This is a genomic window from Ruegeria sp. CDSA246 (assembly GCF_059611225.1).
The window spans coordinates 169,134-272,908 of the sequence record NZ_JBXWPD010000005.1 but is presented as its reverse complement, the minus strand read 5'-3'; the positions used below and the strand labels follow the sequence as shown (position 1 = coordinate 272,908).

The following is a 103,775-nucleotide window of genomic DNA, read 5'->3' as shown; positions in this document are numbered from 1 at the left end:
CCGCCACCTTTACCGTCGCCGCCCTTGCCGCCACCTTTACCGTCACCGCCTTTGCCGCCACCTTTACCGTCGCCGCCCTTGCCGCCACCTTTACCGTCGCCGCCCTTGCCGCCACCTTTACCGTCACCGCCTTTGCCGCCACCTTTACCGTCGCCGCCTTTGCCGCCACCTTTACCGTCGCCGCCTTTGCCGCCACCTTTACCGTCGCCGCCCTTGCCACCGCCATCATTGCCGCCACCATCGTTGCCGCCGCCATCATTGCCGCCGCCATCGTTGCCGCCGCCATCATTGCCGCCGCCATCGTTGCCGCCACCATCGTTGCCGCCGCCATCATTGCCGCCGCCATCGTTGCCGCCGCCATCATTGCCGCCGCCATCATTGCCGCCGCCATCGTTGCCGCCGCCATCGTTGCCGCCACCATCGTTGCCGCCGCCATCATTGCCGCCGCCATCGTTGCCGCCACCTGGGCTGTTGCTTTCGCCACCGCCGCCAGGGCTGTCGCTTCCACCGCCGCCAGGGCTGTTGCTTCCGCCATCGCCAGGGCTGTTGCTTCCGCCACCGCCAGGGCTGTTGCTTCCGCCACCGTTGTTGTTACCTCCGGTCGAACCACTGCTGGTATCGCCAGAACCAGACTCACCGCGCGGGCTTGGGTCAGCTTGTGCAATTTGATCGCTGTCCCGATCTTCGCCACCTCGTGCCGAATTTCCGCGGACTGAAGCTGTCTCCAAATCCGTCAACAATACGGCCAAACCCGGGCATTGTTCGCCAGTGTAAGCTAGTGTTGATTCGAAATCTGACCGTGTTTGTAGCCGCTTCAAAAAACTGGGTGTCACGTGCGTACAATCACAAAGCGTCTGATAGTCGCCGGCGTTGGCTGCTATCCGCGCAGTTCTCGCATTGCACACATCCGTCGCAGCATACGCAGTGGTTACTATCATAGCTCCTACGAATGGAGAGGCCACCAATGCCGAAACAGTGGATTTCAGTTTAATTCGCATCACTTAGCTCCTTGCGCCTTAATACCCAGGTGCGTCAGGGTCTTCGGTTACACTGTGGGAGCCGCAAATGAAGCGCAGGTAAGTTCCCGCTAAAGATGCGTTAATGAAGGCTCGCCACAACTCGTTACAATGATCACGGCACTAGTTGTGACGATCTCTTGTCGTGAATATACAACATCTACCCAAGCCGCAAAGTTAAATGAGGCGGGAAAATGTCAAAATCTTGAGAGGTCGCCTAATGCAACTTTCAAATTCAGCCACAATTATCACCGGCGGGGCGTCGGGGTTGGGTGAGGCGACGGCTCGGTACTTCGCCGAACAAGGCGCGCAGGTCACGATCCTGGATCGCGACGCCGAGCGTGGCCCCAAGGTCGCCGAGGACATCGGCGGGCATTTCGTACAAACAGATGTAACCGATGAAGAATCGGTTGCGGCGGCCATCGAGCACGCTAAGGGCAAGATGGGCCGCATTACGGCTGCGGTGAACTGCGCCGGGATCGCCTATGGGATCAAGACAGTCGGCAAGGATGGCCCCCACCCTTTGGACGCGTTTCAGCGCACAATCGACATCAATCTGGTGGGTACGTTCAATGTCTCGCGCCTGGCCGCAGCTGAAATGGCTAAGAACGAACCCGAACCGGACGGCGCGCGTGGATTAATCATCAACACGGCCTCAATCGCAGCCTTCGACGGACAAAAAGGACAAGCGGCCTATGCAGCCTCGAAAGGCGGTGTCGTGGGGATGACGCTGCCAATGGCGCGCGATCTGGCCTCGACTGGAGTGCGCGTGATGACCATCGCTCCGGGGATTTTCATGACACCGATGCTGGCCGGTCTGCCCGAAGAGGTTCAACAACAACTGGCGGCAGATGTCCCAAACCCTGCACGTCTGGGTGATCCAAAAGAATACGGGCGGTTGGCCGGTTTCATCGTCGAGATGGGCTACTTGAACGGGGAAGTCATCCGCATCGACGGAGCCCTTCGTATGCGTTAAGCCTGTCCCATGACAGAGCGGGAAAAGATGCAGTCCGGGCAGTGGTATAACTGCCTGGACCCGGAACTTGAGGCGCTGCGCACCCGCGCCCGGCACGCAGTCCACGCACATAACACCTGCCCGCCTGACGCCCGTGGTGCCATGGCACCCGAGTTGCAGGCGTTGTTCGCTCGCGTCGGGCCGGATTGCTTACTTGAGGCTCCGTTTCATTGCGCCTACGGGCTTAACATCCACCTCGGCGCGCGTGTCTATTTCAACGCGGGCTGCGTAATTTTGGACACCGCACAGGTTCAGATCGGTGATGACTCGATGTTCGGTCCGCATGCCCAGATCTACTGTGCTCAGCACGCCAAAGACCCGGCAGAACGCGCACAAGGTTTGGAAATCGGGATACCGGTGACCATTGGTCGAAACGTCTGGGTTGGCGGAGGTGCCATCGTGATGCCCGGTGTCACCATCGGCGACAACGCCATTATTGGCGCAGGCAGCGTTTTAACCAAAGACGTCGCGGACGGGGAAACGGTTGTCGGCAACCCTGCCCGACCGTTGACGCGCCGCTAGGCGCCTTCGGCCTTTTCCTCAAGCACCAGCCACTCTTCTTCGGCGGCGGCCAGTTTCTCTTGTCGTTCGACCAGCGCATCGGTCGCCTTCTGGAACTTGACTGGTTCACGGGTGAACAGCTCAGGATCTGACATAAGCTCTTCCAGCTTGCCGATTTCGGCTTCCAGGCGGGCAATCTCGGCAGGCAACTTCTCAAGCCGATGCTTTTCCGAGAAAGATAGCCCGGATTTCGGCTGCGCTTCTTGCTTTTGCTTTGACTTCGAAGTCTTTGCTTTTTCAGCTTTCTTTTCGGCAACGTCACCCCGTTGCGCGATGTAGTCCGACCATCCGCCCGCGTAGACGGTCGCGCGGCCATTGCCCTCCATCGCAATCGTTGTGGTGGCAACGCGGTCCAGAAAATCCCGATCGTGGCTGACCAGCAGGACGGTGCCGTCATAGTCGTCGAGCAGTTCCTGCAACAGGTCCAGCGTTTCAACGTCCAGATCGTTGGTCGGTTCGTCCAGCACTAAAAGGTTCGAGGACTTGGCCATCAGTTTCGCCAACAGCAAACGCGCTTTTTCGCCACCTGACAATGACTTAACGGCCGCTCTTGCCTGCGCATCATCAAACAGGAATTCCTTGAGATATCCGACCACGTGCTTTGGCTGGCCACCGACCATCACCTGATCCGCTTTGCCGGAAACCCGCATTTCGGGATCGCCAGTCAGGCTATCCCACAGGGTCATTTCGGGATCCAGCTGAGCGCGAGCCTGGTCGAAAACCGCGATCTCAAGATTGGTGCCCAGCGTCACCGTTCCTTCGTCGGGCTGTTCCTGTCCCAGCAACATTTTGAGCAGGGTTGTCTTTCCCACACCATTCGGTCCGACAAAGGCAACGCGATCCCCACGCTGCGCCAACAGATCAAAGTTCCGAACGATCTGCTGCGCGCCAAAAGACTTGGACAACCCCTTGGCTTCAATCACTTTTCGCCCAGACTTTGGCCCGCCTTCCAGCGACATTGCCGCTGATCCCTGACGTTTGATCTGCGCGGCCTTTTCAGCGCGCAAGGCCTGCAAAGCACGCACCCGGCCTTGATTTCGCTTGCGCCGTGCACTGATACCTTCGACCGCCCATTTGGCTTCAGATTTGATCAGACGATTCAGCTTGTGACGCTGTTGATCCTCTTCTTCCCAAATTTTGTCGCGCCAGGTTTCAAAAGCCTCAAACCCTTGCTCCTGCCGCCGTACCATTCCCCGGTCGATCCATAGCGTCGCGCGGGTCAAAGCGCGCAAGAACGCCCGGTCGTGCGAAATCAGAACGAAGGCTGCTCGGGTCGATCCCAATTCGCGTTCCAGCCAGGCAATCGCTTCGATATCCAGATGGTTCGTCGGCTCGTCCAGCAGCATCAGGTCCGGCGCTTCGGCCATCAGCTTGGCCAATGCGGCCCTGCGACGCTCGCCACCCGAAGCGGTTTCAACCGGGCGGGAGGGATCGAACTTCAGCCCCTCGCCCGCGCGTTCGACCTTGTACAGCTCACCCGGTTCCAATCCGCTGGACGCGTAATCGCCCAATGTCGCGAACCCTTCCATGCCGGGGTCCTGCTCCATGTAGCCAACAGATTTTCCGGGCGGCACCACGATGTCACCCTGATCAGGCTCGACCAGACCTGCCATGACTTTCATCAGGGTCGACTTTCCCGACCCGTTTCTCCCAACCAAGGCCACGCTGTCGCCCGGCTGAACCACCAGGTCCAGCCCCGAAAACACCGGATCGCCCCCGAAAGTCAGGGATATGCCGGACATCTGCAACAAAGGAATTCTCGCCATGCCGCCAGCTAAACCGGTGGGCACAAGGCGTCAACGTCCCTGTTTCACCTTTTCGAAAATACTCAATCTAGCGGACCACTGCGCGCAGCAACCGTTTACGGGCCGGGGGGATCGCTCCGATCTCAAGCCCGGTGAATACATGCAGCGTATTCATATGCCGATCCACCACCGCATGGTCACTGACCCAGCCGCCCATCATCAGATAGGTGCGCAACAATGGAGGCATCCGCGACATCGCCTTTTTAACGTCAGGCCTGCGCCGCAAGCGAGAAGCAAACTTGAATACATCGGGGGCCTTGACCCGCGGCAACCAACGCTTTGGCGCCAAATGCCGTTGCTTCAACATGGCAAAAGCGTCCAGATACTCGACCGTTTCGGTTCCTGCAAAGGATGAACAGCCGAACAACATCTTGACGTTGTTCTCGTCCACGTAATTGGTCATCGCCCCCCAGGCGACCCGCAGGATATCAGGGTCTGTCCATTCCGGGTGAATGCAGAAACGGCCCATTTCGACCATGCGGCCGTCGAACCCTTTGAGTGCAGACAGATCATAGAACTGGGCAGAATAACTGCTGTCAACCTCGGCCCCGTGCTCCATTGTCAGCATTCTGAAACAACACACCAGCCGTCCATCGGAGCGCGAATCTTCAACAAGGATATGCGCGCAGACCGGATCAAATTCATCCCGGTCAATCTGATCCGTCCCGAATGCCAGAGTTCGCAGTTTCTGCGCCGCCGCCACATCCTGAGGGGACTGCGCCAAACGAGCCCGGTATCTGCCCTTGCCCAGCAATAATGCCATGGTCGCATCCTCCGCGGTTGCTGACCTGCTTCATGTTGCAACGGTTCTACCACAGAACATGTGACTGTCCTGTGACCGTCGCAAGAGGCAGTGCAGACTTAATTCGCGCCCGGAATGTTCGCAGGGTTGAAGTTGCCGATATTGCCCAGCAGCTGGCGCAGGAAGCCACGGTTCTGAACGCTGGATTCGGTCACGCGGCGGTCCAGTACCACCACATATCCATCCTCAAGACCAAAACGTTCTATGTTCCGCACAACACCACGCTGGTCAAAGCTGATCGCAACCAGTTCGCGCGACACCACTTCGGGGCGCTTCGGACCGTAGTGGCGCACGCGAGAGCGGACATAGTAAAAACCCGAATCCTTCACCAGCCCGGCAGAGGTGGGCGCTCCGATTGTTTCAACAACGCTGTCGCGGGTATCGACGCCCACTTTGATCTCAGCCAGTTGGTCAGCCGGCGGGACGTATCCGTGATTCTTGAAGATTGGCGTGCAAGCGCCAGCCGCAACCAAACAGGCCGCAAAGACAAGCCTTTTGGACGCCGGTTTCAACCTGTTCACAACCTTCAACATTTACATCCTCTTGCCTTGGGACCTTGCGGACCCTATCCGATTACATAAACCGCAGCCCCGGTTCAACACACGAAAGGGTCACGAATGACGACTAATACATCTCTGCGGGTGGCCGACCTGCCCCAAAACGCGCCCACGCCGTTTGATCTGCGCCCCGATAGCAAGGGCCTGGACGCGATCAAAACCGAACTGGGATTGTTGGGCCTGCGCAAGCTCAGCTTTGTGGGTGACGTAAGGGCACAAGGTAAACGCGATTGGATTCTTGCCGGAAAACTGGGGGCGACGGTGATTCAACCCTGTGTCGTGACGCTTGAACCCGTAACCACGCGCATCGATATTCCTGTATCACGGGTCTATCTGAAAGACTGGCAAAACCCCGACGAGCCTGAATTCGAAATCCCCGAAGGCGATGAGACCGAAGCGCTGGGCGCGGAAATCGACCCCGCATCGGTGATGATTGAGGCGCTGTCGCTTGCCCTGCCCCAATACCCACGGAAGGACGGCGCAGAATTGGAACAGGCCGGCTATACTGAGCCGGGCAAACAGGCGATGACGGACGAAGACGCAAAGCCCTTTGCCGGACTGGCGAATTTGCGCGATGCTTTGAAAAAAGACGAGTGACATAGGTCTGTTTTCCTGTCATAGCAGGCCTCCAGAAAAATCGCTTGAACATGCCGAGAATCGCAGTATTTTCGCGCGCTCAACGGAATTTGGGTTGGACATTGCGGGGCCCGTCCCCTAAACGCGCGTCAAACCACTAGAAAAACGAAGAATGAAACCCGGCCAGCAGCGAATCTGCTGACCCTTAATAGACAAAGGTTGAGACCATGGCTGTCCAACAGAACAAAGTTTCCAAGTCGCGCCGCAACAATCGCCGCGCACATGACGCTCTGGTTGCTGCAAACCCGAACGAATGCGCAAACTGTGGCGAACTGAAGCGCCCGCACCACGTCTGCGCGTCCTGCGGCCATTATGATGACCGTGAAGTCGTCGCTCAGGCCGACGAAATCGACCTGGACGAAGACGCGGCCTAAGCCTCATAACTCGTAGGCCAAGGCATGACGGAACAGCCCACGCAAACCGGACGGATTACCATCTCGGTTGACGCTATGGGCGGAGATTCGGGGCCCGCGACTGTTGTTGCGGGCATTGCCAAATCGGCAAATAAGAACCCCGATATCGCCTTCGTTCTGCACGGGCCCGAGCAAAAGCTGCGCAAACTTGTCGCCAAACGGCGTGTCCTGCAGGGACGCGTCGTTTTTCGTGATTGCCCTGACGTAGTCACGATGGAGGACAAGCCCAGTCAGGTCGTCCGCAGCGGCAAGCAGACGTCAATGTGGTCGACACTGGAATCAGTGCGCAAAGGCGAAGCCCACGGCGCAGTTTCCTGCGGCAATACCGGCGCGCTAATGGCACTGTCGATGATGCGTTTGCGCAAATTGCCAGGTGTGAACCGCCCGGCAATTGCGATTCTGTGGCCGTCGCGCAACCCGCAAGGGTTCAACGTAATGCTGGATGTCGGCGCCGATGTGCGGGCCGACGCCAAAGATCTGCTGCAATATGCGCTGATGGGGGCGTCTTATGCCCGCAACGGCATGGCGCTGGATCGGCCCCGGATCGGTTTGCTGAATGTCGGCACCGAAGAACACAAAGGTCGGGCCGAACTGAAAGAAGCCCACGCGATGATCACGGAATTCGCAGAGCAGGCGAATTTTGACTTCGTAGGCTTCGTGGAAGGCAGCGACATTCCCGGCGACAAGGCGGATGTCATTGTTACCGATGGCTTTACCGGAAACGTCGCGATCAAAACCGGCGAAGGCACGGCCAGCCTGATCGGTGATCTGTTGCGCGAGGCCTTCAAATATTCCCCCCTGTCCCGGCTCGCATCGATTTTGGCCATCACCTCGCTGCAACGGTTGAAGAAACGCATCGACCCACGCCGCGTGAATGGCGGTGTCTTCCTTGGCCTCAACGGAACCGTGGTCAAATCACATGGTGGCGCAGATGCCACCGGAGTTTCAGCGGCGATCAAACTGGCCTTTACCCTGGCCGAGTCGGGTTTTGCCGAAAAATTGGCGGCACGGGTTGCATCGACAGCCCAGCTTGCACAAGATGCCGCGCACGTACCGCCAAAGGCGGGCGAATAACAATAAAGGCAGTACCCCCAAATGGCAGGCCGTTCAGTTGTTGTAGGTGTCGGACACTATTTGCCAGAGCGCATCGTTCCGAACTCTGAATTTGAAAAGACGCTAGATACGTCGGACGAGTGGATCAAAGCTCGCTCGGGAATCGAACGCCGCCACTTTGCTGCTGATGGCGAAACCACGTCCGATCTGGCGACCAACGCTGCCTTGGCCGCCCTGGCCGATGCTGGCCTGAAGGCCGAGGATATCGACGCCATCATTCTGGCGACATCAACGGCTGACCTGACTTTCCCTTCTGCCGCGACGATGGTGCAGGCGCGCCTGGGCATGACCCATGGATTCGCGTTTGACGTGCAAGCCGTCTGTGCAGGCTTTGTCTTTGCCCTCAGCAACGCCAACGCTTTGATTGTGTCCGGTCAGGCCAAACGTGTGCTGGTCATCGGCGCCGAGACGTTTTCGCGCATCATGGATTGGACAGATCGATCCACCTGTGTGCTGTTTGGCGACGGTGCCGGCGCGTTGATTCTTGAGCTGCAGGACAGCGAAGGAACCGCGCAGGATCGCGGCATTCTTTCGACCGACCTGAATTCTGACGGACGCTACAAGGATTTGCTCTATGTCGACGGCGGTGTGTCGACCCAATCGACTGGGCATCTAAGAATGCAGGGCAATCAGGTGTTCCGCCACGCGGTCGAAAAGCTGGCGAAGACCGCTGAAACCGCTCTGGGGCGTGCCGGTCTGACCAACGCGGACGTCGATTGGATCGTGCCACATCAGGCCAACATCCGCATCATTCAGGGCACTGCTAAAAAAATGGGCCTGCCGATGGATAACGTCGTCGTAACGGTCCAAGATCACGGCAACACGTCTGCCGCATCGATTCCCCTGGCCCTGTCCGTGGGCAAACAACGGGGCCAGATCAAGACCGGCGATCTGATCGTGACCGAGGCTATCGGTGGCGGCTTGGCCTGGGGCGCGGTGGTTCTGCGCTGGTAACCGGCGCAAAACGGCTTACACAGCCTCGTGCAATTCATTGATATTGACAGCGAATTTGCCATCACCATATTCTCTTATATCAACAGGGGAAATGGTATGGGCGATAAAACACTGACGCGAATGGATCTGAGCGAGGCTGTTTTCCGCGAGGTTGGCCTTTCACGTAATGAAAGTGCGCAGCTTGTCGAAAGCGTCTTAAACCACATGTCGGACGCACTGGTCCAAGGTGAACAGGTCAAGATTTCATCGTTTGGCACGTTCAGTGTTCGGGACAAAACCGCCCGCATCGGCCGTAATCCAAAAACCGGCGAAGAGGTGCCAATTCAGCCTCGCCGTGTCCTGACGTTCCGCCCGTCGCACCTGATGAAGGATCGCGTCGCCGCAGGGAATCGCAAGTAAATTCGGGACGAAACGGTCATGAGCAAGTCCCCCGACGCCTTTCGCACAATTAGTGAAGTTGCGGACTGGTTGGGCGTTCAAGCTCATGTCCTGCGCTTCTGGGAAAGCCGTTTCAGCCAGGTAAAACCCGTCAAACGCGCGGGTGGCCGCAGGTATTACCGGCCAAACGATATGCGCCTTTTGGGCGGTATCAAGAAACTGCTGCACGAGGACGGGATCACCATCAAAGGTGTCCAGCGTATCCTGCGCGAACAAGGCGTGGCCTATGTGTCCTCGCTGTCGCCCAGCCTGGATGAGCCCGCTGCGCCTGAAAGCGCCCCGGCAGACGACACTGTTGTCGTGCCCTTTTCCGCCAAGCCTGCCACGCCCAGCGATCAGATCGATCTGGACCTGGGCGAACCGACCCCGATGGCCAAGACGACTGCGCCGGCTGAACAAGCCCCTCAAGCTGAGACGCCCCCCCAGCAATCAAAAGCAGAGCCACCTCAGCCCGCGCCCGAGTATCTGGATGAAGCCCCCTTGATAGGCGGAATCGCCACACAAGCGTGGGAACGGACCGATTTTGACGACGACCTCCTGCGTCGGATCGCGCCTATCGCCAAGGACTTGCGCGCTGTCATCAACCGAATTGAGAACCGGTCGGCAGGATAAGAAAAAAGGCGATGATTTCCTCTTGCCCCTGCCGGGAAAGTCTTTATGAACACCTCAACGTCGGGCTATGGCGCAGCCTGGTAGCGCGTCCGTCTGGGGGACGGAAGGTCGCAGGTTCGAGTCCTGCTAGCCCGACCAAATCACACCGACGTTTATGGCAGACAGGCCAGATCCCGCTCTGGCAACAGAGGGGATCGGAATGACAGGTGTATGCCCAAACCAACAGATCGAGGCAATGATCGGCCGCAGAGAGATCACCGCAAGCCCCGAGGTTATCCCGGCACAAATCCAACCCGCTAGCCTTGATTTACGTTTAGGTACAGTTGCTTACCGGGTCCGCGCCTCATTCCTGTCGGGCGAAGGACGCACGGTCGCAGATCGTTTGGCCGAGTTTGAGATGCACCGCATCGACATTACCGACGGCGCAGTGCTGGAAAAAGGCTGCGTCTATCTGGTGCCGCTGATGGAATCACTGGCCCTGCCCGCCGATACCAGCGCGGTGGCAAATGCCAAAAGCTCGACAGGGCGGTTGGATCTTCTGACACGTACAATCACCGATGGTGGCACCGAGTTTGACCGCGTACCAGCAGGCTATACCGGGCCGCTTTTTGCCGAGATCTGTCCACGCTCATTCTCGGTTCTGGTGAGACCGGGCATGCGGCTGAACCAGATTCGCTTTCGTCAGGGTCAGGCAGTGCTCAGCGACGCGGAACTGACCGCGCTGCACAACGACTCGCCACTGGTCGACGGACCGGCAGTCATTCAGGATGGGCTGGGATTCTCGGTCGACCTGCAATTGCCCGACACTGATCTGGTTGGCTATCGGGCCAAACCGCATACCGGTGTGATCGATCTGGACCGGATTGGGGAATATGACCCGCAAGAATACTGGGAAGAGGTGCGCACCACCGATGGCCGTATCATCCTGGACCCCGGCGCATTCTATATCCTGGTCAGCCGCGAGGCGGTCCATATTCCCCCGATGTATGCGGCTGAAATGGCCCCCTACCTCGCAATGGTCGGCGAGTTCCGGGTGCACTATGCCGGATTCTTCGATCCCGGCTTCGGTCACGCCGCGGCGGGCGGAGCGGGATCACGCGGCGTGCTGGAAGTACGCTGCCACGAGGCTCCCTTTGTTCTGGAACATGGGCAGGTCGTCGGGAGGCTGGTCTATGAGAAGATGACCGAAATGCCCACGCAGCTTTATGGTGCGGGCATCGCGTCGAATTATCAGGGACAGGGGCTGAAACTGTCCAAACACTTCAAGGCTGTTGGTTAACACTTCTTGAACCGGCGCACGTTCAGATTACGCGCTGCGCCGGGCTTACCTGCTAGGCTTGACGATTGCTGTCGTCATTTGCGCCAGTGTCATGAGGCACAGCCGATCTTTGTTTCGGCTTTCCCATCCGGCCCGCCACATCAAAACCCTTGTCGATTCCTTTGTTGACGACCCGCCGCATGATCTGGCGGATGATCATGTCGATGATGCGATTCATATTCATTGCTCAACTCCTCAGCTTGGCCACAACATAGGTGATTCCAACGGCAACAAAAGGGCCAAGTTATCACTCTTCCTCGAACAGCTCGGTCTGGTCCTCATCTTCACTGTCATCACTCCCTTCGCCCAATGGCATCGTGCCCGGGGGCGGCCGGTTTTCCAGCAACCCAGCAGCCCGCAATTCTTTGAGCCCCGGAAGATCGCGGGCGTTTTCCAACCCGAAATGATCCAGAAACTGTGGCGTCACAACAAAGGTGACCGGACGGCCGGGTGTCATCCGGCGGCGGCCCAGACGGATCCACTCCATTTCCAACAGTTGATCGATTGTACCGCGCGAAACCGAGACGCCCCGGATCTCTTCGATCTCGGCACGGGTGCAGGGCTGATGATAGGCGACGATGGCCAGCGTTTCGATGGCTGCGCGGCTCAACTTGCGGGTTTCAACCGTTTCCTTTTGCATCAGAAAGCCCAGATCGGGGGCGGTGCGAATAGCCCAAGCCTCACCCACGCGGACGATACGGATACCGCGGCCTTCGTACCGTTTCTGCAAAATTTCAACCGCTTGCGCCGCGTCGCTGCCATGGGGCATCCGCGCCTCAAGGTCGGCGATCGTCACTGGCTCGGAACTGGCGAACAGCACAGCCTCGACCATGCGCTCCTGTTCCGCCAAGGGTGGCGCTTCGAACAGAGTGCCGGTGCCTTCGTCTTGCGGTTCGTCAGTCACGTGTGTCAGTCCTTTTGCGCAAATGGATCGGTGCAAACGTCTCGGTTTGCTTCATCTCCATATGTCCTTCTTTCACCAGCTCAAGCGAGGCAGCAAAGGTCGCTGCAGTGGCCGAGCGGCGACGCACCGGGTCAGCGTCCCAGCCCTCGGGCAGATAGGATTCCATATCCGTCCAAGCCCCGGCAAACCCGATCAGCGGGCGCATCCGCTCTAGCGCTTGTTCCATTGTGAACACTGAATCGCGGTCCATGACAAAGGGGCGGAACTCGTCACGAGTTCGGATACGGGCGTATCCCTGCATCAGATCCAACAGCGTGGCAGAGTAAGTCACGGTGCGGATACGGGTGATATCCTCACCCTGCCCGCGTTTGAAGAAATCGCGCCCCAGTTGATCACGGGCCATGAGACGCGCGGCAGAGTCGCGCATGGCCTGCAGGCGTTCCAACTGGAACGCCAGGTGAGCGGCCAGTTCCTCGCCCGAGGGGCCTTCGTCATCCGGATCCGGTGGCAACAAAAGCCGGGATTTAAGGAAGGCCAGCCAGGCGGCCATGACCAGATAATCCGCCGCCAGTTCAATCCGCAGCGCGCGCGCCTTTTCCACAAAGGACAGGTACTGCTGCGCAAGCGCGAGAACCGAGATTTTCCGAAGGTCGACCTTTTGGGTTCGCGACAGGGTCAACAATACATCCAACGGACCTTCGAACCCGTCGACATCAACAATCAACGCCTCTGCCGCAAGACGATCCGCGACCGAGGCCGGGTCTTCGCTAAAGAGATTATCGTTCATATACCTGCCCGCCCATTAGGGCAGATAGTTCCGCTTCGGCCGCTTGGATGTCAAGTTCCACAGGCTTCTGTCGCATCGACAACGCCCTTTCCGCGCGCTTTTGCGCTTGCGCGGTCATTTCTCCGGCTGCTTCCAGCACCTTGGCACGCGCGTCAAACCTTCCGTTACAGTGCAGAACCACGTCGCACCCTGCGGCCAGTGACTGACGCGCAATGTCTTCGGGCGCGCCACTCAGCGCTTTCATCGAGATATCGTCGGTCATGATCAGACCGTCAAAACCGATTTTTTCGCGGATCAGCCCGATCATCGCAGATGAAATCGTAGCTGGTTGCGGATCAATCCGGTCATAGACCAGATGCGCCGTCATCCCCATCGGCAGATCGTTCAGCGCCCGAAACGGTTCGAAATCCGCTTGCTCCAGCTGGTCCTGTGTCAGGTCCACATGCGGCAGGTCATGGTGGCTGTCCAGCGTTGCCAATCCATGCCCCGGCATGTGCTTGAGAACTGGCAACACACCCCCATCCAGATGGCCTTTGGCAACCGCGCGCCCAAGAGCTGAAACCCGTTTGGGATCAGAGCCATAACAGCGGTTCTTCAAAAACGCATGGGTATCGTCGCGCGCCAAATCGACCATCGGGGCGCAGTTGCTGTCAATGCCAAGCTCGAATAGCTCTTTTGCGATCAGTCGATACCGCAGGTACATGGCGCGTTCCGCCTGATCCCCTGCGCGGCCCACATGATCCAGGGGCGGCATCCATTCGCGTGCCAATGGCGCGCGCAGACGCTGCACACGGCCACCTTCCTGATCGATGGTGATAAGGCAATTGCGCCCTACGGCATCACGAAAGTCATCGCATAGGGCGCGAACTTGTTCAGCTGTATCAATGTTGCGCGCAAACAAAATGAACCCGAATGGGTTCATCTGCTGGAATAGTCTCTTTTCCTCTGACGTCAGGCGCAGCCCTTCGGCATCGGTGATCGCAGCACCGAATGTCACCGAACGGCAACCGGGATACAGTCTGCACCTTGTGCGACCAGAGCGGCACAGAACTGACGCGAGTCGCTCAGGTCATCAAACCCAAGAACACGCAGACGATAGAATGTCCGACCGCCACTTGAGGTCTTCTGGATAACACGTTGTTTTCCAGCCATATACTCGCCAAAGTGGCCATTCATGCGATCCCATTCCGCACGGGCCACATCCGAGCTTTCATACGCACCGAGCTGGGCCATGCGCGTGCCTTTGGAAAGGGTATTCGGATCCACGTCCACGCCAACGGCGGCTTTGACAGCGGCGTTGATCGCAGCTTCGGTACTGCTGTTGGATGAAATCCCGCTTGGCGTCGCTCGGGCTGGGCGCGTGGACGGACGCAGGGACCGGCGGACACCGGGCAGTGCCGCCAGTTCCGGGTCCGGTAATTGTGCGGCCAGATCAGCAGGATCAATGGCCGGCTCTTCCTCGGGCAGTGCCAACGAGGCGAGTTGTACGCCCTGCTCTGCCGGTTCATTCGCTTTCGCCGCCCCACCGGCCAATTCGGCAACCAGGGCATCGACTGTATTCTGGCGCAGCTGCGCAGCCTCTTGATCCGAGATCTCTTCTTCGACGACATGCACGGCCTGCGTCGGCTTCAGCGGTTCAACAGGCGTATCTTCGTCTGTCAGCGAAACCGGGCGCGGCGCAAGGATCAAGCGATCTGCTGGCGGTGCTGCCGTTCCAACGGCTGCCACGGCATTGACGGCCAGACCCTGGTGATCGGCCGGGGTGCCGCCGGGGTTTTCCGGCTGAATGCGCATTGGCCCTTCGATGGCGCGAACAACAGGCACGCCACTAACGTCGCGCATCACCAGTTTGAAGCCCCAGACGCCAATCCCGGCGACCAATGCCAGCGACGCTACTGCACCCATGACGTTGACGATACGGCCCAGCCCTGCCCCTCGCGGAGCCTGTTCATAGCCATAGGAGTCGTCGGGATACTCATACCCATCCTCAGGATGCGGCTGATTCGTGTAATGCATCTCCTCGGGGCGCATCTGCCCCGAGTAATCGTAACTTGCCATGTCCGCCTCACCGCCCGATTGCGCCTTAAAAAGTGGCGCGCGGGTCATTTCTTGCCTACCTCGTACCGGCGCGTCGGGCGGTGTTAGTTACCGCATCTCCTGCGCCGGAGTGACGCCAAGAATACCCAAGCCCGCTGAAATCACAACAGAAACGGCCCGGGCCAATGCGATTTTTGATTGGCTTGTGGCAACATCGCCATCCTGAATGAATCGCAGTTGCGTTTCATCGTTGCCCTTATTCCATAGCGCGTGGAAGTCACCCGCCAGCTCATACAGGTAAAAGGCAACCCGATGCGGTTCATTGGTGCGTGCGGCAATTTCGATCAGACGCGGCCATTCAGCCAGCTTTTTGGCCACCGTCAGCTCTGCGGCATGGTCGATCTTGCCAAGATCAGCACCCTTGAGGGTCGCGTCATCCGTAGCGATTTCCGCCTCGGCGGCACGGCGCAGTACGCTCATGACACGTGCATGGGCGTATTGCACGTAGAACACAGGGTTCTCGCGGCTTTGTTCCAGCACCTTGTCGAAATCGAAGTCCAGCGGCGCGTCGTTCTTGCGGGTCAGCATTACGAACCGGGTCACGTCCGGGCCAACTTGATCGACCACATCGCGCAGAGTGACAAAGTTCCCTGCCCGCTTGGACATCTTGAACGGCTCGCCATTCTTCCACAGTTTCACCAATTGCGTCAGCTTGATATCTAGCGGCACCTTGCCATCGGACAGCGCGGAAACAGCCGCCTTCATCCGTTTCACATAGCCTCCGTGGTCTGCACCAAACACGTCGATCAGTGCATCAAAGCCACGGGTCACCTTGTCATAGTGATAAGCGATATCCGGGGCGAAATAGGTCCAGCTGCCATCCGATTTCTTAACCGGGCGGTCGACGTCATCGCCATGCTCGGTCGATTTGAACAGGGTTTGCTCGCGCGGCTCCCAATCCTCGGGCTTCTTGCCTTTGGGCGGCTCAAGCACACCTTCGTAGATCAGGCCCTTGTCAGTCAGTGACTGTAGTGCCGCCTCGATCTTGCCGGTGCCGTAGAGCGACTTTTCTGAGTAGAACACGTCCATCTCGACACCCAGCGCCCTCAAGTCCGCGCGGATCAGATCCATCATCGCGTCGGTCGAGAACTCGCGCAGCTCTTCCAGCCATTCGCTTTCCGGCTTGTCGATCAGGCCGTCGCCGTATTTCTCTTTCAGCGCCTCGCCGATCGGGATCAGATAGTCACCGGGATAGAGACCTTCGGCAATCTCAGGGCTCAGGCCATTGGCCTCGCGATACCGCTCATACGCGGACCGCGCCAGTACATCCACCTGCGCGCCGCCGTCGTTGATGTAATACTCACGGGTCACGTCATGGCCCGAATACGCCAGCAAGCTCGCCAGAGCGTCTCCGAACACAGCACCCCGCGTATGGCCCACATGAAGTGGCCCAGTGGGGTTCGCGGACACGTACTCTACGTTCACTTTCTGGCCATGCCCCATGGACGAGCGGCCATAATCAGTGCCCTGATCCAACACCGCTGCCAACACACCCTGCCACACCGATGCCGCAAGACGCAGGTTCAAAAAGCCCGGCCCGGCAACTTCGGCACTGGTGATCCGGGCATCCGCCGCCAGCTTTCCGGCTAACACGTCGGCAATGTCGCGCGGCTTCATCTTGGCCGGTTTCGCCAGCACCATCGCGGCGTTGGTTGCCATGTCGCCATGCGCCGCATCGCGCGGCGGTTCGACCGCCACGTTGTCAAAACTCAGCCCCTCGGGCAATGCGCCTTCGGACTGCATCTGTGCCAGCGCGTCCAGCACGAGGCCGCGGATCTCGGAAAACAGGTTCATTTCGGATGTCCTTTTGCTTGCCCGGCGGTTTACCACGCAAAGCGGCAAGGTCAATGGAAGCGATCAGTTTGGGCTTGGATTAGCGGTAGACTCAGCTAACGTCGGTGGAAATTCAAGCCGGAGACACCCCTATGCGCCTTGCCCTGCCAATCGCCTTCGTTCTGACCTCTGCCCTGCCGCTTTGGGCCGACATGCCTGAACCGCAAGGCCATGTACTTTTGACCCTTGGCGGAGCGGTCACGGAAACCAACCTGCCAGCCCGCGGTGAAAACGATGGCGGTCTGCTGGGATACTTGGAGGTTCAGCACGACGGAGCCGCCGGCTTTGATGCGGCCATGTTGGACGGACTGGAGCAGGTTGAAATCACTATTCCTTACGGCCCGGAAGACAATCAGAGCGACATCGCCTTTTCCGGGCCACGCCTGTCGGACCTGTTGATCATGGCCGGGGCCGAAGGAAAAACCGCCAAGCCAATGGCCATGGATGGCTATCAGTCTGAAATTCCTTGGGACAGCATAACCGCCCATCAACCCATCGTCGCGACACACGCCGACGGTGCGCCGATGGGTGTTGGCGGCTACGGCCCCACTATGATCGTCTTCCCCCCGACCGATGACCCCGACCTGGCCGCCGAACAGTCGGGCCAGCAGGTCTGGGCGTTGGCTTACATCGGGGTCGAGTGATCAGGCACCAGCCAGCCTTGCGTGATCCTGCAGGGCAAATCGGTCGGTCATGCCTGCAATGTAGTCCGAGACAATCCGCGCCAGCGCTGTTTCATCGCTGGCCGCCTCAATATCCTCATGCCAGCGCGCGGGCATCTGTTTCGGATCGTTCATGTAGATTGGGAACAGATCTTCCACGACTTTGCTAACCTCGGCGCGCACATCCATGACGCTGGGCGCGCGGTACATCTGCTTGAACAAAAAGGCGCGGATTTCCCTGAGTTGTGCCCACAAACCGCCCGAGAACTGGATGACCGGATAACCAAGATTGCGAATTTCCTCGACGGTCTCCGCGCCCGAACTCGTGATCAGCCCACGCGACGTGACAATTACATCGGAAACCATGACGCCGAAAACACGGCGCAGCGCCTCATGCCGGCGCCGATAAGAATCCAAACCCGGATATCTCCGATCCACCGCGGCATAGCAGTCACCGACGATAGGCAATTGCCCGATTTCATCATCCGTGAACAGACCCGCCCTCAACCCGTCCAACAGGTCATGGTTGTTATAGGCTATGTCATCCGAAAGGGCGGCAACTTGTGCTTCGGCACTGGCATGAGTGTAAAGCTCAAGATCGAAACTCGCGTTGCACTCGGCCAGTGCCCACGGCAAATCACCGGTGACCGGCCCGTTATGCTTGGCGATCCCCTCTAGGCACTCCCATGTCAGGTTGCATCCGTCAAACTCGGCATAGTGGCGTTCCAGCTTCGTGACGATGCGAATGGCCTGTGCGTTGTGGTCAAATCCGCCGTAAGGCTCCATGAGCGCATGTAGGGCATCTTCGCCGGTATGTCCGAACGGTGTGTGTCCCAGATCATGCGCCAACGCCACGGCCTCGGTCAGTTCGCCGTTCAAGCCCAAAGCTCCGGCGATTGTTCGCGCGACCTGTGCAACTTCGATAGAATGGGTCAGGCGCGTGCGATAGCTGTCGCCCTCGTGCTCAACAAACACTTGTGTCTTGTGCTTAAGCCGCCGAAACGCGCTGGCGTGAATGATCCGGTCCCTGTCGCGTTGAAAGCATGACCGGAAACTGCTTTCCTCCTCTGGCACAAGCCGCCCCCTGGCGCGGCCTGGGTTCGAGGCAAAACCCGCTATGTTCAAAGGCCTTGTCCTTGTCGCCTGTCCTTGCACTTTCTATATTGTAAGGCGTAAAGGAAATAAACCTTTGGAGTTTGGCATGAATCTGCCCCCCACAGTTACAGAACGCGCCTTTGAACGTCTCGCCGAGATCGGTGCAGCCGATCAGGGACAAGCCCTGCGCGTCGCAGTGGAAGGCGGCGGATGTTCCGGATTTCAATACGAAATCGCACTGGACGAACCGAAAGAAGACGACCTTGTGCTGGAAGGCAAAGGCCAGAAAGTGATCGTCGACGCGATTTCGTTGCCGTTTCTGGAAAACGCGGTGATCGATTTTACGCAGGAACTGATCGGCGCGCGGTTTGTGATCGAGAACCCCAACGCAACCTCTTCCTGCGGCTGCGGCACTTCATTTTCAATGTGAGCTTGCTCTGCCCGCGCGGTTAAGGGATAGATCAACCGGCAGCCAGCCGGAGGATCGCGCATGAAAATCGCCACGTTCAACATTAACGGCATCAAAGCGCGGGCCGAAGCCCTGCCCCGTTGGCTGGATGACGCGCAGCCGGACGTTGTGCTGCTGCAAGAAATCAAGTCGATCGACGAGAATTTTCCCCGCGAGCTGTTTGAAGAGCGCGGTTACAACGTCGAAACCCACGGGCAAAAGAGCTTCAACGGCGTGGCGATCCTGTCCAAGCTGCCACTTGAAGATGTGACTCGGGGCCTTCCTGGTGACGACGAGGACGAACAGGCCCGTTGGATTGAGGCGACCGTCATTGGCAAAAAAGCCCTTCGGATCTGCGGTCTGTATTTGCCGAACGGTAACCCGGTGCCGGGTCCGAAATACGAATACAAGCTGTCCTGGATGGAGCGGCTATATGACCGCGCGCGCGATTTGCTGACGAGCGAAGAGCCCGCGCTAATGGCTGGGGATTACAACATCATCCCGCAGGCCGAAGACGCAAAACGTCCAGATGCATGGCGCGAGGATGCTCTGTTCCGGCCGGAAAGCCGCGCCGCGTTTCTCAAGATCCTGAATCTGGGGTTCACGGAAGCGTTCCGCGCCGTCACCCAAGGTCCTGAGCATTATTCGTTCTGGGACTACCAGGCCGGTGCCTGGAACCGGAATGACGGGATCCGTATCGACCATTTTCTTCTTACGCCGCAGGCCGCCGATCTGTTGCGCGATTGCAGGATTGATGCCGAGATTCGCGGGCATGAAAAGCCCTCGGACCATGTCCCGGTCTGGGTCGACTTGGACCTGTGAAACCTCAGGCCGTCGCGTCGTAGCTGTATATCCAGTCGTATTTCCGAGACAATCGTGGCCCGACCGCCATCAGAGCCGCCTGTGCGGCCAACCGCATCGGGCCGCGCAGGTGGAAATTTCGGGCATTGGCACCAGCCGCAGCCACCACGCGCTGCGCCCTTCGGTGACGGCGGGTTTCATAGGTGGACAGCGCCTGCTCTATCCCGGATTGATCATCAAAAGATCGGGCCAGGACACACGCATCTTCAAGCGCAAGACAGGCACCCTGCGCCATAAAGGGGAGTGTCGGGTGAGCCGCATCCCCTAACAATGCAATGCGCCCGTTCTGCCAGCGTTCTGCGACGGGTCGCAGAATCAACGCCCAGATGTGGGGTTCCTGTACCTGCCCCAGAATTTCCCCGACCACGCCGCCAAAGTCGGAAAATCGAGCGCGCAGTTCCTCGGGGTCGCCGCGTCGGCGCCAGCCTTCTTCCTGCCAATCGGATCGTTCCTCGATCGCGACAACGTTCATCAAAGTGTGATCGCGCAGAGGATACGTGACAACGTGCCGGCCCGGCCCCATCGTCAGAACGGCGCGCGGTTTGGGATCGCGACGCGCCCAAGGAATCGTCGCGCGCCAGGCCACCTGATGGGTGAATTTTGGTGCTTCGGGCCCGTTCAGGTCTGCGCGGATCGTGCTTCGCCCACCGTCGGCGGCAATCACACAATCAACGTGCCGGTCTGTACCATCTTCCAGAATAATCTCGGATCCGGAGGGATGTTTGCGCACCTGCGCAACTCGTGCGCCCAGTCGAAACTCGACACCGTCCCGAAGCGCTGCTTTGTGCAGCAATCCCAGCAGGTCAGCACGATGGTAGTAGTAGGTCGGTCCAGCGGCCGGTGCCGGTATCTCACTGACAGATCGCCCTGCCCGATAGTCGCGCAACACCGTTCCGTGGGACCGCTGCCCCCCCTCCGGCGTTTCACCGACAACGTTCAGAGCACGCAGTACGACCATTCCGTTGGCGCTGATCTGCAAGCCGGCGCCGACCTCGGTCAATTCGGCTGCCTGCTCAAAAACCACGACCTGAGCGCCGCGTTGCCGCAACGCCAGAGCGGCGGCAATCCCACCAATACCACCGCCGATGATGCCAAATTTCAGACCGTTGATATTCATATCACTGGCTTAAAGCAAAAACGCCGGAGCAAAAGACCCCGGCGTTTGAGAATTCTGATTTTTCCAGCGATCAATCGTCGCGGTGGACCTTTTCGCGGCGCTCGTGGCGTTCCTGCGCCTCAAGCGTCATGGTCGCAATCGGGCGCGCATCCAGACGCTTCAGCGAAATCGGGTCGCCCGTTTTCTCGCAATATCCGTATTCGCCTTCGTCGATCCGGCGCAGGGCCGAGTCAATCTTGGCCACCAGCTTGCGCTGGCGATCACGTGTCCGCAGTTCCAGCGCACGGTCAGTTTCCTCGCTTGCGCGGTCTGCGACGTCCGGAATGTTGCGAGTGTTGTCCTGCAGCCCTTCGATCGTGTCGCGGCTGCCTGCCAAAAGTTCGGTTTTCCAATCCAGCAGCTTACGACGAAAATACTCTAACTGCTTGTCGTTCATGAATGGTTCGTCTTCGGCTGGACGATAATCCTCTGGCAGAAATACTTCCTGCTTCATTTTTGCTCCCTCGGTGTGGCCTGCAACGCCGGTCACCTTTGCTTCACCTGACATGCGGCAATCCCCTTCTGCGGAGCGTTTATCCGACAGCGGGGGGAATGTCACTATGGAAACTTTGCCCGGCTGCGTGCTGTTTCAGGTCATCTAAATGTGAGACTTAAAACAACAAATCCTTGTTTTTCTGTGAAAATTGGCAGGCTTTTTTTGGGTGCTCCCAAAATTGTCGCGCCCTATGTTAGCGCCCGAATCAACCAAAGGCATTGGAGTCGCACATCAATTTCGCCCTGCGCGACGCAGCGACCTGTCTTGTCAAATTTTTCACCCCGCTATAACCCCAAGGACACATGCCGCGCGATATTGAATGAGGGGCCCATGACCGCACGTTTCCAAGGTACAGCTGAATATGTTGCCACCGATGACCTGACAATTGCGGTGAATGCCGCCGTTACGCTGGAACGTCCCCTGTTGGTCAAGGGTGAACCCGGAACCGGCAAGACCGAACTGGCCAAGCAGGTTGCCGGTGCGCTGGGGCTGAAGATGATCGAGTGGAACGTCAAGTCCACCACCCGCGCACAGCAGGGCCTGTACGAATATGACGCGGTCAGCCGGTTGCGCGACAGCCAGTTGGGCGACGAGCGCGTGCATGACGTGTCGAACTATATCCGCAAGGGCAAACTGTGGCAGGCCTTTGAATCTGATGAGAAAGTCGTGCTACTGATCGACGAGATCGACAAGGCCGATATCGAATTTCCCAATGACCTGCTGCAAGAGCTCGATAAGATGGAGTTCCACGTCTACGAAACCGGGGACACCATCAAAGCCAAAATCCGACCGATTGTGATCATTACGTCGAATAACGAAAAGGAACTGCCCGACGCGTTCCTGCGGCGCTGTTTCTTCCATTATATCCGCTTTCCGGATGAGGCGACCATGCGCCGGATCGTCGACGTGCACCACCCGGGCATCAAGGATGCATTGCTGACCACAGCGCTGACCCAGTTTTACGAAATCCGTGAAACGCAGGGGCTAAAAAAGAAACCATCAACCTCGGAAGTGCTGGACTGGCTCAAGCTGTTGCTGGCCGAAGACCTGACCGCCGAGGACCTCAAACGCGACGGGGCCAATGCGTTGCCCAAGTTGCACGGCGCGCTGCTGAAAAACGAACAGGACGTTCACCTGTTTGAACGTCTCGCCTTCATGGCACGCAGCAAACGCTGAGAATATTGAACACTTGGTGATCCCCGCTTGCCTTGCGGGGGGCCGGGTGTCAGCATTGGCCAAATGGCCGTCCGGCGTCGTCGGGCAGTCCGGCCTGACGACATAGGAGCCAATGCTTGTCTGACACCCTCAATATCCGGGCGCTGCAGCCCGAAGATCGCGCCGAATGGGCCGAGATGTGGCGCGACTATCTGGCGTTCTACGAAACGACCGTGCCAGAGCAGACATATGACAGCACCTTCGCACGGCTGCTTGGGGATGATCCCAATGATTTTTCCTGTTTCGTGGCCGAAGCGGATGGTCATCTTGTTGGCCTGACCCATTACCTATTTCACCGCCATGCGTGGAAAGAGGAAAGCGTTTGCTATCTGCAAGACCTGTTCGCCCGGCCCGAGGCGCGCGGAACCGGCGTTGGCCGCGCCTTGATACAGGCCGTTTATGACGAGGCCGACCGGAAAGGCGCGCCTTCTGTCTATTGGCTGACGCAAGAGTTCAATCACACGGCGCGCAATCTCTATGATCGGATCGGCAAGCAAACGCCCTTTATCCGGTATCAACGCCCATGATCAGGGTCGCTGCGGTCCTAATTGGCTTTGCTGTCGCCGGATGCACCGCGGTTACCCCCCCTGAACCGCCAACACGCGTTAAGGCGATCGAGGCGAACCTGCCGCCCGCCAAAGCGTTCACGTCAACCCGACCCAGACCACCCGCCCGGTCGAACGCTAATATTGCAGCCGATTTCCTTTCTTTGCACTTCGCGCTCGAAGGCGGCGCCACATTACCCGTCTTCACTCGGTTCGAGGTCCCCGTCACCGTTCGACTTACGGGATCACCCACACCGTCAATGCAGCGCGATCTGACCCGGTTGTTGACGCGTCTGCAACGCGAGGCCGGGATCGACATTCGCCAGATAACGGATGGCCAGGCCAACATAACAATCGAGGCCGTTAGCCAGGAGCAGATCCAGCGCATCCTGCCGCAAGCCGCCTGTTTCGTGGTTCCCAACGCATCCAGCTTTGAGGAATATCGACAGGACCGGCGCAAACGGAAAAGCAGTTGGACCGCGCTGCGCAGCCGCGAACGGCTGGGCATTTTCATTCCCTATGACGTGAGCCCGCAGGAAAAGCGCGACTGCCTGCACGAGGAACTGGCGCAGGCTCTGGGGCCGCTGAATGACCTGTATCACCTGCCGGATTCGGTGTTCAACGACGACAACATCCACACCATTCTGACCGGTTTTGACATGCTGATCCTGCGCACGGCTTACTCACCCCAATTGCGCAGCGGCATGACACGCGAACAAGTGCAAGCCGTTTTGCCCGGCATCCTTCGCCGACTGAACCCGCGCGGCGACACTTTACCCGCGCAACCCGTTTCGGACACCCCGCGCGAGTGGATCAACGCCGTCCAAAAATCGCTTGGATCAAGGCCAAGCACCCGTAACCGAGTGAAAGCTGCGGAAAAAGCGGTCCAGATCGGACGTGAACAGGGTTGGACCGACCACCGGCGGGCATATCCGCACTATATCCTCGGCCGAATGGCACAATTCGACGATTCCCGCGAAGCGATCGAACAATACGAAATTGCCATGCGGTATCTGCGCGGGACGCCGGGAACTGAAATCCATCAAGCCTATGTGACTACCCAAACTGCTGCCTTCGCACTTGCGCAGGGCAAGGGACCGGAGGTCCTGCCTGAATTAGACAAGGCAATAGCTGTCATGTCGCGGGCTGAAAACGCCGCTCAGTTGGCTACTCTGCTTTTGTTGAAATCAGAAGCGCTCAATCAGGCCGGACGACCAAATCAGGCACGTACCGTCAGACTGGACAGTCTTGCATGGGCGCGATACGGCTTTGGCTCGGAAGTCGTGGTCCGGTCGCTGATGCAGGAAGTTGCCGAAGGTCCGCCCACCAACAACAGAGGCGGGTAACGCATGGTCGTAGTTTTGGGAATGGCGTTGTTAGGGGCGATCCTTGGCGCGATGAAGGCTCGCAAACGCAATGGCAGCGGCGCGGATATTGCCCAATATGCGGCCGGTTACGGCATCGCATTTGCCATTGTAGGTCTGGTGCTTTCCCTGATCCTGGTTCGTTTGGTGGGTTAACGCATGTTTCTGCCCTTTTTCGAAAACCTCCGCAAAGCTGGCATTCCCGTATCACTGCGCGAGTATCTGACTTTTCTGGAAGGCATGAAAAAGGGTCTGGCGACCTATGATGTCGAGGCGTTCTATTACCTCGCTCGCGTGTCGATGGTGAAGGACGAGCGCAATATCGACAAGTTCGATCAAGCTTTTGCCGCCAGCTTCAAAGGTCTCGAAGAGATCAGCTTTGATCAGGTGCTCGAAGCTGTCGATATCCCTGCCGAATGGCTGGCCAAGATGGCCGAGAAACACCTGTCCGACGAAGAAAAAGCCGAGATCGAGGCCATGGGCGGCTTTGAAAAACTGATGGAGTCGCTGCGCGAGCGTCTCAAGGATCAAGAAGGCCGCCACCAGGGTGGCAACAAGTGGATCGGCACCGCCGGGACGTCGCCGTTCGGGGCTTATGGCTATAACCCCGAAGGTGTGCGGATCGGCCAGAAGGAAAGCCGTCATCAGCGCGCCGTAAAAGTGTGGGACAAGCGCGAATTCAAGAACCTGGACGACACGGTTGAACTGGGTACGCGCAATATTAAGGTCGCGCTGAAGCGCCTGCGTCGCTGGGCCCGCGAAGGTGCGGCCGAGGAACTGGATCTGGACGGCACCATCCGCGCCACCGCCGAACATGGCTATCTCGACGTCAAAACCCGCCCCGAGCGTCACAACGCAGTCAAAGTGCTGTTGTTTCTGGATGTGGGCGGCTCGATGGATCCACATATCAAAGTTGTCGAAGAGCTGTTTTCCGCTGCAAGAACCGAGTTCAAGCATCTGGAATATTACTACTTTCACAACTGCCTGTATGAAGGCGTCTGGCGTGACAATCACCGCCGATGGGATCAGCAGACTCCGACCCACGAAGTACTGCGCACCTATGGTTCAGACTACAAGTGCATCTTCGTCGGCGACGCCTCGATGAGCCCTTATGAGATTGCCTATCCCGGAGGCGCGAACGAACATTGGAACAAAGAAGCCGGTCAGGTCTGGCTGCAGCGCGCGCGCGAGCAGTGGACATCAAATCTGTGGATCAATCCGGTGCCGGAAAAGTACTGGGAATACACCCATTCCATCGGCATGATCCGCGAGGTTTTCGAGGACCGCATGGTGCCGATGACGCTGGCCGGTTTGGAACAGGGGATGCGGGAACTGACCCGCTGACCGTCATATCTGCAGGACCGGCGCCCAGGCAATACGGAACGAAACCGCAAGGAAAAACAACACGCTGCCTGTCAGAACGAAGACATGCCAGATTGTGTTGTGGAACGGCAACCAATCCAGAAGATAAAAGGCGATGCCCGCGGTATAGACGATGCCTCCGGTGATCATCAGCGCCACAACAGGCTGCGACAAGTCGGCCAGCAGCGATTGACCCGCCCAGACGGACGCCCATCCCATCAACACATACAGCGCCAAACCAAACCAACGGAACCGGTGAGGGTCGATCATTTTCAGGATTGATCCAAGGGTCGCAGATGACCAAAGACCGATCATGAGTCCGGTCATTGGGGCACCGGAAAGTAAGATGAATGGCGTGTAAGTACCTGCAATTTTGACGTAAATCCCCGAGTGATCGAGGCGGCGCAGCAACTCACTCCATCGATCAGATTGTACCATATTGTACAAAGCCGAAAACGACAGCATCAGAATAAGAGTGAAGCCGTAGACCGAGACCCCAAGAACCGCAGCAGGCTCAGTCCGGTATAGGGCGGTCAACGCGATCAGCGCCGGAACGGCAACGATAGCCGCAGTGACGCCAAGGATATGAACAACGCCATCACTGACACGTTCAGCCCTGCTATAGGCCGGGCGGATATCGGCAAATGACCACATAATTTCAAAGTTATGGCGCGACCTGCCCTGCGACAAGTCTGGCAGCCACTGTGTTTCACACTGTGACGATATATTGATTGTAAAAATGCGCCGCGCAAGCCGCCGAAACGACGACTAAGCCGATATGAATGGGCGCGTTTCTTCAGTACTCATCGACTCATACGGGACTGACGTAGGCTTCGCAAATCAGCGCTTGTAGTCGGTGGCGGCGGAGGTGCTGCGCCGGGCAGCGGTGAAGGACCGGGCTGGCTTTTGTCCGGCAGAATTCCATAAATTAGGGCGGTCCAGCCCAAACCAACCCCCAAAGCCCATGCGGGAAGCGCGATCAGAATAGAAAGCGATTTACCCAGTGAAGCGTCTAGTTCCATGGGCAGAACTACGGTCATACTGACGATCCCGAATAGAAGAACGAGCGGCCCCGAGCCCACAAAAATGACAAAGGCTTTGATCATTCCAGCGGGGTCAGCCAGCCAACTTGGCGTCAGCTTCGAAATGGCCATCGCCAAACTGATAGCTAACGCAATCGATGTGGACAAAACCAACGGTCCAATGTGGAACCCCTTAGAAAAGCCGACGGCCAGCGCCCCGGCCGATGCTACAGACACAAGAATGCCGTACATCCCCAATGATCGCAGGCAAAATATGTACATCCGCAAACAGAAACTCTTCATAACAAAATCTACCTTGTTGAAAACCTTGCATCGAATTCGTGCTATGCGGGAAAATGGGCGAGAATTGGACCCATTCACCTTTATGGCACAAAAGCTCAAGCGCGGTTGCCTAATCCCCGGCCCGGAACCATATTTGTAAGATGCTACGTCTGACCCCGATCCTGCTGGCCATTGCCTATGCCCTTGTGATGTACCGGATTTCCGTCTGGCGCACACATAAGGATCTGGATGCAAAATCCACCGAGCTGGCCGACCCTGCCCTGAAACGCATGACCGACCGGCTGGCTGCAGCGTTAGAGATCGACCGGGTGCCGGTCTACATCTATGAGATTGACCCGGTGAACGGTTTGGCAGCACCTGACGGGCGGATTTTCATCACGCGTGGATTCTACCGCAAATTTCGCAGTGGCGAGGTTTCCGCCGAGGAAATGGCCAGCGTCATCGCGCATGAATTGGGTCATGTGGCACTGGGGCATGCGCGCCGCCGGATGATCGATTTTTCCGGGCAGAATGCGCTGCGGGCCGCTTTGATGATGCTGCTGAACCGCTTTATCCCGTTCATCGGCGCGTGGATTGCCAATATGCTGACACACCTGTTGGCGTCGCGCCTGTCGCGCAGTGATGAGTATGAAGCTGATGAGTATGCCGCCGCTTTGCTGACCAAAGCCGGGATCGGAATCGGACCGCAGAAGTCGTTGTTTCACAAGCTGGAAGACCTGACGCAGCAGCGTGCTGGCGTTGTGCCCGCCTGGTTGATGAGCCATCCGAAAACGGACGAACGGCTCGCTGCCCTGGAGGCATTAGAGCAGCGTTGGACCCGTGGCTGATCTAACACCGAGAGGCCAGCCTATCGCGCTCTCCGGGATATTTTTAGCCAGATGAAGCTGGGTACCGATTACGTAGAGAGCGCTTTGCCCAGGCGTGGGAGACGGGCTTTTTTCATCAGCGGGCGCAAGGTCCATTGGTCGCCCGACAGGCGGTTGGCCTCGGCCAGGACACGGTTGGCTGTGCCGCTTATGCCGTCGGGATCGGATTGCCAGAAGCCGTGCAACAGATTGTCCGGATCACGGCGGTCCAGCCCTTCCTCGGACAGGATGTTTCGGGGAAAGTCCTTGGCGTTGACAGTTACGATCACGTCCGCCGAGGATGCAACAGCCGTTGCCAGAACGTGGATATCTGCGCTGTCCGGCAGCCAGAGCCGCTGTTCGACATTGGTTGCCGCAGGAAACTCGGCTTTCGGCCAATTGGTCTGCGCTAGTGCGATTTCGGCGCGTGCCTGAGCCTCGCCTGTTGGGCCCAGCTTACGAGCCGCACGCGCCCATTCCTCGAGGATGCGCGCCGACCACACGGGAGTAAAATGGCCTAGTTTGGCAGCGCCGAGCAGCATCTCTCGCATCACCGTAGGGTAGATGACGCAGGTATCCAGAACTGCCTTCACAGCCGGTAGAACACAGCTTTGAGATAGCCGCTTTCAGCCAGTTGCGGCAGTTGTGGATGGTCGGGTCCGGCAAAGCCTGTATGGATCAGCTGCGCCTGTCGCCCTGCCCGACCAATCCCACGAGACGACGCGTCGCGGAACCGGCCCAGATCAGCCGCGTGCGAGCACGAGCACAGGCCCAGATAGCCGCCGGGTTTGACCAGAGCTGCCGCCAAGCGGGCCACACGTTCATAGGCGCGCAGGCCCGCGTCCAGCGCTTGTCTGGAAGGCGCAAAGGCGGGCGGATCGCAGATGACGACATCGAACTGCGCGCCCTCTTCGCCCAATTGGGTCAGGACCTCGAAGGCGTCGCCTTGGCGGGTTTGGAACGTGTCAGCAAAACCAGAGGCCTCGGCCCCTTTGGTCGCGAGATCCAGCGCGGCTGCAGATCCATCCACAGACAGCGCCTGCCCTGCACCACCAGCCAGCATGGCCAGTCCGAAGCCACCCACGTGGCTGAAGACGTCCAATACCTGCGCGCCCGGTTGCACCAATCGCGCGGCGAAAGCATGGTTAGGCCGTTGGTCGTAGAACAGACCGGTTTTCTGGCCGCCGGTCAGATCGGCCATATAGGTCGCGCCATTCATCGGCACTGGTAGCGGCGCATCTGGCGCTGTACCACGCAGTGTAACGTTCACGTCGTCCAAGCCTTCCAGCTCTCGGGTCCGGCCCGAGGCGTTTTTGAGCACGGTTGTCACGCCGGTAACAGTGACCAAAGCCTCGGTCAGAGTTTCCAGATGCGCCTCGGCCCACGCGGCATTGGGCTGGATCACACAGGCATCGCCGAACCGGTCGATAATGACGCCGGGAAAGCCGTCCGCTTCGGCGTGGATCAGGCGATAATAGGGTGCGTCGAACAGGCGTTCGCGCATCTCAAGCGCGCGGCGCAGGCGGGTTTCGAACCAAGCTGCGTCCAGTTGCCCGTCCAGATCGCGGTCCAGAACGCGGCACATGATTTTGGAGTCGGGGTTCACCGCAACCAGTGCGATGGGCGCGCGTTTGTCATCCTCAAGCACTGCCAGTGCCCCTGCCGGGATTTTACGCGTCCGGCGATCCGTCACGATGTCATTGGCATACACCCACGGAAAACCGTGGCGCAGGCCACGTGCGTTGGCTTTGGGTTTCAGGCGGATACGGGGGTGATCGGCAGTTTGGGTCATGACGCCCTCATAGTCGCGAATACCCCGAGGGAAAAGCCCTAGCGGTCGCGCGATCGCCAACCGCCCCGCCGCTTGGGGGTTTTGGCAGATTGTAACCCCTCGGCCAATACCTGCGTCATCGGGTGATCGGCGTCCTGCTGGGAATAGGCGGCATGCAGGTCGATTAACGCCTGGGATTGGTCCCGTTCAGCCGGCAGGCTCAGCGCCCAGTCCAGAAAAATGCTGCGGCATTCAGGCAATGTGATGCCTTCGATCCGATACGCCTCGCGGATCAACCCTTTGTGATCATTTGGATCTTTACTCTGCGCCATTATCTTCGTCCCTGATCACGCCGCCAATGATCCCGGCGGCCGTGCTGTAGTTGTCTTGCAGCGCGCTTTGCAGCTGTTCAACCTGTTCAAATCCAGTCGCGCGGCACAGGAAGGCAGCCCCCCCTTCGCCGACCTTGTCAGCTTCGATGACCTTGCCGGACAACAAGCGCGCCGCACATTGCACGGACCAGCATAGGTCGTAGCAGTCCTTCAACGTTTGCGCCTGAGCGACGTCCAACAAACCAGCAGCGACGGCGCCGTCCAAACCGGAATGCACATCGCGCTGTTCCACGCCTGACAACATCGCCCCGGTTTCGGCCATCAGCTCGATATCCATCATCCGGCCGGGGCCGTTCTTGGCGTCCCAGATCCCTGCTGGTGATTTGGCTGCGGCCAGGCGGGCGCGCATCTCGGCCACTTCGCGCAGGGCCTTCTGCTGGTCACGCGGTTGCGACAGCAGGCCTGTACGGAACGCCTCGATGTCTTTGGCCAGACCTTCGTCTCCGGCGATCACGTGGGCCCGTGTCAGGGCGAGATGTTCCCAAACCCACGCTTCGTTCTGCTGATAGTTGGTAAAGCTGGCCCAACTTGTCGCCACCGGCCCCTGATTGCCCGACGGGCGCAAGCGCATATCGACCTCATACAAACGCCCCTGTGACATCGGCGCGGACAAGGCCGTGATCAGCGCCTGCGTGAACCGGGCATAATAGGTGCGGGTCGCCAATGGGCGCGGTCCCTCGGACATATCCTGATCCAGCGGGTCATAGATCACGATCATATCCAAATCGGATTGCGAGTTGATCCGCCCAGCCCCAAGTGACCCCATGCCCAGCACGGTTGCACCGCGCCCCGGTGCAGGGCCGTGTTTACGGGCAAAATGATCCGATACGCGCGGCAGGATCGCGGCAATCACCGCGCTTGCAAGCTGAGCGTATTGCTGCCCCGCCTGTTCACCATCAATCAGCCCGCGCAGGTGATGAACGCCAACGCGGAAGTGCCATTCCTTGCACCAGCGGCGGGCCAGATCCAACTGGCTTTCGTAATCTGATTCCTCTGAAAGGGCCTGATCTAGATCCGCCTGCAGCGTAGCCTGCCCCGGCCAGTCGCTAAAGAAACTCCCGCCGATCACCGCATCAAACACCGATGCATTGCGCGACAGATGCGCCGCAAGCGCGTGGGATGTCCCGACAATATCAATCAGCAGGTCGATCAGTTGGGGGTTGGCCTCGAACAGTGAAAACAGTTGAACGCCGGCGGGCAGGCCTGACAGAAAACCATCAAGTGCCCGCAGCGCCTCGTCCGGTTGCGCCGTTTTTGCCAAACGCGATAGCAGCTCGGGCTTGAGGCGTTCGAAAATCCGCGCGCCGCGTTGCGATCGCAGTGCGGGATACGTCGTCCAGCGGGCCAGAACGTTCTGGTCAAAATCCACCTCGCCAATTGGCGCGCGCGTCGAGGAACCGGGCGCAAAAAAGCCTTCGGTCAGGTCGTGCACTTCGGTCAGTCTGTGGGTCAGGTCACGGGTCAGTTCGTCGACGTCGATCCCCATCAGGCAGGCAACGCGTTCTATCCCGTCCGGCGATTGCGGCACCTTGTGGGTCTGAGCGTCATGGACCATCTGAATACGGTGTTCGACCTCACGATGGGCGCGGTAGTGATCGGTCAGTTTGTCGGCCACGTCCTGCGGGACCCAATCCTTTTCGGCAAGCGCCGCCAATCCGGGCACCGTACCGCGCACACGCAGGTCAGGGTCGCGACCCCCAGCGATCAACTGGCGGGTCTGGGTAAAGAATTCGATCTCGCGAATACCGCCCTGCCCCAGTTTCATGTCATGACCCGGAATGGTCAGAGCACCGCCGGTTCCCTTATTTTCACGTATGCGCAGGCGCATGTCGTGAGCGTCCTGAATCGCGGCGAAGTCCAGATGTCGCCGCCAGACAAAGGGGCGCAGCGTATCCAGAAACCGTTGTCCGGCCGCAATATCGCCCGCGCAAGGGCGTGCCTTGATATAGGCCGCGCGCTCCCATGTGCGGCCCAGGCTTTCATAGTACCGCTCGGCTGCCTCAGCCGCCATACAGACCGGCGTCACAGCCGGATCCGGGCGCAGGCGCAGATCAGTGCGAAATACATACCCATCCGCTGTCTTGTCGCTGAGCGTGGCGCAGAAATTGCGTGTCGCCCGCACCATGCCTTGCCGCGCTTCGTAGAAGTCATCGGGATCAAACCGGGTCTCATCGAACAGAACGATCAGGTCGATGTCCGAGCTGTAATTCAACTCGTGTGCGCCCATCTTGCCCATCGCCAGAATAATCATCCCTGCGGCGGTTTCGACGTCGTCCGGGCCCATCCCCGGCAGTTTGCCGCGTCGGATCAGGTTGGCGATCTCGGCCTTGGCCGCCACATCCGCCGCCAACGCACCAAAATCGGTTAGCGCCGCGGTCACCTTTTCCAACGGCCACGCGCCCGCCAGATCAGCCAGAGCGGTCAGCAACGCCATCCGTCGCTTGGCCAGCCGCAGCCCCGGTTTCAACTGATCCGGCGGTAGCATTCGCGCAGCCTGCAAAACGTCGGCCAGCGCGTCATCGGGGTGTTGCAACGCTGAGGCCAACCAATCGTTTTCGTGATCGATCAAGTTCTTCAGATAGGGGCTGGACCCTGCTGCCCCTGCGATCAACTCGCCCTGTTCGGATGTAATGCCGCTGACCGCCGCGCGCGCATCATCGCCAAGCGACTGGTCGAATGCACGTGGCAGGCGCTGAATGGAAAGAGGCCCGGTCATTTGCCCTCCAGCGGTGTATCCTGGCTGAAACTGTTGACCCAGACGTCATGCCGCCGTTCCCAAAGCGACGAGATTAGCATCGCCTCCCAACCCTCGGCCTCGGGTCGCTGATAGTCGGCCCGGTACGACAGCAGAACGATATCCGAGGTCAAAACCCGCAACCGGGTGTCGCTTAACTCATAGCGCGCCATCGTCGGCGCGTCGGCAAACTGCCCCACATGATCATCCCGGTTCGCAAACCCCGTCGGATAAACCCCAAGAAAATCTGGGCTCAGCAACGCCCGGTCAGCAGCCGCATTGCCTTCCATCAGGGCGGTCCAAACCTGCTTTTCCAGGTTCAGAATTTCATCCAGCGTCGGAGGTGTCGTATTTTCAACATGTTGCATAGGCGGAAAGTGCGCCCGTTCCACAGCAAGGTCAACCACCGCAAATATCAAAATGTAAATCATTTTTACATCGACCCCTTGCAACCCGCACTTCAGTCCCCATCTAGACAATGTGAAAGCAATTTACATCAAACCCGGAGAACCCAAATGACCGCATTGTCCGACCACGCCGTCCCACAAAATCCGGGGTGGCTCTCTCGTGCCGAAGCCTGGATGGATGACAAGGGCAAAGGGGCCTGGATCGCCGCCATGGTCCTTGGTTTCATCTTTTTCTGGCCCGTTGGCCTGGCTCTTCTTGCCTATATGATCTGGAGCAAACGCATGTTCAGCAAATCCTGCAGCCGTCGCAAATCCTGGCACAGCCACATGAGTGCGATGAAGCCATCCGGCAATAGCGCGTTTGACGCCTACAAGTCCGACACCCTGGCCCGGCTCGAGCGCGAACAACAGGAATTCGAATCCTTCCTGCGCCGCCTGCGCGACGCCAAAGACAAGGCTGAGTTTGACCAGTTCATGGACGAACGCGCCCGTGAAAACAACGATGAGGCTGAAAACGGCGAACGCGCCTAAGCCGACCTTGCCCTGTCCCGCCATTCGGGACAGGGTGTCCTAAATTCTCAGCCGGAAATCAAAATATGACCCACCTGCCCGACCCAGACCGACAGCCGGAGTTTTACCAGTCTGTCGCGACCAAGCGTTTTATCGCTTGGCTGTTCGACATCGCCTTTATCTCGCTGTTGTGTACGGCGGCCATCCTGCTGACCTTTGGTCTGGGCTTTTTCGTTCTGGCCCTGATCTACGCCGTCGTCAGTTTCGTCTACCGCGTGATTACCATCGCCAATGGCTCGGCCACACTGGGCATGCGCTTTATGGGGATCGAACTGCGCGATTCATTCGGATCCCGGATGGATTTAGGCAAAGCGGTTGCCCACACGGCCGGGTATTTTGTCAGCATGGCCTTTCCGGTCATACAAATCATCTCGGTCATCATGATGCTGACCAGCGCACGTGGCCAGGGACTTACCGATGCGTTCCTTGGAACTGTCATGATCAACCAGCGCGCGTAAAAAATTCAACGACGTGAATCACTTGGCGGTTTTAGTATCGGTTGTTATCATCCGGTCCAAGGAAACACGGAACGTTCATGCGACACACGCTGCCAATCGCGCCACAATTCTATGTGACGGCCCCACAGCCTTGCCCTTATCTTGAGGGCAGGATGGAGCGTAAATTGTTCACTGCCCTTCAGGGGGAAGGTGCGGATCAGCTGAATAACTCATTGTCCCAACAAGGGTTTCGCCGGTCGCAAAACGTGTTGTACCGCCCGTCCTGCTCCGATTGCGCAGCCTGTCTGTCGGCCCGGATCGACGTGACGGCCTTCCGCCCAAACAAAAGTCAGAAACGCGCGGCGAAGCGCAATGCGTACCTGCAACGCAGGGCGAACTCACCCTGGGCCACGGACGAGCAATACGAACTCTTCCGCCGCTACTTGGATACCCGCCACGCGGATGGTGGAATGGCCGATATGGACGTTTTCGAGTTCGCCGCGATGATCGAAGAAACCCCGATCCGCAGCCGGGTCGTGGAATATGCCGACCCAAGTACCGGAGATCTGATCGGCGTTAGCCTTACGGATGTCCTGGATGACGGCCTCAGCATGGTCTACTCATTCTACACCCCCCAGCAACCGCAAAACTCGCTGGGCACGTATATGATCCTCGATCACATCGACATCGCGCGCGAAGCCGGGTTGCCATATGTCTACCTCGGATACTGGGTGCCGGGCAGCCCCAAGATGGGTTACAAAGCGCGCTTCTCAGGGCTTGAGGCCTATTACCAGGGCGAATGGATTAGCGTAAACAACCCATCTGAACTGACGGATTCCAGCCGCCACCCTTTGTCCACCGCACCAATCGCGGAACAGGTTGCCAGCATCCAACTGCCCGACCGCCACCCTACCAAAGGCTGATATCCCATGACCCAAAGTCTTTTCGCCGTCACCCTCGTGGTGCCGGACTACGACCACGCGATCGCCTTCTATACCCAAACACTCGGTTTCACCCTGCTGCAGGATGTTGATCTCGGCGGTGGCAAACGCTGGGTCCGGGTTGCCCCGCCGGGTTCGGGCGACGCATCCCTACTACTGGCCAAGGCAGATGGCCCAAGCCAGACCGCTGCCGTTGGAAACCAAACCGGCGGGCGTGTCGGCTTTTTCCTTCAAACGGATGATTTCCAACGTGACCACAACGCAATGGTCACTGCAGGCGTCCATTTCGAAGAAGACCCGCGCAATGAGCCCTATGGTACCGTCGCCGTCTGGCGCGACCCGTTCGGCAATCGCTGGGACCTGATCCAGTTCAAATGAGCAATTACAGATCACGCCAGCGCGGCAAGCCTGCCTTTTTCGTACGAACTTTATGGTAAACAGGGAATCCGATCGCTGTAATCACAGTTATCAAGTAGACGCCTTGCCAACCTACCCTGTACAGGCCGGCTATGGGCCCTCGTTTTATCGTCGCCCCAATTTCACTGTACAGCACACCGCCAAATATCAGAAAAACGACGCCGCCACCTATGATCATCAGCCAAAGAAAGCTCATGTAAAAAAACGGTTTCGGTGTAAACCCAAGCTTGAATAGGAACTTATGAAAAGGTGGAAAGGATTCCGCCCGGGAAATTCCTGCTGCGTCGGTTGCTTCAAGTGCGCGTTGTAGTTTTTCGCGCTTATCACTTGCCGGTGGACGTTCAACTTGAGGCGCTGATTTATGCTGTTTTTCTTCGAGGCGCCTCAACCGCTCCTGAAAATCGGGTTTGGACAAACGAAATTCCTTTTCTGAAAGCACTTTGCTTTAGGTACACAGGCGCAAGGAGGGCCATACGGCCCTCCTTGTCAATTTGTCTTCAGATCTTGAGATCAATTCGGGATCAGATCCGGAACGATGGTCACGATCGACGGGAAGAACCACAGGATCGCAATCCCAACCACCTGAATGATCACGAACGGAATGATCCCACGATAGATGTGGCCTGTTGTGACTTCTTTGGGCGCGACCCCTCGTAAGTAGAATAGCGCAAACCCGAAGGGCGGCGTCAGGAACGACGTCTGAAGGTTCACCGCCACCATGATCGTCACCCATTTCGGATCGAACGAACCACCATAAATCACCGGTCCCACGATGGGGATCACGATGTAGATGATCTCGAGGAAATCCAGCACGAAGCCCAGAATGAACAGCACCAGCATCACGATCAGGAAGACCGTGAACTCGTTGTCAAAGCTGCGCAGGAATTGCTGGATATAGTGCTCACCCCCGAACGAGATCACCACCAAGTTCAGCAGTTGCGATCCGATCAGGATGGTGAACACCATCGAGGTCACCTTGGCCGTCTCGCGCACCACCGGCGTCAGAACACCGCTGGTGAACAGAACCCAGCACCCAAACAGCAGGCCGAACAGGGCATACAAATAGGCACCGTAAGCAATTATGAAAGCGACCCAGGTCTCAAAGTTCACATTGCTCTGATTGATGCGCAGATCAAAGTTCACGCCCATCAGCAGCGCGATGATCACGGCAAAAGTGGCCCAGATGATCACCTTGCCCGAGCGCTCTTGGTCCTGCAGCTTGCGATAGGCTGCCAGCATGATCGCTCCGCCCGCTCCCAACGCGGCCGCTGGTGTCGGGTTGGTCACACCGCCCAGAATTGATCCTAGCACCGCGATAATCAGAACCAATGGCGGAAAGACCACCCGGATCAAATCATTCGTGGCACACCGGGCTGCCGCCTCCTTGCAGCCGTACATTGCCAAGGCAAAGGGCAGAGCCAGAAGGACGAAGGTCAATCCCGAAGACGTTGTTGGTGCAATCAACAAAACATCAACCAGTAACATCAACAGCAGACCGATAGCGCCCAAAATCAATGGCTGCGTCGGTTTGGACGGCGCAATGCCGCGGCCCATGACCAGTGTCAGACCCAGCAGAACCACAATCACCGCAACACCAGTACCAATCGGCGCCGCAGCGGCGATCTTGGCCTCGCGCGCCTCGACCAGCGCCTCTTCGCTCAGTCGTTCGGCGTTGGCGACACCACCTGCGGCGTCAATCGTTTCCTGCTCGGACACGGCCTGATCCCAGGCGGATTGTCCGTGCAACTCGATCATCGACACCTTGCACTGCTCGGACACATTGGTGCGCAGCGACGCGCCCGCACCGATGTCTGAAAACGCCGAGACGTTGATGTTCTGGCTGCCGATGACCCCCGAGCTGCCCAGTAGGACTGCGCCAACGATCAGGGCGACAGGTGCTCCAAGCAACCAAGTCAGCCCTTCACTGCGCGTGATCGGCTCACCACTTCCGCCGGACATTGGAACTGCCGGGGCTTTCTCAGGGTTCAACAGTGCATAACCAAAGGCATAAAGCGCATAGAGCAACGCTAACATGATCCCCGGCAACAAGGCGGCCTGGAACAGCGTTCCGACCGATACCACAGCCGGTTCCCCCAGATAGGTCAGCGCATCGGTACAGCCTGCGTCCTGAGCGCGCGTTTCCTGCGCGGTTGAATAGAGATCACCCGCCAAGGTGCCCAACAGAACGATCACGATGGACGGAGGAATGATCTGCCCCAACGTGCCCGATGCCGCAATCACACCCGTCGCCAGTTCAGGCGAGTAGTTGTTGCGCAACATGGTCGGCAGCGCCAGCAGGCCCATGGTTACCACGGTCGCACCAACAATACCGGTCGAGGCCGCCAGGAATGCACCCACGACCACGATCGACACGGCCAGACCACCCGGCAGCGGTCCAAAGACGCGCGCCATTGTTGTCAGCAGATCGTTCGCGATCTTTGAGCGTTCCAGCGTGATGCCCATCAGAACGAACATCAGGACGGCCAGCAGGGTCTCAATAGACTGCCCCGCCAGAACGCGTTCGTTCATGCGGTTCACGATGAACGAGACATTGCGGTCCAGCGCGGTTTCCCAGCCTTGCACAAAGACCGGCTCGGCGATCCTTGGTAAATCCGGGAAGCGGAACACCGACACCGTGTCCGGTTTGACGCCCGAATTCACAAGGTCTCGGTATGCTTGGGAACTGGTATCAATTGCCTGGTGTATTAACAGACCGGCACTGTCCAGCGCCGCGATGATACCGAATGAGATGATACCGGCCCCGCCGATGGCAAAGGCCACCGGAAAGCCAGAAAGGATGCCCCCAAAGAGGCAGAAGAATACGATAATGAGGCCTATCTCGACGCCATCAAGTCCGAATAACATAGTCTGGGTCTCCGTCCCTAATGTGCGCCTTCGTAGGCTTCTTCACCCTCGCCAAGGCTGTCCTTGTCGAGGTATTTTCCAACGCTGTCCGGTCCTTCGACGTATTCCAGATACGAGCGGTACAGGAATGCGATTGCGTGCAGGAACACCATTCCGGCAAATGCAATCAGCAGGATCTTGAACAGGAAGTATCCGTTGAACCCATTTGGGCTGAACCCGATGGTTTCGATGTTCCAGCGCAGCGCACGGGATTTCATCACCAGACGATCCAGCGTGTCACTGGCCGACGGTTTCGGTACGATCAGGTGCCGCCACATGAAATACCAGCCATACATCCACGTCAGCACGGCCATCGGCATCATGAACAAAAGCGCGCCCAACATGTCCACCACACGCTTGGCGCGGTGGCTGATGCCGGCATAAATCAGATCAACACGGACATGGCCGCCCTGCACAAATGTGTAGGTGCAACACAGGCAGACGACCATCGCGTTGTAAAGCTTCAACTCTTCGGCAAACCAGCTGATATCCATTTGAAACGGGATACCCAGACCAAAGGACATATCCGGGCGGGTAAACACGCGTTGCATGAATACGATGACGATTTGCTGAATGACCATCAGCAAACCGGCCCATGCAAAGAAGCGCCCGGTGGTGTTGGCGAACCCTTCCAGGCCCCGCACCATCCCCCACATGAAATTCCGGTAGTACAGCCCGATGGCCGTCAGAACCAGAAAGAGGGTGAAAACCACAAAGAAGAACTCGACCGAGCCGCCATAGTAGACAAAGCGCATGATGGCTTCTTTGTCCGACCAGTTCAGCCAGAGTTGCGGATGCGTTATGGCGTATCCGAAATTATAGAAGGCTTCGGCAATGTTTTGAACGAACCACACAAGTCCGTTCCACAGGGCGCCGAAGAACGAGATACCGTTTTCGTCCTGCATGTTGTCCCCAGGTCGTATCAGTTGCACTGCTGATTATAGCGGTTTGATGGGTCCGCGCATACGCAACAGAGAAAGGTTTCCCCGCGAAGGCGGGGAAACCAATGGAACGTTTGGAAAACGTTTAGCCGCGGACGCGGTTACGCTGCGTGGTGTAAACACCCGACGACAGGTCCAACCATCCAGCCGACGAGGCCGACGACGCCATGGCGCTGTCGTGGATTTTCTTGAACAGCTCGTCGCCCATGTTTTCGTCCAGCACTTCCTGGCTGGCCGCACCAAACGCATCCCAAACGCTGTCCGGGAATTCCATGACCTTGACGCCGCCTGATTGCAGGCGCTGCAGAGCGGCACCGTTGTTGGCCAGGAATTGTGCCAGGTTCCACTGGTGTGCTTCGGCAGCGGCAATCTCGATGATCTTCTGCTGAGCAGGTGTCAGGCTGTCGAACACGTCGCGGTTGGTTGCCAGCGACAGGCCTGCGTTCGGCTCGTGGAAACCGGCGGTGTAGTAAACCTTGGTGATTTCCTGGAAACCGGCTTTTTCGTCAGCCCACGGACCGATCCACTCGGTACCGTCGATCGCGCCGGACGACAGCGCCTGATACACTTCCGAACCCGGAATGTTCTGCACGGACGCGCCCAGTTTACCCAGAGCTTGGCCACCCAGACCGGGCATACGGAATTTCAGACCTTGGAAGTCTTCTGGACCGTTGATCTCTTTCGAGTACCAGCCACCCGCCTGCGCGCCGGTGTTACCTGCCAGGAACGACTTCAGACCAAAGATCTGGCCCAGCTCGTCATGCAGCTCCATGCCGCCGTCCTGATAGTACCAGTTCACCATTTCCTGAGCGGTCATGCCGAACGGAACAGCGGTGAAGAAGGCATAGCCCGGGTGCTGGCCAACAAAGTAATAGTCCGCCGCGTGATACATGTCGGCCTGACCCGACGAAACCGCGTCAAAGACTTCAAACGCACCAACCAGTTCACCGGCAGCCTTGATGTCAACGGTCAGGTTGCCGTCCGACATCGCAGTGATGCTGTCGGCGCAACGCTGTGCGCTGTCGAAAACACCCGCCAGGCCGCGACCCCACGAGGTTACCATGGTCAGCGTGCGCTTGCCCTGCGCATATGCCGGTGCCGCCAGTGTGGTGGCTGCAGCTGCCGAGCCGCCCAGAGCAGATGTTTTCAGAAATGAACGACGATCCATATGAGTGTTCCTCCCCTACATATTCAAAACCCGAGCGATTGCCGGGCGTAGTCGTTTTCAGTGCGCGTCAGCCTAATGACCAAGATGTGAATGTGAATACCTAGTACTACGTAGGGCATCGCGTTTTTGGTGTTTTACCGGGTGCAAACCGTGACAAATGCAAAATAATTCTGCGCGCCGGCCCTCTCATATGCGCCAATTCACCAAAAATTTTGCAATTTCCTGCCTGCTTGCGTATCGATTCGCCTATGAGGGGATTCCGGAACCTGATCTCGCTGACCTATGGCCAGAAATTGTCGCTTGTGGCGGCGATCCCTCTGGTCGTCGCAGTGGCCGCGATTGCTTTCTTTGTGGTTCAGGAATCCCGGGCAACCGCCGAACGCGAAATTGAAGCGCTTGAGCGGCGACTGATTGAAGCCAAGAAAGAAGAGCTTAAGAACTATGTCACGCAGGCTCGAAACGGGTTTGCCTATATCTACGGACGGGCATCCACAGAGGATAAGGTTGCGCAGAACCTTGTGACGCAAATCCTGTCAGCGATGATCTACGGCAAGGACGGGTTCTTTTTTGTCTATGACTATGACGGCAACAATCTCGTCAGCCCGCGCCAGACCGAATTCATCAACCGGAACTGGGAGGGGCTAACCGATAGCGACGGCACCCCTGTTGTGGACGAATTCATCAGCCTGGCCCGTCAAGGTGCGGGCTGGCACAGTTTCATGTGGCAAAAACCTTCGACAGGCGAAGAGGCGCAAATGATCGCCTATGTGGTCGGCCTGCAAGATTGGCGGTGGGCTGTCGGCACAGGAGTTTTCATCGACGATATCGTCGCAACAGTCGCCAACGCGCGGGCTGAGGTCGAGGCCCGCGTGCAACGGACGTTCTCGTATATTGGCGCAATTGTTCTTGCTGCGGTGTTGGTCGTCTTCGCCTCGGGCATGTTGCTGAACGTCCGCGAACGCCGTCTGGCAGATGCCAAACTCAAGGAACTGACACAGCGGGTTTTCGACGCGCAAGAAGAAGAGCGTGGCCGCGTGGCGCGCGAACTTCATGACGGCATCAGCCAGATACTCGTAGGCGTGCGCTATACCCTGGATAATGCGCGCCGCCGTTTGTCGCGCGGTGATGACGACGGTGCGCGCGAGCCGCTGGACAAGGGGATCGATACGCTTGGGTCCGCCATTACCGAAGTCCGCCGCATCAGCCGAGATCTACGGCCCGGCGTTCTGGACGATCTGGGCCTTGGCCCTGCCCTCAAGGCTCTGACCGACGATTTCTGTGAACGCACCGGGATCGAGACCGAATTCTCAACCGTGGTGTTCCGCAATCGGCTGGATCAGGATAGCAAGATCGCCCTCTACCGTATTGCCCAAGAGGCATTAACCAATATTGAACGCCACTCCGGCGCGACCCGTGTTACAATCGACCTGCGCGGCCACAAGAAAGGCGCAACAATGCGGATAACCGACAATGGCCGTGGGTTACGCACCACTCCTGATCCGGCCAACCCCGGTATCGGCCTGCGCAACATGCAGGAACGGATCGAACAGCTTGACGGATCGTTGCGCATTCTGTCATCACGCGCCCCACGCAGCGGAACGGTGATTGAGGTCAGCCTGCCCCTCAGCCACATGCTGCCGCCGCAAGAAGACGCAACGCCTAACCGAAAGGCCGGTACATGAGCGATCAGACAATCCGGGTTCTTATCGTCGACGACCACCCGATGGTCGCCGAAGGGATTCAGTCGATCCTTGAAAGCTATGACGAGATCGAGGTGGTTGGGACGCTAAGCAGCGGACAAGAGGCCGTTGATCGGGCCGCCGATCTGGCACCGGACGTGATCCTGATGGACCTCAACATGCCCGGTCTTGGTGGGCTCAGCGCGACCGAGATCATTCTGGAACGACTGCCCCAGACGCGCATCCTGATCCTATCCATGCACGACAGCCGCGAATACATCTCGACCGCGCTCAGCCACGGCGCCAGCGGTTACGTTCTCAAGGACGTTCCCACGGACGAGATCAAACAGGCCATCGACGCGGTGATGCGCGGCGAGCAGTACCTGTGCACCGGGGCCAGCGGATCGCTTCAGCCCAAAGGCGATAGCGCCCGCGAGGCGCTGACCACGCGTGAACAGACAATCCTGTTGGAACTGGCGCAGGGCAAATCCAACAAGGAAGTCGCCGCGGCGCTGGATATATCAGTCAGAACCGTTGAAACGCACCGCAAGAACATCAAGCGCAAACTGGGGATTTCATCCACCGCCGGCCTGACCCGCTACGCGCTTGAACATGGCGTTTTGCAGGGCACAAGCCCCGGCTTTTGATCCCGCAGCGCGGAACGCGCTGCCCGGCCCAACCGGAGGAGGTGCGCCAATGGCGCATCGACGACGGGCGGGAGCTTTTGATTTCAGGGCCTTGGCCGAATGTCCTCACCAAAAAAAACCAGTGTTCCATCCTCATCCAGGACGTGAAACTCGCGTTGCTGATACGGCTGATCAAACGGCGGACGCACGCGCTCCTCTGGTAAATCAGCCAACCCTGCCCTGAGGGTTTCATACAGATCATCAATCCCTGCAACATCGATATAGAAGGACTGATCATCCCCTAAAGCACGCCCATCATCGCGCGGCGGGCATTCAAGTAAGCGGATGGCGACCTTACCACTCGACAGAAAGGCATAATTGTCCTGCCTGAAACCGCAGGTAAATCCCAACCGGTCGCAATAGAAGTCAATCTGCTTTTGCAGTGACGAGCACAGAACAAAAGGCGTAAGCTGTAGCAATTCCGGCATATGCCCCTCCGACGGTAGCCTCTGCTCTCGATTGTAACCTGCAGCCGGTCAATCCAACAACTGATCCTTGCGCAATCCCACTCGCTGGTGATGATGCGGCAGAACCCGCCCATACAGCTGCCTGGTACGTTCAATCCCACCACACATACCCTCGGCTTCGACAAAGGAAAAGATACCGACATACCGGCTACGCGCCCCTTGGACCGGGGCGACCCGGTGCAAGGCGTATCTGCCCTTGAAGATCTGCAAGTCTCCGGGCTGCAGCTCCAACGTCCTGACCAGTGCCCGGTTTCCATCCAGCACCGAAGCCACGGACGAGAAATTCTCGTATTCGGTGCTGCGCAAGTTCGGCACGTATTCAAAGGCCCCACCCACCTCGCCATTCTGGATGGCCAGTGTCACGGTGTAGTTGTTGGTATCAAAATGCCAGGGAAAGCCCTGCCCTTCTTCGACCACGTTGACGATCACATCCGCCAGCGGGTCGTCATAGCGAAAGAACCGATCCTCCGGCTCATCCAGCCCATCGCGTATGAACGGCAAAAAGCCCTCGAACTCATAGATTCGGCGCAGTGGACCCGATTTGGGAAAGTTGTCTGCCGGAACGAAGGCGTTCGACCGGTCATAGAATCTGCGTATTGGGTGATTCAGGTCCAACCGGGGATCGTCCTTTGAGAAATAAGCGTTGGTGCGGTTGAAAGAGCGGTGCGCCCGGTCGGCCACGGCATCCGCCTCTTTCAATAGCTGCGCCAAACCTTCGGGGTGGATAAAACCGGGTAAAACGGCGCAGCCGTCCTGATCCAACTCGCGGCGGAGATCACCGATCAGTCGTTCATGTGCGCGCGAGTCCGGGCAATCGATCGGATACCGCCCCAGATCAACGAGATCATGGATCATCCTCCGCCTCCCTTCCTTGTTCGGTCACTCTCAGCGTGCCGCAGTCAAAACTACTCATCATGCTTGTTTCGGACATAGCGATGCCGCTTTTTGACTACCCTCAAGGCAGAAATTTGGAGGTGAAAGGGGGTATTTTTCCTGAATATTCCCTGCATGCGTCAATCTGCGCAATAAAATGTCGCAAAATTCACCCTCAGAGTTAGAAAATTGGTGCAAAAGCCTGTTGACGCCCCTTGCCCCGGCTCATAATGTCCCTGCACGCAAAGAAGGAGCCTCTGGCGATGAGAACGCTAGTCGTAATCGTAGGAACCACGCGCATGGGCCGGTAACGGTAAACCATAATCGAACCCATGCGCCTCCGAAAATCTCGGGGGCTTTTTTTTGTCAAACGCAAGACACATGTCGCGAACGGAGCAAAGCAGATGACACGTGAGATGACCGGCGCAAAGATGGTAGTTCAGGCCCTCAAGGATCAGGGCGTGGACACGGTATTCGGATACCCCGGCGGTGCTGTGCTACCGATTTATGATGAGATTTTTCTGCAAAACGATATTCGTCACATTCTGGTGCGGCATGAACAAGGCGCAGTTCACGCAGCCGAAGGTTATGCTCGCTCGACCGGCAAGCCCGGCGTTGCCCTTGTGACCTCTGGCCCCGGCGCGACAAACGCCGTGACCGGCCTGACGGATGCGCTGCTGGATTCGGTCCCGATTGTGGTTTTGACCGGACAGGTTCCGACGTTCATGATTGGCTCGGACGCGTTCCAGGAAGCGGACACCGTCGGCATCACCCGCCCCTGCACCAAGCATAACTGGCTGGTCAAGGACACGGACTCGCTGTCCGACACGATGCACGAGGCATTCCATGTCGCCACCTCGGGTCGCCCTGGTCCGGTTCTTGTCGATATCCCCAAGGACGTTCAGTTCGCAACCGGTGACTATAGCGCTCCAAAGCCCTCGACCTCGCACTACCAACCGATAGTGAAGGGCGATTTGGAGGAGATCACCGAACTGGTCGCCGCAATTGAGACCGCCAAGAAGCCCGTCTTTTACACCGGCGGCGGCGTCATTAATTCCGGCACAGCGGCCAGCCAGTTGCTGCGCGAACTGGTCGATGCAACCGGCTTCCCGATCACCTCGACCCTGATGGGCCTTGGCGCATACCCGGCGTCGGGCAAAAACTGGCTGGGCATGCTGGGCATGCATGGTCTGTATGAGGCCAATCTGGCGATGCATGACTGCGACCTGATGATTAACATCGGTGCGCGGTTCGATGACCGGATCACCGGGCGGATTGACGCGTTCTCGCCCAACTCGAAAAAGGCCCATATCGACATCGACCCTTCCTCGATCAACAAGGTGATCCGCGTGGACATCCCGATTGTTGGTGATGTTGCACATGTGCTGGAGGACATCCTGAAGGTTTGGAAAGCGCGTGGCCGCAAGACAGATGAGGTGTCGGTTGCCAAGTGGCAGGATCAGATCACCGAATGGCGCAAGGTCAATTGTCTGGCCTACACCAACAGCGAAAAGACGATCAAACCGCAATACGCGCTTGAACGGCTGGAAGATCTGACCAAAAAGCACGACCGTTACATCACCACCGAGGTCGGTCAGCACCAGATGTGGGCCGCGCAGTATCTGGGCTTCGAAGATCCGAACCGCTGGATGACGTCGGGCGGATTGGGCACGATGGGCTATGGCTTCCCGGCCTCCATCGGTGTGCAGATGGCGCACCCTGACGCGCTGGTCATCAACGTCGCGGGCGAGGCCTCGTGGCTGATGAACATGCAGGAAATGGGCACCGCAGCGCAGTACCGTCTGCCAGTAAAACAGTTCATTCTGAACAATGAACGCCTTGGCATGGTCCGTCAGTGGCAGGAACTGCTGCATGGCGAGCGGTACTCACATTCCTGGTCCGAGGCCCTGCCCGATTTCGTCAAACTCGCCGAGGCCTTCGGGGCCAAGGGCATCCTGTGTTCCGATCCGGCCGATCTGGATGACGCCATCATGGAGATGATCAACTATGACGGTCCGGTGATCTTTGACTGTCTGGTGGAAAAGCACGAGAACTGCTTCCCCATGATCCCGTCGGGCAAGGCACATAACGAAATGCTGTTGGGCGAGGCCGAGACACAGGGCGTAATCGATTCCAAAGGTTCGGTTCTGGTCTGACACAATTCGACAGATTTTGTCGGGTGCACCGGCACCCGACCATCACAGGATTATGAAAGGGACATAAATGTCTGCCCTACATATCAAAAAAGGTGCAACGCGCCATTCCGCCTATAACCTACGCCCCACGTTTTCGGACGTGCAGGAACGCCATACGATTGCTGTCTTGGTCGAAAACGAACCGGGTGTGCTAGCTCGCGTGATCGGGTTGTTCTCGGGCCGGGGTTACAACATCGAAAGTCTGACCGTCGCCGAGGTGGATCACACTGGCCACCTAAGCCGCATCACCATCGTCACCACCGGCACCCCTCAGGTGATCGAACAGATCAAAGCCCAATTGGGCCGTATCGTTCCGGTGCACGATGTTCACGACCTGACTGTCGAAGGCCCATCGGTCGAGAGGGAACTGGCGATCATCAAGGTTGTCGGCGCGGGCGACAAGCGGGTCGAGGCGCTGCGTCTGGCCGATATCTTTCGCGCCAGCGTTGTCGATAGCACGTTGAATTCGTTCATCTTCGAGCTCACCGGTGCCCCTGACAAAATCGACGCCTTTGCAGATCTGATGCGCCCGCTGGGCCTTGTCGAGATTGCACGCACCGGCGTGGCCGCCCTGCTGCGCGGCGACTGACTTTTTCGCCTCGCCCCCCCTTTTGATACCGGGGCGAGGCGCAGTCCCAGGACATGCTCAAACAATACTGCTGTATGTTGCTTATGAGCATGGTTACCCAAAAAGATCATACAAATTGACGTAAAGCCTATTGCGTTTGCCTGCCCCAACGTTAACTTCGGGGGCGTAGCGTGGTGTTGGGATGCGCCAGCTGGGGTCACCAGTACGATTGTGAATGCATGCACGGCCAAAAAGGTCGGGTGCGTCGCACTTTTTGAAATGACACTCTGGAACCTGGGACAGAAATGACCATGAGTATCCGCAGTCCTGATGAATTGCGCCGGATGTTCGGCGACAATCTGCGACAATTGTCGCGGCAATATTCGTCCGTGTCCGAGCTGTGCCGCCAGCTGGGCATCAACAGGACCCAATTCAACAGATATCTGGCCGGTGAGAGCTTTCCCCGCCCCGATGTTCTGGATCGCATGTGCCGGTTTTTCGAGGTCGACGCCCGTATCCTGTTGCGGCCTCTGGAGGAAATTGAAACACCTCCGGAGCATCCGGCTGCTTCGGCCCTGTCTGAATTCCTGGGGTCCGGCCCCTCAACGCTGACCGAAAACCTGCTGCCGGCGGGCTTTTATTATGCGACGGAAACGGGACTGGACGGATCTCCCATGACCAGACACCGGCTGATCCACACGCGCCGTTTGCCGCAATGCACGCTGGTGCGCAGCTATGAGCCCGAAAATGAAGGGATACCGGCCGACACCACCAGACGTGAAGTGCAGGGCATCGCGGCCTGCGCCGGGCGGCAGATTTTTATCCTTATGTCCAGCCGCGCGGCCCAAAACAGCCGTATCTACCTTGTAACGCGCGGCGTTGAAGAAAACTCCGAGCGATGGCGTGGCATTGCAATTTGCCTGTCCAAAACCAACGCTCAGGCGACCACAATGCGCCGGATTTCGCTGAACTATTTGGGCACTCAGGCAAAGGCCGCCCTTCCTGCGGCGCGCGCTGCCAAGCGGCTCAAGCAAAGCGCTGCATAGGCTCTTCAGGCGTCTTTCCTAGTCCCTGCCAGAGTGATCAGGCGATACAGGTGCCAACTGGCATGCCCCAGCAAAGGCAAGACGATCAACAACCCCAAAAACCACGGGATCATGGCCACAAACGTCACGACAGCCACGAACACACCCCACCCCAGCATGATCTTCGGGTTCGACCGGACATAGCTGAAACTGGCGATCATCGCAGTCACGAAGTCCAGTTCCCGGTCCAGCAACATCGGGATCGAAAGGACGGTGATCATGTATAGAATAAGCGCGAAAATGGCCCCCACGACGCTGCCGACGGCCAGCATAGTCAGGCCATTGGGCGTCATAAAGACCTCTAGCGAACTGGAGACGTTGGTCATAGTCGACAGCCCCATGAACAACGCAAAGATCATATGACCCAGGAAAAACCAGAACAGGAAAATCACCACGATAATCGCGCAGATGGATGGCAATTGACGGCGGCTCTGCTGCAGGACAACGCCGAAAACCTCGTTGAAATCCAAAGGTTCACCCTGTTCTAGCCGGTGTGACACCTCATACAATCCTACTGCCGCAAAAGGGCCGAGCAATGGGAACCCTATGGTGGCCAACACCAGCCAGAATGACGTCTGCGTCTGCACCGTGACCCACGCCATGGCCAAGCCAGCCAACACATAGAACCCACCGAACAACAGACCAAAAACAGGTGCCCGACGAAAATCAGCCCAGGCACGGCGCAATGCCTCGCGCAGCATTCCGGTATCCACAGGTCCCATATCCGGAACCCCAAAGGGTTTTTCCATGCTCTGTTTCTCCTCCTGTTTCCGGCGCTCTCCTCAAGCCGGTCGGTTTTGTGGCCACCCGGTCGCGTCGTGATACGCGGCCCCGATTGACAATATATCCGCATCCGCGCCGCGCGGGCCAAAGACCTGCATGCCCATCGGCAACCCGCCTGCCCCAAACCCCACCGGCACCGACAGACACGGCAAGCCAATCAGGCTGACTGGAATCATGACCTGCATCCAGCGGTGATAGGTATCCATGCTTTTACCAGCAATCTCGGTGGGATACGGAAGCTCAAGTTCAAACGGCCAGACCTGAGTAGACGGCAGGATCAACGCATCAAACCCTTCGAACAGTGCAGCCGCGCGCCGGAACCAATCCGACCGTACAACGCTCGCCTGATGCACCTGCATCGCCGTCAGGGCCTGCCCCTGGTCAAGCTCCCATTGCGCCGTGTCCTTCAACTGCGCCCGCTGTTCAGACTGCGGGGCCAGACTGGCCGCCACGCTCCAGGATCGTAAGGTCGACCAGCTTTCGAATATGCGTTCCGCATCAAAGGGCGGCGCAACAGCTTCAACCTGCGCCCCCTGCTGCACGAAAACGGACAGCGCATCCTGGCACAGGTCCAAAATACCATCCTCAAACGGGAACGCCCCACCCCAGTCGCCCAGCCAGCCAATCCGCATACCGGCCAGATCGGCCGCCTGAACTGGAGACACCGCAGCATTATGCGGGGTTGCAGGATGCCGCGGGTCAGGCCCTGAAATTACGTCAAACAACACACCCAGATCTTCCGGGGCTCGTGCCATTGGGCCAAGCGTGGACAACTGGTGAAGGAATACGTCGCCCACCGGTTCAGGCGGCACACGTCCCCAGCTTGGGCGAAACCCATAGACATTGTTCCAGGCCGCTGGATTACGCAGACTGCCCATCATGTCAGAGCCATCCGCCAGCGCCACCATCCCGGTGGCCAGCGCAACGGCTGCCCCACCCGATGATCCACCACATGTCTTAGAGCGATCATATGGGTTACGTGTGGCGCCATAAACGGGATTGAACGTGTGCGAGCCCAAGCCGAACTCTGGCGTATTTGTTTTACCGATCAGGATTGCGCCGGCCGCCCGCATTCGTGTCGCTATCAAATCGTCCCTATCCGGCACATGATCGCGATACAGCGGTGATCCCTGCGACGACACCACTCCGGCGACATTCACCAGATCCTTGACCGCAATTGGCAACCCATGCAACAGGCCCGTCACTGGCCCCGCATCCAACGTACGCGCCTCGGCCATCAGCGCCTCTTCATCACGCAGCGCAACAATCGCATTCAGAGGCGGGTTGACCGCCGCAATGCGATCCAAGGTTTCACGCATCAGATCAGCGGCAGAAAGACGCCGGGCCGAAAGCGCCGCCAACAAGGCAGTTGCGGTTGTCTGACTTAAATCCATCCGGGACCCATCGCATTCAGTGTTACCAAGTCGCGATCAGCCTAACGAGGCCACAACCCCATTTAAACCCGTGTTTTACATATATCTTTTACCATGCACACCGCAGCGCACGGATCCGCTTCATCTGGCCAAAAATATCCCGGCGGAGTCACCGCTTGCGGAGACGGGGGCAGGCCCCCTTGCGGCGTCTCAGCCGTCGCCCTGTGCCTCGGAGCGGCTCTTGCCCGCCACATCCATCGCAAGGGTGGCAGCCATGAACCCATCCAGATCACCATCCAGTACACCTTTGGTGTCCGATGTCTCATGGTTGGTACGCAGATCCTTGACCATCTGATAGGGCTGCAAAACATACGACCGGATCTGGTTGCCCCAGCCCGCATCACCCTTGGCCTCATGTGCCGCGTTGATGTCCGCGTTGCGGCGGTCCAATTCCTGCTGATACAGGCGCGATTTCAGGGCCTTCATAGCAATATCTCGGTTCTGGTGTTGCGACTTCTCAGAACTGGTCACGACGATCCCGGTTGGAATGTGCGTAATCCGAACCGCCGAGTCCGTGGTGTTCACGTGCTGACCACCCGCGCCCGAAGACCGATATGTGTCGATGCGAATTTCGGACGGGTTCACCTCAATCTCGATATTGTCGTCGACCACCGGATAGACCCAGACCGAGCTGAAGGACGTATGCCGCTTGGCTGCCGAGTCAAATGGCGAAATGCGCACCAGACGATGCACACCGCTTTCGGATTTCAACCAACCATACGCGTTATGGCCGGAAATCTTGTACGCAGCCGATTTGATGCCCGCCTCTTCACCCGATGTCTCGGACTGCAGCTCGACCGTGTACCCCTTCTTCTCAGCCCAGCGGACATACATCCGTGCCAGCATCGAGGCCCAGTCGCAGCTTTCCGTACCACCGGCACCCGAGTTGATTTCAAGGAAGGTGTCATTGCCGTCGGCCTCGCCATCCAGCAGCGCCTCAAGCTCTTTCTTGGCGGCCTTCGCCCCCAATTTCTTGATGGCTTCCTCGGCGTCGTTGACGACCTCTTCGTCCTCTTCCATCTCACCAAGTTCGATCAGCTCGATATTGTCGCTCAGATCGGTTTTGATCGACTCATAGGTCTCAATGGCATCGACCAACATCTGACGCTCGCGCATCAGTTTCTGCGCGTTCTCGGGGTTGTCCCATAGGTTAGGATCCTCGACGCGCGCGTTGAATTCCTCAAGACGATGAGGGGCGGTCTCATAGTCCATACGCTGCGCCAGCAGCTCCAGCGACTTTTCGATTTCCGCCACGGTGTTCTGGGTTTCGGCGCGCATGGTCTTGTCCCAACTTGCTCAATCAGGCCTGCGTGATAGCAAGAGGCGCGGGCCACCACAAGACAGGCGAGACGGAATGCAAAACGCGTTGAACGAGTTTCTGACCAGATGGGATTTGGAAGACGCACAGCCCGTCGCAAATACCGGGCATGCACAAGTGTGGAAGGTCCGAACTTTGGACAACACGCTTGCCGCCCTCAAGATCTATCGCCGCCCAAACCGTGGCAATGAAACAGCTGGTCCGCACCTGATGCACCTGTGGCGTGACCGGGGGGCTGTGCACATAATGGCCGAGGCGCCCAACGCCGTTTTGACGGAATGGCTTGAAGGGCCATCGCTTGGGGACATCGCGCGGTCTGGCCGCCCGGATGATGCGGTACGCGGTCTGGCGACGGCAGCGGACCGACTGCACCGAAGGCCGACCATCAACGCGACCGGGCTGAAACCGCTTCAGGAAGTCTTCGCGCCAGTTTTCGACTGTCAATTCTCGGACGATTGCCCGATCCGGCTACGGCACGACATGATGCAAGCGATCCGCATTGGCCGTCGGCTTCTGGACACGCAGGATATGGTTGTTCCGCTGCACGGGGACCTGCATCATGACAACGTAATCGCAACACCTGCCGGGCCTCGGGTCTTTGACGCCAAGGGGTACATCGGCGACCCGGCATTCGAGCTGGCCAATGCACTGCGCCACCCCAAAGGCATGCCAGAGTGGGTTCGCCGACCTGAACAGATTGAAACTGGCCTGGCGCTATACGCGACCGCCATGCGGGTAAAAAAAGGACTACTTGCCCAATGGGCTGCCGCAAAATGTGCTCTGTCGATCTTCTGGCGCGCAGATGGCACCGTCACACATGACCCGGAAGAAGACCTGTTGAACCTTCTCCTGCAGGCAGCGGATCAGTAAAGACCGCCGCCCTGCAGATCACCCTGGCTGGCGTTGGGGCCAACAGTGATTGTGTTGCCGGTCGACGTGGTAACCTGACGGCCCGAGCTGGCCTCTTCGAACAGAGGCAGGTCGGAGCCCATCGCAAAGCCACCGTCGTAGACACGGTCGATAAAGCCGTCGACGCCATCGCGGAAATATTCGGCCACGACATAGTCACCGGAAGCATCGGCAGGCAGGCGCGCGCCACTAAAGCGGTCGATCTTGATGAAGTGGCCGCCTTCGGGCACATCAAACGGACCACCGCCGTATTTCTCGACGGCTTTCTCCATGAAGCTCTGGAACACTGGCCCGCACAACGTACCCCCATAGGCCCCCCGCCCCATCGGACGCGGGCGGTCATAACCGATATAGCAACCAGCAACGATGTTCGAGGTGAAGCCGATGAACCACGCATCCTTGGATTCATTCGTCGTACCTGTTTTACCTGCAGTCGGCACCGGCAGATTGACGACACTGGACGCGGTCCCGCGATCCACCACACCTTTCATCATCGACGTCAACTGATAGGCGGTGATCGCATCCATGACCTGAGAGCGATTGGTCTCGATAGTGGGCGACTCGTCCGGCTCAAGCCAGGCCGAGTTACAATCCAAGCACTGACGGTCATCATGGCGATAGATCGTCTTGCCGAACCGATCCTGAATACGGTCAACCAGAGTGGGCTCCACCCGCTCACCGCCATTTGCGAACATCGCGTACGCGGCGACCATCTTGTACAGCGTGGTTTCTTCCGACCCCAGCGAGTTCGCCAGGAACGCGCCCATACGGTCATAGACACCAAACCGTTCCGCGTAGCCCGCGACAACAGGCATGGTCACCTCTTGCGCCAGGCGAATGGTCATCAGGTTCCGTGACTGTTCGATCCCCGTGCGCAGCGGCGTTGGGCCGTAGAATTTGTTCGACGAGTTCTTGGGTCGCCACAGACCTTGGGGGGTGTTCACCTCAATCGGGGCATCCACAACGATGGTTGCAGGGCTATAGCCACTGTCCAGCGCGGCGGCATAGACGAAGGGTTTGAAGCTGGAACCCGGCTGGCGCTGCGCCTGTGTGGCGCGGTTGAACACCGAATCCTGATACGAGAACCCGCCCTGCATCGCCAGAACACGGCCCGAGTTCACGTCCATCGCAACAAAGCCGCCCTGCACTTCCGGCACCTGACGGGCGGACCACTGGCCTTCCTCTCCAGCCATGACCAGAATGACGTCACCGCGCTTGAAGTTTGCCGCAAAATCACCTTGCATCCATTTGATGTCAGCACGCGGGACGATGCCGTCTGCCGGACCGTCCTCGATCCCTACGGTCAATTGCTGTTCACCCACATTCAGTACAACGGCCGGATACCACTGGGTCGGCAGCACTACGTCGCGGGGAATTTCCATGATGGCCAAGGCTTCGCGCCATTGCGCCTCATCCGCCAGTTTTTCTTCTGGGATCACCTCGCCCGTACCACGCCACTTCCCACGTGAACGGTCGTATTTCTGCAATGCGGTGCGCAAGGCCTTGGCTGCCTCAAGCTGCATTTCCTCGTCAACCGAAGCGCGAACCGCGAAACCCCCAGTAAAGAATTCGCCCTCGCCGAAATCCTCGCTCAGTTGGCGGCGGATCTCGTCGGTGAAATAGTCACGCGGCGGCAACGCCGTACGGAAGCTTTCGAAATCTCCGTTCTGGACCGATCGGAGGGGCATTTCGACTTCGACCTCATAGGTCGCCTGATCGATATACCCATTCTGGTTCATCTCGCGCAAAACGTAGTTGCGGCGCGCCAGCAGGCGGTCCTTTTGCCGAACCGGGTGATAATCCGACGGTGCCTTGGGCATGGCGGCCAAAGTTGCGGCCTCGTGCGGCTCCAGCCCCTGCAAAGTCTTGTTGAAATAGGTCTGCGCAGCAGCGGTCACGCCATAGGAGTTCTGACCCAGAAAGATCTCGTTCATGTAAAGTTCGAGGATCTGTTCCTTGTCCAGCGTATCCTCAAGCCGGGTGGCGAGGATGATTTCCTTGATTTTCCGCTCGGCGCGGCGGTCGCCGGACAGCAGGAAATTCTTCATCACCTGTTGTGTAATGGTCGATGCACCGCGAACGGTTTCGCCCTTGGACTTCACCGCCTCGACACCGGCGGCAATGATACCGCGCGGATCGTAACCTTGGTGGGTGTAGAAATTCTTGTCCTCAGCCGAGATAAACGCCTGCTTCACCAGATCTGGAATCTCTTCGGACGGCGTGAACAAACGGCGTTCCTGCGCGAACTCGTCGATCAACTGGCCTTCGCCCGAATAGATTCGGCTGATCGTGGGCGGTTTGTACTGCGCCAACGATTCATGGCTGGGCAGGTCGCGCCCATACATCCAGAAGATCGCGCCGACGACCAGCGCGGCCATGAAGATACCCAATGTCACGAGGCTGAAGATCGCCCCGAAAATCGAAAGAATGAAACGGATCACGTTACTGCCTTTTACTCGCGGTGACGCCTATATAGTGATGGCCCGGCGCAGGGTCAAAACACGATGGCCAATAATAGCCGGTTTACGTCGCAGGGTCACTGACCAATCAGGGATCTTTTGATCAGGTCATCTTGCCGCCACTTCTGCAGACCATCGACAATGCCCTGCGCCATTCCAACGCGCCATTTCGGGTTCCTGATATTCTGCAGGTCCCGAGGGCTGGAGAGAAATCCAAGCTCGACCAAAACCGAAGGAATGTCCGCTGCCTTGAGAACCGAGAAGGAGGCCGTGCGGATCGGCCTACTGTTCATCGGGCCGCCCTGCTGTGTCATGCCATCAGCCAGCGCACGGGCCAACGCATCAGTTCGAGGCTTGGTTTCCTGCCGCGCGATATCCAGCAGGATATCGGCCACTTGGTCATCCGCACCGCTCAAATCAATCCCCGAGATCAGATCACCGCGGTCATGACGTTCCGCCAGCTTGTCACTGGCCACATCTGATGCTTCGTCTGACAAAGTATATACTGCGGCACCATGCGCCCGCCCTTCAGACAGGATATCTGCATGCAGTGAGATAAACACATCGGCACCGGCTCTATGCGCCAGCGCGATGCGCCGTTCGAGCGAGACGAATTGGTCATCAACCCGCGTCATCACCACTTCGAACCCTCCGGTCCGCAACAAATGCTCGCGAAGTTCGCGCGCGAAGGTCAGCATCAGGGTCTTTTCGTCCAACCCGTCGACCTCGGCCCCCGGGTCGATGCCGCCATGACCGGGGTCAAGCATGACCCGCAACGCGCCTGCCCCGCCGCGGCGCGGCTGGGCAGGGGTTACTGCGGGTTCAGGCAGATCCCAACCTTGTTGACGGGGTGCCCCTGCACCGGCAGCGAATGAATCGAATTCGGTTCCTTGCAGAAGCAGCGACAATTGCGCCCCTCCAGCCGTTTCATCAATTTTCATCTCGGCGCGGTCGACGGCCAAAGGCGCGCCAAGCTCCAGAACCATCCGAGACCAGCCGGGAACATATGCTCCGAACTGAACACCGCTGATACGATCGGTCTGCAGAAGTGTTTCGCGATCAAGCCCGGTCCAGTCAACCTCTTGAAAATCAAGTACCATGCGGTAGGGATCTTGCAATGTGAACACGCGGTAAGGCACGCCTTGGCTGAGGCCCAGATCGACCCTCACCCCTGCGCGACCTTCGTCCACAATGCGACTGTCATCCGGCAACACGCGCGCAAGCGCGCTGAAGTCATGCGCGACTGCAGCCGTCGACAGCGCCCAAAACAGCGCAATGGCGTAAATGATCCTGCTCATGGCCTCAAGTTTTCCCGAGATCGTTTGTCTGGCACCCTATCGCATCCGGAGCCCGTTGTGAACGGCTCAGGCCTGCTCCGTAATCGCACCGCAATCCGCCATAAAGCGGTGCAGTCGCTGCAGACCCTCTTCGATGTCCACCGTCGAGCGCGCGTACGAGAACCGAAGCGTCGTATGACCGCGCAGCGGGTCGAAATCCAGCCCCGGCGTGACGGCTACCCCGGCCTTTTCCAGAATTTCAGCTCCAAAGGCGCGGCTGTCGTCGGTCAGGTCCGAAACGTCGGCGTAGACATAAAACGCCCCATCCGGCGGCGCGATATTGGTGAAACCGGCCTTGGGCAGCCCTTCCAGCATCAATTGGCGGTTGCGGCGATAGACATCCAGATTAGCCTGCAATTCATCGTTGCAATCCATTGCCGCCAGCGCAGCCACTTGGCTGGCGTGCGGCGCACAGATGAACATGTTCTGGGCAATCCGTTCAACCACCCTCACCTGATCTTCGGGAACCACCATCCAGCCAACGCGCCACCCAGTCATCGAGAAATACTTGGAAAACGAGTTGATCACATAGCAGTCATCAGTCAGCTCCAGCGCGGTGACGGCCTTGGCCTCATATTCCAGCCCATGGTAAATCTCATCGCTGATGAACGAAGCGCCCTGCCCCTGTGCGGCGTCTATTAGCGAACCCATGGCTCTGTGATCCAGCATCGTGCCCGTGGGGTTCGCAGGCGACGCAACCATCAGGCCCTGCAGGTCGAGCCCTGCGAAATCGGATGGCACGGGTTGCAGCCGGTTCTCAGGTGCAGTGGGCAGATCGACAGGGACCAGACCTAACGCTTTCAGAATCTGCCGGTAAGACGGATAGCCCGGCGCGCCGATACCCACGCGGTCACCGCTATCGAACAGGGCAGTGAAAGCCAGCAGAAACCCGCCGGACGACCCTGGTGTAACCACGACGCGGTCGGGGTTGAGATCGACGTTGTACCACTCACCGTACAGGCTTGCGATCCGTTGCCGCAGCGCGGGTAGACCCAAAGCCACGGTGTAGCCCAGCGGGCCTTGATCCATTTCTCTGGCCAAGGCCTGAACGGCCCCCTTGGGCGCGCCCGTCCCCGGCTGGCCGACCTCCATATGGATGATGTGCCGCCCGGCCTCTTCAGCGCGGCGCGCGGCCTCCATCACATCCATCACGATAAAGGGATCGACCCCGGATCGGGTTGAGTTTCTCATGCCCATCTCCCATGTTGCAGCCATGGCTTTTGAACGCTTATCCAGGCTGGCGTCAATCCCGGCCCTGTTGCTGATTGCAGTGACATGGATGGGCAGTGCGTTTCAGTCCAGCGCTCAAAGCCTGATCCGCGACCCCGATATCGAGCACGGGTTGCGCGAACTGGCCTTTCCCATTCTGCGGGCCGCTGGGCTAAACACAAACCGGGTGAAAATTCTGGTCGTCAACGACAGCACCTTCAACGCGTTTGTCATTGATTACAACGCGATATACGTAAACTACGGACTAATCCTGACCGTCGAAAGCCCTGAGATGCTGCAGGCCGTGATCGCGCATGAGGCGGCCCATATCGCCAACGGCCATCTGGCCAGACGGGTTGAAAACATGCGCGCCGCACAACGCAAAGCCCAGCTGGGTACTGCGCTGGCCCTGATTGCCGCAGCCGCAGGTGGTGGCGAGGCCGCAGCGGGAATCGCCGCCGGCACATCCGCGTCTGCCCTGCGCAGTTTCCTCGGGCACACACGCGCAGAAGAGGCATCGGCCGACCGCAGTTCTGCCAGCTACCTGCGCGCGGCGGGGATCTCACCCAGCGGGATGGTTGCCCTTCACCAAAAGTTTGCAGGTCAGGAGTTGCTGAACACCGCCAACCAAGACCCCTATATGCGATCCCACCCCACCAGCCGCGAACGGCTGCGCGCCGCTGAGGCGTTTGTGGGCGAGTTCAGCGATCATGCCTTACCCAACCCCAACGCCGATTACTGGTTTGCGCGGGTCAAGGGCAAACTATCGGCTTTCCTGCGTTCGCCGGGCTGGACCTTGCGCCGGTTAAAAGAGGAAAGCGCACAGGACATCCGCCTGATGCGCGAAGCCGCCGCCCATCATCAGAACCGCGATCTGGCCCGCGCAAGGACCGCAATCGACGGCGCGCTGGAAATCCGGCCCGATGATCCGTTCTTTTATGAATTAAAAGGGCAAATTCTACTGGAAAACAGAAAGTTGCCAGACGCAATTAAAGCTTACGGACAGGCAGTTGAAATGTCTCCGAATGATCCGTTGCTTCTGGCGGGGTACGGGCGCGCCTTGCTGGCAGATGGGCACACGACCGACGCCCTGAAGGTGCTTGAAAAGGCGCGCGCGCGGGACTATCGCAATGCACGACTGATGCAAGATCTTGGAATGGCTTATGCCAAGGTCGGAAATAACGGCATGGCCTCGGCTGTGACCGCAGAACGCTATGCCCTGCAAGGCCGCCTGGTCGATGCAGGCATTCACGCAAAACGCGCCGTCGGGCAATTGCCCGAAGGTTCACCTGGTTGGCAACGGGCACAGGATGTGTTGATTGCCTCGGAACGAGCGAAGAAAGAGAAAAGGAACCGGAAATGATCCTCAGACATGCTGCACCCGCCCTTCTGGGGCTTTCCCTGATCACCGGCCCCGCGCAGGCCCTGGACCTGAGCACCATGAGCGATGCCGAACGCGAGCAGTTCGGTGAGCAGGTGCGCGAGTACCTTCTGGAAAACCCCGAAGTGATCATCGAAGCGATCAACATCCTTGAACAGCGCAACGCCGTTGCCGAAGCCGCCGCAGATAAGGATCTGGTCGCGGCCAACGCAGACGAGTTGTTCAACGACGGCTATAGCTGGGTCGGCGGCAACCCTGATGGCGACATCACTCTGGTCGAGTTCATGGATTACCGCTGTGGCTATTGCCGCCGCGCCGTGCCCGAGGTCGCGAGCCTGTTGGCCGAAGATGGCAACATCCGCCTTGTAATCAAGGAATTCCCGATCCTGGGCGACGCCTCGGTCCTGTCTTCGCGTTTTGCGGTCGCAACCAAACATGTGGCTGGCGCTGACGCCTACAAACAGGTCCATGACGCCCTGATGGAATTCGGTGGAGAGCCTTCCGAAGTCTCCCTGCGCCGGATCTCGGATGGCCTCGGCCTGGACAGCGATGCGATCATTGCGGCCATGGACAGCGAACAGGTTACGGATGAAATCGGTCAGACCCGTGCGCTGGCGCAGCGTATGCAGATTTCAGGAACACCTTCATTTGTTCTGGGCACCGAAATGCTGCGTGGGTTCCTGCCAGCGGATCAGATGAAGCAGATTGCGGACGGTGTGCGCGCAGAACAGGGTTGATGAACAAAGAGCACCTCACGCTGAGGTGCTCTTCACCCAAGAGCCTATTGGGGTTTTCACAATGAAGCGTAGGGAAGTTCTGCTGTCCGGCGGGGCGATTGGGTTAATGAGTGTCACACAGCAACCTTTTGCCCAAGCTGGCTTGGGCTATTTTGTTCCCGCGGAAGAAACACGACACCAACGCACTTTCATGCAGTGGCCAGTAAGCCGCAATGTGTATCCAGATGCCCACTTGCGTGATCTGGTGCAGCAAACAATCGCCGATATTGCCAATGCGATATCGCCATTTGAACCGGTGACGATGCTGGCTGCCGCCGAACAGCATTCGGCAGCGCGTGAAAAACTTTCAACGGAAGTTGAATTGTGGGACGTCCCAACCGAAGACCTTTGGTGCCGGGATTCCGGACCGATCTTTTTGATCTCAGACGGCGGTGACATGGCGATCCGCAAAATCCAGTTCAATGGCTGGGGTGAGAAGCAAGCACACAAACAGGACGCTCGTGTCGCTGGTCGCGTTGCTGAACGACTGGGCCTGCCGCTCCTTCCGTCCGGCCTGAACGGTGAAGGTGGAGGTGTTGAGCAAGACGGGCACGGCCTGCTCATTGCGCATGAAAGCTCATGGGTGAATGGCAATCGCAACCCTGGCCAGTCCCGTAACGAGATCGAAGCCAAACTTTTGGCCGCCTACGGAGCAAACCGCATGATTTGGTCCGAGGGTGTTTGGGGCGAAGACATTACCGACTACCATATCGACAGTCTGGCACGCCTTACCGGACCGGGTCGTGTTCTGGTCAACCTTCCAGACGAACCTGATTTTCAGGACCCCTTCCACCTTGCGGCATTGGACACGCATGACCGATTGGTTGCGGAAGGTTTACAAGTAGAGGTTATTCCGGAACCAGTCAGAAGGCGGGTCAAAGATCCAGAGTTCGTGGCGTCCTATGCAAACTACTATGTTTGCAATGGCGCGGTCATCATGGCCCAATTCGGTGACAAAGAAACCGACACCATCGCGCGCGACGCCCTGTCCCGACATTACCCGGGGCGCGAAGTTGTGGCACTGAACGTCGATATTTTAGGCGAATTTGGTGGCGGTATTCACTGCGCAACGCAACAAATGCCCGCCGCCTGAAGTGACCCAAGGGTCAGTGACATCAACTATTCCGCCGCCTCAGCCACGGCGTCCAGTTCCGCCGCCTTCTTCTCGACCTCTTCGACGATGTGATCGATCATCTGGTCGTTCGACATCTTGTGGCTGGCCTTGCCTGCCAGATAAACCATACCGGATCCGGCCCCGCCGCCGGTGAAGCCTACATCGGTCATTAACGCCTCACCCGGCCCGTTCACCACGCAACCGATGATCGAAAGGCTCATCGGCGTTTTGATGTGTTCCAAACGCTGTTCCAGCGCCTCGACCGTTTTAATCACGTCGAAGCCCTGCCGCGCGCAGGAGGGGCACGAGATGATGTTCACGCCGCGATGGCGCAGGCCCAGGGATTTCAGAATCTCGAAGCCCACCTTTACTTCTTCGACCGGGTCAGCGGACAGGCTGACACGGATCGTGTCGCCAATACCCATCCACAGCAGATTACCCAGCCCGATGGCCGATTTGATGGTGCCAGACACCAGCCCGCCCGCCTCGGTGATGCCTAAGTGGATCGGCGCATCCGTGGCCTCGGCAATGCCCTGATAGGCCGCTGCGGACAGAAAGACGTCGCTGGCCTTCACGCTGATCTTGAATTCGTGAAAGTCGTTGTCCTGCAGGATGCGAATATGCTCCAACCCGCTTTCGACCATCGCCTCGGGACATGGTTCGCCATATTTCTCAAGCAGGTGCTTTTCCAGACTGCCCGCGTTTACCCCGATCCGGATCGAGCAATTGTGGTCGCGCGCGGCGTTGATGACTTCCTTCACACGCTTTTCATCGCCGATATTGCCTGGATTGATGCGCAGACATGCAGCCCCCGCTTCGGCAGCTTCGATGCCCCGACGGTAGTGAAAGTGGATGTCGGCCACGATGGGAACCGGGCTTTCGCGCACAATCTCTTTCAACGCCTTCGATGACGCCTCATCTGGGACGGACACGCGCACAATATCAGCGCCCGCTTCGGCGGCGGCTTGAACCTGCGCAACGGTCCCAGCAACGTCTGTTGTCAGCGTGTTGGTCATGGTCTGAACAGCAATGGGCGCGTCGCCCCCGACCGGAACATTCCCGACCATGATCTGGCGGGATTTGCGGCGATAAATGTTTCGCCACGGGCGGACATGATTAAGGGACATGAGGACGGGTCCAGAGCTGCCTGAGTTGCGTCTTTAAATAGTCCGCCTACCCGGCCACCGCAATGGCCAGATCACTCAGCAGGCGTTTCAGGTACTTCCGCCTGAAGTTCGGCCACCAATTGTTTGAGGGCGCTATTCTGTTCGGCTTCCAGATCGGCAACCTCATAGCGTTCGGCAACCGCGTCTTTGGACAGCAGAACACCTTTGGTCACTGTGCCCGGCGCGCCAACAGGCCCGAAATGCTCACCGTTCATCGAGAAATAAACGGACCCCGAAGCCCCTGCGCGCAGCTGCGGCGGTTCTTCGGTCAGAGGTATCTCGAATGTGTTGCCCTGCTCGACTGTGCCTAGCGTACCTTCGAATAGGACGCTCCCATCTGCGGCGCGAATACGCATCCAAGATGGTGCAACGGCAACAATTTTGAGCGCGGTATCAACCTGCTCGACTACCTGCGGCAATGCGAGGCGTTCAACTGTGTGCACCTCGGCCACTTCAATCCGTGGTGCCTCTGGTGGACGGAACGTACCCACGGTACGCGGGTCCAGCGTAGCAATCGGAGCGTCACGTGCCACAAGAACCGGAACATCCAGCGCCTGTGGGCGATAAAGACGATCCAGCGCCTCAGGGGTCGGTGCGGTGGCATCTGCGGCTTCGGCAACTTCTACCGGAGCGCGGGCTGCATCCAACGGGTCGAGATCGGACAGAACCACCGGGGCTTGTTCAACCGGGCTTACTTGTACCTGCTGGATTTTGTTCAAGACGGCCCAGCCGCCGTAGCCAATGCCGCCAATTACCGCCAGCAGAACCAGAGACGAGCCAATGGCACGGGGTTCGATCTGGCTGACCAGAGATTCCCTGCCTGGGATGTAAGGTGTATTCGGCGAGATGAACGGATCGCGCCCCATCGGACCCCGCGCGGGCAACCCGCCGGATGGTTTGCGCACAACCGAAGCCTCGGCTGACATACCATGGGCAACTTCGAAGCCGCTCTCGGCGCAGAAGGTGGCAAAAGTATCATCCGGGTTCATGCCCAGATAGCGCGCATAAGAACGCACATACCCGGCGATGAAGCCGGGTGTGTCAAACGCATCAGGATCAGCGTCTTCAATGGCAGCGATGTAGTTGGCCTTGATCCGCAGTTCGCGCTGAACATCCAGAAGAGACTTGCCCATCGTCGCGCGTTCGCCGCGCATCCTGTCGCCAAGCCGCACCTCATAGTCGTCAAAGCCCTTTGGCCGGACGTCCGTGTCTTGTTCGGAATCGCGCTGTGATCTGCGCCCAATCATTCCTGCTGCCCCATTCTGCCTTACGCGTGTTACACGCCAACGGCGAATCGCCTACCTAACGATTCGTGCGTCTCTTTTGTTAGCGTAAGCTTAACACGCGACAAATGCATTGCACACTTTGGCGTGAGGTTATCCTGCAAGTTCGGCGCGATTTAGCGCACAATGTGACCAAAGTTCGTCCATCGCATGGATCAGTCGGTTCATTTCACCCGGTCCGTGGACCGGTGACGGGGTAAAACGCAGGCGTTCCGTACCACGCGGCACGGTCGGGAAGTTGATGGGCTGGACGTAGATTCCATGGTCATCCAACAGCTTATCGCTAAGGATCTTGGTGTGCACCGGATTGCCAACGATCACCGGTACAATGTGGCTGCCGTGATCAATCAGCGGCAGACCCATCCCTTTCAGTCGCAGCTTGAGCACCTTGGCCTGAGTCTGGTGCTGCTCGCGCAATTCCGACGCACCCTTCAGATAGGCGACAGATGCGGCAGCACCTGCGGCAACGGCCGGCGGCAACGATGTCGTGAAGATGAAACCCGGCGCGTAAGAACGCACAGCGTCACACATTTTCTCACTGGCGGCGATATAGCCCCCCATCACGCCATAAGCCTTGGCCAATGTTCCGTTGATGATGTCGATGCGATGCGCCAAGCGATCACGTTCGGTCACGCCTCCACCACAGGGACCGTACATGCCGACCGCGTGCACCTCGTCGATATAGGTCAGCGCGCCAAATTCATCTGCCAGGTCGCAGATCTCTTCGATCGGGCCGAAATCGCCGTCCATCGAATATACCGACTCGAAAGCGATCAGTTTGGGTGTCGCAGGATCGTCGGCCTCAAGCAGCTCGCGCAGATGCGCGACGTCGTTGTGACGGAAGATTCGCTTGTCGCCGCCATTGCGGCGCACGCCTTCAATCATCGAGGCATGGTTCAGCGCGTCAGAATAAATGATCAGGCCCGGGAACAGCTTGGGCAACGTGCTGAGCGTCGCGTCATTGGCGATGTACGCGCTGGTGAACAGCAACGCCGCTTCTTTACCGTGCAAATCCGCCAACTCAGCTTCAAGTTGCTTGTGATAGACAGTGGTGCCCGAAATGTTGCGCGTTCCGCCGGAACCTGCACCGGCAGCATCAACGGCATCATGCATAGCATTCAGAACAACCGGGTTCTGGCCCATACCCAGATAGTCGTTTCCACACCACACCGTGATATTCTGCTGCGAGCCGTCCGGACGCGTCCGTACAGCATGCGGGAAATGACCGTTCTGGCGTTCGATATCAATAAAGGTCCGGTAACGACCTTCGTCATGCAGCCTGGCAATCGCTGAATCGAGCTGAGCAGTATAGTCCACCGGTTTCTCCTTCTGTGCCCGGCATTGACCTGCTGGTTGCCGAACCCGTTACTCCCCCAGATGACCATACATTCTGTCTCTGCGGTTTGCTTCCCCTTGAATGCCTTGAGTAGCGGCATTGTCGGAGTCGCGACATTGATTTGCATCAATTATCCCTGATCTTGCCACGGGACAAGTAAAGTTACGGCCATCAGACGCGAGGAAACGACGCAGGCGTTCCAAAGTCACATGTCCCGTTTCCGATAGTATACCCCAAATCCCGTCGATACGCACTGGACGGCACCGCCGGTGCTGATAGGTTCCGCACCAGTTCACGCCATTCAGGAGAGGCTCATGTCACTAGACGCTGTTCTGAGCAGGATCGACACCGATCTGTCCACGTCCATCGACCGTTTGATGGAATTTCTGCGCATCCCATCGATTTCGACCGACCCAGCCTACAAAGAGCAGGTTGATCAGGCCGCCGACTGGCTGGTCACAGACCTGCAAAGCATCGGCATTACGGCCGAAAAGCGCGAAACGCCGGGCCACCCGATGGTCGTTGGCCATGTGGGCGAGGGCAGCGACGGCCCGCATGTTTTGTTTTATGGCCACTACGACGTGCAACCTGTTGATCCACTGGAGCTTTGGAACCGTGACCCGTTCGACCCAGCGCTGGAAGATACTGACAACGGTCAGGTCATCCGCGGCCGCGGCTCGTCGGATGACAAAGGCCAGTTGATGACCTTTGTTGAGGCCTGCCGCGCATGGAAGGCGATCCACGGCACCCTACCCTGCCGCATCACGTTCTTCTTCGAAGGCGAAGAAGAATCCGGCTCACCCTCGTTGGTGCCGTTCCTCGAAGCCAACAAAGACGAATTGAAAGCCGATCTTGCGCTGGTTTGCGACACCTCGATGGTCTCGCGTGGCGTGCCCTCCATCGCCTCGCAATTGCGCGGCATGCTCAAGGATGAGTTCACTATCATCGGCCCACGCATCGATCTGCATTCCGGCCACTATGGCGGCCCGGGCTTGAATCCGCTGCGTGAGATGTCGAAGATCGTCGCCTCGTTCTACGATGACGAAACCGGTCGCGTGGCCGTTGACGGATTTTACGAAGGTGTACACGAAGTGCCCGCCGAGCAGCTGCGCCAATGGGAAAACTGCGGTTTTGATGAGGCGGAATACCTGAACTCGGTTGGCTATTCGCAACCCCATGGTGAAAAGGGCTATTCCACATTGGAACAGCAGTGGGCGCGTCCAACACTGGAAGTGAACGGTTTGTGGGGTGGCTACAATGGCGCGGGATCAAAAACCGTGATCCCGTCCGAAGCACATTGCAAGATCACCTGCCGGCTGGTCGGCGACATGGACCCCGATGCCCTGCGCGACAAGGTCCGTAAACATGTCGAAGATCGCCTGTCGCCGGACGCGAAAGTCGTCTGGGACAACGACCTTGAAGGTTCGCCTGCGTCGGTCATGAACCTCGACCGGCCGGAATTCGAAGCCGCGCGCGGCGCATTGTCGGATGAATGGGACCGGGAAGCTGTCTTTACCGGCATGGGCGGCTCGATCCCGGTGGTTGGCTATTTCAATTCGGTTCTTGGATTGGACTCGATGCTGGTTGGCTATGCCAATGACGATGACGCCATCCACTCACCGAACGAAAAATATGACGTGAAAAGTTTCCACAAGGGTATTCGCTCGTGGGCGCGCATTCTGGATGCATTGAATAAATAAAATACTTGCGAGGCTCTGCCTCGCGCTCCGGGAAATTAAAAAGCCAGATGAAGGAAGGATCCTTACTTCATCTGGCTAAAATATTCTCAGGGGAGACGCCCGGCCCGGTCGGCGGGGACAGAGCCCCCATCCTTACATGTGAATCACACGCCCGTAGGCATCCAACACGCTTTCGTGCATCATTTCCGACAGAGTCGGGTGTGGGAAGACAGTGTTCATCAGGTCCTCCTCGGTGGTCTCCAATTGCCGTCCCACTACGTAGCCCTGAATCAACTCGGTAACTTCCGCACCGATCATGTGTGCGCCCAGTAGTTCACCTGTCTTGGCGTCGAAAATCGTTTTGATCAGGCCTTCGGGCTCACCTAACGCAATGGCTTTGCCGTTGCCGATGAACGGAAACTTGCCAACCTTGATGTCATAGCCAAGCTCTTTCGCCTTGGCTTCGGTGTACCCCACCGATGCGACCTGAGGCTGACAGTAGGTGCAGCCGGCGATGCTTTCGGGTTTCACTGCATGAGCGTGTTTACCGGCAATCAATTCTGCAACCATGACACCTTCATGGCTGGCTTTGTGCGCCAGCCAGGGCGCGCCTGCGATATCACCGATGGCATAAAGGCCATCAACACCTGTGCGGCAGAATTCATCCGTGACGACATGGGTGCGGTCAATCTTAACGCCCAAGGCCTCGAGCCCAAGGTTTTCAACGTTCCCAACAATCCCCACGGCCGAGATCACGGTGTCGAAGTCGTGCATTTCGACCTTGCCCTTAACCTCAATATGCGCGGTGACCTTACCCTTGGCGCGGTCCAGTTGCTTGACCATCGCCTTTTCCATGACGGTCATGCCTTGTTTCGTAAAGGCCTTCTTAGCCAACGCGCTGATTTCTGCGTCCTCGACCGGCAGGACCCGGTCCATAACCTCGACCACGGTCGTGTCTGCGCCCAAGGTATTATAGAAGCTGGCGAATTCGATCCCAATTGCGCCGGACCCGATCACCAACAATTTTTTTGGCATCCGCGGCGGCTGGAGCGCGTGCTTGTAGGTCCAGACCAGATCGCCATCCGCTTCCAATCCGGGCAGTTCGCGCGCCCGTGCACCGGTGGCCAGAACGATGTTCTTGGCGGTCAGTTCCTCGGTGCCCTTGTCGGTTTTAACGGTGACCTTGCCTTTAGCAGGGATCGTGGCCGCACCCATGAAAACGGTCACTTTGTTCTTTTTCAACAGATGGCCAATGCCACCCGACAGCTGCGCCGCAACGCCGCGCGAACGCTTGACGACCGCATCCAGATCAAAACCAATCTTGTCTGCGCTCAGGCCAAAATCCTTGGCCCGCTCCATCAGATGGAACACTTCGGACGTTCGCAGCAGCGCCTTGGTCGGGATACAGCCCCAGTTCAGGCAGATACCGCCCAAATGCTCGCGTTCGACCACGGCGGTTTTCAGGCCCAGTTGCGCGGCACGGATAGCGGCCACATAGCCACCGGGACCGGCGCCAATTACGATCAGATCAAAAGATTGTGCTGCCATGTTTCCCTCTCGGCGCAGGTCGATTCAGAAATTAGTTTACCATTAAACTAATTTTAAGAACGCATCAACATATTGCTCCCGCGACAAAACGGACGCAGGGTAAACCGGCGCGGAATGCGCAAGTTTCAGCCTATACCGCGCGCGAACCTATGGCTAGAAGATACGCACCTGACCTGCCCGGACTTTGTGAAACCCAAGTCATTCGAAAGGCTTACCATGGCCAAAACGCTTAAAGATCTGTTGCTTGCACTGTTGAATGCGACGCTTATCCTGATTGCACTATGCCTGTTTCTGGGATGGAAGCTGGCTTCTACAGTTGACGACATTACCGTCAAGTTTGCTGAGAAGGTCCAGATCGTAGCGCCGCTGAAGGAAGACGTACAAGGGATACGCGGTGAACTGACGGCATTACGCAGCGACCTGTCATCCCTTCAGCTTAGCGGAACGGCAGCCGACAGCGCGACCGCCCGAAAACTGTCTGAGGCTTTGGAAAAGCTAAATGGTTTGGAGAATAACCTGCAAGCTGCGCAGGCGAGAATAGCCGAGTTGACCGAGGCCCCGGACCAGTTAATCAACACTGCAATTGAAAATTCGGCCGACATTGTTGCCGACCGGATCATTGCAATCCGAGGCTGCGTGCCGGCGTCCTAGCCGGCTGTCTGCAGCTCGCGCACAGTCGCGCCATATCCGCCCATGTCGACATAGGCGGCCTCGTGCTCGGTCATGGGCCGCGAGAGAGCGTCGTTGCGGTATGGGAACCGACCGAACTTGCGGATCACTTCGCGATGTGCCCTTGCGTGCAACAGATTGCCGTCGTCGCCATCGGTCATGTTTTGACACATCAGGCGCACACAGCGTTCCTGGTCACACAGGTTTTCCGAATGCATCAATGGAAGATAGAAGAACTGGCGGGCCGGTTCGTCGATCTTCATATCCCACCCTTTGTCCACCGCGCATTTCGCTGCTGACAACGCTGCACGGTCTGAGGCGAAGGCCTCAGCGCTTCCTCGGAACATGTTGCGTGGGAACTGATCCATCAGGATGATGTACGCCAATGCACCGCTGGGATAGGTCAGCCAAAGAGAGAACTTGCCTTCATTCGCAGCCTCCCATGTGGTCAGGAACCTGTCGCGGATTTCTGCATCCAATGCGTCATCCTGCAGATACCAACCCTTGGGACCAACCTCATCTAACCAAAAACTCAGTACATCTTCAGGACTTGCCATGCCCTTAACTCCGTCGTGTTTCCCCCCCAAGGGACTTAAATTCATTTAAGTGTGTTTTACAGAATTGTAACAGTAAATTATTGCAACACTTGCGACATAAATTCGTGTTCTAGGCAACATCTTGCGTTTCCTGCTCGGCTTCTGCGGCCTCGATGGCCACTTCCTGCGCCAATTCCATCACAACCGGAGACGCCGTTGGATAGAGCGGCGACATGGTGCCCGTTTCGTCGACCGGGATCGCCGCGCGCTGGGTCATACGGTAGAGCGCATAGCCGGCCATAACGACCAGCAGGATAGCGATGAAAAGGAAAAAGCCCGGAGGACCAAAGACCGCATCCCCCATGAGCCAACCGGTGATCAACGGGCCCGCGATGGCCCCCATGCCGTTGATAAACAAGAGACCCCCTGACGCTGCGGCCATGTCTTCGTGTTCCAGAAAGTCATTCGCGTGCGCGATCAGCAATGAGTAAAGCGGGTTCGACATACCGCCGATCACAAAGGCCGCGCCCAGCAGGATCGGAAACGTCACCCCGAACACCAAGCCCACAACTGCCGCGCAGCTGCCGACCCCTGCAACAAGCATGATTAGGAAACGGCGATCCATGCGGTCGGACATCCATCCCAATGGATACTGCAAGACCAGGGCACCGATATAGAATGCGGCAATAAAAGTCGAAATCTCAACCAGTGTCAGGCCCGCGCGGGCACCGTATACCGACGCCATCCCGAACTGTGCAGAGAAAACGCCACCCAGAAGAAACATGCCAACACAGCCCAATGGCGAATATCCGAACAATTCGCGCAAAGTCATCGGTTTGGTTGTGTCAAACGCAGGAGTCGGTGAGATCGACAAGAGAATAGGCGCAAAAGAGACCGAAACCAGAATGGAGGCGATTACAAAGGTATCGAACCCGGCCGGGTCGCCCAACAGAACCAATCCTTGTGCGCTGATGATGCCTGTCATCTGGAAGATCATGTAAAGAGACAGTGCCTGGCCGCGATTTTCGTTGCTGGCAGCATTGTTGAGCCAGCTTTCCGCAGTGACGTACACTCCGGAGAAACAGAACCCGATCACGACACGACCCAGAATCCAGATAACCGGGTCGGTCATCAACGGATACATGATCATCACGGCAGAAATGAACGATGCCAGCGCCGCGAAGACTCGCACATGTCCGACACGTCGGATCATTTCGGGTGCAAGGCGTGATCCACCCAGGAAACCGACGAAATAGGCCGACATCACGAATGACATCTGAAGCGTCGAAAACCCCTCAATCTCGCCCCGGACACCCAGAATTGTCCCCTGAAGACCGTTTCCGACCATCAACAGGCCCATACCAAGCAATAGCGCCCATGCGCTGGAAAGGACCTGAATCATTGGGGCCTCCGAAAAATTCCGAGCTAGACTGTGACACCGTTTTGCAATCAAAAACGGCTTTGGTCATGCTTGTCTACGACATTGAAAAGATTCGATCCCGACAACGCGTCCCTTACGGGATCAAAAGCGACGCATCCCCGTAAGAGAAGAACCGGTATTTCTGTTCAATCGCATGCGCGTACACCTGCCGCATGCGTTCCAGCCCCATCAGGGCCGAAACCAGCATCAACAAGGTGGATTTCGGCAGGTGGAAATTGGTCATCAACGCGTCGGTCACATGAAATTCGAAACCAGGATAGATGAAAATATCCGTTTCGCCTTCCCATGGTTCGATCTGCCCCGACCGGCTGGCGCTTTCGATCAGACGCAGCGCGGTGGTGCCCACCGGGATGACCCTGCCCCCTTCGGCTTTGGTCTCGCGGATTTCTTGCGCGGCGACGGCGCTGACACTGCCCCATTCGGCGTGCATCTTGTGGGTCGTCACGTCCTCGACTTTGACCGGCAGAAATGTGCCCGCGCCCACATGCAGCGTGACATGGGTGACTGCGACGCCGCGCGCGCCCAGCGCCTGCATCAACGCCTCATCAAAATGCAGCGACGCCGTTGGGGCGGCAACCGCACCGGAATTGCGGGCCCAGATTGTCTGGTAATCCGTCTTGTCCTGCTCATCCGCTGGCCGCTTGGCCGCGATGTAGGGCGGCAGAGGCATTGCCCCAGCCTGTTCCAGCGCAGCATCAAAATCGTCGCCTGACAGATTGAACCGCAGATAGGCTTGCCCGTCCTCAACCCGCTCCAGCGTGGCGCTCAGCTGATCCGAGAACTGAATGTCTTCGCCCAGCTTCACTTTCTTCAGCGGTTTGATCAGGGCCGCCCATGTGCCATCAGCCTGCGGGTCCAGCAAAGTCGCCTCGATTGCGGCAGACACCGGTCCTTGTGCACTGTTGCGATGGCGCCGTCCGTTCAGGCGCGCGGGGATGACGCGCGTGTCGTTTAGCACCAATCTGTCACCCGGCTGCAACCAGTCGGTTAGATCAAAAACATGCGCATCCGAGATCACGTCACCTTCGGCCACCAACAGGCGCGCGGATGAGCGCGGGCTGGCGGGACGTGTGGCAATCCGGTCTTCGGGCAGATGGAAGTCAAAATCGCTGAGTTTCATAGCCGCGCCATACAATTCCGCATCGGAATCAGCAACAGCCCATCCGGGTCAATTGTCCCGGGGCGGAGAACCAAAGGTCTTTTTGGGTTCATCCGGCTTTCTCGGCAGCGCATTGGGGCCATCTGATACAGTCGGGGCCGGTGCGCGCAGTAAATTTCGTAGGAACAGTGGCGCAAGGCCAGACAGCGGGTTTACGGAAACTTTTGGCTTCGTAAGCGGCCCGGTCAGGCTGTAGTTGAACCCGATGACCCCCTCGCCTTTTTTCGTAAACACACTTCCGATCGCGTTCACCAGATAGATCGGAGAAATTGCGCCACGCAGGTTTAGCATGCCCGCAACCGTGTCGATCGTGCCGTCAAAGGACAAGCCGATGGACGGGCCAACGGCGCTTCCACTGAGGACTTTGATTTCGGTCGGAGTGATCCGCATGCGGCTATCGATAGTCGAGAAAAAAATCCCCTGCCCGGTCATCTCGTCCAAAAGTCCAACAAGACTGATCGCGTCTAACAGTGCGGCCATTGCCGGTGCATCGGTAATGCGTGTGTTTAGTATTTTGAGGATCACATCATAATTCCCCGGCGCGCTGACCGGTTCCAGTTGCAGATCCAAACTGCCGCCACGCGCCTGGGTGATAACACCAGCTGACCGCAGGACGGCCCCTGCGTCCTTCGACTTTATGTTCACGGCGCTACCGCTGTCGCGCGGGCTCATCTGACCGCTGACCGCCGTGCCGCCGTTAACATTGGCCGTAAAGGTGCCGTTCACCCCGCCTGTGGTTTGAAACGCGCCCCGGAACCCGGTCAGTGCAATGTCTTCGGTCACCTGCAGGCGGTCCAACAGAACATCGATCCTTGGACCGGGGCCTGACCCTCCTCCGCCACCGCCCTCGCCGAAGGTTGCGCGACCCAGATTCATGACACCGCCCTGAACGACGATATTGGGGACAGGTCCGCCGGTGTTGATCAGTTCGGCCGGCACCGCCAGCCAGTTGCCCAGATCAAACGAACTGAACCGTATCCGGTCAAAGGCACCCCCGTCCCGGAAGAAGATCGAGGCTTTAGTGCGCAGCCCCGCGACATCAAGCGTCAGATCATCCACTTTGGGCTTTTCACCCAGCGTGGCGTCCAGTGTCATCTTTCCGGTCGCCCCCGTCCCTTTGCGCCAGCCAAGTTCAGGAATTGCCATTCCGACCCCGGCGAGGTCCGAGGTCGCAGAGAGTGTGACGGGTTCATCCGCGCCGATTCCAACGGTGATATCCGCTGTGCCTTTTCCAGTCAGCATGCCCGGCGGCAGCGGCACCTTCAGTTCGCTCATCAACAAAGGCGACAGTTCGATCTGGCCCGTCAGTTCGCTGCGTTGCGGCCCATCCCCGCCAATGGGCTGACGCCACGCGACCTGCATCGGCACTTGGCCGAATAAGCCGTAGCCGTCGATCTTCACCTCGGTCTGATTGCCGGACAGGTTCAAAAGATCAGCGCTGACGGAATAGTCAGGCACAAGTTTGTCGCTTTGCACATTGTCGATTTCACCGGTGTAGTGGAATTCTGTGTCGTGAAACTTCAGCCCCTTTTTCAGCGGCAATGACAAAGTGCCTGACAAGCTTACGTCACCAGCCGCCAGATCGACCGGCAAGTTGGCTTTAGACATCAGGCTTAGTGGTGGTCGGTCCAGCAGCGACAAGGCGGCCTCGACGCTGCCGCGCGCCTCGATCCGAGCAATCGCAGGCGTTCCGCCCTTGGCAGTTGTATCCGGGATGATGAACGAGGTTCCCGAGGCATCCACCGCGCCACCCTGATCGGCGATGACAACCCCTTTTTCAGCCGTGACGGTAAAGCGATCTTTCAGCAGGCTAAGCCGGCCCCGCCCGTCCTGGATCAGCGGCAAGGTCTTGGCAAACCTGATCTTGGCCTCATCGAACCCAAGGCCCAAATAGAGGTCCGGCTTACTGCCCGGATGCAAGCGTAGTGAAAACTCCACATCTGAAAACTGACCTTCGAACAGGTTTTCCGACACCCATTTCCGCGGGTTCGGCGCCAGTCTTTCGGGCCAGTATCGCAACAGGTTCTCAGACCCCATCTTGTCCAGTTGCGCATCAAACGCGGCATCCCAACCGTCGGGCTGGCCGATCAACCTGCCCGTTGCGTGCAATTCGTGCAGGGCATCCGTGATCGTCAACTGCCCCAGCTGCAGCTCGAACGGCGCAAGCTTGAGTTGAAAATCCACATCCGCCCGCGCCGTTTCCAGCGATTCCGGGAACAGACCACCGGGGTAGATATCGATACTGTTCAGGGTCAGCTGTGACGTCAGGCTTTCAAGAACACCGTTTTCGACCCCGTTCAAATAGGCTTTGCCTTCGGCCTGCACGGCCCCCACGTCGGACACGACCGAGGCCTCGTTGAATTCCAGAACATGACGCGCGGGGTCATAGGTGAAATAGGCGCGCGCGGATTCGAACCCGATCGGGCGCGTCTCAGGTCTGGGCTGCAGGACACCCTCGCCCAGATTCAACGTCGCAAAAAGCGGCCCCAGCGCGGCCTGCCCATCTACACTGCCCCGTAACGCGCCGGAAATCGGAGCATTGAGCACCTGCAACCACGCCAGTGCAACGCTTTGGGTGGCAATGTCTTCCGAGGGTAAATCGGTGATCGAAACCCCAAAACTCGCCTGAGGGGTACCAAGCACGCTGGTATAGTTCGCCTCGATCGTGCTGGCGTAGTCGCGCCCGGTCAGAACCGAAAACCCGGTCGCCAGCCGCATTTCATTCCCGTCCCGGATGATCGAGATATGCCCGCCGTCAAACACCCAGGCCCGCCCCAGCCGCAGATCCTGATAGTCCAGCGTCAACGATTCCAGATCGACCGCCCGCAAACCTGACAGAAACGGGGACAGGAACACATCATCCGATTCCTCGATAAGCTGTGCCAGCGTCGGGGCCTTTTGCACCGGGGCACTGCCCGACCCCACTGTCAGCGACAGCGCACCGTCCTCACCACGGGTCAAAGCAATCTGCGCACCCAGCATAGTGATCCGCCGCGGTCTGATCTTGCCGCGCAGCAATTCACGCATCGACAGGCGTGTCCGCAAATCCGAAATCTGAACGATCTGACGCCCCGCCGCATCGCTGATGGTCACATCCGTCAATCGGATACGCGGGCGCCACTTTTCGTTTACGATAAAGCTGGCGTCCCCAAAGGTGAATTTAAGACCGCCAAGGCTGCGTTCCAGACGCGCTTCTACTTTCTGTGTGACCCATTCCGGCGCGTGCAGCTGTTTTCCGATCAAAAAGAACCAGCCCGCTCCGACCAGCAGGCACATTAAAAACAAGGTTCCGATGCTCCAGAGCGCGGCGATACGACGGCGTGACCGGCGGCGGACAGGCGTCTCGGGCCGGTCGCCACTTGCGTCTTCGTGCTGAGCCAATTTTTTATCCAAGTCTTTCAACCCGCTCGCGTCGCCCTATTATGCCGGGCAGCACTTAAAATCCTTTAGCGGAGTTTCCAATGCCCGACGTAACAGACATCGCCCCTGATTTCACATTACCCCGCGACGGCGGCGGCGAAGTGACCCTATCGGACCTGCGCGGCGGTGCCGTCGTTCTGTTTTTCTACCCCCGCGATGATACGCCGGGCTGCACCAAGGAATCCATCGGTTTCTCGGAACAACTTCAGGCCTTTGGTGATGCGGGGGCTCAAGTTTTTGGCATCTCGCGGGATAGTGTTGCCAAGCACGACAAGTTTGTTGCCAAACACAGCCTGACGACTCCGCTTTTGTCGGATGAAGGGTCTTCGGTCTGCGAGGACTATGGCGTCTGGGTTGAAAAGAACATGTACGGCAAGAAATCCATGGGAATTCAACGCTCGACCTTTCTGATCGATGGCGAGGGCAAGATCGCCAAGGTCTGGCGCAAAGTCAAAGTCCCCGGCCATGTGGACGAGGTGCTAGAGGCTGTGCGCAGCCTGTAATCCTCTCGACCACGGTCGTCATCCGGTCTATGAGCCGTCCATCTCAACCAACGGAGACAACGCGGTGTCCAAAACACTGACTCAGATGGCGACCGAAGTCCTGACAACAGCGAATGGTCGGGAAAAGACTGCCCTGTCCAAGCGCTATGCCGCCGCCTGGTTCGCATCGCGCAAGGGCGACGCGCCTGAGATTGAGGTGGGAACCGCAACTCCGCCGCTGAACCCTGCCCGCCCGGAAAAGCCTGAGCTGCTATCGCCGCGTGAGGTTCCAAAGCGCAAGCCCGGAACCGAGGCCGGGCGTATCGCCCTGCTTCACGCAGTTGCGCATATCGAGCTGAACGCCGTCGACCTACACTGGGACATCATCGCGCGATTTGGCCACGTGCCGATGCCCATCGGGTTCTACGATGACTGGGTCAAATGCGCCGAAGAGGAATCGCGGCATTTCGAAATGGTCTGCGATTGTCTGGAAAGCAAGGGCAGCCACTATGGCGCTCTGCCCGCGCATGCGGGAATGTGGCGCGCGGCCGAAGACACTACCGAAGATTTGATGGGGCGACTGGCGGTTGTCCCCATGGTGCTCGAGGCGCGTGGGTTGGACGTGACACCCGGCATGATCGACATATTCCGCAAGGCCAAAGCCGAGCAGGCAATTGCCGCGCTCGAGGTCATCTATGCCGAAGAAGTGGCCCACGTGGCTTATGGTTCAAAATGGTTCCATTTCCTGTGTGGGCGTGAAAACGCAGATCCCAAGGATGTATTTCACCAATTGGTGCGCCAGTATTTCCATGGCGTCCTGAAGCCCCCGTTTAACGAAGAAAAACGGGCCGAGGCCGGGCTGCCGCCGGATTTCTATTGGCCTCTGACGGAGGATTTGCCATTGCCGGGACAGGCGCAATAACGGGCACAAGTTGACGTTATCGGCAATTTCTCGCCTAGAATCGGCGGCAAAAACCGGTAACGCAAGGTCGATAAGCTAACAAACTTGCCCAAAGCCCCCTCTCGCTCTATGCACTTCGCCCAAGGGACGGCTATCACTCACGACCGGTCCCGATCTTTAGGGGATGGAGAGGTAGGACGCGTGAGAACACGTCTGGCAATCAAATTACATTCATTGTTCGAGCGGCATTTTCCCGAACGCCGTGTCTTTCTGAAATCCGACAATGATACGCGGTTTATTCGGCTAAGCTCGGAAACGCAGGTCATAGCCGTTGCTGGTGTCGCCTTGTTCGTGGGATGGACAGCTGTCGCGACTGCGATACTGTTGATGGACAGCATCGGGTCGGGAAACTTCCGGGAACAGGCAAAGCGTGATCAGGCGACCTATCAGGAACGACTGAACATCATGTCCACGGAACGGGACGTCCGAGCGCAGGAGGCTTTGGCGGCACAGGACCGGTTCAACGCAGCGCTCGAGCAGATTTCGGCCATGCAGTCGGAACTGCTGGCGTCGGAAAACCGCCGCCGCGAGCTTGAGACCGGGATCGAGGTTATCCAGACCACGCTGCGCGCTACCATGAAACAGCGCGAAGAAGCACGTACAGAACTGGTTACGCTTCAGCAGGAAGCGGGCGAAGGCGACATGTACATGGCCGCCGTTGCCAACCCCGAGCAGATGAACTTTATGACCGAGGCGCTGTCCCGCACCGCCGAGGAACGCGACCAGATTGCCGCCAATGCCAAGGACGCGCTGGAACAGCGTGACGATCTTGAGTTGGAAATCCGGCTGATGCAGGAACGCAGCGACGAGATCTTCCGCCAGTTGGAAGAAGCGATGGTGATCTCGGTCGAACCACTGGACAAGATGTTCCGCCAGGCCGGCATGCCCACCGACCGCATCATCGAAGAAGTCCGCCGCGGCTATAGCGGCATGGGCGGCCCCCTAACCCCTATTTCTTTCAGCACGCGCGGTGAGGAACTGACCCCCGACGAGATCCGCGCAAATACTCTGTTGCAACAGATGGATCAGTTGAACCTGTACCGAATTGCTGCAGAGAAAGCGCCGTTTGCAAGCCCCGTCAATTCCGTCGTGCGATTCACGAGCGGTTACGGGACGCGTCGAGACCCCAAGACAGGTGGTCGCCGCATGCATAACGGCGCTGATTTCGCAGGTGCCCATGGCACCGACATTTTTGCCACCGCCGACGGTGTGGTCACCCATACCGGCTGGCAGTCCGGGTTTGGACGGCTGGTAAAAATCAAGCACGCGTTCGGAATTGAGACACTTTATGCCCATAACACGAAGATACGCGTGAAGGTTGGTCAAAGGGTCTCGCGCGGGGATCATATTGCTGATATGGGTAGCACCGGACGGTCGACCGGCACGCACCTGCACTATGAAGTTCGCGTGAACGGAAAACCTGTTAACCCAATGACTTACATCAAGGCTGCGAGAAATGTTTTCTAAGAGCAAAATCAACGAGCCCTCGTCCTCTGCACCCGAGGCGGCAAAACCCGCTGCACCGGCGACACCGGCGGCCCCTGCACCGGCAGAAAACAAGGCCAGCACCGCGCCCAAGCCCAAGCCACCGGCATCGGTTCTGTCTTCGGACCTGCACATCACGGGCAACCTGAAGACCTCGGGCGATATCCAGGTCGAAGGCACTGTCGAAGGCGACATCCGTGCGCATCTGCTGACAATCGGTGAGACTGCCACCATCAAAGGCGAAGTCACCGCCGATGACGTCGTGATCAACGGCCGCATCGTGGGCCGTGTCCGTGGTTTGAAGGTACGCCTGACCTCGTCCGCACGTGTCGAAGGCGACATCATCCACAAGACCATCGCGATCGAAAGCGGCGCGCATTTCGAAGGTTCGGTTCAGCGTCAGGACGACCCTCTGAACCCGGGCCGCGGCGGCAAGGCGGGTGCCAACCCGGCGGCCGAAGTCAAGCAGTAACGCGGACCACTTTCCAAGTTTCGAACGCCGCGGGGAAACCCGCGGCGTTTTTCATTTGACGGGGACGATTGGGTTTTCCGGTTCCAACCGCCCGGCGCGTCCTTATAGTGACCTTTATGTTGTTCTTTTTCACAGCCTTGGCGCTTATTGCCGGTTTCCTACTGTATCGCTACTGGTCCAAGTCCCGGGCGCGCCAACAGTTATTGTCCACACCCCTGACAGACCACCAACGCATCCTCATCGAGCAGCAAGTGCCGTTGATCCGCCGCCTGCCCCTAGACCTGCGTGTCAAACTGGACGGCAAGGTGAATCTGTTTCTGGATCAGGTTCGTTTCTTCGGTTGCGACGGGCTGGACGTGACCGAAGAGATGGAACTGGCCATCGCCGCGCAGGCCTGTCTTCTTATTGTAAACAGCGACCTCTGGTACGATCACCTGACCACGATCCTGATCTACCCGAACGCTTTTAAGTCTCGGCAGCGCCGACAGGAAGGATACGTCGTCAGCGAGAAAGAGATCGTGCGCACCGGGGAAAGCTGGGACCGTGGACCGGTTATCCTGTCTTGGACCCACAGCAAGCTGGGCGCACTGAACGACCATGACGGGCAGAATGTCGTACTGCATGAGTTTGCCCACCAGATAGACGATCTGTCCGGTGGCACCAACGGCGTTCCGATCCTGAGCGACGGGCAAAGCTTTGCCGAGTGGGAGCGTGTCTTTCTGACTGCCTATGACACCCTTGTCCGCGCCGTCGAAAGCGGGCGGCGCACGGTAATCGACGCCTATGGCGCAACCGGCCATGAAGAATTCTTTGCCGTTTCCGTCGAGGTGTTCTTTGAAAAGCCCCGCGACCTGAAATCTGAGGCCCCTGAGGTCTATGACCAACTTGCCAAACTGTTCCAACTGGACCCGGTTGCCTGGGGTTAGGCGTGCTTAGGCTCCCACCGCCTCACTCCTGACCACTGCCAGTGAAATTTCCCCTTATCCAAACATTTCACAAAACATCATTTTCGAATTAGTCTTAAATTAGTGTTTTCAGGAGGATTTTTCATGTCATCAAAACTCATGGCCGAGTTCTTCGGTACGTTCTGGTTGGTTCTGGGCGGTTGCGGCAGCGCCGTTCTGGCCGCCGGGGTCGCCGATGTGGGCATCGGTTGGCTGGGCGTTTCCTTTGCCTTCGGCCTCACCGTTCTGACGATGGCCTATGCCGTCGGGCATATCTCGGGCGGCCATTTCAATCCTGCAGTCAGCCTTGGGCTGATGATCGGGGGACGGTTTCCGGCGAAGGACCTTATCCCTTATTGGATCGCCCAGGTCATCGGCGCAATTGCTGCGGCTGCTGTCTTGTATCTAATCGTCAGCGGCGCGCCCGGCTTTGACGGCGTGGGTGGGTTTGCCTCGAACGGCTATGGTGAGGCATCACCCGAGGGCTATTCAATGATGTCCGCTCTGGTGATCGAGATCGTCATGACTGCGTTCTTCATCATCATCATCCTGGGGGCCACTTCCAGCGGCGCTCCTGCCGGGTTCGGCCCCATCGCCATCGGGCTTGGTTTGACATTGATCCACCTGATCTCGATCCCGGTGACCAACACATCGGTCAACCCGGCCCGGTCCACAGGGGTTGCTTTGTTCGCGGACGCGCCTGCCCTTGGGCAGCTCTGGCTGTTCTGGGTTGCACCCCTGATCGGTGGCGCAATCGGCGCATTGATCTGGAAGGCGATGACAACAGACGACTAAAGGCCAAGCGGGGGATTATTTCCCCCGCTTTCCTCTTCCTAAGCTATCATCCCTGACGAGACGACGCGAAACCAGGGAGGTAGACATGCTTCGAACACTGATGGTCACTGCGATGACGTTGACCGCGACAGCGGGACTGGCACAGGATGCTTGGCTGACAATCCCCGAAACGCCTGCCATGCCCAAGGCCGCGTCCAGTGGTACCGCCAGCGTGAATGGCATAGATATGTATTACGCCACCTATGGATCGGCAGAGGGCACGCCCGTGCTGCTAATCCATGGCGGTCTGGCGCATGGCGATATCTGGGCAGCGCAAGTGGCTGATCTGGCCAGTGACCACAGCGTGATTGTGGCGGATACGCGGGGGCACGGCCGTTCAACCAATGACGGCAGCACCTACAGCTACGAACTGTTGGCGCAGGACTATCTGGCGCTGCTGGATCATCTGAATGTTGAGCAAGTAAATCTGGTCGGATGGTCTGACGGTGCCAACATTGGCTACACGATCTCGACCACGGCGCCGGATCGTCTTGCCAGCCATTTCGCCCATGCGGGCAACGTTACTTTGGATGGGATTGACCCTTCAGTCGAAACCAACGAAGTCTTTGGAACTTACGTCGGGATGATGGCCGGGGACTATGCCGCCATGTCCCCCACTCCGGACGGGTTCGAAGCGTTTCTGGGCGGTGTCGCAGCCATGTGGGCGACGGAAAAGCCCGGAGGGCTTGAGGGGCTGCAATCCGTAACCGTGCCCACTCTGGTCGTGCAGAGCGAACATGACGAAGCAATTCTGACCGAACACTCACAGGCGATTGCCGAGGCGATCCCGGACGCTGAACTATTGATTTTGAAAGACGTCAGTCACTTTGCGTCATTTCAGGATCCGGATACTTACACGCAAGCGATCCGAAACTTCATCGATCAATGACGAGAAACCCGGCGCTGGAGTAAGCGCCGGGTTCAAAGATCATTCGGTAACGGTGACTTTTTTCATCACGTCCGGCTGGCCGATCACCGCGCCATTCTGTCCCTCACCGCGTTTGATCGCATCTACCACGTCCATGCCGCCGGTCACCTGACCAACAACCGTGTACTGGCCGTTCAGGAACGGGCCCGGCTCGAACATGATGAAGAATTGCGAGTTGGCACTGTTGGGGTTTTGCGCCCGCGCCATGCCGACAACACCCCGGTCGAATTCGAAATCCGAAAACTCGGCCGGAAGGTCCGCACGGTCAGATCCACCGGTGCCAGCGCGACGCAAGTCGCCGCCCAGACGGCCATGCTCAACATCGCCGGTCTGAGCCATGAAGCCGTCGATCACGCGGTGAAACACCACGCCATCGTATTTCCCTTCATTGGCCAGGGCAGCGATTTGCTCGACATGTTTCGGGGCCAGATCATCGAACAGGTCGATAGTGACGGTGCCATTGGCCCCCTCACCTTTGATCTCGACCTCAAGGCCCGTGGCCAGCGCCGGGCTGGCCAACAAGGCAAAAGCAGCGGCCAGTTTATACATCGGCTGCCACCTTGACGCTGATCATGCGGTCAGGACTCATCGGCGGCTCGCCACGAACGATGGCGTCCACATGCTCCATCCCGTCGATGACGCGACCGTAAACGGTGTACTGACCGTTCAGGAAGTGGTTGTCCTTGAAGTTGATGAAGAACTGCGAGTTGGCCGAATCCGGGTTCTGCGAACGGGCTGCGCCCAGCGTGCCGCGGTCATGCGGCAGCTTCGAGAATTCCGCCGGAACGTTGGGCAGAGACGACCCGCCGGTACCCGCCATACGCAGGTTGAACCCGTCTTCCATGTCGCCGTGCTGAACATCGCCGGTCTGCGCCATGAAACCATCGATCACACGGTGAAAGGCCACGTTGTCATACTCACCACTGCGCGCCAGTTCTTTCATGCGAGCGCTGTGCTGGGGCGCTACATCCGGCAACAGCTCGATGACGACATTGCCGTCTTTGAGTTCGACGATGATTGTGTTTTCGGGATCCTTGATCTCGGCCATTAGGCCCTCCTGTCGTTTTATCTTGCGCAAATACCTATGCGCAGGGCGCGGGAATGCCAAGTGACGCATTGACCTGACGGCAAAATGCAGGAAAAGAACCGCCTAAGTCACTTTCATATTTGTCGAGGATTGCGCGATGGGCTGGAAAACACTGGACGACATGGACCTGAACGGCAAACGCGTGTTGGTGCGCGTGGATATCAACGTGCCGGTAGTCGACGGCGTGGTGACCGACGCCACCCGTATCGAGCGCATCGTGCCGACCGTGAAGGACATCTTGGCCGCTGGCGGCAAGCCCATCCTGCTGGCGCATTTCGGGCGTCCGGGCGGCGAACGTCGCCAAAACCTGTCGCTGAAGCAGCTTGTTCCGACATTGGAGGCAGCCTTTGGCACCAAGGTTCGGTTTGGCGATGACTGCGTGGGGATCGAGGCGGAAACAGCGGCAGCAAACCTCAGCGCTGGCGAAGTGTTATTGCTGGAAAACACGCGCTTTCACGCGGCGGAAACCAAAAACAGCCCGGAACTGGCGGCCGGCATGGCAAAGATGGGCGACGTCTATTGTAATGATGCCTTCTCGGCCGCACACCGCGCACACAGCTCGACTGAAGCACTGGCCCGGTTGTTGCCCGCCTGCGCGGGCCGCCTGATGCAGCAAGAGCTGAGCGCGTTGGAAGCCGCGCTAGGCGCGCCTAAACGCCCGGTTACTGCGGTTGTCGGCGGTGCCAAGGTTTCGACCAAGTTGGACCTGTTGGGCAACCTGATCGAAAAGGTGGATTACCTGATCATCGGCGGGGGCATGGCGAACACCTTCCTTGTCGCACAAGGCGTGAATGTCGGCAAATCGCTGGCGGAAACCGCGATGAAAGACACGGCGGCCGAGATCCTGGCCAAGGCCGAAACGACCGGCTGCCAGATCGTCCTACCTCGCGATGTCGTCGTCGCTGAAAAGTTCGAGGCCCACGCCCCCAATCAGGTCCTGCCAGCCGATCAATGCCCTGCAGACGGCATGATCCTTGACGCCGGTCCCGAGACTGTTGCTGAAATCACCGCGATTTTTGAGAAGAGCCAAACGCTCATCTGGAACGGTCCGCTGGGCGCGTTCGAGATTGAACCCTTTGATGCCGCGACCAACGCAGCGGCCTTGAAGGCGGCCGAACTGACACGGTCCGGACAGCTTGTGTCGGTCGCAGGCGGTGGTGACACGGTCGCTGCGCTGAATGCGTCCGGTGCCGCAAAGGATTTCTCTTACATCTCGACTGCCGGTGGCGCGTTCCTGGAATGGATGGAAGGCAAAATTCTTCCCGGCGTCGCGGCACTGGATCAGTAACCCCTGTCTGTCTGGCAATCGGCATTCATGGTACTCTCTCTGTCAAACCGGGAGATGTGCCATGAAAGCTATTGCCGTCCTTGCCACCACTCTGCTGCCCATCACGACATATGCGCAATCCCATTGCGATGGCCAAACACAGGTTGACGCCAATTTCTGCGCCAAAGAAAAATGGGAAATTGCAGATCAAGAGCTGAACCGCCTTTGGTCAGAGATCAAACCCGCATCGGACGCGCGCGGTGATGGCCAAGCCCTGCTGACCGAGCAACGCGCTTGGCTGAAACGCCGTGACGTGACCTGTGACCCCGAGCTGGACAGCGACGGTAGCGCGGCCCCCATGTTCTATTGGGCCTGCATGGAAGAACAAACCCTGCAACGCAACCAGGCGCTGGAAGCCTGGCGATAACCGCTTTTTTCCCAGCCAAATTCATCAGGCGAACATATTTTTTCTGCTGATCATCAAAAATTGCGAATCGAGGGATTCACAAGCCGAATCACCTGTGACATAGTGCAGGCAGATGTCCGAAAAGGGCACGTTTTTGAGGCAGACTTCATACGGCGGTAAACAGAGTGTCCCGTTCCCATCGGCCCGGTTTGGGCTCAGTTGTATTCTTCATGGTGGCTTTCACGCTGAGTGTTTATTTCACCTTCGCCGCCGTGCAGGGCGACTATGGCCTGTTCCGACGGGTCGAGATTGCAGCGGAACGGGACGCCCTGTCGCGCGACCTGGCCAAACTTGACGCCGAAATCACGGAAATGGAAAACCTGACGCGCCGCCTGTCAGACAATTACCTGGATCTGGATCTTCTGGATCAGCAGGCGCGGTCCGTGCTGGGCATGATCCGCTCGGATGAGATCGTCATTCGCTGACCCCCCCACCAATGGATGCCACCCCACGGGTTAACCGCATGATCACGCGCTGAATTCTGCCTTGCCGGACGCTGCGTCACATTTCCCCTCGCCAGAAAGCAACAAATGCTTTATGAGATAGTTTAACGCTAAACTATCTTGCCGAGAGGGGGAGATCGCCACAATGGCTGCGCGAAAAACCACAAAGAAACCAAATGTTTCTGCGGAAGAACTTACCGAATACTACCGTGAAATGCTGCTGATCCGCCGATTCGAGGAAAAGGCCGGTCAGCTCTATGGCATGGGTCTGATTGGCGGTTTCTGCCACCTCTACATCGGCCAAGAGGCCGTTGTTGTCGGCCTTGAGGCTGCGACCGAAGAAGGTGACAAGCGTATTACCTCATACCGCGACCACGGCCATATGTTGGCCTGCGGCATGGATCCAGGCGGCGTGATGGCCGAGCTGACCGGGCGCATCGGTGGTCTGTCCAAAGGTAAGGGCGGCTCGATGCACATGTTCTCGAAAGAGAAGCATTTCTATGGTGGTCACGGCATCGTTGGCGCACAGGTTCCGCTGGGTGCGGGACTGGCCTTTGCGGACAAGTACAAGGGCAATGGTCGCGTGACCTTCACCTATTTCGGTGACGGCGCTGCGAACCAGGGCCAGGTCTATGAGACCTTCAACATGGCCGCCCTTTGGGATCTGCCGGTGGTGTTCGTGATCGAGAACAACCAATACGCCATGGGTACGGCGCAGGCGCGCTCGACCTCGACCAAAGATATCTACCACCGCGGCGAAGCGTTCGGCATCCCAGGTGAGATCGTCAACGGCATGGATGTACTGGCTGTCAAAGCCGCTGGGGAAAAGGCTGTCGCGCACTGCCGTGCGGGCAAAGGCCCCTATATTCTTGAGATCAAAACCTACCGCTACCGCGGCCACTCGATGTCCGACCCGGCCAAGTACCGCACCCGCGAAGAGGTTCAGAAAGTCCGCGAACAAAGCGACCCGATCGAACATGTGCGCGAACTGCTGCTGACCGGCAAACACGCGACCGAGGATGATCTGAAGGCGATCGACAAAGAGATCAAAGAGATCGTCAATCAAGCCGCCGAATTCTCGAAAGAAAGCCCCGAGCCTTCCGTCGAAGAGCTCTGGACCGACATTTACGCCTGAGAGGACGATTAAGACATGGCAACCGAAATTCTCATGCCCGCCCTTTCGCCCACAATGGAAGAGGGCACATTGGCCAAGTGGCTGATCAAGGAAGGCGACACCGTATCCAGCGGCGATATTATGGCCGAGATCGAAACCGACAAGGCGACGATGGAGTTCGAAGCCGTCGATGAAGGCATCGTCGGCAAGATCCTGATCGCCGAAGGCACCGAGGGGGTTAAAGTGAACACCCCTATCGCAGTGCTGGTTGAAGAAGGCGAAGACGCCTCGGCCATCCTAGCGGCTGCGCCCGCAGGCGCGGCGGTGGCTGAGGCTGCCCCCCTGGCAGCAGAAGCCCCCGCCCCCGCTGCAACCGCACCTGCGGCACCCAAGGTGGATCTTTCCCCGGACTGGCCGGCGGATGCACCAATGGTCCAGCAGACCGTGCGTGAAGCTTTGCGCGACGCGATGGCCGAAGAAATGCGTGGTGACGAAGACGTTTACCTGATGGGCGAAGAAGTCGCCGAGTATCAGGGCGCCTACAAAATCAGCCAGGGCATGCTGGACGAATTCGGCAGCAAGCGCGTGATCGACACCCCGATTACCGAACACGGGTTTGCCGGCATCGCTGTCGGATCCGCCATGGCCGGACTGAAACCGATTGTCGAGTTCATGACCTTCAACTTCGCCATGCAGGCGATTGACCAGATCATCAACTCGGCGGCCAAGACGCTGTACATGTCCGGTGGTCAGATGGGTTGCCCCATCGTATTCCGTGGCCCCAACGGTGCCGCTGCTCGCGTCGGTGCGCAGCACAGCCAGGATTACGCTGCGTGGTATATGCAAGTGCCTGGCCTGAAAGTGGTAATGCCTTATTCGGCGGCTGACGCCAAAGGACTGTTGAAATCAGCGATCCGCGATCCGAACCCGGTTGTGTTCTTGGAAAACGAAATCCTTTACGGCCGTTCTTTTGACATGCCGCAGGTGGATGATCTGACCGTCCCGCTGGGCAAGGCACGTATCTGGCGCGAAGGTTCGGACGTGACCATCGTTAGCTTTGGCATCGGCATGCAATATGCGCTTGAGGCCGCCGACAAGCTGGCCGAGGACGGTATCAGTGCCGAGGTGATCGACCTGCGCACTATCCGGCCAATGGACACAGGCGCGATCATCAACTCGGTGATGAAGACCAACCGTCTGGTGACCGTCGAAGAAGGCTGGCCGCAAGGCTCGGTCGGCGGCTACATCTCATCCGTGGTGATGCAAGAGGCGTTCGATTACCTCGACGCGCCGGTCATCAACTGCACCGGCAAGGATGTTCCGATGCCTTATGCCGCAAATCTGGAAAAACTGGCGCTGATCACAACCGAAGAAGTGATCGCAGCCGTCAAACAAGTGACCTACCGGTAAGGAGCGACAGACAGATGCCCACGGAAATTCTGATGCCCGCCCTGTCGCCGACCATGGAGGAAGGCACCCTTGCCAAATGGCTGGTCAAGGAAGGCGATACCGTCTCGTCCGGCGACCTGCTGGCGGAGATTGAAACCGACAAAGCCACGATGGAATTCGAGGCCGTCGACGAAGGCACAATCGGCAAGATCCTGATCCCCGAAGGCACCGAAGGGGTCAAAGTAAACACCGCGATCGCGGTGCTGCTGGAAGACGGCGAAAGCGCGGATGACATTGCCGCTGCGCCGGCGGCTGCTCCTGCTGCTTCCGCGAGCAACGAGGCTGCCGCGCCAGCTGCACCCGAGGCGCCCGCCCCTGCTTCGGCTGCTCCGGCCAAGGCGGATGGCGGTCGGATCTTCGCATCTCCTCTGGCCCGCCGTATCGCGGCCCAGAAAGGTCTGGATCTGGCGCAGATCGCTGGTTCTGGCCCACATGGGCGGATCGTGAAAGCAGATGTCGAAGGCGCAACTGCAACTGCCCCGGCTCCGGCTGCCGCATCCGCACCCGCCGCTGCTGCACCGGCAGCCGCCGCAGCTCCGGCCGGTCCGTCCGCGGATGCTGTTGCCCGGATGTACGAAGGTCGCGACTACGAAGAGATCAAGCTTGACGGGATGCGCAAGACCATCGCTGCCCGCCTGTCCGAGGCCAAGCAGACGATCCCGCATTTCTACCTGCGCCGCGATATCAAGCTGGACGCGTTGCTCAAGTTCCGCAGCCAGCTGAACAAGCAGTTGGAAGGCCGCGGCGTAAAGTTGAGCGTCAACGACTTCATCATCAAGGCTGTCGCCAACGCGCTGCAACAGGTTCCCGAATGTAACGCCGTCTGGGCCGGTGATCGGGTTCTGCAGCTTAAGCCCTCGGACGTGGCTGTCGCAGTCGCCATCGAAGGCGGATTGTTTACTCCGGTTCTGCAAGACGCCGACACTAAATCGCTGTCCGCATTGTCGACCGAGATGAAGGACCTTGCCGGGCGTGCCCGCGAACGCAAGCTGGCACCGCATGAATATCAGGGCGGCACATTCGCGGTCTCGAACCTTGGCATGTTCGGTATCGACAATTTCGACGCCATCGTGAACCCGCCGCATGCAGGCATCTTGGCAGTGGGAACCGGGCTGAAAAAACCGGTTGTCGGCGATGACGGTGAACTGACAGTAGCTACTGTTATGTCGGTGACAATGTCTGTCGATCATCGAGTCATTGACGGTGCGCTTGGCGCCCAGTTGCTGCAAGCCATTGTGGACAACCTGGAAAACCCGATGGTCATGCTGGCCTAAGGAAAATCAGGGTCGCGCCGATACCAGACCGGCGCGACCCAACCAGATCACAACCGTCATGTGAGAGCTTGTGATCACCGCGCGTGTTGCGCCGACGACTACCGTCAACCACCTTGTCTGAATGAAAATCACGGACACAGGCGACCTATGACTTCCACCTATTCGGTAAACTTCTTGCTGGTTACAACACTTGTGTTTGGTATGCCGACGGTTGCGGCGGCGAAGCCAAATACCTATCCGGGTGAACATTCCGCCTTCAGTTCTGATCCAGCCGAGACGGCCAAAAGTGAAGCTGAACGCGCGAAAAGGAAAGAAGAACGAAAAAAGCGGCGTGAAGAACGGCGGCGCAAGCGGTCGATCAAAAAGAACGACCGCTTGAACTGACTTGAGTTACTGGTCTTTGCCCAGCATGTGATCCATCGAGATCGAGGGTTGATCGCACCCGGCCTCTCCGACGATCTTGGCCGGTATTCCAGCCACGGTTTTGCAAGCAGGCACTTCCTGCAGCACCACCGAGCCTGCAGCAATACGACTGCAGTGGCCAACTACGATATTGCCCAGAACTTTGGCACCTGCCCCGATCAGCACCCCATCGCCAATCGTGGGGTGGCGCTGTTCTTCTTCCTTGCCGGTCCCGCCAAGGGTCACCGAATGCAACATCGAGACGTTGTCGCCAACGATCGCCGTTTCACCAATCACGATCGAATGCGCGTGGTCGATCATGATACCTTTGCCGATCTTTGCCGCGGGGTGGATATCAATCCCGAAAATCTCGGACGAGCGCATCTGAAAGAAATACGCCAGATCGTAACGCCCCTTGCGCCACAACCAGTGCCCCACGCGATAGGCTTGCATCGCCTGATACCCTTTGAAGTAAAGGATTGGTTGCAACAGGCGGTGGCAGGCCGGGTCGCGTTCGTAGACGGCCATCAAATCCGCGCGCGCAGCTTCGAGCAGTGCGGGGTCGTCGGCATAGGCTTCGTCCACGATCTCGCGCAGTACCATCATCGACATTTCGTTCGAGCACAGCTTGGCCGCAATCCGGTAGGACAGCGCCCGTTCCAGGCTGCGATGGTGCAAGATACAGGCGTGAACCAGCCCACCCATCAAAGGCTCAATCTCAACTGCCGACTGAGCTTCGGCGGTGATGCGATCCCAAACAGGGTCGACGGGGGTCACGTGGCTGCGCGTTTCGAACATGGCTTTTCATCCTTTGCTGCGCCTAGAATGCCATTTAGTTGTAAAATCACCAAACGCAAACCCGTGATCTGCAGGGCAACGAAAATGAATGAAGCCCAGTTGGAGGATTTCGAAGCCCGTATCCGCGCGCGATTGGACGAATTGGCCGCACATTCTGCGCTTGGAACCGAGGCACAAGCAGTTGTTGAACTGGACCAACAGGCAGTCGGGCGGCTCAGCCGGATGGACGCCCTGCAAAATCAGGCCATGGCCAAGGCTCAGCAAGCGAATCGGGATATCGAAACACGCCGATTGTCAGTGGCCCTGACCCGGGTCAAGGATGGTGAATTCGGGTATTGCGAGGATTGCGGCGAAGAGATTCCGGTTGGTCGTCTGAACCTTGATCCAGCGGCCAGCAAGTGCGTCAGCTGCGCATCCGGGTAACGCGGAATTGAACCAGGCATCGCAGAACCATCTCAAAACACTGGCAATATTGCAAATCGTCAAAGCTTGGCTCGTTGGCTAATGGCCGGGTTCGGGCCACTGTCATCAATGAGCCATTACCAAACAGCGGGTGTAGCCGGCCTGTATTGCCGACATAGATGTCGGCCAGTTCAGCTTCGTTGATCATTCTGGTGCACAGGCGTTCCCGGTCGGAAGGCGGCGCGTTTAGCAACACCCGCGCCGCGGCACTTACATCGCCGTGCAAAACAGGACGCATACGTGCCTTACCCAACCAGAAGACGTGCGGCGGGACCCGGCCCGTAGCTGGCTGAGATCTGTGCCACATCAACCTCGTAAGTGCCGGTTACGCCATCGGCGGCTTTCATCGTAGATGGGTATGTCCAGCGCGGCTCTGACGTAACCTGTTCGCGTATTGCTGACCCGTTGATCCTGATTTTCACCAGATAGGATTCAGTCTCTTCCCCCAACGGCACGTCAAATCCATCCCAGCCATCGCCGTCCAGCCGGGTTCGACGGATCCACGAAATTTCGTCACCCGCTCCGATTTTTGCCGATTTGACATGTACCGGAGCATATGGCCGAAGTCCGTTGCCGTCGAAGGCGTGAACCTGGTGGAGGAAAGAAGGATCGTCGTAGGCACGTGTTCCCGGCCCAATGCGATAATGTTTCGCCACGCGCCGTTCAGACCGCAGCAACCCGGTTTGGAAAACTCTTTCATCCAGCAAGACAAAAGTTGAACCTTCAGGCCAGGTGTCGGGCATGACACTGTCCGTCCCCAATTGCCCGCGCAGGCGCCCTGAAAGGGCGTAGGTCCCCTGACCCACAAGTTCGGCGCTGGCGAACTGGAACAGTTCCCAGTTGCCGGGCGTCCCGTCCCCTATTGCGGCCAGATTGGCACCATTCAACAAAGCGTCGCGCGGGCGCGATTCCAGCAAGCCATCGACCAGCCTGACGCGCAGCGGCGCACCGTCGTCCCAAACCCCTACGCCGGCGCGCCGCAAAGGCGATTGAGTAAACCCGATGACGGCCTGTGCCGAGATAACCTCTTGCAAGGTATAATCCTCATCATTCACGGCCGAATACACTGCGGCGCTGCCAGGCCAGGGGTCGGCGGACACAGCCAGGAAAGGCGCATGCGGCACCTCTGAGCCGGTTATCAGCGGCAGATCCATGAAAACCGGCAGAACCGGAACCGGGGCGACGAAGGGCTTGGTCGAGACTATGTCATCAGGCAGGTCAGACGGCGCGTACATTCCTGGTTCGATCCGAACGGCATCCGCCAATTGCATCTCGGCTTGCTCCAGTCGATCGATCCTGAAACGCGCACCCTGCCCGCCCTCACCCAGGCTGACGACATCCCCCGCGCCGATGTGCCCCAACGAAGGCGGCAGCGCAAAGCGCACGGTTTCGCGGGACACCCGCGCCTCGCTTAGCCACCGTTCCGCCGTCTGACGACCTTCGGCACGGGTCATGGACAGGGGCATCTCGTTGACAGACACCGAATGGGTCCGCGTGTCGGGCAGAACGGCCTCTTCCGCGATGATGTCATGATCCCCATCCGATTGAACAAAGCGCAAGCGCACCCGGCCAGTCATTTCAGCCTCAGCTTCGCGGCGATGTTCGATACCGGCCTCAATATCCGAGCTGAGCGCCAGATGTTCCTGATTCAGTGTGATGGCGCGTTGCCCATTGCGCATCTGGAACCGCAATACGCCATCCCTCTCGATTGCATCGAAACCATAGCGCAGCATCAGCGGCTGCAAGGCTGATCGCGCGTCCGAGACCTGTTCAATAGCATAGCCGCGCACCAAACCATAAAGGCGCGACGTGTCGATGTCGGTCACACCAGCCCCGTGACAAATCTCGGTCACTACCGATGCCAGCGTGCGCGACCCCGACCGCCCGTTCAACCAATGCCCTCGCGCGTAGTTCTCACCATCACTCCACTGGCTTTGCAGATTCGGGAAGGTTGGATATGGTCGCGCATCCCAAGCCCAGAGATAGGCATTGGACAGATCAATCATGCGGCCGCCGTAAGTATTGGAAACCGGGTTGTTTTTTGCCTCGGACCAATAGCCCAAAATCGCCTTGAGATATTGCACCTGAATGAAATCATCCCGCAGACCGTTGGAATAGCGCGGCAGCTTGGATTCCGAGGATTTCGGGTCCAGAAACTTGTTCGGCTGATTGGTGCCTTTGTCGATGGCCGCACAACCCAGTTCCGTGAACCAGATCGGCTTGGACCGAGGCACCCATGCGGTCCGATTGGCTTGACGCACGCCTCCGATCCGTTCGTGATGCGGTTGCGACCACCAGTTGCGAATATCCTTGTATCGCCAGATCCATGCCTCATCATGCGCCTGATCTTCGATCGCTGACCGGATCTGCGCTTTGGATTCCTCGGTCGAGGCGTAGTACCAGTCGTACCCTTCCCCACCTTCAACATTGCCGCGCAGGTAGTCCAGATCATAGATCGCATCTACGCCCGCTTTGGCGTCGGCGTGATCTTCTCCGTCCCGCCAGTCAGACAGGGGCATGTAGTTGTCGATACCAACGAAGTCGATATTGTCATCGGCCCAAAGCGGATCCAGATGAAAGTACCGGTCGCTGCCAGCATCGACGGGTTTGTAACCGAAATACTCGCTCCAGTCGGCCGCGTAGCCGATTTTGGTATCCGGCCCCAGGATTTTGCGCACTTCAGCCGCGAGGATCTGCATCTGCGCCACCGCAGGAAACCCGGTCGCGCCCCTGATTTGCGTCAGGCCGCGCATCTCGGATGCGATGCAGAACGACGACACACCGCCAGCTGCCTTGCAGAGCGCCGCATAGTGCAAAATGAAGCGGAACAAACCCCATTCTTGCGGGCCGGTATAGGTGACGGTGCCATCGGCGACGACAAAGTCACCAGCGCGGGCCTGGCCAAAGAATTGCGCAACCTGCGCGTCAGCCCCGGCTGTCTTATCCGGAGATCCGTTGCGGCCTGGTGCCTGGCTCAGCGTGATCCGCCCTCGCCAAGGCAGGTGCGGTTGATCGGTGGCATCAGACCACGGATCCGGCAGGCCATTGCCGCGCAACTGGTCCATCAAGATGAAGGGATAGAACATCACCCGCTTGCCGGATGTGTTCAGATGCCGGATCGCCTCGACCACCGACGCATCCGCAGGTGTCGCCCCATATACTGGTCGATCATTTTCGATCTGAACAACCTGTGCAGCAGCTCGGGATACGCCTGATACGCTCCACGGCATGTTCTCGCCATCAAACTCTTTGTGCAGGACCTTTGGCTGCACCTTGCACTGACCGCACCGCAGATCGTCGCCAAACCACGACACGACAAGCGACACCGCTTCGCAGGCGGGTAATTCAGCATTCAGCGCGTGAGTTGAGGTGATCAGATCGGAAACGCCCGAAGCCGAATGCACGTTCGCAGCCCAGCTTTGCCCCTGCCCTTTGGAATAATTCACCTGCCTGCTGGCCAGAGAATATTCGCCCGTACCCGGGATCATCGCCACGCCGCGCACGATCTGGGATACAGCACCGAGTGTGTCGGGCAGCCCCGGCTGTTCCTGTCGGACAACCTCAAAGGAAAACTGCGGGACCCGGTTGCCGAATGCAGCAAGCTGTAGGTCCTCGATCACCACATATGCGGTGCCCCGGTACGCAGGGACCTGTCCGGTGCCCTCGACCGCCTCGATCAACGGGTCAGGCAATTGATTGTCGGTGCCCTTGTACAGGCGCATATTCAGCCCGACGCGCTCAAGCTCTTCACCATCGGCCCAGATACGTGAGATGTCGGAGATCTGCCCAGCGCCCACGGCAATCGCCAGCGAGATCGAATAGCTGTAGGTATGCGTGGTCGTGGTTGTTGTGGCCGAGCTTGGCCGACGAGACCCTTTTCCACCCCGCGTGGATTGGGTTGTCGTGCTGGTGCTGCGGGTTTCCAGAAAGTCCGATGCCCAGATGATCTGCCCGCCAACACGCATACGGCCGAACACGGTAGTGACCGAAGCCCCCTCTCCGGTTTCGGTCAGGCGGAAACGATCCAGACGCCCGGTTTCGACAACCTCGCTGCCGCCACCCATCACAGATTGACTCATCAACCGCTGGTCGATTACCCGCCCCAAAGTCGCGCCGACAGCCCGGCCAATGATTGCCGTGGAAAGACCCGCGACAGTGCCACCGATCGAGCCACCAAGGGCAGCGCCTGCTGCGGAAAGTACAATCGTAGCCATTTACTTGACCTCCGGCGGGAATGCGAAACAGGCGACAACCCGGCGACGCCAAGGGTCGCTCAGGGCGTTTTCTACAACTCCGTGCCCGGAATATGCGTGAATGAACCGAGGGACCGCGCCGGTTTCGCTGACAACACCCACATGTTTGGCGACGCCGCCATCACGCATGCGGAACAGCAAAACGTCGCCTACTGCCAGTTCCGAGGGCCGCTTTGATGTCAAATTTCGGCGGGCCGCATCCCACATGCGTTCATCCCCCTGTGGCTCTGACCAGTCCATGCTGTAGTTCGGCACGGACTCCGGCTCAGCTCCGTACAGCGCGCGCCAGATGCCGCGTAGCAATCCCAAACAATCCGCCCCCGCGCCCCTGACGGACGCCTGATGCACATACGGCGTGCCTAGCCATCGGCGCGCTTCTGCAACTATGTCCTGCCGGTCTACTGTCATCGTCTGCTGCCCCCTTTATTCGGTTTGTCTTTCTTAGGAACAGCCATCACCCAATCCTCGCCTGGTAAGTCCGGAAAACCTTGGAAATTGATGAGGTTGTTGAACTTTCTTCGACAGGTCTCCATACGTTTATCGCACCCGGCGGTCAGCCGGACACGATCACCGACTGTCAGCCCGCCACTGATCCCCGTCCATAAGGTGACATTGCGCCCCCCCGGAATACGCTCATCCTGTTTCACCGACGCCCAAAGACCCGAGGCCGTGCCGGAAATCACATCCAAACGACCACGTTCGAACCATGCCATATCCGGCGCGTCCGCCCCTTTCAGTTGAAGCAAACTGCCCGACGACAGACTGACGATCTCCGCTTCTGCCTGAAAACCGGGCGTTGCCACGTTGAATCGGCAAGCGCCGTCGCCCAGCACTGCGGTGCATGGCTTTTGGTAAATCCGCCCCAAGGGCCGGTTCAGCAGATCGGTCAACCCTCGCAACTCAGCGTGAAACGCCCCGCCACCGCGCCGCATTTCCCCGATCGAGCCACGAAACTGTAATACCCTTTGTTCAGGGTTCACCCAGTTCACCAGCCAGGCCCGTACCTGAGCGCCGTCAAACCGCCCGGCTTCGATGTCTTCTTCCCTGATTGCCGCATCAGACAGCGCGCCCATCGCCTCGGAGTTGTCAATCGAAAGGCCTGTCGCCTGTTCGATCGCTGCCGCGGTCAGACCACTGCTCGCCTTGAAGACCAGCCCGTCAAAGCGCAGCTCCATATCATGATCGGTAAAGCCGTAAACCTGCCCATCCGTGCGCGTGATGGCCCAGCATCGACAGGTTGTCGTCATCCCGCTTTGCAGGTGCTCCTGCAACCCCTGTGCATTACCGCCCATCAGACCCGCACCTCGACCACCGGAACGTTGGGCACGTCGCCTGCCTGAAAGCTGGCCACGCTGGTCTGGATCTTGTCGGTGTCAAAACGAACGGGCACGTCAAATTCGAACCCTGCCGTAATCTCGACGTCTTGCGGTGGCGCGTTCGTAAACGTGACCTGGCCCCGCGCCAGATCTACCTCGAAATCCACGCCTTCGCGCATTTCGTCCTGCTCAAGGCCAAGTTTGACGGTCCCTAGAACTGGCTTGAGGATCGGACGGACGTATTTGAACCCGCCAGAGTTGTAGGTTTTCAACAACTGGAACTCGGTCGTCTTGCCGTCGCCACGTGCAATGACCTGATCGGCATTGTCTACCTCAGCCGTTGCTGCGCCCGACTTGAAGTCAGACCAATCCTTCCACCGAAATCCGAACATCTGCCCCTGCCGCGCCTCGAAGAACGAAATCAGCGCTTCGATATCGTCAAGCGAGCGCATCCCGAGCCCGGCATCATAGCGTCGTCTTGAATGGGCCCAGGGCGTGTTGCGTTCTTCAAACCCGTTGGCCAGTGTCACGATATCTGTGCGCCGCTCGGGGCCGCCAACCGAACCAAAGCTCAAGCTGGCGGGAAATCTAACCTCATGGAAATTCATGGCCTGCTCCCTCAAGTTACCTGTTGCGATTGCCGCGCCCCAGTGCGCGGCTCATCTGCGCCGCAATCTGGCTTTGACTGCGACGGAACCCCTGAACGTCCGGGGTGGTGATGTTCATCACGACATTGACGGCACGCCCACCTCCCGAGGTGCGCACCCCAAGCTTACCGTCTGACCCGCGCGCCAAAGGCATGATCGCTTCGGGTCCGGCTTCCCCCATCAACCCGGTTCCGCCACGCATGGGAAATGTGGTTGGGCCGCTGACAACGCCGCCATTGGCGAAAGGCATCACCCGGCCTTGCGAAAAACTGCCACCGTCGGCAAATGGCAAAAGCCCCTGCACCAGACCGCCAACGGTTCCGGCCAGCATCCCGCCAAAGTGATCCGTCACCGGCTTGATCGCTGCCGAATACGCCGTGCGGATCATTGAGTTCTTCAAAACGTCCAGCGCATCGGACAGGTTCATCCCATCTAGCACTACGCCATCGAAGGCTTTGCGCAACCCGCTGGACATGCCGCGTTCCAGCGTCGCGACATCCTTGCCCGTTTCCTCAAACGCCGCGCTGATCCGTTTCATCTGGCCGTCAAAAGCAGCCGCCATAGATGCCGCGTCACCCAGCGAGTCTCCCAGCGCATCGCCGCGTTCCTGCAAGTCGTCAAACCCGTCACGATCCGTCATCACGCTCTCCTTGTAATTTGTCCGGGTAGGCCTTCAGCAACGCATCCAGGCCAGCCCGGTTCATCGCCGGGATCCCTGCGCCCTGCCCCAGCATCAGTTGCAATTCGGCCGGGGTCAGTCGCCAGAACTGATCCGGCGTCAGACGCAGACCGACAAGCGCGGCCCGCATCAGGGCAGGCCAATTGAACCCATTCATGCCTGTTCCGGCACCATGAAGGCCCGCGCCAACAACTCGGCTGCCGCACGCGCAGCTGCCATCGGGCCACCCTCGATTTCCGCACTCAGCAGATCGGTGCGGTTGACATCGCCGCCACCGCCGCGCAACCCGGCCACGATCAGGGCCAATACGTCACCACTGGAATAGGCTCCGCCTTCGAACCGTTGCACGAGTTCCACCAGTGAACCGGCACCCAGCTCTTGTTCCAATTCCGCTAAAGCACCCAGCGTCAGCTTGAGCACCCGCCGCTCTCCATCGATGGTCAATGCCACCTCGCCCGTCCACGGATTGGCCATCGATTTACAGCGCCGTAAAACTCAGCGCGCCGGCGCTGGCCAAACTCATCTCATAAGTCGCCTCGCCGTTGTGCGAGCCCGCATATTCGACACCTGTGACCTGAAACGGCCCGGCAACAATGCCGAAATCCGGGATGATGACCTGAAAATCCGGTGTTTCGCCGTCAAAGAACAATTGCCGCGCGCGTTCATCAGTCCCGGCGTCCTTGAACACTCCCGAGCCGGATATGGAAGCCGATTTGACCCCGGCACCCGATAGAAGTTCGCGCCAACCTCCCTGACTTTCCAGGCTGGTGACATCCACGCTTTCCGCGTTGAAGCTGACACGCGTGGCGCGCAATCCCGCGATCGTTTCAAACAGACCGCTGCCGTTCATATCCACTTTGACCAACAGGTCCTTGCCGTTCTGGGCACCCATATGCTCTCTCCGTTGATTGGTTAGTCATCTTCCACGCGGGCGCGGAATTTCAGGTCGATCTGGCGGATCGCTCCACCGGTCCCGGTGCGCCGGGCTGATGCGCGCTCGAACCACAGGCCCACCAGACGCCCGCGATCAAGGCTGGGCAAGGCACCCTCCAGCGCGTCACACACGGCTCCTGCCAGGGTCTTGGCGGCCCCGAACCCTGCGGCTTCGGATACGACCGAGACCGTGAACCGGTGCACCGCACCTCCACCCGATCGGTCAGAGACATCACGAACCTCTTCCGGTCCCAGCGTCACATAAGTCTGTGGTACTGCTCCGGCCGGCACCGCGTCATAGATCGCGCCACCCGACAAATTGTTAACCTGCGTATCCTCTGAAATCTGCTTGAACACCGCCGCCTGCAGGGCTGCTGAAACGCCATAGCTCATGCTGCCACCTCCTCATCCGCGAAACAGGTCAGGTACTGGCCACGCGGATCACGCTCGGCGACAGCGCGGATGACAAAACGACGTGCGCCCTCTGCAAAGCGCTGATCCGGCGATGGCCGCATGGTGGAGCCTGTGGGCGCGCCCCGGACCACGATGCGATAGCCGACCCGCGATACCGGGACGCCAGCCACCTGCCGCTCTGACCCGCTGCGCGCGGTCACCTCGGCCCATACCGTGCCCAGCGGTACCCAGGTTTCGGTGTATCCGCCTGATCCATTGGCCACGCGCACCGGCGCTTCCAACTCCAGCTTTCTGTTCAACCGCGGCGCTTTCATTGCACGACCCCTGCAACAAACCGAACTGTGCGATAGCGCTGGATCAGGCTGGTGACACCAAACGGCATGCACCCGGCACCCAGCGCTGTCTCATCGCGGTATTCGTAGTAATGCGCGGCCAACAACAGCACCGCCTGCCCCAGATCGGCGGGCAACCCGCCCCAATCCATTGCCATCCCAGCGCCAAAGACGATCCTGACAGAACCACCCTTTGTCATCTTCGGCATCAGTGCCCCAACGGAGCGTAGCCGGGGACGCTGCGCGTCTTTTTCCAACCGGTATCTATCCGAGGTGACAACCGTCTCTGCATCGTCTGCATCTGCCAGCGTCACACTCTTGACCTCGGTGACCGGTGCCACCGGCAGCACCTCTCCCGACTGGTCTCGCCAAACGTTCAGACTCCAGGAAAAATCGCGCTCGATCAGAACCTTGCCAGTACGCGCTTCGATTGCCGCAACGGCTGCGCGCAGAAAGCCTTTCAGCACATCGTCCTGAACGCTGTCTTCGGCAAAGCCTGTGCCCAGCCGCAGATGCGCCTTAAACTGATCCACCGGCAGCGCCGCATCCGCGATGGCGGTTTCTTCGATCAACATCATCCATTCACTCCGCAATCTCGGACCCCTCCGGGGGCCTCACTCAAGAAAATGACGGGCACGCACCGCCCCACGTTGCTCGGACGGAGGGGAGCAGCTAGACAACGCAGGGGATCTCACCCCGGCCCGCGCCCGCGCCCGAGGGGCCAATGACCCCCCGGATCCGTCACCGCTTAGGCGGTGCCGAATTTCACCAGCTTGATCGCGGCAAAGTCGCTCACGTCGCCGCCGACACGCTTGGTCGCATAGAACAGAACGTGCGGCTTGGCGCTGAACGGATCACGCAAGACGCGCAGATCAGGGCGCTCGGCAATAGTGTAGCCGGCCTGGAAGTCACCAAAGGCAATCGAGAAACTGTCGGTGCCCGCATCCGGCATGTCCTCGGCAATCAGAACCGGATAGCCCATCAGGCGCGCAGGCTCACCCGCAGCCAGACCGTCCGACCACAGGAAGCGGCCATCGCTGTCCTTTAGCTTGCGGATCACACCAGCAGTTTTCGAATTCATTACGAAAGTGCCATTGACGCGGTATTGCGCGCCCAGCGCATAAACCACATCGACAATCGCGTCCGCATCGACACCACCGTCAATGCCGGTCGGGACATAGCCCAGATTGCCCCAGGTCCAAACATCATTGTCGACCTTGGCATGGTTCAGAATGCCATTTGGCTTGTCCGCACCATCGCCCGAGATGAACGCCGCCGCTTCGGCGCGGGCAAATTTGTCAGCGATACGACCAGCCAGCCATCCCTCGACATCGAACGCACTGTCATCCAAAAGGCGCTGCGACGCCTTTGGCAGCGCGCTCAGCTCGTGCAAGGCAATCGAGATGCGATCAATCGACGGGGTCGCCGTCTCGGTCGCAGCAGAACTTTCATCCGCCCAGCCCGCGCCCACGTCGGTGTGGTCGATCAACACGTCGAACGAGTTTGCCTCGACATTCACCACCGAAGCGATCGAACGGATCGAGGCCGTGGATTTCAGCACCGACTTGATCATCTCGGCAGTCTGCGGGTCGACCAGATATCCGCCATCGCTGTTAACGGCGCTGGACAGCGATTTGGCTTCCATATCAAGGCCGCGCAGGCCGTCATCGTCACCGCATCGCACATAGGCGTCGAAAGCCTTCTGATGCGGCGCACCGTCCTCGATATAAGCCGCAAGATGCGGGCGCGCCGCGGTGATTGATTTACGATCCAGCATGGTCAGTCGCTCTTCTGTCTGTTGCAGTTTGGTTTTAACTTCAGCCTTCAGGCCCTTGAATTCGCTCACGAAGCCAATCATCGCCTGCTTCACCTCCTGAACCAGGGGCACACCCTCTCCGGTCAAGGCCGGGGTCTCGGTCTTGCTCATCAGAACTTCCTTGTATGAGTGGGTTTGAGGCGCGCTAGGTTCGCGCCAGCTCCTGCCGGGCGTGATCAAACACCTCGGCAATATTGCGCAGGGTGTCCTCGGCGTCCGGGATCGTCCCCTTTGCCGCCACCCGCGCACTGGGCAGCATCGGAAAAGTCACAAGCGACACCTCCCACAGCTCCAGTTCGGTCAGGACCCGATGGCCCTTTTCATTTTTTATGGCCCGTTTGATGCGATAGCCGATCGACAGCCCGTCAATGGCCCCGGCCCGGATCAATTCCGCAGCTTCACGGCCTTTCTGCGTGGTTTCCAACATACGTCCCTTGACCCAAAGCCCGCGTTCATCTTCGCGCACGTCGTCCCAGACACCGATGGGTTGCGCCGGGTCGTGCTGCCACAGCATTTTGACCCGCTGACCTGCCGCCGTTAGCCCAGCCAACGACCTGCGATATGCGCCTTTCTGCACTACATCGCTCCCTTGATCGACCTGCCCAAACAGGCTGGCATAGCCCTCGATCACCGCGTCCGCGGTCACCGACAATCCATCGCTAAACCGCGCAAACTTGTGTTCTAAATCCATGAACACCTCCTCATAAGCCTCTGAATTCATGGCGACACCACCAGAATTGACTGAAACGCTTGCGCCAGGATCACCGCAACGACTCCATAGACCGTCAGCCACAGCCGTTTCTCCAGCCGCTCCATCATCTCTTCGATCTGATCCAGCCGCCTGCATAAATGCGCGTGCTGAATCTCGGCCACCCGTTCATGTGCAGCCAAGCGCAGGCCCGGCGCACAATCAAACGGCGGATACCCCTCAGCCATCTGCACGCTCCGGTAGCCCCAGCATCACGCGTTTCTCAGCGTCTGTCAGGAACTCGGCGCCGTTGACTCGCGCCCATTGCGCATCCCGCTCCGCCGACAGCGCCGGCACCTGATCCAGGTCGGGTTTCAACACCAGTTCTTCGCCTGTAAAGCCCGCCAACCATTCCGACACCGCCGCCGCCACCCGCGTCACCAAGGGCAGAACGGTCAGGCGGTAAAACGCCCGGTTGGCCTCCTGATAGTTCGAATAGGTCGCGTCGCCTTGAATTCCCAGCAACATCGGCGGGACCCCAAAGGCCAGTGCGATCTCGCGGGCGGCGGCTTCCTTGGTCTTTTGAAACTCCATGTCAGAGGGTGAAAAACCCATCGGCTTCCAATCGAGCCCCCCTTCCAGAACCATCGGACGGCCTGCATTGCGCGCCCCGCGATAGTTTTGCTCAATCTCATCGGACAAGCGGCGGAATTGATCCTCGGCCATCACCCCATGTCCATCGCCGCCTTTCCACACCAACGCGCCCGAAGGCCGCGCAGCATTGTCCAGCAATGATTTCGACCACCGCGACGCGCTGTTATGCACATCAATCGCCATCGCTGCCGCCTGCATCGGCGAGAACCCATAGTGATCGTCTTGGGGGTGGAATGACTTGATATGACAGATCGCATCAGCCGGGAAACGATGCGTCTTGCCGCCCGCCGTATAGTCATACGCCTTGGGCCATCCATCCGCCCCCGGCACCACGCTCATTCGGTCCGAGCGCAGGACGTGCAGTTCAACCGGCAATCCATCTTCGGCCTGTGCCGCCTCGACATAGGCGTTCCCCGACAGCAACAACTGCCCAAACAAAGCCTCCATCAATTCCGCCCGCCCCTGCGCCGCATTCGGACGGCGCATCAGGGATATGATCGGATGCACGTCATAGCGCTGCGCCTGATCCTGCAGCACCAGAGGCAGTGCCGCCGCCGCCTCGGCAATCAACTTGACCGAGCGAAACCCCACCGGGTTCCCCGAAAATCCCGTCCGCGTCAGCGACACCGCGTCCCTGGGGCTCCACGCCACGCGCCCACCCGTCTGCCACGCCACCACAGGCCCCGCCGCGCTCGCCTTTGCTTCGGGCGCTTCCCCGGCCGTTCCACGACGCAAGAAATCGAATACCATCTGTGCTCCTTTCTGCCGCCGCTCTGCCCGGCTTGTTGAAAAGAGTTATGAGGGAAAGAGGTTTAAGCCTCGGGAATGGAGCGTGCGGAGGTTGGGCAACGGCAAATCGCGCTTACCATTCATGGAAAGAGAAACACTTACAGGCTCTTAACCGATTTCGTCTATTAGATTTCTAATCGAGCTGGCGCATGTTGCGTAGGTGATTCCAGTGTTTTGCTTGTAAACGGCATCTAGTTCTGACTGCCAATCGGAATCTGGCATTTCGACTGGTCTGATTTCTTCCTTGTAGCCAGTAACGACACCGCAAACTCTATGTAAGCCATCTCTATAATGAACAACCGGTCCACCAGAGAAACCTATCGTATTGAACCCGTCCAATATCATACGGTTTCCGGTAATAGCTGATACAATAGCCCCCTCTCTGAAATGGGAAAGGGCGCCCCTCCAAACCCGAGAAGTCAACGTATTCCTCAAGCGACAGAGGGAAACCTAGGAAGTGTACGTGCTGCCCGCAAACAAGGCCATCCATATCTAGCGGAAGCGACAGCTTATCAAGAAAATCGACAGGGTATAGAGGGTTACTGAATACAGCGATATCAAGATCGACTGACTTAGTTAGCAAAACAGCAGAACTGAGGTACTCCCAGCCAGATCGACTCTTTATTGCAATCGGTTTTTCTAGCCTGTCATCAACTAAATGGTTGGCCGTGATAAAATAATGATTGCCTTTATACTGGACTGAAACAGCGGTTCCTAACTGTGAAGATCGAAAAAGGAAAGTTCGGCCCAATACATTAGTCGTTGGCGGCATTATTCGAAACACCGAACTAGAGTGATCTAGGTGAGTTACATCGCCCATCGAGTGCGCAACCTTAGATAATAGTCACGCAAAAGCTGGGCTATCCATATGAGAACGTCAAGCTGTGATGTATCGCAATACAAAGGAAAAACATATTCATTGATTGCATCTACAAAGTCCGCACGCGAGGCCGCCGATAC

Annotated in this window: 109 protein-coding genes and 1 tRNA gene (1 of these 110 only partly in view); 51 read left to right on the top strand and 59 right to left on the bottom strand. The window is 58.4% G+C overall.

Annotation, left to right across the window (positions count from 1 at the left end; genetic code table 11):
- The 3 genes from AC2FI9_RS08680 to AC2FI9_RS08670 all read left to right on the top strand — a co-directional run.
- Window positions 1-716 (top strand): hypothetical protein (locus AC2FI9_RS08680; protein ID WP_496767049.1); only part of this gene is annotated, 716 nt, incomplete at its 5' end.
- A 520-nt stretch (window positions 717-1,236) separates the two neighbouring features.
- A complete protein-coding gene (locus AC2FI9_RS08675) occupies window positions 1,237-1,992 on the top strand; it encodes a 3-hydroxyacyl-CoA dehydrogenase (protein WP_496767048.1) in 756 nt (251 codons plus the stop codon).
- Window positions 1,993-2,001: 9 nt separating this feature from the next.
- Window positions 2,002-2,553: a sugar O-acetyltransferase gene (locus AC2FI9_RS08670; protein WP_496723228.1), complete on the top strand. Its 552-nt coding sequence runs from the start codon at window positions 2,002-2,004 to the stop codon at window positions 2,551-2,553.
- Here AC2FI9_RS08670 and AC2FI9_RS08665 read toward each other — a convergent pair.
- The 3 genes from AC2FI9_RS08665 to AC2FI9_RS08655 form a co-directional block, all read right to left on the bottom strand.
- Window positions 2,550-4,358, bottom strand: a complete 1,809-nt coding sequence (locus tag AC2FI9_RS08665; RefSeq protein WP_496767047.1) for an ABC-F family ATP-binding cassette domain-containing protein — start codon at window positions 4,356-4,358, stop codon at window positions 2,550-2,552. The genes AC2FI9_RS08670 and AC2FI9_RS08665 overlap by 4 nt on opposite strands.
- Window positions 4,359-4,425: 67 nt before the next feature.
- Entirely contained in the window at window positions 4,426-5,160 is a 735-nt protein-coding gene (locus tag AC2FI9_RS08660) for a GNAT family N-acetyltransferase (RefSeq protein ID WP_496767046.1), read from the bottom strand.
- 98 nt (window positions 5,161-5,258) lie between these two features.
- Window positions 5,259-5,732 (bottom strand): outer membrane protein assembly factor BamE, encoded by a 474-nt coding sequence (locus AC2FI9_RS08655; protein ID WP_496723232.1) that lies wholly within the window; start codon window positions 5,730-5,732, stop codon window positions 5,259-5,261.
- Window positions 5,733-5,816: 84 nt separating this feature from the next.
- Between AC2FI9_RS08655 and AC2FI9_RS08650 the strand changes: the two genes are divergently transcribed.
- The 8 genes from AC2FI9_RS08650 (at window position 5,817) to AC2FI9_RS08615 (ending at window position 11,201) form a co-directional block, all read left to right on the top strand.
- Window positions 5,817-6,353: a YceD family protein gene (locus tag AC2FI9_RS08650; protein ID WP_058274498.1), complete on the top strand. Its 537-nt coding sequence runs from the start codon at window positions 5,817-5,819 to the stop codon at window positions 6,351-6,353.
- Between the two features lie 206 nt (window positions 6,354-6,559).
- Window positions 6,560-6,766: a 50S ribosomal protein L32 gene (gene rpmF / locus AC2FI9_RS08645; protein WP_037316137.1), complete on the top strand. Its 207-nt coding sequence runs from the start codon at window positions 6,560-6,562 to the stop codon at window positions 6,764-6,766.
- Window positions 6,767-6,790: 24 nt separating this feature from the next.
- On the top strand, window positions 6,791-7,879 hold the full coding sequence (gene plsX / locus AC2FI9_RS08640; RefSeq protein WP_496767045.1) for a phosphate acyltransferase PlsX: 1,089 nt from the start codon (window positions 6,791-6,793) through the stop codon (window positions 7,877-7,879).
- A gap of 21 nt (window positions 7,880-7,900) precedes the next feature.
- Entirely contained in the window at window positions 7,901-8,872 is a 972-nt protein-coding gene (locus tag AC2FI9_RS08635) for a beta-ketoacyl-ACP synthase III (protein WP_109311337.1), read from the top strand.
- A gap of 96 nt (window positions 8,873-8,968) precedes the next feature.
- Window positions 8,969-9,271, top strand: a complete 303-nt coding sequence (ihfA, locus tag AC2FI9_RS08630; RefSeq protein WP_496723238.1) for an integration host factor subunit alpha — start codon at window positions 8,969-8,971, stop codon at window positions 9,269-9,271.
- Between the two features lie 18 nt (window positions 9,272-9,289).
- Window positions 9,290-9,922 (top strand): MerR family transcriptional regulator, encoded by a 633-nt coding sequence (locus AC2FI9_RS08625; protein ID WP_496767044.1) that lies wholly within the window; start codon window positions 9,290-9,292, stop codon window positions 9,920-9,922.
- Window positions 9,923-9,983: 61 nt separating this feature from the next.
- A tRNA-Pro gene (locus AC2FI9_RS08620) sits at window positions 9,984-10,060 on the top strand.
- Between the two features lie 61 nt (window positions 10,061-10,121).
- Window positions 10,122-11,201, top strand: a complete 1,080-nt coding sequence (locus AC2FI9_RS08615) for a 2'-deoxycytidine 5'-triphosphate deaminase (RefSeq protein ID WP_496767055.1) — start codon at window positions 10,122-10,124, stop codon at window positions 11,199-11,201.
- Between the two features lie 52 nt (window positions 11,202-11,253).
- Here AC2FI9_RS08615 and AC2FI9_RS08610 read toward each other — a convergent pair whose 3' ends face one another.
- The 6 genes from AC2FI9_RS08610 to argS all read right to left on the bottom strand — a co-directional run bounded on the left by AC2FI9_RS08610 (window position 11,254) and on the right by argS (window position 16,822).
- On the bottom strand, window positions 11,254-11,424 hold the full coding sequence (locus AC2FI9_RS08610; RefSeq protein WP_496735757.1) for a hypothetical protein: 171 nt from the start codon (window positions 11,422-11,424) through the stop codon (window positions 11,254-11,256).
- Window positions 11,425-11,487: 63 nt separating this feature from the next.
- Window positions 11,488-12,144, bottom strand: a complete 657-nt coding sequence (gene scpB, locus AC2FI9_RS08605) for an SMC-Scp complex subunit ScpB (protein WP_496767043.1) — start codon at window positions 12,142-12,144, stop codon at window positions 11,488-11,490.
- Window positions 12,137-12,931 (bottom strand): segregation and condensation protein A, encoded by a 795-nt coding sequence (locus AC2FI9_RS08600; protein WP_058274503.1) that lies wholly within the window; start codon window positions 12,929-12,931, stop codon window positions 12,137-12,139. The genes scpB and AC2FI9_RS08600 overlap by 8 nt, the downstream gene beginning before the upstream one ends.
- Window positions 12,921-13,928: a beta-N-acetylhexosaminidase gene (nagZ, locus tag AC2FI9_RS08595; protein WP_496767042.1), complete on the bottom strand. Its 1,008-nt coding sequence runs from the start codon at window positions 13,926-13,928 to the stop codon at window positions 12,921-12,923. The genes AC2FI9_RS08600 and nagZ overlap by 11 nt, the downstream gene beginning before the upstream one ends.
- Window positions 13,925-15,037, bottom strand: coding sequence for an SPOR domain-containing protein (locus AC2FI9_RS08590; RefSeq protein WP_496767041.1), 1,113 nt, complete (start codon window positions 15,035-15,037; stop codon window positions 13,925-13,927). The genes nagZ and AC2FI9_RS08590 overlap by 4 nt, the downstream gene beginning before the upstream one ends.
- Window positions 15,038-15,076: 39 nt before the next feature.
- Window positions 15,077-16,822 (bottom strand): arginine--tRNA ligase, encoded by a 1,746-nt coding sequence (argS, locus tag AC2FI9_RS08585; protein ID WP_496767040.1) that lies wholly within the window; start codon window positions 16,820-16,822, stop codon window positions 15,077-15,079.
- A gap of 131 nt (window positions 16,823-16,953) precedes the next feature.
- On the opposite strand from argS, the gene AC2FI9_RS08580 reads away from it, so the two are divergent.
- Window positions 16,954-17,505, top strand: a complete 552-nt coding sequence (locus AC2FI9_RS08580; RefSeq protein WP_496735764.1) for a putative pterin-binding protein — start codon at window positions 16,954-16,956, stop codon at window positions 17,503-17,505.
- On the opposite strand, the gene AC2FI9_RS08575 is transcribed toward AC2FI9_RS08580, so the two are convergent.
- Window positions 17,506-18,648 carry a deoxyguanosinetriphosphate triphosphohydrolase gene (locus AC2FI9_RS08575; protein WP_496767039.1) on the bottom strand — a complete coding sequence of 381 codons (1,143 nt, stop codon included), beginning with the start codon at window positions 18,646-18,648 and terminating at the stop codon, window positions 17,506-17,508. It abuts the gene before it with no gap.
- Window positions 18,649-18,724: 76 nt separating this feature from the next.
- On the opposite strand from AC2FI9_RS08575, the gene AC2FI9_RS08570 reads away from it, so the two are divergent.
- Complete coding sequence (locus tag AC2FI9_RS08570; protein ID WP_058277565.1) at window positions 18,725-19,048, top strand: HesB/IscA family protein; 324 nt, start codon at window positions 18,725-18,727, stop codon at window positions 19,046-19,048.
- Window positions 19,049-19,108: 60 nt separating this feature from the next.
- Window positions 19,109-19,888, top strand: a complete 780-nt coding sequence (gene xth / locus AC2FI9_RS08565; RefSeq protein ID WP_496767038.1) for an exodeoxyribonuclease III — start codon at window positions 19,109-19,111, stop codon at window positions 19,886-19,888.
- A 4-nt stretch (window positions 19,889-19,892) separates the two neighbouring features.
- Here xth and AC2FI9_RS08560 read toward each other — a convergent pair whose 3' ends face one another.
- Window positions 19,893-21,044, bottom strand: a complete 1,152-nt coding sequence (locus tag AC2FI9_RS08560) for an FAD-dependent monooxygenase (RefSeq protein WP_496767037.1) — start codon at window positions 21,042-21,044, stop codon at window positions 19,893-19,895.
- Window positions 21,045-21,114: 70 nt separating this feature from the next.
- Complete coding sequence (gene dksA, locus AC2FI9_RS08555; RefSeq protein ID WP_058274529.1) at window positions 21,115-21,537, bottom strand: RNA polymerase-binding protein DksA; 423 nt, start codon at window positions 21,535-21,537, stop codon at window positions 21,115-21,117.
- Window positions 21,538-21,909: 372 nt separating this feature from the next.
- Between dksA and AC2FI9_RS08550 the strand changes: the two genes are divergently transcribed.
- The 5 genes from AC2FI9_RS08550 (at window position 21,910) to AC2FI9_RS08530 (ending at window position 26,047) form a co-directional block, all read left to right on the top strand.
- Window positions 21,910-22,755 carry an AAA family ATPase gene (locus AC2FI9_RS08550; protein WP_496767036.1) on the top strand — a complete coding sequence of 282 codons (846 nt, stop codon included), beginning with the start codon at window positions 21,910-21,912 and terminating at the stop codon, window positions 22,753-22,755.
- A gap of 116 nt (window positions 22,756-22,871) precedes the next feature.
- Complete coding sequence (locus AC2FI9_RS08545; protein WP_496767035.1) at window positions 22,872-23,321, top strand: GNAT family N-acetyltransferase; 450 nt, start codon at window positions 22,872-22,874, stop codon at window positions 23,319-23,321.
- Window positions 23,318-24,685 carry a DUF2927 domain-containing protein gene (locus AC2FI9_RS08540; RefSeq protein WP_496767034.1) on the top strand — a complete coding sequence of 456 codons (1,368 nt, stop codon included), beginning with the start codon at window positions 23,318-23,320 and terminating at the stop codon, window positions 24,683-24,685. The genes AC2FI9_RS08545 and AC2FI9_RS08540 overlap by 4 nt, the downstream gene beginning before the upstream one ends.
- A 3-nt stretch (window positions 24,686-24,688) precedes the next feature.
- Window positions 24,689-24,859, top strand: a complete 171-nt coding sequence (locus AC2FI9_RS08535; protein WP_186437468.1) for a hypothetical protein — start codon at window positions 24,689-24,691, stop codon at window positions 24,857-24,859.
- Between the two features lie 3 nt (window positions 24,860-24,862).
- Window positions 24,863-26,047 (top strand): vWA domain-containing protein, encoded by a 1,185-nt coding sequence (locus AC2FI9_RS08530; protein ID WP_496767033.1) that lies wholly within the window; start codon window positions 24,863-24,865, stop codon window positions 26,045-26,047.
- A 3-nt stretch (window positions 26,048-26,050) separates the two neighbouring features.
- Here the strand turns inward: AC2FI9_RS08530 and trhA are convergent, their stop codons facing one another.
- Entirely contained in the window at window positions 26,051-26,719 is a 669-nt protein-coding gene (gene trhA / locus AC2FI9_RS08525) for a PAQR family membrane homeostasis protein TrhA (protein WP_496767032.1), read from the bottom strand.
- A gap of 149 nt (window positions 26,720-26,868) precedes the next feature.
- Complete coding sequence (locus AC2FI9_RS08520; protein WP_496767031.1) at window positions 26,869-27,105, bottom strand: hypothetical protein; 237 nt, start codon at window positions 27,103-27,105, stop codon at window positions 26,869-26,871.
- Window positions 27,106-27,151: 46 nt separating this feature from the next.
- On the opposite strand from AC2FI9_RS08520, the gene AC2FI9_RS08515 reads away from it, so the two are divergent.
- Window positions 27,152-27,529 carry a hypothetical protein gene (locus AC2FI9_RS08515; RefSeq protein WP_496767030.1) on the top strand — a complete coding sequence of 126 codons (378 nt, stop codon included), beginning with the start codon at window positions 27,152-27,154 and terminating at the stop codon, window positions 27,527-27,529.
- A 1-nt stretch (window position 27,530) separates the two neighbouring features.
- Entirely contained in the window at window positions 27,531-28,217 is a 687-nt protein-coding gene (locus tag AC2FI9_RS08510; protein ID WP_496767029.1) for a M48 family metallopeptidase, read from the top strand.
- Between the two features lie 68 nt (window positions 28,218-28,285).
- Here AC2FI9_RS08510 and AC2FI9_RS08505 read toward each other — a convergent pair whose 3' ends face one another.
- Genes AC2FI9_RS08505 through AC2FI9_RS08485 form a run of 5 tightly spaced genes read right to left on the bottom strand, consistent with a single transcriptional unit; the run spans window position 28,286 to window position 33,563 of the window.
- Window positions 28,286-28,828, bottom strand: a complete 543-nt coding sequence (locus AC2FI9_RS08505; protein ID WP_496735778.1) for an RSP_2648 family PIN domain-containing protein — start codon at window positions 28,826-28,828, stop codon at window positions 28,286-28,288.
- Window positions 28,825-30,027: an RSP_2647 family RNA methyltransferase gene (locus AC2FI9_RS08500; RefSeq protein WP_496767028.1), complete on the bottom strand. Its 1,203-nt coding sequence runs from the start codon at window positions 30,025-30,027 to the stop codon at window positions 28,825-28,827. The genes AC2FI9_RS08505 and AC2FI9_RS08500 overlap by 4 nt, the downstream gene beginning before the upstream one ends.
- A 38-nt stretch (window positions 30,028-30,065) precedes the next feature.
- On the bottom strand, window positions 30,066-30,338 hold the full coding sequence (locus AC2FI9_RS08495) for a hypothetical protein (protein WP_108859046.1): 273 nt from the start codon (window positions 30,336-30,338) through the stop codon (window positions 30,066-30,068).
- Window positions 30,325-33,114 carry a [protein-PII] uridylyltransferase family protein gene (locus tag AC2FI9_RS08490; protein WP_496767027.1) on the bottom strand — a complete coding sequence of 930 codons (2,790 nt, stop codon included), beginning with the start codon at window positions 33,112-33,114 and terminating at the stop codon, window positions 30,325-30,327. The genes AC2FI9_RS08495 and AC2FI9_RS08490 overlap by 14 nt, the downstream gene beginning before the upstream one ends.
- The gene (locus AC2FI9_RS08485) at window positions 33,111-33,563 is read right to left on the bottom strand and encodes a DUF4440 domain-containing protein (protein WP_496767026.1); all 453 of its coding nucleotides are present in this window, start codon (window positions 33,561-33,563) and stop codon (window positions 33,111-33,113) included. The genes AC2FI9_RS08490 and AC2FI9_RS08485 overlap by 4 nt, the downstream gene beginning before the upstream one ends.
- A gap of 84 nt (window positions 33,564-33,647) precedes the next feature.
- Between AC2FI9_RS08485 and AC2FI9_RS08480 the strand changes: the two genes are divergently transcribed.
- The 4 genes from AC2FI9_RS08480 (at window position 33,648) to AC2FI9_RS08465 (ending at window position 35,865) form a co-directional block, all read left to right on the top strand.
- Window positions 33,648-34,070, top strand: coding sequence for a DUF2852 domain-containing protein (locus AC2FI9_RS08480; RefSeq protein WP_108858373.1), 423 nt, complete (start codon window positions 33,648-33,650; stop codon window positions 34,068-34,070).
- A 65-nt stretch (window positions 34,071-34,135) separates the two neighbouring features.
- Window positions 34,136-34,567, top strand: a complete 432-nt coding sequence (locus AC2FI9_RS08475; protein WP_496767025.1) for an RDD family protein — start codon at window positions 34,136-34,138, stop codon at window positions 34,565-34,567.
- A gap of 77 nt (window positions 34,568-34,644) precedes the next feature.
- Window positions 34,645-35,469 carry an arginyltransferase gene (locus AC2FI9_RS08470; RefSeq protein ID WP_496767024.1) on the top strand — a complete coding sequence of 275 codons (825 nt, stop codon included), beginning with the start codon at window positions 34,645-34,647 and terminating at the stop codon, window positions 35,467-35,469.
- Between the two features lie 6 nt (window positions 35,470-35,475).
- Window positions 35,476-35,865 carry a VOC family protein gene (locus AC2FI9_RS08465; RefSeq protein WP_496767023.1) on the top strand — a complete coding sequence of 130 codons (390 nt, stop codon included), beginning with the start codon at window positions 35,476-35,478 and terminating at the stop codon, window positions 35,863-35,865.
- A gap of 4 nt (window positions 35,866-35,869) precedes the next feature.
- Here the strand turns inward: AC2FI9_RS08465 and AC2FI9_RS08460 are convergent, their stop codons facing one another.
- From AC2FI9_RS08460 to AC2FI9_RS08445, 4 genes are all read right to left on the bottom strand, one after another.
- The gene (locus AC2FI9_RS08460; protein WP_496767022.1) at window positions 35,870-36,319 is read right to left on the bottom strand and encodes a DUF6404 family protein; all 450 of its coding nucleotides are present in this window, start codon (window positions 36,317-36,319) and stop codon (window positions 35,870-35,872) included.
- Window positions 36,320-36,414: 95 nt separating this feature from the next.
- Window positions 36,415-38,769: a TRAP transporter large permease subunit gene (locus AC2FI9_RS08455; RefSeq protein ID WP_109311367.1), complete on the bottom strand. Its 2,355-nt coding sequence runs from the start codon at window positions 38,767-38,769 to the stop codon at window positions 36,415-36,417.
- A 17-nt stretch (window positions 38,770-38,786) separates the two neighbouring features.
- The gene (locus tag AC2FI9_RS08450; protein ID WP_496723297.1) at window positions 38,787-39,713 is read right to left on the bottom strand and encodes a TRAP transporter small permease subunit; all 927 of its coding nucleotides are present in this window, start codon (window positions 39,711-39,713) and stop codon (window positions 38,787-38,789) included.
- Window positions 39,714-39,834: 121 nt separating this feature from the next.
- Complete coding sequence (locus tag AC2FI9_RS08445) at window positions 39,835-40,917, bottom strand: TRAP transporter substrate-binding protein (RefSeq protein WP_109311369.1); 1,083 nt, start codon at window positions 40,915-40,917, stop codon at window positions 39,835-39,837.
- A 248-nt stretch (window positions 40,918-41,165) separates the two neighbouring features.
- On the opposite strand from AC2FI9_RS08445, the gene AC2FI9_RS08440 reads away from it, so the two are divergent.
- Both AC2FI9_RS08440 and AC2FI9_RS08435 read left to right on the top strand, forming a co-directional pair.
- Window positions 41,166-42,599 (top strand): cache domain-containing protein, encoded by a 1,434-nt coding sequence (locus AC2FI9_RS08440; protein ID WP_496767021.1) that lies wholly within the window; start codon window positions 41,166-41,168, stop codon window positions 42,597-42,599.
- Complete coding sequence (locus AC2FI9_RS08435) at window positions 42,596-43,243, top strand: response regulator transcription factor (RefSeq protein WP_496767020.1); 648 nt, start codon at window positions 42,596-42,598, stop codon at window positions 43,241-43,243. Before AC2FI9_RS08440 ends, AC2FI9_RS08435 begins: the two co-directional genes overlap by 4 nt.
- An 83-nt stretch (window positions 43,244-43,326) precedes the next feature.
- On the opposite strand, the gene AC2FI9_RS08430 is transcribed toward AC2FI9_RS08435, so the two are convergent.
- Together AC2FI9_RS08430 and AC2FI9_RS08425 are read right to left on the bottom strand one after the other, a co-directional pair.
- Window positions 43,327-43,710 (bottom strand): bleomycin resistance protein, encoded by a 384-nt coding sequence (locus AC2FI9_RS08430; RefSeq protein ID WP_496767019.1) that lies wholly within the window; start codon window positions 43,708-43,710, stop codon window positions 43,327-43,329.
- 48 nt (window positions 43,711-43,758) lie between these two features.
- Window positions 43,759-44,604, bottom strand: coding sequence for a HalD/BesD family halogenase (locus tag AC2FI9_RS08425; RefSeq protein ID WP_496767018.1), 846 nt, complete (start codon window positions 44,602-44,604; stop codon window positions 43,759-43,761).
- A 422-nt stretch (window positions 44,605-45,026) separates the two neighbouring features.
- On the opposite strand from AC2FI9_RS08425, the gene AC2FI9_RS08420 reads away from it, so the two are divergent.
- The 3 genes from AC2FI9_RS08420 (at window position 45,027) to AC2FI9_RS08410 (ending at window position 48,431) form a co-directional block, all read left to right on the top strand.
- Window positions 45,027-46,778, top strand: coding sequence for an acetolactate synthase 3 large subunit (locus AC2FI9_RS08420; RefSeq protein ID WP_496767017.1), 1,752 nt, complete (start codon window positions 45,027-45,029; stop codon window positions 46,776-46,778).
- Between the two features lie 67 nt (window positions 46,779-46,845).
- Window positions 46,846-47,406, top strand: a complete 561-nt coding sequence (gene ilvN / locus AC2FI9_RS08415) for an acetolactate synthase small subunit (protein ID WP_496767016.1) — start codon at window positions 46,846-46,848, stop codon at window positions 47,404-47,406.
- A gap of 290 nt (window positions 47,407-47,696) precedes the next feature.
- Window positions 47,697-48,431, top strand: a complete 735-nt coding sequence (locus tag AC2FI9_RS08410; RefSeq protein ID WP_496767015.1) for a helix-turn-helix domain-containing protein — start codon at window positions 47,697-47,699, stop codon at window positions 48,429-48,431.
- Between the two features lie 5 nt (window positions 48,432-48,436).
- Here the strand turns inward: AC2FI9_RS08410 and AC2FI9_RS08405 are convergent, their stop codons facing one another.
- The 3 genes from AC2FI9_RS08405 to prfB all read right to left on the bottom strand — a co-directional run bounded on the left by AC2FI9_RS08405 (window position 48,437) and on the right by prfB (window position 51,964).
- On the bottom strand, window positions 48,437-49,219 hold the full coding sequence (locus AC2FI9_RS08405; protein WP_496767014.1) for a DUF2189 domain-containing protein: 783 nt from the start codon (window positions 49,217-49,219) through the stop codon (window positions 48,437-48,439).
- Between the two features lie 33 nt (window positions 49,220-49,252).
- A complete protein-coding gene (locus AC2FI9_RS08400) occupies window positions 49,253-50,647 on the bottom strand; it encodes an amidase (RefSeq protein ID WP_496767013.1) in 1,395 nt (464 codons plus the stop codon).
- A gap of 189 nt (window positions 50,648-50,836) precedes the next feature.
- Window positions 50,837-51,964 carry a peptide chain release factor 2 gene (prfB, locus tag AC2FI9_RS08395; protein ID WP_496767012.1) on the bottom strand — a complete coding sequence of 376 codons (1,128 nt, stop codon included), beginning with the start codon at window positions 51,962-51,964 and terminating at the stop codon, window positions 50,837-50,839.
- Window positions 51,965-52,040: 76 nt separating this feature from the next.
- Between prfB and AC2FI9_RS08390 the strand changes: the two genes are divergently transcribed.
- Window positions 52,041-52,874 (top strand): aminoglycoside phosphotransferase family protein, encoded by an 834-nt coding sequence (locus tag AC2FI9_RS08390; protein ID WP_496767011.1) that lies wholly within the window; start codon window positions 52,041-52,043, stop codon window positions 52,872-52,874.
- On the opposite strand, the gene AC2FI9_RS08385 is transcribed toward AC2FI9_RS08390, so the two are convergent.
- The 3 genes from AC2FI9_RS08385 to AC2FI9_RS08375 all read right to left on the bottom strand — a co-directional run bounded on the left by AC2FI9_RS08385 (window position 52,868) and on the right by AC2FI9_RS08375 (window position 57,900).
- Entirely contained in the window at window positions 52,868-55,354 is a 2,487-nt protein-coding gene (locus tag AC2FI9_RS08385; RefSeq protein ID WP_496767010.1) for a penicillin-binding protein 1A, read from the bottom strand. The two genes, AC2FI9_RS08390 and AC2FI9_RS08385, sit on opposite strands and share 7 nt — an antisense overlap.
- Window positions 55,355-55,449: 95 nt before the next feature.
- Window positions 55,450-56,670 carry an N-acetylmuramoyl-L-alanine amidase gene (locus AC2FI9_RS08380; RefSeq protein WP_496767009.1) on the bottom strand — a complete coding sequence of 407 codons (1,221 nt, stop codon included), beginning with the start codon at window positions 56,668-56,670 and terminating at the stop codon, window positions 55,450-55,452.
- Between the two features lie 66 nt (window positions 56,671-56,736).
- Window positions 56,737-57,900: a pyridoxal phosphate-dependent aminotransferase gene (locus AC2FI9_RS08375; protein WP_496767008.1), complete on the bottom strand. Its 1,164-nt coding sequence runs from the start codon at window positions 57,898-57,900 to the stop codon at window positions 56,737-56,739.
- Between AC2FI9_RS08375 and AC2FI9_RS08370 the strand changes: the two genes are divergently transcribed.
- The 3 genes from AC2FI9_RS08370 to AC2FI9_RS08360 all read left to right on the top strand — a co-directional run bounded on the left by AC2FI9_RS08370 (window position 57,899) and on the right by AC2FI9_RS08360 (window position 61,168).
- On the top strand, window positions 57,899-59,281 hold the full coding sequence (locus AC2FI9_RS08370; protein ID WP_496767007.1) for a M48 family metalloprotease: 1,383 nt from the start codon (window positions 57,899-57,901) through the stop codon (window positions 59,279-59,281). The genes AC2FI9_RS08375 and AC2FI9_RS08370 overlap by 2 nt on opposite strands.
- Window positions 59,278-60,036, top strand: coding sequence for a DsbA family protein (locus AC2FI9_RS08365; RefSeq protein WP_496723325.1), 759 nt, complete (start codon window positions 59,278-59,280; stop codon window positions 60,034-60,036). The genes AC2FI9_RS08370 and AC2FI9_RS08365 overlap by 4 nt, the downstream gene beginning before the upstream one ends.
- A gap of 61 nt (window positions 60,037-60,097) precedes the next feature.
- Window positions 60,098-61,168 carry an agmatine deiminase family protein gene (locus tag AC2FI9_RS08360; RefSeq protein WP_496767006.1) on the top strand — a complete coding sequence of 357 codons (1,071 nt, stop codon included), beginning with the start codon at window positions 60,098-60,100 and terminating at the stop codon, window positions 61,166-61,168.
- Between the two features lie 26 nt (window positions 61,169-61,194).
- Here AC2FI9_RS08360 and ispG read toward each other — a convergent pair whose 3' ends face one another.
- From ispG to hemA, 3 genes are all read right to left on the bottom strand, one after another.
- Window positions 61,195-62,316, bottom strand: a complete 1,122-nt coding sequence (gene ispG / locus AC2FI9_RS08355) for a flavodoxin-dependent (E)-4-hydroxy-3-methylbut-2-enyl-diphosphate synthase (RefSeq protein ID WP_496767005.1) — start codon at window positions 62,314-62,316, stop codon at window positions 61,195-61,197.
- Between the two features lie 71 nt (window positions 62,317-62,387).
- On the bottom strand, window positions 62,388-63,602 hold the full coding sequence (locus tag AC2FI9_RS08350; protein WP_496723329.1) for a helix-turn-helix domain-containing protein: 1,215 nt from the start codon (window positions 63,600-63,602) through the stop codon (window positions 62,388-62,390).
- A gap of 129 nt (window positions 63,603-63,731) precedes the next feature.
- The gene (gene hemA / locus AC2FI9_RS08345) at window positions 63,732-64,955 is read right to left on the bottom strand and encodes a 5-aminolevulinate synthase (protein WP_496767004.1); all 1,224 of its coding nucleotides are present in this window, start codon (window positions 64,953-64,955) and stop codon (window positions 63,732-63,734) included.
- A 333-nt stretch (window positions 64,956-65,288) separates the two neighbouring features.
- On the opposite strand from hemA, the gene AC2FI9_RS08340 reads away from it, so the two are divergent.
- On the top strand, window positions 65,289-66,674 hold the full coding sequence (locus AC2FI9_RS08340; RefSeq protein ID WP_496767003.1) for a dipeptidase: 1,386 nt from the start codon (window positions 65,289-65,291) through the stop codon (window positions 66,672-66,674).
- Window positions 66,675-66,806: 132 nt separating this feature from the next.
- Here AC2FI9_RS08340 and lpdA read toward each other — a convergent pair whose 3' ends face one another.
- Complete coding sequence (gene lpdA / locus AC2FI9_RS08335; protein ID WP_496767002.1) at window positions 66,807-68,201, bottom strand: dihydrolipoyl dehydrogenase; 1,395 nt, start codon at window positions 68,199-68,201, stop codon at window positions 66,807-66,809.
- Between the two features lie 216 nt (window positions 68,202-68,417).
- Between lpdA and AC2FI9_RS08330 the strand changes: the two genes are divergently transcribed.
- Window positions 68,418-68,852, top strand: coding sequence for a hypothetical protein (locus tag AC2FI9_RS08330; RefSeq protein WP_496767001.1), 435 nt, complete (start codon window positions 68,418-68,420; stop codon window positions 68,850-68,852).
- On the opposite strand, the gene AC2FI9_RS08325 is transcribed toward AC2FI9_RS08330, so the two are convergent.
- The 4 genes from AC2FI9_RS08325 to AC2FI9_RS08310 form a co-directional block, all read right to left on the bottom strand.
- The gene (locus tag AC2FI9_RS08325) at window positions 68,849-69,427 is read right to left on the bottom strand and encodes a DUF924 family protein (protein WP_496767000.1); all 579 of its coding nucleotides are present in this window, start codon (window positions 69,425-69,427) and stop codon (window positions 68,849-68,851) included. The two genes, AC2FI9_RS08330 and AC2FI9_RS08325, sit on opposite strands and share 4 nt — an antisense overlap.
- 109 nt (window positions 69,428-69,536) lie before the next feature.
- On the bottom strand, window positions 69,537-70,808 hold the full coding sequence (locus AC2FI9_RS08320; RefSeq protein WP_058273985.1) for an MFS transporter: 1,272 nt from the start codon (window positions 70,806-70,808) through the stop codon (window positions 69,537-69,539).
- A 112-nt stretch (window positions 70,809-70,920) separates the two neighbouring features.
- Window positions 70,921-71,967: a tRNA preQ1(34) S-adenosylmethionine ribosyltransferase-isomerase QueA gene (gene queA, locus AC2FI9_RS08315; protein WP_496766999.1), complete on the bottom strand. Its 1,047-nt coding sequence runs from the start codon at window positions 71,965-71,967 to the stop codon at window positions 70,921-70,923.
- Window positions 71,968-72,015: 48 nt separating this feature from the next.
- Complete coding sequence (locus AC2FI9_RS08310) at window positions 72,016-75,399, bottom strand: YhdP family protein (RefSeq protein WP_496766998.1); 3,384 nt, start codon at window positions 75,397-75,399, stop codon at window positions 72,016-72,018.
- A gap of 68 nt (window positions 75,400-75,467) precedes the next feature.
- Here AC2FI9_RS08310 and AC2FI9_RS08305 point away from each other — a divergent pair, with 68 nt between their 5' ends.
- From AC2FI9_RS08305 to AC2FI9_RS08275, 7 genes are all read left to right on the top strand, one after another.
- Window positions 75,468-75,929: a peroxiredoxin gene (locus tag AC2FI9_RS08305; RefSeq protein WP_496766997.1), complete on the top strand. Its 462-nt coding sequence runs from the start codon at window positions 75,468-75,470 to the stop codon at window positions 75,927-75,929.
- An 85-nt stretch (window positions 75,930-76,014) separates the two neighbouring features.
- On the top strand, window positions 76,015-76,830 hold the full coding sequence (locus tag AC2FI9_RS08300; protein WP_496767054.1) for a ferritin-like domain-containing protein: 816 nt from the start codon (window positions 76,015-76,017) through the stop codon (window positions 76,828-76,830).
- Window positions 76,831-77,010: 180 nt separating this feature from the next.
- Window positions 77,011-78,336: a DUF5930 domain-containing protein gene (locus tag AC2FI9_RS08295; RefSeq protein ID WP_496766996.1), complete on the top strand. Its 1,326-nt coding sequence runs from the start codon at window positions 77,011-77,013 to the stop codon at window positions 78,334-78,336.
- A complete protein-coding gene (locus tag AC2FI9_RS08290) occupies window positions 78,326-78,826 on the top strand; it encodes a bactofilin family protein (protein WP_496766995.1) in 501 nt (166 codons plus the stop codon). The genes AC2FI9_RS08295 and AC2FI9_RS08290 overlap by 11 nt, the downstream gene beginning before the upstream one ends.
- Window positions 78,827-78,942: 116 nt before the next feature.
- Window positions 78,943-79,752, top strand: a complete 810-nt coding sequence (locus AC2FI9_RS08285) for a M90 family metallopeptidase (protein WP_496766994.1) — start codon at window positions 78,943-78,945, stop codon at window positions 79,750-79,752.
- A 123-nt stretch (window positions 79,753-79,875) separates the two neighbouring features.
- Window positions 79,876-80,565: an aquaporin Z gene (aqpZ, locus tag AC2FI9_RS08280; RefSeq protein ID WP_496723385.1), complete on the top strand. Its 690-nt coding sequence runs from the start codon at window positions 79,876-79,878 to the stop codon at window positions 80,563-80,565.
- Between the two features lie 85 nt (window positions 80,566-80,650).
- Window positions 80,651-81,493: an alpha/beta fold hydrolase gene (locus AC2FI9_RS08275; RefSeq protein WP_496723387.1), complete on the top strand. Its 843-nt coding sequence runs from the start codon at window positions 80,651-80,653 to the stop codon at window positions 81,491-81,493.
- A 39-nt stretch (window positions 81,494-81,532) separates the two neighbouring features.
- Here AC2FI9_RS08275 and AC2FI9_RS08270 read toward each other — a convergent pair whose 3' ends face one another.
- Together AC2FI9_RS08270 and AC2FI9_RS08265 are read right to left on the bottom strand one after the other, a co-directional pair.
- Complete coding sequence (locus AC2FI9_RS08270; RefSeq protein WP_496766993.1) at window positions 81,533-82,081, bottom strand: peptidylprolyl isomerase; 549 nt, start codon at window positions 82,079-82,081, stop codon at window positions 81,533-81,535.
- On the bottom strand, window positions 82,074-82,580 hold the full coding sequence (locus tag AC2FI9_RS08265; protein WP_496723389.1) for a peptidylprolyl isomerase: 507 nt from the start codon (window positions 82,578-82,580) through the stop codon (window positions 82,074-82,076). The genes AC2FI9_RS08270 and AC2FI9_RS08265 overlap by 8 nt, the downstream gene beginning before the upstream one ends.
- Window positions 82,581-82,716: 136 nt before the next feature.
- On the opposite strand from AC2FI9_RS08265, the gene AC2FI9_RS08260 reads away from it, so the two are divergent.
- The 7 genes from AC2FI9_RS08260 to AC2FI9_RS08230 all read left to right on the top strand — a co-directional run bounded on the left by AC2FI9_RS08260 (window position 82,717) and on the right by AC2FI9_RS08230 (window position 89,016).
- Window positions 82,717-83,907 (top strand): phosphoglycerate kinase, encoded by a 1,191-nt coding sequence (locus AC2FI9_RS08260; RefSeq protein ID WP_496766992.1) that lies wholly within the window; start codon window positions 82,717-82,719, stop codon window positions 83,905-83,907.
- A gap of 61 nt (window positions 83,908-83,968) precedes the next feature.
- The gene (locus tag AC2FI9_RS08255; RefSeq protein ID WP_496766991.1) at window positions 83,969-84,313 is read left to right on the top strand and encodes a lysozyme inhibitor LprI family protein; all 345 of its coding nucleotides are present in this window, start codon (window positions 83,969-83,971) and stop codon (window positions 84,311-84,313) included.
- A 164-nt stretch (window positions 84,314-84,477) separates the two neighbouring features.
- Entirely contained in the window at window positions 84,478-84,777 is a 300-nt protein-coding gene (locus tag AC2FI9_RS08250) for an FtsB family cell division protein (protein ID WP_496766990.1), read from the top strand.
- Window positions 84,778-84,940: 163 nt separating this feature from the next.
- The gene (gene pdhA / locus AC2FI9_RS08245; RefSeq protein WP_058273998.1) at window positions 84,941-85,930 is read left to right on the top strand and encodes a pyruvate dehydrogenase (acetyl-transferring) E1 component subunit alpha; all 990 of its coding nucleotides are present in this window, start codon (window positions 84,941-84,943) and stop codon (window positions 85,928-85,930) included.
- A 15-nt stretch (window positions 85,931-85,945) separates the two neighbouring features.
- On the top strand, window positions 85,946-87,319 hold the full coding sequence (locus tag AC2FI9_RS08240; protein ID WP_496766989.1) for a pyruvate dehydrogenase complex E1 component subunit beta: 1,374 nt from the start codon (window positions 85,946-85,948) through the stop codon (window positions 87,317-87,319).
- A gap of 14 nt (window positions 87,320-87,333) precedes the next feature.
- The gene (locus tag AC2FI9_RS08235) at window positions 87,334-88,632 is read left to right on the top strand and encodes a pyruvate dehydrogenase complex dihydrolipoamide acetyltransferase (protein ID WP_496766988.1); all 1,299 of its coding nucleotides are present in this window, start codon (window positions 87,334-87,336) and stop codon (window positions 88,630-88,632) included.
- Between the two features lie 147 nt (window positions 88,633-88,779).
- The gene (locus tag AC2FI9_RS08230) at window positions 88,780-89,016 is read left to right on the top strand and encodes a hypothetical protein (RefSeq protein ID WP_496766987.1); all 237 of its coding nucleotides are present in this window, start codon (window positions 88,780-88,782) and stop codon (window positions 89,014-89,016) included.
- Between the two features lie 6 nt (window positions 89,017-89,022).
- On the opposite strand, the gene cysE is transcribed toward AC2FI9_RS08230, so the two are convergent.
- Window positions 89,023-89,832, bottom strand: coding sequence for a serine O-acetyltransferase (gene cysE, locus AC2FI9_RS08225; RefSeq protein WP_058277511.1), 810 nt, complete (start codon window positions 89,830-89,832; stop codon window positions 89,023-89,025).
- 84 nt (window positions 89,833-89,916) lie between these two features.
- On the opposite strand from cysE, the gene AC2FI9_RS08220 reads away from it, so the two are divergent.
- Window positions 89,917-90,255: a TraR/DksA family transcriptional regulator gene (locus AC2FI9_RS08220; RefSeq protein ID WP_496766986.1), complete on the top strand. Its 339-nt coding sequence runs from the start codon at window positions 89,917-89,919 to the stop codon at window positions 90,253-90,255.
- Here the strand turns inward: AC2FI9_RS08220 and AC2FI9_RS08215 are convergent.
- The 17 genes from AC2FI9_RS08215 to AC2FI9_RS08135 all read right to left on the bottom strand — a co-directional run.
- Entirely contained in the window at window positions 90,236-90,532 is a 297-nt protein-coding gene (locus AC2FI9_RS08215) for a DUF7742 family protein (RefSeq protein WP_496766985.1), read from the bottom strand. The two genes, AC2FI9_RS08220 and AC2FI9_RS08215, sit on opposite strands and share 20 nt — an antisense overlap.
- 7 nt (window positions 90,533-90,539) lie before the next feature.
- Window positions 90,540-94,508, bottom strand: coding sequence for a baseplate multidomain protein megatron (locus tag AC2FI9_RS08210; protein ID WP_496766984.1), 3,969 nt, complete (start codon window positions 94,506-94,508; stop codon window positions 90,540-90,542).
- Window positions 94,509-94,955, bottom strand: coding sequence for an NlpC/P60 family protein (locus AC2FI9_RS08205; protein ID WP_496766983.1), 447 nt, complete (start codon window positions 94,953-94,955; stop codon window positions 94,509-94,511).
- On the bottom strand, window positions 94,952-95,839 hold the full coding sequence (locus AC2FI9_RS08200; RefSeq protein WP_496766982.1) for a phage/gene transfer agent baseplate hub protein: 888 nt from the start codon (window positions 95,837-95,839) through the stop codon (window positions 94,952-94,954). Before AC2FI9_RS08200 ends, AC2FI9_RS08205 begins: the two co-directional genes overlap by 4 nt.
- Window positions 95,839-96,471: a phage distal tail protein, Rcc01695 family gene (locus AC2FI9_RS08195; protein WP_496766981.1), complete on the bottom strand. Its 633-nt coding sequence runs from the start codon at window positions 96,469-96,471 to the stop codon at window positions 95,839-95,841. The genes AC2FI9_RS08200 and AC2FI9_RS08195 overlap by 1 nt, the downstream gene beginning before the upstream one ends.
- A 16-nt stretch (window positions 96,472-96,487) precedes the next feature.
- On the bottom strand, window positions 96,488-97,150 hold the full coding sequence (locus tag AC2FI9_RS08190; RefSeq protein WP_496722543.1) for an RcGTA-type gene transfer agent tail tape measure protein: 663 nt from the start codon (window positions 97,148-97,150) through the stop codon (window positions 96,488-96,490).
- Window positions 97,137-97,346, bottom strand: a complete 210-nt coding sequence (locus AC2FI9_RS08185; RefSeq protein ID WP_496766980.1) for a rcc01693 family protein — start codon at window positions 97,344-97,346, stop codon at window positions 97,137-97,139. The genes AC2FI9_RS08190 and AC2FI9_RS08185 overlap by 14 nt, the downstream gene beginning before the upstream one ends.
- A complete protein-coding gene (locus AC2FI9_RS08180; RefSeq protein ID WP_472723995.1) occupies window positions 97,343-97,663 on the bottom strand; it encodes a gene transfer agent family protein in 321 nt (106 codons plus the stop codon). Before AC2FI9_RS08180 ends, AC2FI9_RS08185 begins: the two co-directional genes overlap by 4 nt.
- 4 nt (window positions 97,664-97,667) lie before the next feature.
- On the bottom strand, window positions 97,668-98,081 hold the full coding sequence (locus AC2FI9_RS08175) for a phage major tail protein, TP901-1 family (protein ID WP_496696792.1): 414 nt from the start codon (window positions 98,079-98,081) through the stop codon (window positions 97,668-97,670).
- A gap of 20 nt (window positions 98,082-98,101) precedes the next feature.
- Window positions 98,102-98,515, bottom strand: a complete 414-nt coding sequence (locus AC2FI9_RS08170) for a DUF3168 domain-containing protein (protein ID WP_496766979.1) — start codon at window positions 98,513-98,515, stop codon at window positions 98,102-98,104.
- Complete coding sequence (locus AC2FI9_RS08165; protein ID WP_496766978.1) at window positions 98,512-98,850, bottom strand: phage head closure protein; 339 nt, start codon at window positions 98,848-98,850, stop codon at window positions 98,512-98,514. Before AC2FI9_RS08165 ends, AC2FI9_RS08170 begins: the two co-directional genes overlap by 4 nt.
- Entirely contained in the window at window positions 98,847-99,446 is a 600-nt protein-coding gene (locus AC2FI9_RS08160) for a head-tail connector protein (protein ID WP_496766977.1), read from the bottom strand. Before AC2FI9_RS08160 ends, AC2FI9_RS08165 begins: the two co-directional genes overlap by 4 nt.
- Window positions 99,447-99,616: 170 nt before the next feature.
- The gene (locus AC2FI9_RS08155) at window positions 99,617-100,795 is read right to left on the bottom strand and encodes a phage major capsid protein (protein WP_496766976.1); all 1,179 of its coding nucleotides are present in this window, start codon (window positions 100,793-100,795) and stop codon (window positions 99,617-99,619) included.
- 34 nt (window positions 100,796-100,829) lie between these two features.
- Complete coding sequence (locus AC2FI9_RS08150) at window positions 100,830-101,375, bottom strand: HK97 family phage prohead protease (protein ID WP_496766975.1); 546 nt, start codon at window positions 101,373-101,375, stop codon at window positions 100,830-100,832.
- 26 nt (window positions 101,376-101,401) lie between these two features.
- Window positions 101,402-101,620 carry a GTA head formation protein, RCAP_rcc01685 family gene (locus tag AC2FI9_RS08145; RefSeq protein ID WP_108860356.1) on the bottom strand — a complete coding sequence of 73 codons (219 nt, stop codon included), beginning with the start codon at window positions 101,618-101,620 and terminating at the stop codon, window positions 101,402-101,404.
- Window positions 101,613-102,776, bottom strand: coding sequence for a phage portal protein (locus AC2FI9_RS08140; RefSeq protein WP_496766974.1), 1,164 nt, complete (start codon window positions 102,774-102,776; stop codon window positions 101,613-101,615). Before AC2FI9_RS08140 ends, AC2FI9_RS08145 begins: the two co-directional genes overlap by 8 nt.
- Window positions 102,777-103,744: 968 nt before the next feature.
- A protein-coding gene (locus AC2FI9_RS08135) for a DNA-packaging protein (RefSeq protein WP_496767053.1) crosses the window boundary here: on the bottom strand, window positions 103,745-103,775 show its final stretch. Its footprint extends 1,340 nt past the window's final position; the window shows 31 of its 1,371 coding nt (coding positions 1,341-1,371); its start codon lies beyond the right edge, outside the window — the gene reads right to left on this strand; its stop codon occupies window positions 103,745-103,747.

Coding starts and splice junctions, on each gene's coding strand:
- ispG (WP_496767005.1), bottom strand. CDS start 62,316: ATGTCCCTTAATCATGTCCGCCCGTGGCGAAACATTTATCGCCGCAAA.
- AC2FI9_RS08425 (WP_496767018.1), bottom strand. CDS start 44,604: ATGATCCATGATCTCGTTGATCTGGGGCGGTATCCGATCGATTGCCCG.
- ihfA (WP_496723238.1), top strand. CDS start 8,969: ATGGGCGATAAAACACTGACGCGAATGGATCTGAGCGAGGCTGTTTTC.
- AC2FI9_RS08535 (WP_186437468.1), top strand. CDS start 24,689: ATGGTCGTAGTTTTGGGAATGGCGTTGTTAGGGGCGATCCTTGGCGCG.
- AC2FI9_RS08625 (WP_496767044.1), top strand. CDS start 9,290: ATGAGCAAGTCCCCCGACGCCTTTCGCACAATTAGTGAAGTTGCGGAC.
- AC2FI9_RS08390 (WP_496767011.1), top strand. CDS start 52,041: ATGCAAAACGCGTTGAACGAGTTTCTGACCAGATGGGATTTGGAAGAC.
- AC2FI9_RS08260 (WP_496766992.1), top strand. CDS start 82,717: ATGGGCTGGAAAACACTGGACGACATGGACCTGAACGGCAAACGCGTG.
- AC2FI9_RS08550 (WP_496767036.1), top strand. CDS start 21,910: ATGACCGCACGTTTCCAAGGTACAGCTGAATATGTTGCCACCGATGAC.
- AC2FI9_RS08420 (WP_496767017.1), top strand. CDS start 45,027: ATGACACGTGAGATGACCGGCGCAAAGATGGTAGTTCAGGCCCTCAAG.
- AC2FI9_RS08500 (WP_496767028.1), bottom strand. CDS start 30,027: ATGACCCAAACTGCCGATCACCCCCGTATCCGCCTGAAACCCAAAGCC.
- AC2FI9_RS08450 (WP_496723297.1), bottom strand. CDS start 39,713: ATGCAGGACGAAAACGGTATCTCGTTCTTCGGCGCCCTGTGGAACGGA.
- AC2FI9_RS08230 (WP_496766987.1), top strand. CDS start 88,780: ATGACTTCCACCTATTCGGTAAACTTCTTGCTGGTTACAACACTTGTG.
- AC2FI9_RS08660 (WP_496767046.1), bottom strand. CDS start 5,160: ATGGCATTATTGCTGGGCAAGGGCAGATACCGGGCTCGTTTGGCGCAG.
- AC2FI9_RS08480 (WP_108858373.1), top strand. CDS start 33,648: ATGACCGCATTGTCCGACCACGCCGTCCCACAAAATCCGGGGTGGCTC.
- AC2FI9_RS08610 (WP_496735757.1), bottom strand. CDS start 11,424: ATGAATATGAATCGCATCATCGACATGATCATCCGCCAGATCATGCGG.
- AC2FI9_RS08205 (WP_496766983.1), bottom strand. CDS start 94,955: ATGACAGTAGACCGGCAGGACATAGTTGCAGAAGCGCGCCGATGGCTA.
- AC2FI9_RS08515 (WP_496767030.1), top strand. CDS start 27,152: ATGACAAAGGCTTTGATCATTCCAGCGGGGTCAGCCAGCCAACTTGGC.
- AC2FI9_RS08600 (WP_058274503.1), bottom strand. CDS start 12,931: ATGAACGATAATCTCTTTAGCGAAGACCCGGCCTCGGTCGCGGATCGT.
- AC2FI9_RS08240 (WP_496766989.1), top strand. CDS start 85,946: ATGGCAACCGAAATTCTCATGCCCGCCCTTTCGCCCACAATGGAAGAG.
- AC2FI9_RS08435 (WP_496767020.1), top strand. CDS start 42,596: ATGAGCGATCAGACAATCCGGGTTCTTATCGTCGACGACCACCCGATG.
- AC2FI9_RS08350 (WP_496723329.1), bottom strand. CDS start 63,602: ATGATTGGGCGCAGATCACAGCGCGATTCCGAACAAGACACGGACGTC.
- aqpZ (WP_496723385.1), top strand. CDS start 79,876: ATGTCATCAAAACTCATGGCCGAGTTCTTCGGTACGTTCTGGTTGGTT.
- AC2FI9_RS08665 (WP_496767047.1), bottom strand. CDS start 4,358: ATGGCGAGAATTCCTTTGTTGCAGATGTCCGGCATATCCCTGACTTTC.
- AC2FI9_RS08285 (WP_496766994.1), top strand. CDS start 78,943: ATGTTGTTCTTTTTCACAGCCTTGGCGCTTATTGCCGGTTTCCTACTG.
- AC2FI9_RS08615 (WP_496767055.1), top strand. CDS start 10,122: ATGACAGGTGTATGCCCAAACCAACAGATCGAGGCAATGATCGGCCGC.
- AC2FI9_RS08210 (WP_496766984.1), bottom strand. CDS start 94,508: ATGGCTACGATTGTACTTTCCGCAGCAGGCGCTGCCCTTGGTGGCTCG.
- AC2FI9_RS08275 (WP_496723387.1), top strand. CDS start 80,651: ATGCTTCGAACACTGATGGTCACTGCGATGACGTTGACCGCGACAGCG.
- AC2FI9_RS08305 (WP_496766997.1), top strand. CDS start 75,468: ATGCCCGACGTAACAGACATCGCCCCTGATTTCACATTACCCCGCGAC.
- pdhA (WP_058273998.1), top strand. CDS start 84,941: ATGGCTGCGCGAAAAACCACAAAGAAACCAAATGTTTCTGCGGAAGAA.
- AC2FI9_RS08190 (WP_496722543.1), bottom strand. CDS start 97,150: ATGACGGATCGTGACGGGTTTGACGACTTGCAGGAACGCGGCGATGCG.
- AC2FI9_RS08380 (WP_496767009.1), bottom strand. CDS start 56,670: ATGAGCAGGATCATTTACGCCATTGCGCTGTTTTGGGCGCTGTCGACG.
- AC2FI9_RS08370 (WP_496767007.1), top strand. CDS start 57,899: ATGCCCATCTCCCATGTTGCAGCCATGGCTTTTGAACGCTTATCCAGG.
- ilvN (WP_496767016.1), top strand. CDS start 46,846: ATGTCTGCCCTACATATCAAAAAAGGTGCAACGCGCCATTCCGCCTAT.
- AC2FI9_RS08650 (WP_058274498.1), top strand. CDS start 5,817: ATGACGACTAATACATCTCTGCGGGTGGCCGACCTGCCCCAAAACGCG.
- AC2FI9_RS08290 (WP_496766995.1), top strand. CDS start 78,326: ATGTTTTCTAAGAGCAAAATCAACGAGCCCTCGTCCTCTGCACCCGAG.
- AC2FI9_RS08560 (WP_496767037.1), bottom strand. CDS start 21,044: ATGAATATCAACGGTCTGAAATTTGGCATCATCGGCGGTGGTATTGGT.
- AC2FI9_RS08165 (WP_496766978.1), bottom strand. CDS start 98,850: ATGAAAGCGCCGCGGTTGAACAGAAAGCTGGAGTTGGAAGCGCCGGTG.
- AC2FI9_RS08670 (WP_496723228.1), top strand. CDS start 2,002: ATGACAGAGCGGGAAAAGATGCAGTCCGGGCAGTGGTATAACTGCCTG.
- AC2FI9_RS08160 (WP_496766977.1), bottom strand. CDS start 99,446: ATGATGTTGATCGAAGAAACCGCCATCGCGGATGCGGCGCTGCCGGTG.
- AC2FI9_RS08215 (WP_496766985.1), bottom strand. CDS start 90,532: ATGCGTCCTGTTTTGCACGGCGATGTAAGTGCCGCGGCGCGGGTGTTG.
- cysE (WP_058277511.1), bottom strand. CDS start 89,832: ATGTTCGAAACGCGCAGCCACGTGACCCCCGTCGACCCTGTTTGGGAT.
- AC2FI9_RS08400 (WP_496767013.1), bottom strand. CDS start 50,647: ATGGATTTAAGTCAGACAACCGCAACTGCCTTGTTGGCGGCGCTTTCG.
- AC2FI9_RS08485 (WP_496767026.1), bottom strand. CDS start 33,563: ATGATTTACATTTTGATATTTGCGGTGGTTGACCTTGCTGTGGAACGG.
- AC2FI9_RS08340 (WP_496767003.1), top strand. CDS start 65,289: ATGTCACTAGACGCTGTTCTGAGCAGGATCGACACCGATCTGTCCACG.
- AC2FI9_RS08655 (WP_496723232.1), bottom strand. CDS start 5,732: ATGTTGAAGGTTGTGAACAGGTTGAAACCGGCGTCCAAAAGGCTTGTC.
- AC2FI9_RS08375 (WP_496767008.1), bottom strand. CDS start 57,900: ATGAGAAACTCAACCCGATCCGGGGTCGATCCCTTTATCGTGATGGAT.
- AC2FI9_RS08360 (WP_496767006.1), top strand. CDS start 60,098: ATGAAGCGTAGGGAAGTTCTGCTGTCCGGCGGGGCGATTGGGTTAATG.
- AC2FI9_RS08410 (WP_496767015.1), top strand. CDS start 47,697: ATGAGTATCCGCAGTCCTGATGAATTGCGCCGGATGTTCGGCGACAAT.
- AC2FI9_RS08580 (WP_496735764.1), top strand. CDS start 16,954: ATGCGCCTTGCCCTGCCAATCGCCTTCGTTCTGACCTCTGCCCTGCCG.
- AC2FI9_RS08570 (WP_058277565.1), top strand. CDS start 18,725: ATGAATCTGCCCCCCACAGTTACAGAACGCGCCTTTGAACGTCTCGCC.
- AC2FI9_RS08185 (WP_496766980.1), bottom strand. CDS start 97,346: ATGAATGGGTTCAATTGGCCTGCCCTGATGCGGGCCGCGCTTGTCGGT.
- AC2FI9_RS08675 (WP_496767048.1), top strand. CDS start 1,237: ATGCAACTTTCAAATTCAGCCACAATTATCACCGGCGGGGCGTCGGGG.
- AC2FI9_RS08180 (WP_472723995.1), bottom strand. CDS start 97,663: ATGGCCAATCCGTGGACGGGCGAGGTGGCATTGACCATCGATGGAGAG.
- prfB (WP_496767012.1), bottom strand. CDS start 51,964: ATGCGCGCCGAAACCCAGAACACCGTGGCGGAAATCGAAAAGTCGCTG.
- AC2FI9_RS08470 (WP_496767024.1), top strand. CDS start 34,645: ATGCGACACACGCTGCCAATCGCGCCACAATTCTATGTGACGGCCCCA.
- AC2FI9_RS08530 (WP_496767033.1), top strand. CDS start 24,863: ATGTTTCTGCCCTTTTTCGAAAACCTCCGCAAAGCTGGCATTCCCGTA.
- AC2FI9_RS08175 (WP_496696792.1), bottom strand. CDS start 98,081: ATGGGTGCCCAGAACGGCAAGGACCTGTTGGTCAAAGTGGATATGAAC.
- rpmF (WP_037316137.1), top strand. CDS start 6,560: ATGGCTGTCCAACAGAACAAAGTTTCCAAGTCGCGCCGCAACAATCGC.
- AC2FI9_RS08475 (WP_496767025.1), top strand. CDS start 34,136: ATGACCCACCTGCCCGACCCAGACCGACAGCCGGAGTTTTACCAGTCT.
- AC2FI9_RS08455 (WP_109311367.1), bottom strand. CDS start 38,769: ATGTTATTCGGACTTGATGGCGTCGAGATAGGCCTCATTATCGTATTC.
- AC2FI9_RS08510 (WP_496767029.1), top strand. CDS start 27,531: ATGCTACGTCTGACCCCGATCCTGCTGGCCATTGCCTATGCCCTTGTG.
- AC2FI9_RS08365 (WP_496723325.1), top strand. CDS start 59,278: ATGATCCTCAGACATGCTGCACCCGCCCTTCTGGGGCTTTCCCTGATC.
- AC2FI9_RS08405 (WP_496767014.1), bottom strand. CDS start 49,219: ATGGAAAAACCCTTTGGGGTTCCGGATATGGGACCTGTGGATACCGGA.
- plsX (WP_496767045.1), top strand. CDS start 6,791: ATGACGGAACAGCCCACGCAAACCGGACGGATTACCATCTCGGTTGAC.
- AC2FI9_RS08430 (WP_496767019.1), bottom strand. CDS start 43,710: ATGCCGGAATTGCTACAGCTTACGCCTTTTGTTCTGTGCTCGTCACTG.
- AC2FI9_RS08520 (WP_496767031.1), bottom strand. CDS start 27,105: ATGACCGTAGTTCTGCCCATGGAACTAGACGCTTCACTGGGTAAATCG.
- AC2FI9_RS08140 (WP_496766974.1), bottom strand. CDS start 102,776: ATGGTATTCGATTTCTTGCGTCGTGGAACGGCCGGGGAAGCGCCCGAA.
- AC2FI9_RS08255 (WP_496766991.1), top strand. CDS start 83,969: ATGAAAGCTATTGCCGTCCTTGCCACCACTCTGCTGCCCATCACGACA.
- AC2FI9_RS08155 (WP_496766976.1), bottom strand. CDS start 100,795: ATGAGCAAGACCGAGACCCCGGCCTTGACCGGAGAGGGTGTGCCCCTG.
- dksA (WP_058274529.1), bottom strand. CDS start 21,537: ATGAAGCAGGAAGTATTTCTGCCAGAGGATTATCGTCCAGCCGAAGAC.
- AC2FI9_RS08265 (WP_496723389.1), bottom strand. CDS start 82,580: ATGGCCGAGATCAAGGATCCCGAAAACACAATCATCGTCGAACTCAAA.
- argS (WP_496767040.1), bottom strand. CDS start 16,822: ATGAACCTGTTTTCCGAGATCCGCGGCCTCGTGCTGGACGCGCTGGCA.
- lpdA (WP_496767002.1), bottom strand. CDS start 68,201: ATGGCAGCACAATCTTTTGATCTGATCGTAATTGGCGCCGGTCCCGGT.
- AC2FI9_RS08590 (WP_496767041.1), bottom strand. CDS start 15,037: ATGACCCGCGCGCCACTTTTTAAGGCGCAATCGGGCGGTGAGGCGGAC.
- AC2FI9_RS08320 (WP_058273985.1), bottom strand. CDS start 70,808: ATGATTCAGGTCCTTTCCAGCGCATGGGCGCTATTGCTTGGTATGGGC.
- AC2FI9_RS08330 (WP_496767001.1), top strand. CDS start 68,418: ATGGCCAAAACGCTTAAAGATCTGTTGCTTGCACTGTTGAATGCGACG.
- AC2FI9_RS08270 (WP_496766993.1), bottom strand. CDS start 82,081: ATGTATAAACTGGCCGCTGCTTTTGCCTTGTTGGCCAGCCCGGCGCTG.
- AC2FI9_RS08195 (WP_496766981.1), bottom strand. CDS start 96,471: ATGAATTTCCATGAGGTTAGATTTCCCGCCAGCTTGAGCTTTGGTTCG.
- AC2FI9_RS08220 (WP_496766986.1), top strand. CDS start 89,917: ATGAATGAAGCCCAGTTGGAGGATTTCGAAGCCCGTATCCGCGCGCGA.
- AC2FI9_RS08145 (WP_108860356.1), bottom strand. CDS start 101,620: ATGGCTGAGGGGTATCCGCCGTTTGATTGTGCGCCGGGCCTGCGCTTG.
- AC2FI9_RS08150 (WP_496766975.1), bottom strand. CDS start 101,375: ATGGATTTAGAACACAAGTTTGCGCGGTTTAGCGATGGATTGTCGGTG.
- AC2FI9_RS08445 (WP_109311369.1), bottom strand. CDS start 40,917: ATGGATCGTCGTTCATTTCTGAAAACATCTGCTCTGGGCGGCTCGGCA.
- AC2FI9_RS08440 (WP_496767021.1), top strand. CDS start 41,166: ATGAGGGGATTCCGGAACCTGATCTCGCTGACCTATGGCCAGAAATTG.
- trhA (WP_496767032.1), bottom strand. CDS start 26,719: ATGTGGTCATTTGCCGATATCCGCCCGGCCTATAGCAGGGCTGAACGT.
- queA (WP_496766999.1), bottom strand. CDS start 71,967: ATGAAACTCAGCGATTTTGACTTCCATCTGCCCGAAGACCGGATTGCC.
- AC2FI9_RS08200 (WP_496766982.1), bottom strand. CDS start 95,839: ATGGGCGGTAATGCACAGGGGTTGCAGGAGCACCTGCAAAGCGGGATG.
- AC2FI9_RS08465 (WP_496767023.1), top strand. CDS start 35,476: ATGACCCAAAGTCTTTTCGCCGTCACCCTCGTGGTGCCGGACTACGAC.
- AC2FI9_RS08325 (WP_496767000.1), bottom strand. CDS start 69,427: ATGGCAAGTCCTGAAGATGTACTGAGTTTTTGGTTAGATGAGGTTGGT.
- AC2FI9_RS08495 (WP_108859046.1), bottom strand. CDS start 30,338: ATGGCGCAGAGTAAAGATCCAAATGATCACAAAGGGTTGATCCGCGAG.
- AC2FI9_RS08635 (WP_109311337.1), top strand. CDS start 7,901: ATGGCAGGCCGTTCAGTTGTTGTAGGTGTCGGACACTATTTGCCAGAG.
- AC2FI9_RS08235 (WP_496766988.1), top strand. CDS start 87,334: ATGCCCACGGAAATTCTGATGCCCGCCCTGTCGCCGACCATGGAGGAA.
- AC2FI9_RS08300 (WP_496767054.1), top strand. CDS start 76,015: ATGGCGACCGAAGTCCTGACAACAGCGAATGGTCGGGAAAAGACTGCC.
- AC2FI9_RS08490 (WP_496767027.1), bottom strand. CDS start 33,114: ATGACCGGGCCTCTTTCCATTCAGCGCCTGCCACGTGCATTCGACCAG.
- xth (WP_496767038.1), top strand. CDS start 19,109: ATGAAAATCGCCACGTTCAACATTAACGGCATCAAAGCGCGGGCCGAA.
- AC2FI9_RS08170 (WP_496766979.1), bottom strand. CDS start 98,515: ATGAGCTATGGCGTTTCAGCAGCCCTGCAGGCGGCGGTGTTCAAGCAG.
- AC2FI9_RS08540 (WP_496767034.1), top strand. CDS start 23,318: ATGATCAGGGTCGCTGCGGTCCTAATTGGCTTTGCTGTCGCCGGATGC.